At 46.1% G+C, this 115,343-nt stretch carries 102 protein-coding genes (1 of these 102 running past the window's edge); 66 read left to right on the forward strand and 36 right to left on the reverse strand.

Going from position 1 to position 115,343, the window contains the following annotated elements:
• Positions 1–899 precede the first annotated feature (899 nt).
• Together DIJ65_RS06460 and DIJ65_RS06465 are read left to right on the forward strand one after the other, a co-directional pair.
• Positions 900–2,291: a S1C family serine protease gene (locus DIJ65_RS06460; protein ID WP_142836475.1), complete on the forward strand. Its 1,392-nt coding sequence runs from the start codon at positions 900–902 to the stop codon at positions 2,289–2,291.
• Between the two features lie 425 nt (positions 2,292–2,716).
• Positions 2,717–3,736: an acyltransferase gene (locus tag DIJ65_RS06465; RefSeq protein WP_117300442.1), complete on the forward strand. Its 1,020-nt coding sequence runs from the start codon at positions 2,717–2,719 to the stop codon at positions 3,734–3,736.
• 151 nt (positions 3,737–3,887) lie between these two features.
• Here the strand turns inward: DIJ65_RS06465 and DIJ65_RS06470 are convergent, their stop codons facing one another.
• From DIJ65_RS06470 to DIJ65_RS06480, 3 genes are all read right to left on the reverse strand, one after another.
• Positions 3,888–5,801 (reverse strand): FAD-dependent oxidoreductase, encoded by a 1,914-nt coding sequence (locus DIJ65_RS06470; RefSeq protein ID WP_117300440.1) that lies wholly within the window; start codon positions 5,799–5,801, stop codon positions 3,888–3,890.
• Positions 5,802–6,030: 229 nt separating this feature from the next.
• Entirely contained in the window at positions 6,031–6,753 is a 723-nt protein-coding gene (locus DIJ65_RS06475; RefSeq protein WP_117300438.1) for a C40 family peptidase, read from the reverse strand.
• A gap of 397 nt (positions 6,754–7,150) precedes the next feature.
• A complete protein-coding gene (locus DIJ65_RS06480; RefSeq protein WP_117300436.1) occupies positions 7,151–9,832 on the reverse strand; it encodes a CDP-glycerol glycerophosphotransferase family protein in 2,682 nt (893 codons plus the stop codon).
• Positions 9,833–10,131: 299 nt separating this feature from the next.
• On the opposite strand from DIJ65_RS06480, the gene DIJ65_RS06485 reads away from it, so the two are divergent.
• Positions 10,132–10,347: a hypothetical protein gene (locus tag DIJ65_RS06485; protein WP_117300434.1), complete on the forward strand. Its 216-nt coding sequence runs from the start codon at positions 10,132–10,134 to the stop codon at positions 10,345–10,347.
• 1,283 nt (positions 10,348–11,630) lie between these two features.
• Here DIJ65_RS06485 and DIJ65_RS06490 read toward each other — a convergent pair.
• Positions 11,631–12,548 carry an LCP family glycopolymer transferase gene (locus tag DIJ65_RS06490; RefSeq protein ID WP_117300432.1) on the reverse strand — a complete coding sequence of 306 codons (918 nt, stop codon included), beginning with the start codon at positions 12,546–12,548 and terminating at the stop codon, positions 11,631–11,633.
• A 13-nt stretch (positions 12,549–12,561) separates the two neighbouring features.
• Positions 12,562–13,353 carry an SGNH/GDSL hydrolase family protein gene (locus DIJ65_RS06495; RefSeq protein ID WP_117300430.1) on the reverse strand — a complete coding sequence of 264 codons (792 nt, stop codon included), beginning with the start codon at positions 13,351–13,353 and terminating at the stop codon, positions 12,562–12,564.
• A gap of 165 nt (positions 13,354–13,518) precedes the next feature.
• Between DIJ65_RS06495 and DIJ65_RS06500 the strand changes: the two genes are divergently transcribed.
• The 19 genes from DIJ65_RS06500 to murJ all read left to right on the forward strand — a co-directional run bounded on the left by DIJ65_RS06500 (position 13,519) and on the right by murJ (position 33,996).
• A complete protein-coding gene (locus DIJ65_RS06500; RefSeq protein ID WP_117300428.1) occupies positions 13,519–14,247 on the forward strand; it encodes a YveK family protein in 729 nt (242 codons plus the stop codon).
• 3 nt (positions 14,248–14,250) lie between these two features.
• Complete coding sequence (locus DIJ65_RS06505) at positions 14,251–14,952, forward strand: CpsD/CapB family tyrosine-protein kinase (protein ID WP_117300426.1); 702 nt, start codon at positions 14,251–14,253, stop codon at positions 14,950–14,952.
• 520 nt (positions 14,953–15,472) lie between these two features.
• Positions 15,473–16,240, forward strand: coding sequence for a tyrosine-protein phosphatase (locus tag DIJ65_RS06510; protein WP_117300424.1), 768 nt, complete (start codon positions 15,473–15,475; stop codon positions 16,238–16,240).
• A gap of 226 nt (positions 16,241–16,466) precedes the next feature.
• On the forward strand, positions 16,467–18,311 hold the full coding sequence (locus DIJ65_RS06515; RefSeq protein ID WP_117300422.1) for a polysaccharide biosynthesis protein: 1,845 nt from the start codon (positions 16,467–16,469) through the stop codon (positions 18,309–18,311).
• A gap of 45 nt (positions 18,312–18,356) precedes the next feature.
• Positions 18,357–19,469 carry a DegT/DnrJ/EryC1/StrS family aminotransferase gene (locus DIJ65_RS06520; protein WP_117300420.1) on the forward strand — a complete coding sequence of 371 codons (1,113 nt, stop codon included), beginning with the start codon at positions 18,357–18,359 and terminating at the stop codon, positions 19,467–19,469.
• A 2-nt stretch (positions 19,470–19,471) separates the two neighbouring features.
• The gene (locus DIJ65_RS06525; protein WP_117300418.1) at positions 19,472–20,110 is read left to right on the forward strand and encodes a sugar transferase; all 639 of its coding nucleotides are present in this window, start codon (positions 19,472–19,474) and stop codon (positions 20,108–20,110) included.
• 25 nt (positions 20,111–20,135) lie between these two features.
• Positions 20,136–20,780, forward strand: a complete 645-nt coding sequence (locus tag DIJ65_RS06530) for a NeuD/PglB/VioB family sugar acetyltransferase (RefSeq protein WP_117300416.1) — start codon at positions 20,136–20,138, stop codon at positions 20,778–20,780.
• 30 nt (positions 20,781–20,810) lie between these two features.
• The gene (locus DIJ65_RS06535) at positions 20,811–21,839 is read left to right on the forward strand and encodes a sugar-transfer associated ATP-grasp domain-containing protein (RefSeq protein ID WP_117300414.1); all 1,029 of its coding nucleotides are present in this window, start codon (positions 20,811–20,813) and stop codon (positions 21,837–21,839) included.
• Between the two features lie 594 nt (positions 21,840–22,433).
• The gene (locus DIJ65_RS06540) at positions 22,434–23,678 is read left to right on the forward strand and encodes a glycosyltransferase family 4 protein (protein ID WP_117300412.1); all 1,245 of its coding nucleotides are present in this window, start codon (positions 22,434–22,436) and stop codon (positions 23,676–23,678) included.
• Between the two features lie 32 nt (positions 23,679–23,710).
• Complete coding sequence (locus tag DIJ65_RS06545) at positions 23,711–24,418, forward strand: polysaccharide deacetylase family protein (RefSeq protein WP_117300410.1); 708 nt, start codon at positions 23,711–23,713, stop codon at positions 24,416–24,418.
• A gap of 15 nt (positions 24,419–24,433) precedes the next feature.
• A complete protein-coding gene (locus DIJ65_RS06550) occupies positions 24,434–25,351 on the forward strand; it encodes a UDP-3-O-(3-hydroxymyristoyl)glucosamine N-acyltransferase (RefSeq protein WP_117300407.1) in 918 nt (305 codons plus the stop codon).
• 28 nt (positions 25,352–25,379) lie between these two features.
• A complete protein-coding gene (locus DIJ65_RS06555; RefSeq protein ID WP_117300406.1) occupies positions 25,380–26,417 on the forward strand; it encodes a Gfo/Idh/MocA family protein in 1,038 nt (345 codons plus the stop codon).
• Positions 26,414–27,736: a nucleotide sugar dehydrogenase gene (locus DIJ65_RS06560; protein WP_117300404.1), complete on the forward strand. Its 1,323-nt coding sequence runs from the start codon at positions 26,414–26,416 to the stop codon at positions 27,734–27,736. The genes DIJ65_RS06555 and DIJ65_RS06560 overlap by 4 nt, the downstream gene beginning before the upstream one ends.
• A 25-nt stretch (positions 27,737–27,761) precedes the next feature.
• Complete coding sequence (locus DIJ65_RS06565) at positions 27,762–28,358, forward strand: N-acetyltransferase (RefSeq protein ID WP_117300402.1); 597 nt, start codon at positions 27,762–27,764, stop codon at positions 28,356–28,358.
• Positions 28,348–29,478, forward strand: a complete 1,131-nt coding sequence (locus tag DIJ65_RS06570) for a DegT/DnrJ/EryC1/StrS family aminotransferase (RefSeq protein ID WP_117300400.1) — start codon at positions 28,348–28,350, stop codon at positions 29,476–29,478. Before DIJ65_RS06565 ends, DIJ65_RS06570 begins: the two co-directional genes overlap by 11 nt.
• Positions 29,479–29,504: 26 nt before the next feature.
• Entirely contained in the window at positions 29,505–30,611 is a 1,107-nt protein-coding gene (locus DIJ65_RS06575; protein WP_117300398.1) for a glycosyltransferase, read from the forward strand.
• Between the two features lie 67 nt (positions 30,612–30,678).
• A complete protein-coding gene (locus tag DIJ65_RS06580) occupies positions 30,679–31,893 on the forward strand; it encodes an O-antigen ligase family protein (protein WP_117300396.1) in 1,215 nt (404 codons plus the stop codon).
• 26 nt (positions 31,894–31,919) lie between these two features.
• Positions 31,920–32,441, forward strand: coding sequence for an acyltransferase (locus tag DIJ65_RS06585; protein WP_117300394.1), 522 nt, complete (start codon positions 31,920–31,922; stop codon positions 32,439–32,441).
• A 25-nt stretch (positions 32,442–32,466) separates the two neighbouring features.
• On the forward strand, positions 32,467–33,996 hold the full coding sequence (gene murJ / locus DIJ65_RS06590) for a murein biosynthesis integral membrane protein MurJ (RefSeq protein WP_221930614.1): 1,530 nt from the start codon (positions 32,467–32,469) through the stop codon (positions 33,994–33,996).
• A gap of 93 nt (positions 33,997–34,089) precedes the next feature.
• Here the strand turns inward: murJ and DIJ65_RS06595 are convergent, their stop codons facing one another.
• The 3 genes from DIJ65_RS06595 to istA form a co-directional block, all read right to left on the reverse strand.
• A complete protein-coding gene (locus tag DIJ65_RS06595) occupies positions 34,090–34,650 on the reverse strand; it encodes an IS66 family transposase (RefSeq protein WP_185959502.1) in 561 nt (186 codons plus the stop codon).
• 373 nt (positions 34,651–35,023) lie between these two features.
• Positions 35,024–35,749: an IS21-like element helper ATPase IstB gene (gene istB, locus DIJ65_RS06600; RefSeq protein ID WP_117300388.1), complete on the reverse strand. Its 726-nt coding sequence runs from the start codon at positions 35,747–35,749 to the stop codon at positions 35,024–35,026.
• Positions 35,746–37,200, reverse strand: a complete 1,455-nt coding sequence (istA, locus tag DIJ65_RS06605) for an IS21 family transposase (protein ID WP_117300386.1) — start codon at positions 37,198–37,200, stop codon at positions 35,746–35,748. Before istA ends, istB begins: the two co-directional genes overlap by 4 nt.
• 293 nt (positions 37,201–37,493) lie before the next feature.
• Here istA and DIJ65_RS06610 point away from each other — a divergent pair, with 293 nt between their 5' ends.
• The 6 genes from DIJ65_RS06610 (at position 37,494) to DIJ65_RS06635 (ending at position 42,596) form a co-directional block, all read left to right on the forward strand.
• A complete protein-coding gene (locus tag DIJ65_RS06610; protein WP_117300384.1) occupies positions 37,494–38,597 on the forward strand; it encodes a DNA sulfur modification protein DndB in 1,104 nt (367 codons plus the stop codon).
• A complete protein-coding gene (locus DIJ65_RS06615) occupies positions 38,587–39,630 on the forward strand; it encodes a DNA sulfur modification protein DndB (protein ID WP_117300381.1) in 1,044 nt (347 codons plus the stop codon). Before DIJ65_RS06610 ends, DIJ65_RS06615 begins: the two co-directional genes overlap by 11 nt.
• A 156-nt stretch (positions 39,631–39,786) precedes the next feature.
• A complete protein-coding gene (locus DIJ65_RS06620) occupies positions 39,787–40,371 on the forward strand; it encodes a competence protein ComK (RefSeq protein WP_071151873.1) in 585 nt (194 codons plus the stop codon).
• A gap of 609 nt (positions 40,372–40,980) precedes the next feature.
• A complete protein-coding gene (locus DIJ65_RS06625; RefSeq protein ID WP_185959503.1) occupies positions 40,981–41,634 on the forward strand; it encodes a YecA family protein in 654 nt (217 codons plus the stop codon).
• 479 nt (positions 41,635–42,113) lie between these two features.
• Positions 42,114–42,326 (forward strand): type II toxin-antitoxin system RelB family antitoxin, encoded by a 213-nt coding sequence (gene relB, locus DIJ65_RS06630; RefSeq protein ID WP_117300377.1) that lies wholly within the window; start codon positions 42,114–42,116, stop codon positions 42,324–42,326.
• Positions 42,327–42,332: 6 nt separating this feature from the next.
• Entirely contained in the window at positions 42,333–42,596 is a 264-nt protein-coding gene (locus tag DIJ65_RS06635) for a type II toxin-antitoxin system RelE family toxin (protein ID WP_117300375.1), read from the forward strand.
• A gap of 288 nt (positions 42,597–42,884) precedes the next feature.
• On the opposite strand, the gene DIJ65_RS06640 is transcribed toward DIJ65_RS06635, so the two are convergent.
• From DIJ65_RS06640 to DIJ65_RS06655, 5 genes are all read right to left on the reverse strand, one after another.
• Positions 42,885–43,988, reverse strand: coding sequence for a Fic family protein (locus DIJ65_RS06640; protein ID WP_142836476.1), 1,104 nt, complete (start codon positions 43,986–43,988; stop codon positions 42,885–42,887).
• A 320-nt stretch (positions 43,989–44,308) separates the two neighbouring features.
• Positions 44,309–44,563 (reverse strand): AbrB/MazE/SpoVT family DNA-binding domain-containing protein, encoded by a 255-nt coding sequence (locus DIJ65_RS06645; RefSeq protein ID WP_117300371.1) that lies wholly within the window; start codon positions 44,561–44,563, stop codon positions 44,309–44,311.
• 199 nt (positions 44,564–44,762) lie between these two features.
• Positions 44,763–45,203 carry a transposase gene (locus tag DIJ65_RS06650; RefSeq protein ID WP_230321300.1) on the reverse strand — a complete coding sequence of 147 codons (441 nt, stop codon included), beginning with the start codon at positions 45,201–45,203 and terminating at the stop codon, positions 44,763–44,765.
• Between the two features lie 6 nt (positions 45,204–45,209).
• The gene (locus DIJ65_RS16535; RefSeq protein WP_230321299.1) at positions 45,210–45,368 is read right to left on the reverse strand and encodes a hypothetical protein; all 159 of its coding nucleotides are present in this window, start codon (positions 45,366–45,368) and stop codon (positions 45,210–45,212) included.
• A gap of 6 nt (positions 45,369–45,374) precedes the next feature.
• Complete coding sequence (locus DIJ65_RS06655) at positions 45,375–47,024, reverse strand: YifB family Mg chelatase-like AAA ATPase (protein WP_142836477.1); 1,650 nt, start codon at positions 47,022–47,024, stop codon at positions 45,375–45,377.
• Positions 47,025–47,081: 57 nt separating this feature from the next.
• Between DIJ65_RS06655 and DIJ65_RS06660 the strand changes: the two genes are divergently transcribed.
• From DIJ65_RS06660 to DIJ65_RS06675, 4 genes are all read left to right on the forward strand, one after another.
• Positions 47,082–47,555 carry a ParB N-terminal domain-containing protein gene (locus DIJ65_RS06660; protein WP_117300367.1) on the forward strand — a complete coding sequence of 158 codons (474 nt, stop codon included), beginning with the start codon at positions 47,082–47,084 and terminating at the stop codon, positions 47,553–47,555.
• Between the two features lie 52 nt (positions 47,556–47,607).
• Complete coding sequence (locus tag DIJ65_RS06665) at positions 47,608–48,321, forward strand: hypothetical protein (protein WP_117300365.1); 714 nt, start codon at positions 47,608–47,610, stop codon at positions 48,319–48,321.
• 333 nt (positions 48,322–48,654) lie between these two features.
• Positions 48,655–49,818, forward strand: a complete 1,164-nt coding sequence (locus DIJ65_RS06670; protein ID WP_117300363.1) for a S8 family peptidase — start codon at positions 48,655–48,657, stop codon at positions 49,816–49,818.
• A gap of 147 nt (positions 49,819–49,965) precedes the next feature.
• A complete protein-coding gene (locus DIJ65_RS06675; RefSeq protein WP_117300361.1) occupies positions 49,966–50,838 on the forward strand; it encodes a glycerophosphodiester phosphodiesterase in 873 nt (290 codons plus the stop codon).
• 220 nt (positions 50,839–51,058) lie between these two features.
• On the opposite strand, the gene DIJ65_RS06680 is transcribed toward DIJ65_RS06675, so the two are convergent.
• From DIJ65_RS06680 to DIJ65_RS06690, 3 genes are all read right to left on the reverse strand, one after another.
• The gene (locus tag DIJ65_RS06680; protein ID WP_142836478.1) at positions 51,059–51,400 is read right to left on the reverse strand and encodes a hypothetical protein; all 342 of its coding nucleotides are present in this window, start codon (positions 51,398–51,400) and stop codon (positions 51,059–51,061) included.
• 27 nt (positions 51,401–51,427) lie between these two features.
• Positions 51,428–52,795: a tetratricopeptide repeat protein gene (locus DIJ65_RS06685; RefSeq protein ID WP_117300359.1), complete on the reverse strand. Its 1,368-nt coding sequence runs from the start codon at positions 52,793–52,795 to the stop codon at positions 51,428–51,430.
• Positions 52,796–53,490: 695 nt separating this feature from the next.
• Positions 53,491–55,032: an FAD-dependent oxidoreductase gene (locus DIJ65_RS06690; protein ID WP_117300357.1), complete on the reverse strand. Its 1,542-nt coding sequence runs from the start codon at positions 55,030–55,032 to the stop codon at positions 53,491–53,493.
• Between the two features lie 292 nt (positions 55,033–55,324).
• Here DIJ65_RS06690 and DIJ65_RS06695 point away from each other — a divergent pair, with 292 nt between their 5' ends.
• Positions 55,325–55,684 carry a SpoIIAA family protein gene (locus DIJ65_RS06695; protein ID WP_117300355.1) on the forward strand — a complete coding sequence of 120 codons (360 nt, stop codon included), beginning with the start codon at positions 55,325–55,327 and terminating at the stop codon, positions 55,682–55,684.
• 296 nt (positions 55,685–55,980) lie between these two features.
• Here the strand turns inward: DIJ65_RS06695 and DIJ65_RS06700 are convergent, their stop codons facing one another.
• Positions 55,981–56,433, reverse strand: coding sequence for an OsmC family protein (locus DIJ65_RS06700; RefSeq protein WP_117300353.1), 453 nt, complete (start codon positions 56,431–56,433; stop codon positions 55,981–55,983).
• Positions 56,434–56,892: 459 nt separating this feature from the next.
• Here DIJ65_RS06700 and DIJ65_RS06705 point away from each other — a divergent pair, with 459 nt between their 5' ends.
• The 4 genes from DIJ65_RS06705 to DIJ65_RS06720 all read left to right on the forward strand — a co-directional run bounded on the left by DIJ65_RS06705 (position 56,893) and on the right by DIJ65_RS06720 (position 60,327).
• Positions 56,893–57,093 (forward strand): hypothetical protein, encoded by a 201-nt coding sequence (locus DIJ65_RS06705; protein ID WP_117300351.1) that lies wholly within the window; start codon positions 56,893–56,895, stop codon positions 57,091–57,093.
• 156 nt (positions 57,094–57,249) lie between these two features.
• Entirely contained in the window at positions 57,250–57,636 is a 387-nt protein-coding gene (locus tag DIJ65_RS06710) for a hypothetical protein (protein WP_117300349.1), read from the forward strand.
• 324 nt (positions 57,637–57,960) lie between these two features.
• On the forward strand, positions 57,961–59,502 hold the full coding sequence (locus tag DIJ65_RS06715) for an outer membrane protein assembly factor BamB family protein (RefSeq protein WP_230321298.1): 1,542 nt from the start codon (positions 57,961–57,963) through the stop codon (positions 59,500–59,502).
• A gap of 171 nt (positions 59,503–59,673) precedes the next feature.
• Positions 59,674–60,327, forward strand: coding sequence for a hypothetical protein (locus DIJ65_RS06720; protein ID WP_117300347.1), 654 nt, complete (start codon positions 59,674–59,676; stop codon positions 60,325–60,327).
• A 248-nt stretch (positions 60,328–60,575) separates the two neighbouring features.
• Here DIJ65_RS06720 and DIJ65_RS06725 read toward each other — a convergent pair whose 3' ends face one another.
• Positions 60,576–61,940, reverse strand: a complete 1,365-nt coding sequence (locus DIJ65_RS06725) for an aspartate kinase (protein ID WP_117300345.1) — start codon at positions 61,938–61,940, stop codon at positions 60,576–60,578.
• Between the two features lie 127 nt (positions 61,941–62,067).
• Here DIJ65_RS06725 and DIJ65_RS06730 point away from each other — a divergent pair, with 127 nt between their 5' ends.
• From DIJ65_RS06730 to DIJ65_RS06745, 4 genes are all read left to right on the forward strand, one after another.
• Entirely contained in the window at positions 62,068–63,360 is a 1,293-nt protein-coding gene (locus DIJ65_RS06730; protein ID WP_117300343.1) for a homoserine dehydrogenase, read from the forward strand.
• A complete protein-coding gene (gene thrC / locus DIJ65_RS06735; RefSeq protein ID WP_117300341.1) occupies positions 63,357–64,418 on the forward strand; it encodes a threonine synthase in 1,062 nt (353 codons plus the stop codon). The genes DIJ65_RS06730 and thrC overlap by 4 nt, the downstream gene beginning before the upstream one ends.
• Positions 64,415–65,320 (forward strand): homoserine kinase, encoded by a 906-nt coding sequence (gene thrB / locus DIJ65_RS06740; RefSeq protein ID WP_117300339.1) that lies wholly within the window; start codon positions 64,415–64,417, stop codon positions 65,318–65,320. Before thrC ends, thrB begins: the two co-directional genes overlap by 4 nt.
• 204 nt (positions 65,321–65,524) lie before the next feature.
• Complete coding sequence (locus DIJ65_RS06745; protein ID WP_117300337.1) at positions 65,525–66,553, forward strand: threonine aldolase family protein; 1,029 nt, start codon at positions 65,525–65,527, stop codon at positions 66,551–66,553.
• 166 nt (positions 66,554–66,719) lie between these two features.
• On the opposite strand, the gene DIJ65_RS06750 is transcribed toward DIJ65_RS06745, so the two are convergent.
• The 5 genes from DIJ65_RS06750 to DIJ65_RS06770 all read right to left on the reverse strand — a co-directional run bounded on the left by DIJ65_RS06750 (position 66,720) and on the right by DIJ65_RS06770 (position 72,852).
• On the reverse strand, positions 66,720–67,346 hold the full coding sequence (locus DIJ65_RS06750) for an acyltransferase (RefSeq protein ID WP_185959504.1): 627 nt from the start codon (positions 67,344–67,346) through the stop codon (positions 66,720–66,722).
• Between the two features lie 31 nt (positions 67,347–67,377).
• Positions 67,378–68,901, reverse strand: coding sequence for a lipopolysaccharide biosynthesis protein (locus DIJ65_RS06755; RefSeq protein WP_117300333.1), 1,524 nt, complete (start codon positions 68,899–68,901; stop codon positions 67,378–67,380).
• 32 nt (positions 68,902–68,933) lie between these two features.
• Positions 68,934–69,956 (reverse strand): glycosyltransferase family 2 protein, encoded by a 1,023-nt coding sequence (locus DIJ65_RS06760; protein ID WP_117300331.1) that lies wholly within the window; start codon positions 69,954–69,956, stop codon positions 68,934–68,936.
• Positions 69,957–70,273: 317 nt separating this feature from the next.
• A complete protein-coding gene (locus DIJ65_RS06765; RefSeq protein ID WP_117300330.1) occupies positions 70,274–71,797 on the reverse strand; it encodes a lipopolysaccharide biosynthesis protein in 1,524 nt (507 codons plus the stop codon).
• 32 nt (positions 71,798–71,829) lie between these two features.
• Entirely contained in the window at positions 71,830–72,852 is a 1,023-nt protein-coding gene (locus DIJ65_RS06770) for a glycosyltransferase family 2 protein (protein ID WP_185959505.1), read from the reverse strand.
• A 506-nt stretch (positions 72,853–73,358) separates the two neighbouring features.
• On the opposite strand from DIJ65_RS06770, the gene DIJ65_RS06775 reads away from it, so the two are divergent.
• From DIJ65_RS06775 to DIJ65_RS06800, 6 genes are all read left to right on the forward strand, one after another.
• The gene (locus DIJ65_RS06775; protein ID WP_117300326.1) at positions 73,359–73,649 is read left to right on the forward strand and encodes a YrhK family protein; all 291 of its coding nucleotides are present in this window, start codon (positions 73,359–73,361) and stop codon (positions 73,647–73,649) included.
• A gap of 252 nt (positions 73,650–73,901) precedes the next feature.
• Positions 73,902–75,503, forward strand: coding sequence for an Ig-like domain-containing protein (locus DIJ65_RS06780; protein ID WP_117300324.1), 1,602 nt, complete (start codon positions 73,902–73,904; stop codon positions 75,501–75,503).
• Between the two features lie 391 nt (positions 75,504–75,894).
• Positions 75,895–77,451 (forward strand): S-layer homology domain-containing protein, encoded by a 1,557-nt coding sequence (locus tag DIJ65_RS06785; RefSeq protein WP_185959506.1) that lies wholly within the window; start codon positions 75,895–75,897, stop codon positions 77,449–77,451.
• Positions 77,452–77,709: 258 nt separating this feature from the next.
• On the forward strand, positions 77,710–78,153 hold the full coding sequence (locus tag DIJ65_RS06790; protein WP_117300320.1) for a CopY/TcrY family copper transport repressor: 444 nt from the start codon (positions 77,710–77,712) through the stop codon (positions 78,151–78,153).
• Between the two features lie 22 nt (positions 78,154–78,175).
• Positions 78,176–80,632 (forward strand): heavy metal translocating P-type ATPase, encoded by a 2,457-nt coding sequence (locus tag DIJ65_RS06795; protein ID WP_117300318.1) that lies wholly within the window; start codon positions 78,176–78,178, stop codon positions 80,630–80,632.
• Positions 80,633–80,682: 50 nt separating this feature from the next.
• Entirely contained in the window at positions 80,683–80,961 is a 279-nt protein-coding gene (locus tag DIJ65_RS06800; RefSeq protein ID WP_117300316.1) for a glutaredoxin family protein, read from the forward strand.
• A gap of 101 nt (positions 80,962–81,062) precedes the next feature.
• Here DIJ65_RS06800 and DIJ65_RS06805 read toward each other — a convergent pair whose 3' ends face one another.
• The gene (locus tag DIJ65_RS06805) at positions 81,063–81,692 is read right to left on the reverse strand and encodes a class D sortase (RefSeq protein ID WP_230321297.1); all 630 of its coding nucleotides are present in this window, start codon (positions 81,690–81,692) and stop codon (positions 81,063–81,065) included.
• An 11-nt stretch (positions 81,693–81,703) separates the two neighbouring features.
• Complete coding sequence (locus DIJ65_RS06810; RefSeq protein WP_185959507.1) at positions 81,704–82,297, reverse strand: LPXTG cell wall anchor domain-containing protein; 594 nt, start codon at positions 82,295–82,297, stop codon at positions 81,704–81,706.
• A gap of 295 nt (positions 82,298–82,592) precedes the next feature.
• On the opposite strand from DIJ65_RS06810, the gene DIJ65_RS06815 reads away from it, so the two are divergent.
• The 3 genes from DIJ65_RS06815 (at position 82,593) to DIJ65_RS16285 (ending at position 85,086) form a co-directional block, all read left to right on the forward strand.
• Positions 82,593–83,585, forward strand: a complete 993-nt coding sequence (locus tag DIJ65_RS06815; RefSeq protein ID WP_260678691.1) for a ribose-phosphate diphosphokinase — start codon at positions 82,593–82,595, stop codon at positions 83,583–83,585.
• A gap of 733 nt (positions 83,586–84,318) precedes the next feature.
• Positions 84,319–84,720 carry a hypothetical protein gene (locus tag DIJ65_RS06820; protein WP_117300310.1) on the forward strand — a complete coding sequence of 134 codons (402 nt, stop codon included), beginning with the start codon at positions 84,319–84,321 and terminating at the stop codon, positions 84,718–84,720.
• Between the two features lie 210 nt (positions 84,721–84,930).
• The gene (locus tag DIJ65_RS16285) at positions 84,931–85,086 is read left to right on the forward strand and encodes a hypothetical protein (protein WP_185959508.1); all 156 of its coding nucleotides are present in this window, start codon (positions 84,931–84,933) and stop codon (positions 85,084–85,086) included.
• A 106-nt stretch (positions 85,087–85,192) separates the two neighbouring features.
• On the opposite strand, the gene DIJ65_RS06825 is transcribed toward DIJ65_RS16285, so the two are convergent.
• Complete coding sequence (locus tag DIJ65_RS06825; RefSeq protein WP_117300308.1) at positions 85,193–86,665, reverse strand: amidase family protein; 1,473 nt, start codon at positions 86,663–86,665, stop codon at positions 85,193–85,195.
• A gap of 144 nt (positions 86,666–86,809) precedes the next feature.
• Between DIJ65_RS06825 and DIJ65_RS06830 the strand changes: the two genes are divergently transcribed.
• From DIJ65_RS06830 to DIJ65_RS06840, 3 genes are all read left to right on the forward strand, one after another.
• Positions 86,810–87,025 carry a YgaP family membrane protein gene (locus DIJ65_RS06830; RefSeq protein ID WP_117300307.1) on the forward strand — a complete coding sequence of 72 codons (216 nt, stop codon included), beginning with the start codon at positions 86,810–86,812 and terminating at the stop codon, positions 87,023–87,025.
• Positions 87,026–87,498: 473 nt separating this feature from the next.
• The gene (locus tag DIJ65_RS06835) at positions 87,499–87,750 is read left to right on the forward strand and encodes a hypothetical protein (RefSeq protein ID WP_142836479.1); all 252 of its coding nucleotides are present in this window, start codon (positions 87,499–87,501) and stop codon (positions 87,748–87,750) included.
• 550 nt (positions 87,751–88,300) lie between these two features.
• A complete protein-coding gene (locus DIJ65_RS06840; protein ID WP_117300301.1) occupies positions 88,301–88,663 on the forward strand; it encodes a hypothetical protein in 363 nt (120 codons plus the stop codon).
• 121 nt (positions 88,664–88,784) lie between these two features.
• Here DIJ65_RS06840 and DIJ65_RS06845 read toward each other — a convergent pair whose 3' ends face one another.
• Positions 88,785–89,996 carry an O-antigen ligase family protein gene (locus tag DIJ65_RS06845; RefSeq protein WP_142836480.1) on the reverse strand — a complete coding sequence of 404 codons (1,212 nt, stop codon included), beginning with the start codon at positions 89,994–89,996 and terminating at the stop codon, positions 88,785–88,787.
• A 564-nt stretch (positions 89,997–90,560) separates the two neighbouring features.
• Between DIJ65_RS06845 and DIJ65_RS06850 the strand changes: the two genes are divergently transcribed.
• The gene (locus DIJ65_RS06850; RefSeq protein WP_117300297.1) at positions 90,561–91,655 is read left to right on the forward strand and encodes an acyltransferase family protein; all 1,095 of its coding nucleotides are present in this window, start codon (positions 90,561–90,563) and stop codon (positions 91,653–91,655) included.
• Positions 91,656–91,725: 70 nt separating this feature from the next.
• Here the strand turns inward: DIJ65_RS06850 and DIJ65_RS06855 are convergent, their stop codons facing one another.
• Complete coding sequence (locus DIJ65_RS06855; RefSeq protein WP_117300295.1) at positions 91,726–92,826, reverse strand: S-layer homology domain-containing protein; 1,101 nt, start codon at positions 92,824–92,826, stop codon at positions 91,726–91,728.
• Positions 92,827–93,118: 292 nt separating this feature from the next.
• Between DIJ65_RS06855 and DIJ65_RS06860 the strand changes: the two genes are divergently transcribed.
• The 3 genes from DIJ65_RS06860 (at position 93,119) to DIJ65_RS06865 (ending at position 95,260) form a co-directional block, all read left to right on the forward strand.
• Positions 93,119–94,177 carry an S-layer homology domain-containing protein gene (locus DIJ65_RS06860; protein ID WP_117300293.1) on the forward strand — a complete coding sequence of 353 codons (1,059 nt, stop codon included), beginning with the start codon at positions 93,119–93,121 and terminating at the stop codon, positions 94,175–94,177.
• A gap of 6 nt (positions 94,178–94,183) precedes the next feature.
• The gene (locus DIJ65_RS16290; RefSeq protein ID WP_154718716.1) at positions 94,184–94,357 is read left to right on the forward strand and encodes a hypothetical protein; all 174 of its coding nucleotides are present in this window, start codon (positions 94,184–94,186) and stop codon (positions 94,355–94,357) included.
• Positions 94,358–94,675: 318 nt separating this feature from the next.
• On the forward strand, positions 94,676–95,260 hold the full coding sequence (locus tag DIJ65_RS06865) for a competence protein ComK (RefSeq protein ID WP_117300291.1): 585 nt from the start codon (positions 94,676–94,678) through the stop codon (positions 95,258–95,260).
• Positions 95,261–95,358: 98 nt separating this feature from the next.
• On the opposite strand, the gene DIJ65_RS06870 is transcribed toward DIJ65_RS06865, so the two are convergent.
• Positions 95,359–96,234 (reverse strand): CPBP family intramembrane glutamic endopeptidase, encoded by an 876-nt coding sequence (locus tag DIJ65_RS06870; protein WP_117300289.1) that lies wholly within the window; start codon positions 96,232–96,234, stop codon positions 95,359–95,361.
• A 24-nt stretch (positions 96,235–96,258) separates the two neighbouring features.
• On the reverse strand, positions 96,259–97,368 hold the full coding sequence (locus tag DIJ65_RS06875) for a ketopantoate reductase family protein (RefSeq protein ID WP_117300287.1): 1,110 nt from the start codon (positions 97,366–97,368) through the stop codon (positions 96,259–96,261).
• A 412-nt stretch (positions 97,369–97,780) separates the two neighbouring features.
• On the opposite strand from DIJ65_RS06875, the gene DIJ65_RS06880 reads away from it, so the two are divergent.
• Positions 97,781–98,215 (forward strand): Hsp20/alpha crystallin family protein, encoded by a 435-nt coding sequence (locus DIJ65_RS06880; protein WP_185959509.1) that lies wholly within the window; start codon positions 97,781–97,783, stop codon positions 98,213–98,215.
• 730 nt (positions 98,216–98,945) lie between these two features.
• Here the strand turns inward: DIJ65_RS06880 and DIJ65_RS06885 are convergent.
• The gene (locus DIJ65_RS06885) at positions 98,946–99,911 is read right to left on the reverse strand and encodes a nuclease-related domain-containing protein (protein WP_117300283.1); all 966 of its coding nucleotides are present in this window, start codon (positions 99,909–99,911) and stop codon (positions 98,946–98,948) included.
• Positions 99,912–100,273: 362 nt separating this feature from the next.
• Positions 100,274–101,938 carry a formate--tetrahydrofolate ligase gene (locus DIJ65_RS06890; RefSeq protein ID WP_117300279.1) on the reverse strand — a complete coding sequence of 555 codons (1,665 nt, stop codon included), beginning with the start codon at positions 101,936–101,938 and terminating at the stop codon, positions 100,274–100,276.
• Between the two features lie 267 nt (positions 101,939–102,205).
• Between DIJ65_RS06890 and DIJ65_RS06895 the strand changes: the two genes are divergently transcribed.
• Positions 102,206–102,730: a DUF6241 domain-containing protein gene (locus DIJ65_RS06895; RefSeq protein ID WP_117300277.1), complete on the forward strand. Its 525-nt coding sequence runs from the start codon at positions 102,206–102,208 to the stop codon at positions 102,728–102,730.
• 215 nt (positions 102,731–102,945) lie between these two features.
• On the opposite strand, the gene DIJ65_RS06900 is transcribed toward DIJ65_RS06895, so the two are convergent.
• Both DIJ65_RS06900 and DIJ65_RS06905 read right to left on the reverse strand, forming a co-directional pair.
• Positions 102,946–103,593 carry an O-methyltransferase gene (locus DIJ65_RS06900; RefSeq protein ID WP_117300275.1) on the reverse strand — a complete coding sequence of 216 codons (648 nt, stop codon included), beginning with the start codon at positions 103,591–103,593 and terminating at the stop codon, positions 102,946–102,948.
• Between the two features lie 215 nt (positions 103,594–103,808).
• Positions 103,809–103,988 carry a hypothetical protein gene (locus DIJ65_RS06905; RefSeq protein WP_117300273.1) on the reverse strand — a complete coding sequence of 60 codons (180 nt, stop codon included), beginning with the start codon at positions 103,986–103,988 and terminating at the stop codon, positions 103,809–103,811.
• 217 nt (positions 103,989–104,205) lie between these two features.
• Here DIJ65_RS06905 and DIJ65_RS06910 point away from each other — a divergent pair, with 217 nt between their 5' ends.
• From DIJ65_RS06910 to DIJ65_RS06925, 4 genes are all read left to right on the forward strand, one after another.
• Positions 104,206–104,769: a DUF488 domain-containing protein gene (locus tag DIJ65_RS06910; protein WP_117300271.1), complete on the forward strand. Its 564-nt coding sequence runs from the start codon at positions 104,206–104,208 to the stop codon at positions 104,767–104,769.
• Between the two features lie 166 nt (positions 104,770–104,935).
• Positions 104,936–105,262: a hypothetical protein gene (locus DIJ65_RS06915; protein ID WP_117300269.1), complete on the forward strand. Its 327-nt coding sequence runs from the start codon at positions 104,936–104,938 to the stop codon at positions 105,260–105,262.
• Between the two features lie 103 nt (positions 105,263–105,365).
• On the forward strand, positions 105,366–105,689 hold the full coding sequence (locus DIJ65_RS06920) for a transposase (RefSeq protein WP_185959511.1): 324 nt from the start codon (positions 105,366–105,368) through the stop codon (positions 105,687–105,689).
• A gap of 26 nt (positions 105,690–105,715) precedes the next feature.
• Positions 105,716–106,588: an IS3 family transposase gene (locus tag DIJ65_RS06925; RefSeq protein ID WP_185959512.1), complete on the forward strand. Its 873-nt coding sequence runs from the start codon at positions 105,716–105,718 to the stop codon at positions 106,586–106,588.
• 100 nt (positions 106,589–106,688) lie between these two features.
• Here the strand turns inward: DIJ65_RS06925 and DIJ65_RS06930 are convergent, their stop codons facing one another.
• Positions 106,689–108,062: an LA2681 family HEPN domain-containing protein gene (locus DIJ65_RS06930; RefSeq protein ID WP_117300263.1), complete on the reverse strand. Its 1,374-nt coding sequence runs from the start codon at positions 108,060–108,062 to the stop codon at positions 106,689–106,691.
• A 273-nt stretch (positions 108,063–108,335) separates the two neighbouring features.
• On the opposite strand from DIJ65_RS06930, the gene DIJ65_RS06935 reads away from it, so the two are divergent.
• A complete protein-coding gene (locus tag DIJ65_RS06935) occupies positions 108,336–110,126 on the forward strand; it encodes a S9 family peptidase (RefSeq protein ID WP_117300261.1) in 1,791 nt (596 codons plus the stop codon).
• 359 nt (positions 110,127–110,485) lie between these two features.
• Here DIJ65_RS06935 and DIJ65_RS06940 read toward each other — a convergent pair whose 3' ends face one another.
• Positions 110,486–112,156 carry a DUF2207 domain-containing protein gene (locus tag DIJ65_RS06940; RefSeq protein ID WP_117300259.1) on the reverse strand — a complete coding sequence of 557 codons (1,671 nt, stop codon included), beginning with the start codon at positions 112,154–112,156 and terminating at the stop codon, positions 110,486–110,488.
• A 170-nt stretch (positions 112,157–112,326) separates the two neighbouring features.
• On the opposite strand from DIJ65_RS06940, the gene DIJ65_RS06945 reads away from it, so the two are divergent.
• Together DIJ65_RS06945 and DIJ65_RS06950 are read left to right on the forward strand one after the other, a co-directional pair.
• The gene (locus DIJ65_RS06945; RefSeq protein WP_117300257.1) at positions 112,327–113,562 is read left to right on the forward strand and encodes a D-alanyl-D-alanine carboxypeptidase family protein; all 1,236 of its coding nucleotides are present in this window, start codon (positions 112,327–112,329) and stop codon (positions 113,560–113,562) included.
• Between the two features lie 219 nt (positions 113,563–113,781).
• On the forward strand, positions 113,782–115,343 hold the 5' portion of the coding sequence (locus tag DIJ65_RS06950) for an LTA synthase family protein (protein WP_185959513.1). It continues 547 nt past the right edge of the window; 1,562 of the gene's 2,109 nt are visible here — the first part of the coding sequence; the start codon lies at positions 113,782–113,784; its stop codon lies off the right edge, out of view.

A 115,343-nucleotide genomic window follows, 5' to 3' on the forward strand; every position in this document is an offset into this window, starting at 1 on the left:
GTTTTTCGTGTATTCTTGTCCATGCGTGAGTCCTTTTTAGTGGATTTGGACAGGAACTACCTGACCTTTCCATTATAAAGGACTTTTTCTTTTGGTTTTTGCCAGTTTTCGAATGTTTTATGAATTCTTAATCTTCAAAATTAATTAATACAACAGCAGTGATATAAATTGAACTAAAGGATTTTACTTTGCATACCGCTTCGGCGCTTAGGACAGTGCAAAGATTATGCTCCTGCGCAAGCTCGTCGCAAAGGAGGCGCTAATGCGCTCCTTGGCTCCCGCAATAAGCCGAGAAAAGCACTCGTCTTATTGCTTCGCCCAGTCCTAAGCCGCGCCTTTGCTGAGATAAATTTCTAGAGATGGGAAGAAGCAGCGAAGCGATGCAAGGGTAGAGACAGGAGCACTTCTGTGCTCTTCGCCGCCTGCCGCTTCATTTTGGTTTTGTGTAGAATTGGGGTGTCTGCTTCTGGAAGCAGAATTTAACGGTTATTCCTTTATAGAGATCAATCTGAGATATGAAGCAAAACAGCGACGACGCCCAGGGGACCAAGCGCAGTGATGAGATCCACTCGGGCGAAGTGCAACGAGACCGAGTTAGCTAAGAGTTGGCCGTAGCTTGCAAGGCCGGCTCTTTGCGACGAAGCTAGCGCAGCGATGCAGGAGCACGGGTTTTTGCAAGCCCCCAGGCAAGCGGAGCTGTTTTGCGCAATATCGGTTTTAAAACTCTTTGGTTTTAAAACTCTTTTATATAGAAGAAACCCGGAAGAAACCCGGAAGAAACCCCTAAAGTGACAGTCACCCGTAAGACATGTAATATTCCTGAAATCTTTTTGAAACTATACATACCACTCATCCGTCTATATAATGAGCAATGAATCAAAAAAAGTGAGCTGATAGTATTGAACAGACGAATACACGCTAAGAACAATAGAGCACCCCAGAAAAAAAACTGGCTGGTTTCCATCTTCACGGTGCTTTTCCTTGCAGCAATCGCCACAGGAGTTTACTTGATCCTCTCGCCACCCGAACAGCAGTCCACGCAGGAATCCCTGGAAAAAACCTCATTCTCTGAACGGGAATACCAGGGCGGAGGCGGCATCAGCGTCCCCGTAATAGAAGAAAAAGAAGAACCGGATCCAATCGAACCGGGTACGGTCACTGACCAGACACCACCACCCGAACGTGAAGAAAGCGAACCTGCGCCGGACGATAGCGCCGAAGAGCCGCAGGAAGACAGCGCCCCAGTCACGGAAGAGGAAGAAGTAATCGAGGAACAACCTGCTGAAGCCCTTGTAACTGTCCCGGAACCTGACCTGTCGTCAATGATCGCCAACGCCAAAACCTACGTCTACACAATCTACACAGACCTTGATCAGGGCTCAGGATTCCTGTTCAACAATAAAGGCGACATCCTCACCAACGCACACGTCGTCAAAGACTCCCAATACGTCACGGTTAAAAACAGCAACGGCCAGGAATTCAACGGCCGCGTAATCGGCATCTCCAAAACAACTGACATTGCCCTCATCCGCGTAACAGACATCGCCGGGAAACCGCCGATGGACATGGAGATGCAACAGGTGCCGGTGGATACAAAAGTATTTGCACTTGGCAGTCCCGAAAACATCATCAACACATCGACAGAAGGCGTCATCACCAATACTGGGATGAGCTTCTACGATGGATACAAATACGAAGACTTGTACGAAATGACCGCCAAGATCAAGCAGGGATCGAGCGGAGGACCGCTGATTTCAGCCGAATCCGGCAAAATACTCGGCATCAATTCCATCGTCCTGACGGATAACCCGGACATCGGCTACACGATTCCGATTTACTCCGTCAGCGGCCAGCTGCAGGAATGGGCGAACAACCCGCTCACGGCAGACGGCGAAGCCTTCCAGCCGGAAATTCCGGACGCATTCTTTGAAGAAGAAGCGCTCCGCGGATTCATCTCGGATTTCTACGAGCTGATTCCATACTCGCTGAACGACGACGAAATCGGCTATTACAAATTCTTCCTGCTGCCCGGCAGCCAGGCTGAAATGTTCGGCACCGACATGGTGGAAGACCTGAAAGAGGAACAGCGCGTATTCCAGGCAGTCGATCCGGTTATTACAAAAATCGAAATCGATGACAATGAAGCCTATGTCACGGCTGGCGCCACTTTCAAATTCCATGACCAGGAAGACGACAAACTTGTCTCCATCAGCCATGCGGTCGTCTACACAATCGTCATCGACCGTTTCGGCGATTACCAGATTTCGGCCATCAACAACCAGGACCAATAAAACTTGCGCCGGGGGCACCAAGCCCGCCGGCGCTCTTTTTATGCAGAGTTTCACCATTAAGTAGCAGGGGAATAAATAAACTCTGTGAGCCCAATTTAGAACTGAACATACATAAGACTCTTCGGCGTTAGAGACATCTTTAAAGATATGAAGCAAAACAGCGAAGAGTTGACCGAAGCCTGCGAGGGCGACTCTTTGCGACGAAGCAGCGAAGCGATGCAGGAGCATATGTTTTTATTGACCGAAGAAACCGTGCTCATGTCTCTGCATCGCTGCGCTAGCTTCGAGACATGAAAGTGCGTCGCAAAGGCATTATCCTCGCAGGCGTTGGCTAATGCCTGCGAGCTGTTTTGCGGAATATCGGCTACTATAGAATACTATTCACACTTATATATAAAATTGAAATCCCCCTAAAGGAGTCTCCTATGGCAAAACGACACGATTACATGGACTGGCTCCGGGTACTGGCAATTTTTGCGGTAGTCGGCGTACATACGGTATCAAAAATCATAAACTCCGGACACACGGACCAATGGGAATGGCAATTCGCCAACGCGATCGATTCCGCCATCCGCTGGTGTGTGCCGGTATTCTTCATGCTGAGCGGCGCATTGCTGCTGAACATGAAGAGGCAGGACCCAATCGGCGAATTCCTCAAGCGGCGCCTCCAGAAAGTCCTCATTCCGCTGATTTTCTGGAGCGGCGTCTACATCGCCTACAAAATCTTCGAACAGGGCGAATCCTATACCTTCGGCGAAATGCTCGTGCTGTTCTTCACCGACGATGTCTATTACCACCTCTGGTTCATGTACGTCATCATCGGCCTGTACATCATGGCACCGTTTCTGAAAATACTCGTTCAGAACATGGACCAGAAAACGTACCTGTACTTCCTGGGGATTTGGTTCTTTTTCGCGGGGCTCGTGCCGTTCGTCCAAAAAATGTACGGCTTCGAACCGGCGTTTGACGTCGGCTTGTTCCAGCCCTATATCGGCTATTTCCTGCTGGGCGCCTATCTTGTGCGCTACCCGCTGCCGAAAAAGACGTTATGGCCGCTTCTGGGCCTGTCGGTCATCGCCTACCTGGCAACCGTCTACGGCACGCATAACCTGACCGACCGGAAAGGCGAACTCGACGAATTCTATTACGAGCATTACCGCCCGACTCAAATGGTGATTACCGTCTTCATCTTCACCTTATTCCAGCAGCTCGGACCGCGCCTGAAACCGAACCGGCTCATCACGCAGCTCAGCCTGGCAACACTCGGCATTTACGTCATCCACCCGCTGGTGCAATTCTATCTGAACAAATTTTTCGGCATTAACGAAACCATCGTAAACGCGTTAGTCGGCGTGCCGTTTGTCTGGGTCCTGATCTTTGTAATTTCCTTCTTCATCGTCTGGGTACTGAAGAAGATGCCGGGCGCCAAGCACATAATACCGTAAAAGGTGACAGTCACCCACACAATTCCCGCACAATTCACTTTTCGCCATAGCGGGGGCTGGCAGCCAGAAAAAAGCCGATGCAGAGAAATCACTCTGCATCGGCTTTTTTTAGTTACTGCATAAGGTTGGACAATCTTTTCATAAGTAAAGTCTAGTCAAGCTGGCCATTCAAATTTACCAGGACACTGTACAGCAAATAATACCCTTCGGCGCGTGTCAGTTCACGCTCGCTGTCAACGCCGCTGTGGATCGTTTCGTCGATCAGGCCGAGTTCGAATGCCTGATCCCACGGGTTGGCGGAAACAGCTTCCTCGCTGAACGCTTCCACCAAATAAGTGCCCGCAGCTTCGCGCGTCAGCAGTTCTTCCGCCGACGTCACGCTGGCGGTAATGTCCGCCAATTGCGTACCGTATTGCTCGTTCAGGCGATCATCGGTATGAATCAACCCGGTACCCAAAGTTTTCAGGAAGCCGAGTGCGCCCTGCGGCTCAGCGACTTGCAGGTCGTTGTCATAGCCGCCGAATGCCAGGCCGTAATCCATCAAATACTGAACTGCACCGTCGAACCATTCTCCTTCATAAGGATAGTCGATATCGAAATGTTCGACTAATGCGCCCTGGTCAGCGAGCGTCGTGCGCAACTGTTCGATGCCTTCTTCGCTCTGGGACAGTTCACGGAACGTGATGTCCGCTTCGATCGTCTGTGCCGCCGCTGCGCCGCCAGCCTCTGCCGCGGCCATGCCCGTAGGAATGATGCGTGCGCTGCCTGCAGCGAGGGAAGAGTAGCCCGCCGAACGGCTGACCACCAGAATGTTGTCGATTTCAAGCGGCACCAGTGAGCGGAAAGGAACCGCGTACTGGACCGGGCTTGATAACACGTACCCGTAATCGTTTACAGACGTTGCCTGCACATCGACCGGATAGCCGCCGAAGCCGATGCTGTCCCAGTGGTCGGCATGCGTCCAGATATCAGACATTTGGAGAATGTATTCAGCTTGCATATGGCGAGTTTCGCGCACATACATCTCATCAGGGAAACTCGCGATTTCCGCATTCTCAAATCCTGGGAAGTTTTCGCGCAGCCACTTCACAATATGCTCCGTTTCGCGTATGCCTCGTTCAAGGCCTTCCGCTTTGGATTCTTCATCCAAACCATCCACGCCGAAAATCTGCAAAGCGTTAATATAGTACTGATCTTCATCGCCCGGTACGCGCACCAGGTTCAATCCGCGGAGACGCGTATTTTCTTCAACTGCCGGATACGTCGTGTGCAAGTCACCGAAGCCCCATGCCACAATCGGTGTCACTGCGCCGTAGCCGAACACTTCATCTTCCGCCGCCTGTTTAACGCCATCCCAGTCAAGCCCCGTTAAGTGGATCATCGGCGTCACCGACATCAGCCGATCCTTCAAGTTGATATCTTCGCCGCCAATATAAAAGGGAGCACCCGCAGCTGCCGCAAAATCAGCATCCTGCGTCGCGTCGATGAAACGCTCGCCGCTGACTGTGGAAACGCCATTTTCATTCTCCAACTCCACTCCGGTCACGGTGCCGTTTTCGACAATCGCCGAAGTGAAATCCGTCTCGAGCGCCAGGGTGATGTTCTCTTCATCTGTCACCAGCTTCAAAAACGCCGCCTTGGCCAGCTCGATATCATACGAACTGCCACCGCCGACAAGCTCGTGCCACTCCTTGAAAATCCCGGCAACCGCACTGTCGCCGCCGATGCCCTGCACCATATCGATAAAGTTCAGCATGCCGAACGTCATCAGCCCGCCGAGCCCGTCGCGCCGCTCAACGAGCAGCACCGAAGAACCGTTGCGCGCCGCGGACACCGCCGCTGCGACGCCTTCCGGTTCGCCGCCGATAACCACGACATCGTACTGTGCTTCCAGCTCCGGAATTTCTTCCGGTGGCTGGTACTCCTCAACGAGCGTCTTCTGCTCCGTACTCTGTCCGCCGCCATTCTCGCTGCTGACATCGGTCTTGTAAAAATAATAGGCAGCCGAAACCCCTATGCCCAGCAAGAATGCCAGAATCGCCGTAATCATAATAATCTTCTTCAACCTAAAACTCCCCCTATGTACTTCTGTTAAAATCTTGCTGAAACTATTCAATACTAGGGATAAGTATACTATGAATTGCAAACTATTTGTAAAAAAAGCCCCATATTTAGTAAGAAAATTATGTCTGGTGACAGTCACCCGCGCAATTCCCGCACAATTCCATCACCCGATCGGAACGCAAAAAAAAAGACACCCAATTGAATGGATGCCTCACCGTACTGTATGGAACTTAGCGTCTGAAGCTGTGGAATTTCGGGCCCCAGTAAGAATCGCTCAAGCTTCTGACTTCCGCTTTCGCGCCGCCGGAGTGGACGAACTGGTTATTGCCGATGTAGATCCCGACGTGGGAGATGCCCGGACGGTACGTGTTCGCGAAGAACACCAGGTCGCCGACTTTCGGCGTCGTTACTTTATCCGTCTCAGCAAACTGAGTCAGAGTCGTGCGTGTAAGGTTCTTGCCGTTTTTCTTGAACACGTATTGCGTGAATCCGCTGCAGTCAAAGCCGGCTGTCGTCGTGCCGCCGAATTTATACGGCACGCCGCGCAGGGACATGGCAGTTGCAACGAGTGCGGAACTGGATGCCGTGCTGGCAGCCGGCGCTGATACTTTCACCGTCGATTGGGACAGCAGGGAGCTGAGCACCCAGCCGGATTTGCCGTTGGCGTTAACTTTGAACCAGGTCTGGCTGCCGTATTTCTTCTGGTGCGTCGCCGTTACTTTCGTGCCTTTGCTGACGGTGAAAAGCCGTTTATTTTGAATGCCCGCATCGGAGCGGATATTTGAATTGTATTTAGCAACAAATGTCCCGGATTTCGCGGACGCCAGTGAACTGGAAACCTGTTGAACCGACTCGGTGGCTGGTGCAGGTGTCGGCGTGTGCGCCCCGGCTGTTGTAACCGTACCTGTAAAGATCAATGTGCTTGCGAATAAAGTGAAAAATAGTTTTCTCATAACTTTTCCCCAATCGTATGTGTGATAGCCATGTCTAGTTGTTGGTAGGTTTTTGATCTACTTTTACTATATATAGCAGCGACGACCAATACAACGTCAGTTCTATTGCAATAACATTACATTTATATATCAGTATAACTCTAAATATTCAAAAAATTTACTTGACACCTAATAAAACCTCATTAAGCCCATTCCAACAGTCATACGAAAGACCTGAAAAGCTATACAACAACCAAATGCATACTTGCACAAAAGCGAATCATTATAATAGGAAAGTACCGAAAGGAAACCGGCATAATGTCGGACACCCTGTATCCACGCAGGGGACTACCATCCGTCCCAGTCAAAAAAACGACAAAAAAGAACCCTCCAAAAGAGGGTCCCAAAATCACCGTGCCTATACCTGATCGACCTCAGCTTCAACTTCAACCTTTTCCAGCAATCCACACACCCGCTCATAAATGCGGCGGCAGTTGTCCTGGTCCTGGTACTTGATGATGCCCGAGATATCGATATCGAAATTCGCGAACTCGTGGTTGATGCGGTCTTCGATAATGCTCACCAGTTCCTCCTCGTGCGTCGCAATCCCGCCGATGAACGTCTCATCAATCGGCCGCAGGATGCCGCGTCGGAAAAAGCGCTCCACATCGAAATGGTAATAGACCACCGGCTTATCGAGCAGCGTAAAATCGAAGCTCACACTGCTGTAATCCGTAATCAGCAGAGCGTGGCGGATCAGCAATTGCTGCACGGTCGCCGAGCCGAGCGGGATAAACTTGATGCGCTCGTGGCTTTCCCGGACGTCCTTCTGGAAATAGTTCTGCGCCCGGTAATGCGGATAGAAATACAAATTGATCCGGTGCTCGTCCAGCAGGCTGACCAGTTTCTCGTTCTGGATCAGGTTTGTATACGCCAGATAATACTCACTCGCCAAAAACTGCTCGTCCGTATTGATCCAGTCGCGCCACGTCGGCATCAGCAGGATGTCCCGCGGTGGCTCGGTCTGTACGAGGCGGTCGAAACGCGCCAGCCCCGTAACGGCCACTTCCTCGTCGGAATAGCCCATCTCGTCCATGACGACGTCCTGTTTTTCGGGCTCGGAACTGACGATGAACAAATCGAACGGCAGCTCGTAATTGCGCTTGTGATACTCGACATTCTTACGGCCGAGGACGCCGTGCTGCAGGAAGATCTTTTTCGTGTTCTCGTAGCCGAAAAAGCCGCGCGCCGGTTTATACGGCAGGATGTTTTCGAAATCGTGTGTGCACAGCAGCACGCCCGCGCGGAACGCCACTTCGAAATGTTCAGGTGAACCGAACACCAGCACGTTCGGCACGTCCCGGATCGGTTCGTAATCGAGGCTGTCTTCTTCAATGACGTAATACGCTTCGACATCCGTATGGTTCGTCAGCCACTGGAACAGCACGATGCCGTTGTCCTGCGCGGTGTTGCTTCGTTCGCCGACCAGCCAGACGTTCGGGTCTTTGGCCGCCACATCGTCCGGCACACGGATAGCCGCCGGTATGGTGAACGTCTCGATCTTCAGATTATCGAAAGGCGTCGTCGTAATCATGAAATGATGCTCGTTCTGCTCTTCATCCCGCAATACTTTGTAGCTGTAGAAATTGTCTTTCCGGTAATCGGCTTTCCGGTACTTGATTTTTTCCTTGCGGATCACGTCACCGTCTGCATTCTCGATTACTACAAAAAAGTCGAAGATCGTCTTTTCTTTGCTCTTCAGGCCGATCAGGTCCCAGTCCTCCAGGTCGATCGTGAAATTGCCCTGGATCGGCACCTGGTGTGATTCCAGCGACAGCCGGTCTTCCAGCAGCAGGTAGGACGTCGCTTCGACAAATTCGTCCGTCGATCCGATCATGCCGTCTAGCCGGAAGCCATCGATGTCATTGACTGCGCGGCGCAGCTTCGGTTGCGACAGCTTCACCCCGAGCGATTTGTCTTTCCGCTTATAGAAACGCAGCTTCACATACTGCGAATCGGCGATCACCTTGAAGCGCACAGTGGTCTGGGCCAGCTGCTGGGCATCGAGCAGGAATTGTGAAACTTTCGGTTCCGTACTCTGCTGGATGAGGAAGAAGCGCTTGGCGAATAGAGTTGAGTACAGATCCGCCAACGGGACTTCCGTATGGAGCGAGCCCTCAACCTTTTGGAGTGGGTACGTCTGGTTCCGGCCGCTTTTCGGGTCATCCAGGTACAGGGCATATTCCGCTTGGGGCGAAAGCTCCTGGGCCGGCAGGGTCACCGAAATACGGAAGAAGCGGTCTTCGACATTCTCGATGGTCAGTTGGTCCGGCCGCACAGCGTTCGAGTGAACCTCCAGGTAGAACGCTTTGCCCCGTCGAATCGGCCAAATCCGGTTCCGGAGCGACGTGAACGAATTGACGTTCTGGGTCTCTGCACGCAGGGGATGCAGCACTTCGTCCATCTCGACAAACAGGCGCCAGATGCCCATCGTCAGCTCGGAAAAGTCTTCGATGGCTAACATGCCAGACGTTGCATCATATGTTGCAGCCAGGATTTTGAACTGTCGGTTTTTGAACGCGTACAGCTTCACTTCCGCGCCGCTTTCGAAGGAGGTGTCGTGCCAGTTGAGCCGCAATGTATTGTAAGCCGAATCCGCAACGGTGATCGGCACATCCCGGCCGGTAAACCGGAACTCGGAAAACCGGCTGCTGATCGTCAGGGTCTTCTTGACCCGCGTCGTCAGGTAGCGTTCATTCACCATGACGCTTTCATTGAAGTCTCCGTCTTTATAGGACGAATGCTCCGTCAGCCAGACAGCCTGGTTGTTGATGTAAACCTTGACCTTCGCGCCAGTCTCGATTTGATCCAGGTAGGCCAACGGAACGAAAATCTTCAATTTGGTGCGTTTTGTCAGTTCCGCATCAACGGGCAGCTGGTCCTCGTTGTTCAGAAACTCCGCCCGGACCTTCCGAATCAGCAGGAATTTACTCAACTTGAATTCAAACACCAGATGCTCATCCGTCAAATAGTGTTTTTCCACCTCCACTTTCTTTATCAAATAATTCCTTACCCGCTTCAACGTTCTGGATCCTATCATCAGTCTCTCTCCCCATAAACAAATTTCAGCATAAAATCAAATACGTATACCTCACTATAAACCAAAAGCAGCAGAATCGAAAAGATTTCCAATAGACAAAAATGAAAAAACCCCCGTATTATCAGGCAACCCAAATACTTACAGACAAGTTGATGTCAATAAACGAATAAAAAAGCAAAAAAATATCGTATAATGTGCTAAAAAGACTAGTAAAATAGACTGTAAGCAGTTATACTTAACTACAGATGAAATAAAAGGACCAAACTCACATAATATAACCAGAAAGTGGGATGAGAAATATGCACCCTTACCAGGAATACATAGAGAAACTGGAAGCCAAATACAACAAAAGCGTCGAAGAAGTGATCCGCGATTTTTACATCGACCAGGATGAAGGACCATCTGTCACAGCCAGAGAACTGGGCATCCCGCGCAAGGCGGTACTGCATTTTATCTACGAATATAACCTGCGTCCGATCAAGCACCAAAATATAAAAAAAAAAGAAGTAGCCTAGAGCGGTAAGTTTTCTGCTGTGCTGCAAATATCACGCCAACTGCTCCCAAACGTCATGCAAGATGACCGGTGGGGCGGTTTTTTTTGTCTCCCAGATGAGGCAAGGGGAGAAGGGCGCGCTGTTGATGCGGAAAGTTGGGGGGAAGATACACCCCGGCGCAAGACACAAATGTCCCTCAATTTGTGGCTTGCGCGTTACCGTCCCTGTGTCGGACTCAAATGTTCCTCAATTTGTGACCGACACAGGGACGTGTTCCCGACGCTCGTATCTAAAATAGGCGTAAAAAACGAACAACACCGCACTTGAACTGCGTCACTTGAACTAATCACTAGGCAGGGGGAAGAGCCAAAACCAACACCACCGAATAACCTCTTTACTCAATCCCCTTCCGCTAAGGACAAACCTGTCGCTGTGTCCCTGTGTAATCCACAATTTGGAAAACAATTGAGTCTTACACAGGGACGAAACAGTCAGAGCCACAATTTGAGGGGCAATTGTGTCTCTGCCAATATCCAAAAAACCAGATCATCCCCAAAAAAGGGGGGGAGGAGAGGCTCACCGGTGCAAGACACAAATGTCCCTCTAAGAGAGTATGGGTTAAGACCATGCTCCTGCATCGCTGCGCTGCTTCGTCGCAAAGAATTTGCCGAATTTCTTTCGGCAAATTCTTCGTTACCGACCCTGTGTCGGACTCAAGTAAGAGAGTCGTCTGCAAATTTGCTCCTGCGAGCTACGCTCTACGTCGCAGAAAATCTCCTGTACTGCTTTCTCAGTACAGGAGATTTTTGTGTCCGACACAGGGACGTGTTCCCGACGCTCGTATCTAAAATAGACGTAAAAAAAAGAACAACACCGCACTTGAACTGCGTCACTTGAACTAATCACTCAGTAGGGGGAAAACAAAACCAAAACCACCGACTAACACCTTTACTCAACCCCCTTCCGCTAAGGACAAACCTGTCGCTGCGTCCCTGTGTAAGCCACAATTTGGAAAACAATTGAGTCTTACACAGGGACGACAGAGGCAGAGCCACAATTTGAGGGGCAATTGTGTCTCTGCCAATATCCAAAAAACCAGATCATCCCCAAAAAAGGGGGGAGGAGAGGCTCACCGGTGCAAGACACAAATGCCCTTCAATTTGTGGCTTGCACGTTGCCGACCCTGTGTCGGACTCAAATGTTCCTCAATTTGTGTCCGACACAGGGTCGTGTTCCCAATCCCCCTACCTAAAACAATCCAAAAAAAAGAGTGCTGCAGGACTTGAACTGCAACACTCTCCCTTCTACATATCCAAATGCGCTTTCAAAGTCGTCTGAATCTCGTTCAGCTCGTTCTCATCCATCATGTAATACCAGACGCCATCAATCGTTTCCCCGTAGCCGTCTTCCACAATAATCTGGTCAACCTGGCCCACTGCAGCGCTGTAATTCTTCTGGACATCCCGCATTTCGCTGAACTCCATATTCGTCCGCACATTGTCGCCAAGCGCGTTGAAAATATCCTTGTAATTCAGCAGGCTGTTCACTGATGCGCCTTCACGCATAATGCCCTGGATCACCTGCTTCTGGCGGTCCTGGCGTCCAAAGTCGCCGCGCGGGTCCTCTTTGCGCATGCGCACATAGCCAAGCGCTTCGTTGCCGTCCAAATGGATTTCGCCTGCCGAATACCCGTCAAAAGCCATCGGGCTGTTCACCGTGACGCCGTCAACGGCATCCACAATATCCTTGAAGCCTTCCATATTCACCTGCACCACATAATCGATCGGAATATCGAGCAGGTTTTCAACCGTTGCCATCGACATCTCGATGCCGCCGAATGCATAGGCGTGGTTAATCTTATCCATAATTCCTTTACCAATGATTTCCGTGTACGTATCCCGCGGAATCGACACCATCTTCGTAGTCTCTTCCTGAGGATTCACCGTCAGCACGACCATCGTATCCGAACGGCCACGATCTCCTTCACGTTCGTCGACACCCAACAGCAAAACAGAAAACGGATCTTTATCTGCCAGCTTTACTTCGTCGACGCGCATATCCGAAACCGGCCGGTCGATCGGTTCATGGATTTCATCCATGGTGGTGGAAAAGCTGTTGTAGACGCTGAACAGGTAAATTCCGACACCGATGGCAATCAATCCGAGAATTCCGACGATCCACGGCCATTTTTTCTTCTTCGCCTTCTGGCGGCTTCTTTGCATGTTGGTTCCTCCGTTAGCTGCCGGTGAAATAAGCGATCAGTGCATTCGCCCACGTTTCGGCACCTCTGTTATTGGGGTTGCTGTCTTCTGTCAAATAATCCTTGAGAGTCAAATCTTCCGTGGACGGCCATTTCTGCCAATGGTCAATATAGGCATACCCCTGAAATGCTGCAAATTCCTCGAGCGCCAGTACCTGTGTCCGGTAGAACTGCGCGCCGTAAATCGGCTGCGGCGGATGCAGGACCAGCACGGCATCGCTTTCGGCACTCAAAACTTCACCGAATACATTTTGGATATGAAGGTGTTCTGTCTCGATTTCAACTCGTCCGTTGTTCTTCAGCGTGAAAGGTTCCAGCAATACAACGTCGTAGCCGGCGGAAAGTTGCGGTCCGCTCATCAGGAATTCCTCAGAGGTGCCATCAAAACTCAGCCGTTCCGTTTCGACAAATCCGCTGTAGGAGCTGTCCAGCGCGTCGGCCAGCAGTTCACCGTAACCCGGCTGTCCGTCGTCCATCGCCTGGGAGCCGACAATCAGCAATTCGACCCTTTCATCCTGTTCTTTCCTATTATAAAACAATTCCTGCACCTGTTCATCCATTTCGGCCGTCAGCCGTTCCAGGTCGATGTCTTCCGGTTCATCTGGCGCAGCCGCTGTTTCCTGTTCGGTTTCTTCTGCCGGAGCAGCGGCGGTTGCAGGTTCGGCAGGCAAACCTGCCGTGGCAAGTTTCTCTTTCCAGGAGGTGTAGCTGAAGAAGAGGATGACGCCGCATAATATAATACTTGTTGCGATACTTAGTTTTTTCAAAACAATAATGGCTCCTTCCCAAGTGACAGTATATATAAACATAAGATAGCATAAATCAGCCTATTAGCCTAGGAATCTTTTATATATTTGAAGTTAACATAGTCGCAGATTATGCTATACTAACATAAGTTGTTTAAAAAAGACCCTAAAGGAGCTACCACTTTAATGGAAGAAACTATCAGTTTACAGGATCTCTTCAGGACGATCCGCAAGCGTATTGGCCTTATCGCCTTACTGACAATCCTGGCAATCACGATCGCCGGTGTCATCTCATTCTTAGTGCTGACGCCTGTCTACCAGTCGTCGACAGAGATTCTCGTCAACCAGAGCCCGACAGAAGCGGGGCAATTAACGAATCAGAACATCCAAACCGATTTGCAATTGATCAATACATATTCCGGTATCATCAAAAGTCCGGCTATTTTGGATGAGGTTTCTGCAGAGATTGGTGAAGGACTTTCCACAGGTCAACTTATTGGTAAAATTACAGTAAGCAATGCTAATCAATCTCAAATAGTTAACATAACCGTTCAAGATCCTAATCCTGCCTTAGCAGTAGAAATCGCAAATACAACTGCAACTGTATTTGAAGAGAAGATCCAAACGCTTATGAATGTTGATAACGTTTCAATTTTATCTTTAGCTGTACTATCAGAAAATCCGGCACCGGTCGCACCGAACCCGATGCTCAATATGGCTATCGCGGCAGTTGTCGGCCTGATGCTCGGCGTTGGCATTGCGTTCCTGTTGGAATACCTCGATACATCGATGAAAAATCAACAGGACATCGAAGACATTCTGGGACTGCCGTTGCTCGGCATCGTTTCCCCGATTGTGGAAAAAGCGGAACTTGGACCGGACAGCAAAGCAGCATCAAGAAGAAGGGCGGGGTAAAGAATGGCCAGAAAGAAAAAAGTTCTCCAACAGACAGCACGCAAGCTCATCGCCTATACGACACCCCGTTCCTTTGTCGCGGAACAATTCCGCACGCTGCGGACGAACATCACGTTTTCTTCACCGGACGCGGACATCCGCACGATGGTCGTTACGTCTGCCGCACCATCCGAAGGGAAGTCGACAACGTCGGCAAACCTGGCGGTGGTTTTCGCTCAGGAAGGCAAGCGTGTTTTGCTGGTAGACGGCGATATGCGCAAACCGACGACCCATTACACGTTCCACACCGGCAATACGACCGGTCTTTCAAGTGTCCTGACACGGCAGACCACAGCGGAAGAAGCGATCCACTCGACAGCGGTAGAAAACCTTGACCTCCTGACGTGTGGACCGATTCCGCCTAATCCGGCCGAATTGCTGTCTTCCAAATCGATGGACACTTTGATCCGCCAGTTGACCGGCATGTACGACCTGGTGATTTTTGATGCACCGCCTATCCTATCGGTCACGGACGGGCAGATCCTGTCGAACAAATGCGAAGGCACCATCCTCGTCATCAACTCCGGACACACGGAGAAGGAAATGGCGCTGAAAGCGAAAGAAGCGATTGAATCATCAAACAGCCGGATCATCGGCGCGGTTTTGAACAACTTCGTCCTGCCAAAAGACAGCAGTTACTACCAATATTACGGCGCCACGGAGTAAAAAGAGGCCACTCTTTTTACTTTTTCTTTTGTGAAGAATAGGGAATAGTTGGAAAATATTTTTAAGAATATTCTATATGTAATACTCTTATATACCGCTTCGGCGCTTAGGACAAGGCTCCCGCAATAAGCCGAGAAAACCACTCGTCTTATTGCTTCGCCCAGTCCATAGGCGCGCCGGCGCTAAGAGAAGTCTCTGGAGATATGGAGCAAAACAGCGAAGAGTTGACTGAAGCTTGCGAGGGCAACTCTTTGCGACGAAGCTAGCGCAGCGATGCAGGAGCACGGGTTTTGTTGACTGAAGCTTGCGAGGGCAACTCTTTGCGACGAAGCTAGCGCAGCGATGCAGGAGCACGGGTTTTGTTGACTGAAGCTTGCGAGGGCAAATCTTTGCGACGAAGCATGAAGCGATGCAGGAGCACATGTTTTGCGGAATATCGGTTATTACATAGAAGAAACTCAATATAGAAGAAAATAAATTCAGAAACGAAACTTTACGGTCGAATAAGGAGGAACACCAAGTGATTGATACACACGCACACATACTTGCCGGTTTGGATGACGGCGCACAGACGATGGACGAAACGAAAACGCTGCTTGAAGAGGCAATAGCGGAACAGCTTACCGGCATCATTGCGACGCCGCATGCTTTCCATCCGAATTTCCGGACAGATCTGGCAGCATTGCAAAAGCAGCTGGAAACGACACGGCAGTATATCACGCAACAAAACCTGCCGATCAAACTTTACAGCGGACAGGAATGCCGTCTGACAGAAAAACTGCCGGATCTGCTTGACGAAGGCAAGGCGTTGACACTGGCGGATTCCCGCTATGTGTTATTGGAGCTTCCTTCTTCCGGGGTCCCGGCCTATACCGTGCCAATCATCCAGCAGCTGATCGCCCGCAATTATGTGCCGGTCATTGCCCATGCGGAACGCAACCAGGGCATTATCGAAAAACCCGAACGGCTGAACCGGCTGCTGCTTCACGGAGCAATGGCACAGGTGACGGCCGGCTCCGTTTCCGGCCATTTCGGCAAAGCGATCCAAAAGACGGCATTCGACCTGATTGAGGCGAACCTGATCCATGTCTATGGCTCGGATGTCCACAGCATCGATCAGCGGCCATTCCATTTCAATGCCGGGCTGGATCTGCTGGAGAAAAAGAACCTGCATGAATATGTCGATATCTTCCTGGAAAACAACGACCGTATCCTGTTGAATACGAACCTGCACGTGCTGGAGCCGCAGACTGTCGAAAAGGGAAAATGGTGGAAATTGTTTTCTTGATATAATAGCAAGGAATTTGGTGGGACTTTTGATTTAGAATTCCATCGTTTTAGTCGATGGGCTGAAAATGCGTAGCGTTTTCAGCCCATTCTAATATTTTTACCCTATAATCGACATAATCCGACATCGACTTAGGCTATTAGTCGTGTTACGATTAACTAAGTTTTTGTGAGATATTACCTCTTTATGCAAAAACTATTATTCCACGACAGAAAAGAGCGATACTATGACTTTGAAAAATCGAACATCTTTGCTTGCAACGGTGGATTCGCTGATCGTCTTTTTCTCGATTTTTATCGGTTACTTTCTCCTCCACCCCTGGGTCAATCCCTTCGAAAGCAATTTCCTGATAGCAAGCGCCGTTACGATTTTCACCGCCCATCATGCCTTTGCCACTTATTTCGGCCTGTACCGGAAAGTGTGGGAGTATGCTTCGATCGGTGAATTGATGCTGATTTTCAAAGCGGTGAGTTTTTCGATACTGGCTGTAGGCCTCGTACAATTCGTCTTTAAAGGCGATGTGCTTTGGCGCGCTCTGATAATTACGTGGATGCTGCATCTCCTGCTGATCGGCGGCTCAAGGCTGTCATGGCGCATTTTCCGGGATTCCAGCTTTAAGATCAAGACGGACGGCCTGAAACCGACGATGATCATCGGCGCGGGGCAGGCCGGACAGATGGTCGCACGCCAATTATTGGGCAATCCCGAAAACGGCCTGGTGCCGGTACTGTACCTGGATGATGACGCGAAGAAGCATGGCTATGAAATCCACGGCATTCGGGTGGCGAACGCCGGAACCGATGGGATTGACAAAATTATTGAAGAAAATGAAATTGAGCGCATTATCGTAGCGATTCCGTCGATGAGCCGGCAGGAAAGTGCAGAGCTGATGAAGCGCTGTGTTGACACGGGCATCCATACCCAAACGATTCCGATGATTGAAGACGTCATGACCGGAAAAGTATCGGTAACGGATATGCACGACGTGAAAATCGAAGACCTGCTCGGGCGCGACGAAGTCCAGTTGGATATGGATATGATCGCCAACCAGTTGAGCAGCAAAACCATCCTGGTAACAGGGGCCGGAGGATCGATCGGCTCGGAAATCTCTCGCCAGATCATGCGCTTTGGCCCGAAGAAGCTCTTGCTTCTCGGGCACGGGGAAAACTCGATTTACCTGATCGACATGGAGTTGCGCAGGAACCTCACGCCTGATACCGAAATCATCCCGGTGATTGCGGATGTCCAGGACCGGGAGCGGATCTTTGCCATCATGGAAGAATACAAGCCGGATGTGGTCTATCACGCAGCGGCGCATAAACACGTTCCTTTAATGGAAGGAAATCCGATGGAAGCGGTCAAAAACAACATCTTCGGCACGAAAAATGTCGCGGATGCCGCACATATCAGCGGAGTGAAAAACTTTGTCATGGTTTCCACGGACAAAGCCGTTAACCCCCCCAATGTCATGGGCGCGACAAAACGTTTCGCCGAGATGCTGGTCCAAAATCTGGCCAAGCGCAGCGACACGAAATTCGCAGCAGTCCGATTCGGCAATGTGCTTGGATCAAGAGGCAGTGTCATTCCTCTATTTAAAAGACAAATTGCAGCCGGCGGGCCCGTTACGATTACGGATTCCCGGATGACGAGATACTTTATGACGATACCTGAAGCATCACGGCTTGTAATCCAGGCAGGGACGCTTGCAGAAGGCGGAGAAGTCTTCGTCTTGGATATGGGCGAACCGGTCAAGATTGTTGACCTGGCCCGCAACCTGATTCGGCTGTCCGGTTATACAGAACTGGATATCCCGATTAAAGAGACAGGCATCCGACCGGGTGAGAAGCTGTTCGAAGAGCTGTTGAATGAAGACGAAGTCCAAAGCGAGATGGTGTTTCCGAAGATTTATGTCGGGAGGGCGAATCCGGCGGCCGAGCTTGAGTTGATGTTGCTAATGGAGAAGCTCGGTGAGATGAACAATGAGGACGTTAAAGAAATACTGATTGGGTTGGCGAATCGGAAGAATGTTGAAATGACAAAAAAAGAATTATTGGCAGCAAACAGTAAATAAGTTGTGAATAATATTACCCCGAGGGCAGGAAGGATGTATCTCACCATGGACGAAAGAATATTTTTGTCATCGCCTCATATGAGCGATGAAGGTTACGAGCAACACTTTGTGAAAGAAGCATTCGATACAAACTGGATTGCTCCTCTTGGGACAAATGTTGACGGTTTTGAATCTGAACTGGCTGCTAAAGTGAGATCCAAAGCCGCGGCAGCATTAACTTCAGGAACGGCGGCAATCCACCTGGCATTAAAAGCTGCAGGTGTCGAAAAAGACGATATCGTTTTTTGTTCAACGCTTACATTTTCTGCAACAGCAAATCCAATTATTTACCAAAATGCAATTCCTGTTTTTATCGACAGTGATTATGAAACGTGGAATATGTGTCCAAAAGCATTGGAAGAAGCATTCGAAAAGTATCCGCAGGTAAAAGCGGTGCTTTTAGTTCACCTATATGGTTTATCGGCAGATATGGACCAAATTACAGCACTTTGCAAAAAATATAATGTTGCTTTAATTGAAGATGCAGCAGAATCCCTAGGAACTTACTACAAAGGCCAGCATACAGGCACTTTTGGGGACTATGGGATTTTCTCATTCAATGGCAATAAAATCATCACCACTTCCGGTGGGGGAATGCTTGTATCCAATGATGAAGAGCGCATTACAAAAGCGAGATTTTGGGCAACTCAGTCAAGAGATCAAGCAAGACATTACCAGCACAGCGAGTTGGGGTTCAATTATCGGATGAGCAATGTGGTTGCCGGAATCGGCAGAGGTCAACTTAAAGTGTTGAATGATAGAGTGGCGAAGAAAAATTACATATACGACTTTTATAAAAGAGAACTTAGCAATCTTGAAGGTGTGAACTTCATGCCAAACAATGACTGGGACCAGCCGAACTATTGGTTAAGTGCTATGACGCTGACTGGAAAGGTCCGACCGGTCGATGTGATGGATGCTCTCGAGAAAGAGAATATTGAATCGAGACCAGTATGGAAGCCGATGCATATGCAGCCTTATTTCGAGAAATATGATTTTGTCGGAACGGATGTTTCGGAGAGATTGTTTGAGACTGGGGTTTGTTTGCCGAGTGATACGAAGATTTCGGATGAGCAGTTGGAGAGAGTTGTGGAGATTATTAAAGGGTTGTGGGAGTAAGTATGGAAATGAACAAAGGCGGTATATATAGAAGGTTTTTCAAGAGGCCGATGGATTTTATTCTTTCTTTGATAGCGATAATTGTGCTTAGTCCTGTATTTCTCATTGTAGCCCTTTTAATTAGAACCAAGCTTGGAAGTCCGGTTTTGTTTAGGCAGGAGCGGCCAGGTTTGAATGAAGAGGTATTTGAGATGTATAAGTTTAGGTCGATGACGGGTGAGAAGGATGAAAATGGCGACTTACTTCCAAATGAAATGAGACATACGAACTTTGGAAAGGTTTTAAGAAGCACCAGCCTGGATGAATTGCCTGGGTTATTTAATATTCTTAAAGGTCATATGGCAATTATAGGCCCTAGACCTTTATTAGTGGAATACTTGCCACTTTATAATTCTGAACAAAGAAGAAGACATGATGTTAGACCAGGATTATCAGGACTCGCACAAGTCAAGGGACGAAATACCATAACTTGGGAAAAAAAATTCGAATATGATATTCAATATGTTAATAATATTTCCTTTTTATTAGACGCTAAAATCATCTTTGAAACTATATTGAAAGTTTTTAAAAGAGAAGGCGTTAATAACAGTAGTATAGTAACGATGGAAAGGTTCAAGGGAAGCTCAGATAGCAACATGTAAGTCCAGTTCGAGAGGAAGTAGTAAATTGGAGAATAAAGATATTTATATCGTTGGCGCTGGTACTTATGGCGAAGCAATGTATGAGCTTGCTGAGATATTAGGATATAAAATTAATGACTTTTATGATGAAGACGAGAGTAAGCTCCATAATTTAATTATGGGAAGTAAAGTCATTGGGAAATTCTCAGACCTTTCCGCTCAAGAAGTAAAGAATAAACAGTTTATTGTCGCTATAGGAAACAATGAAGTTCGATACAACATCATGAGTAAGATTAATGAACTTGAAGGAATAACACCGACTTTAATTCATCCAGCAGCTTTTGTTAGTCCGAGTGCTGAAATTGGAAAAGGAGTTTATATTCAAGCAAATGCTTATCTATGGACGAAAGTAAAAATCGATGACTATTGTATTATTAGCCCCGGAGTTGTTATTGCACACCATACCTCTATAGGAAAAGCGTGTCTGATTTCTACTTTGACAGGAGTAGGCGCTTCAATAAAAATCGGTGAGAAAGTTTTTATCGGCATGGGATGCATGATTGTTACAGGTATATCCTATATAGTTGAGAGCTCAATAATTGGAGCCGGAGCTGTAGTAATAAACAATATTCATCGAAGTGGAACATATATAGGAGTACCAGCTAAAAACGTTAAACAAAGATCAATATAGGCTGGATTAGCTAAATTTGGGGGATGAACAATGGGGGAATTAAAAATAAGAACAAAAGATTTGATCTTGTATAACGCATATTTTCTAGTTAAACAAGACTATAAGCTTTTAAATGAACAAATAAAATATATTAAAACAAAAAGCAAAAAGAGCTATATTTCTATAATTTTAGATATGATGAAAGGTGCTTTGAAGAGAGGGATAAGTTATTCGGATTATTGTTATCTTCAATTCTACTCTAAAAATAATGATGAGAGAAATACATATATTGGTACAGCAGAAATATATGAATTTCAAAAAAAAATGAATGATAAATCGGTTGTTAAGCACCTAAATAACAAAATTTTATTTAACGAAAAATTTAAAAAATACGTTAAGCGAGAATCTATAGATGTTAGGCATACAAATGATGAAGAATTCAACGAATGGCTAAAGAATAAAGAGATCCTTATTGCAAAGCCGAGCGAAGGAACAATAGGTGGCGGAATCGAAAAAATAAACTTGAAGAACTTTAGGGATTCGAAAGAAATAAAAGAGTATTTAAATGAAAGAAAACTAGACTTATTAGAAGAATTTATAGTTCAAAATAACGAAGTAAGCAAGCTCAATCCGGACTCGGTTAATACAATTAGAATAATTACAGTACTAGATTCAAGTGGGAAAGTAAATATTATAGATGCTGCTATAAGAATGAGTGTTGGTAAAGTTGTAGATAATTTTAATGCTGGAGGAATTTCTGCGCCGATTGATGTAAAAACCGGAAAAATAATTGGCCCAGCAGTAAGTAAAGATATTAAAGATGAGGAACTATATTATAACCACCCAAAAACAAAAGAAAAATTAATCGGATTTCAGATACCACATTGGGGTAAAATTTTACAGACTATAGAAGACGCATGTTACGTTGTTCCTGAAGTTAGAACTGTAGGGTGGGATATTGCAGTATTAAAGGATGGAGTTTTACTGGTTGAAGGAAATCATAATTGGTGTAAGTGTCATTATCAACAATCATTTAGAGAAGGTAAAAAAGAGTTGATTCTATCCTATTATGATAAATAAATTGATATGTTTAGAAATGCCATATATACAAAGCAATGTTTATAAATAATAGTTGAGAGCATAAAATATCTTGTGGACTTGTGGACTTGTGGACTTGTGTACATGAATGAATAAGAAAAGAAACACCTTTTTTTAGAATCAAGTCACCACAACCAATTCATAGAAAAGAGGCCTTCCCTATGTCCTAGTTTACAACAGGTATTAGGCAAGCTCTAGTAAAAAAAGAAAATATCTCGAAGTTTTCCGTAAGCACTTGGAGAACGGCGGGCAATACTACCACCCAAACAGAACTTATGACTTTCCTAGATTACGAAAAATGTAACCGGATTGGTTTCAATTCCGGCAATTTACGGAATGGCGTCTCCACGCTGACACTCCATAGGGAGTAAAGGGATGCGGAGCCTTCGATGCCACATGGACCGGAGCGGTGAATTCAACCAACAGGCGGTGGCTCAATACAAGCGCTTGAACGAAAAGGCTTTCCTTATTTACACTTAATTTTTGTCGGTCTCTTATAGTTACTCAAACCACGTGTGAAATCAATATTAAATAATAACATAAAGAATAAAGATTATAACAGCAAGGAGATTTAAAGTGAAAAAAAACGTATGGATTTGGAATCATTATGCGACAAATATGTTAGAGAACAAAGGCGGAAGACATTATTGGTTTGCTAAGTATCTTATGAAAATGGGATACAGTGTTACCATATTTTGTGCGTCTACTCGTCATATAAATGAAAAAAATATAGAGACAGGCAAAGAGAAATATAAAATAAATTCAGAAAATGAAATACCGTTCGTCTTTGTTAAAACAACAGCTTATAAAGACAATGGTGTTGACAGAGTTAAAAATATGTTTTCTTTCTACAGAAATCTTTTCCCAACGGCTAAAGACTATGCCCAAAAAAATGGGAAGCCTGATGTTATTCTAGCTTCAAGTGTTCATCCTTTAACATTGGTAGCAGGAATTAAAATAGCAAAGAAATTTGGAGTACCTTGCATTTGTGAAGTAAGAGATTTGTGGCCAGAAAGTTTAGTCGCTTACGGTGCATTAAAAAGAAATAGCCTTTTTACGAAGCTATTATTTTTTGGAGAAAAATGGATCTATAAAAAAGCAGATAAATTGATTTTTACAATAGAAGGCGGAAAAGATTACATTACTGATAGAGGATGGGATAAGGATAGAAATGGCCCTGTTGATCTCGAGAAGGTCCATCATATTAATAATGGAGTATCCTTAGAAACTTACAGCTTTAATAAAGAAAACTATGCTATAAATGATTCTGATTTAGAAAATCAAAATTCATTTAAAGTTATTTATACTGGTTCTGTAAGAAAAGTAAACAATGTAGGATTAATACTTGAAATAGCAGAGAATTTAAAGGGGCAAAATGTCGAATTCTTGATTTACGGGGATGGAGATCATTTGCGGGAATTAATAATGAGAGTAGAATTAAAGGGCTTATCTAACGTGAAATTCAAAGGGAGAATTGAAAAAAAATCAATTCCTTATGTTCTTTCTAAAGCAAACTTAAATATAATACTTGGCCAAAGTAATCCGGTTTTTAAATACGGAATTTCACCAAACAAGTTGTTTGAATACCTTGCCTCTGGCAGACCCATTTTAAGTACTTTTAAACCTGAATATTCTTTAATAGAACGCTTTAACACTGGTAAAGAATTAGAAACAAATGACAGTTTGCTTATATGCAAAGAAATACTTGAATTTAAAAATATGCATCAAGATGAGTACCAGGAAATCTGTAATAATGCAAAACAAACTAGTGAATTGTTTGATTATAAAGTGCTGACTAAGAAATTATCAAAAGTATTTTGAGATATACAGTTTATTGAGTAAAGGATGATTTCATGGAATTCACATATAACGCGTATAAAGAACTATTGATTTTATTAAAGGAAAATAATTATCACGATATAATATATGGTGAAAAAGGTAATGGGAAAACAGTCATATTGAGACATGATGTTGACTACAGCTTAGAAAAAGCCTTAGATATTGCAATTATCGAAAATGAAATGGACATGAAATCTACGTATTTTATTTTGATTTCTTCCGATTTTTATAATGTTTTTTCTAAAAAATCAATTGAATTTATACAACGAATAAAAGGGCTCGGACATGAAGTGGGCTTACATTTTGATGAAAAAAAATACAATATTAATAATATTGATGACATTAAAAAAGAAATTTTTACGGAAATTAAAATAATTTCACAACTCTTTAATTTTAAAGTTAATACAGTCTCGATGCATAGACCATCTCAATTCTTACTGAACGAAAATTTGGATTTAGGAAATGTTATAAATTCCTATTCTCAAGCATATTTTAAAGAAATGAAATACATATCAGATTCGAGAATGAACTGGAGAGAAAATCCAGTTGAAAATATTATATCTAATAACTATAAAAATCTTCACATACTAACCCACCCTTTTTGGTATGCTAATGAGTCTGAAACGATGGAACATAAAATAGAAATGTTTATAAATGGCGCTAAAAATGAAAGATATGAGACATTGAAAAATAACATAACAGATTTAGAAAAAATAATTTAGAGAGATGTGATTTATATGACAAATATTAGCCAAATTATAGAGCACCTTAGAAATTCTGAATTTAATTTTCAATATAAGGGGCAAAATGAACTTGAAATCAAGAGGTACGCATCACTAGATAAAGTAAATAGCAAAACAATCTATTGGATTAAAAATGAAGGAAAATTAGATGAAATCCCTATAAATGAATTCAAAAAATTAAATGTCTTAATAGTATCACCATTTTTAAAAACTGAAAATTTATCAGGGATAAATTTTATTCATTGTGAGAATCCTAAAGAGGTTTATTTTAGTATATTGACAGAGTTTTTTGTGGAAAAGGAAAATTTAGATACAACCGTCGGGAATTCTGTTGTTGATTCAACATCAATAGGAGAACAAGTTTCTATTGGACATAATTGTTATATAGGGCCAGAAGTGGTTATTAAAGAAGGAGTTAGAATTAAAAACAATGTGACAATTGAAGGTAAAGTAGAAATTGGAAAGAGAAGCATTATAGCTTCAGGAGTTGTAATTGGTTCTGATGGCTATGGATATTTTCAGAATTCGAAAGGATTTAACATTAAAGTTCCTCATTTTGGAGGCGTAAGAATTGGAGAAGATGTTGAAATTGGAGCAAATACTTGCATCGATAAGGGCACACTTAGTGACACAATTATAGGAGATAATGTGAAAATAGATAACCTTTGTCACATAGCGCATAATGTAATAATTGAATCAAATGTTTCTGTGATTGCTATGTCGATGATCGCTGGCAGTGTAACCCTAAAAGAAAATTCTTATATTGCACCTTCGGCTTCTATCATGAATCAGCTAACTATAGGCGAAAATTCCATTGTTGGTTTAGGGGCTGTTGTAGTAAAAGATGTAGAAGCTAATTTAGTAGTAGCTGGTGTTCCTGCCAAAACCATAAGAAAAATAAATATAGAATAGACTTAAGATTAGAAGAGGATGAGTTAAATTGAATTTTGCCATAATAGGTTGCGGATTCATCGCAAAAAAACACGCATTAGCAATAGATAAAATTTCAAATGCAAATTTAATAGCCGTTTGTGATAGAGTACCGGAAATGATGGGTTTTTATTCAGAAACTTATGGGGCTAAAGCTTATGTCGACTCAACCGAAATGCTTAAAGACCCATTAATTGATATAGTCTGTATTTGTACACCAAGTGGCTTACATGCACCAATAGCCGAAGAAGTAGCAAGAGCAAAAAAACATATTGTAATGGAAAAACCAATTGCGATGACGCTTGAAGAAACAGACCGTATTATAAATGCTTCAGAGTTGAATGGGGTAAAACTTACAGTTGTACATCCTAATCGATTTAGAACAGTGGTGCAGGAAACGAAAAAAATTCTAGATCAAAATCTTTTAGGGAAGATAAGTCATGCTAATTGTCTGGTGAATTGGAATCGTGGTCAAGAATACTATGATCAAGCCCCTTGGCGTGGTACAAAAACTCACGATGGTGGCGTTCTAATGAACCAAGCAATTCATAACTTAGATTTACTATTATGGTTTATTGGAAAACCGACAGAAGTGTTTAGTATGGAAGCTACTCGTTTAAGGAATATAGAGGCCGAAGATGTATCTACCGGGGTCGTTCGTTTTGAAAATGGAGTTTTGGCAAACATTCAAGCTTCAACTACTGTTTATCCAAAAAACTACGAAGAATCTATTACTATTTTTGGAGAAAAAGGTACATTGAAAATTGGTGGAACAAATGCTTTGCATTTTGAAAAATTGGAAGTTGAAGATTTAGAAGATGCCGAAATTCAAGAAATAATAAATCGAGTTGAACAAGATCCGTGGGGAACTCCAGGGCACCAAAGAATCATCGAAGAAATGATTTTTGCGATACAGAATAATAAAGAACCAGCTGTAACTGGAGAAGATGGTAAACGAGCTTTAAAATTAGTATTAGCATTTTATGAATCCGCTGCATCAAAAAGACTTGTAAATATTTTATTGGAAAAAAGAGAGGTTTCAAAATGAATAAATTAGAGGGACTAGAAGAATTATTAATTAATAAATTGAATACTAAAAACGCAACAATAGGAGTTGTTGGCCTAGGCTATGTTGGTTTGCCACTTGCTGTTGAAAAAGCTAAAGCAGGATTTAATGTGATTGGCTTTGATGTACAAGAAGAAAAAGTGAAAAGTGTGAATGATGGTATTAATTATATAGGAGATGTTTTGCCAGCTGATTTGGAGTCTTTGGTACTATCAGGAAAGCTAAAAGCTACTTCTGATTACTCTTTCATTAAAGAAGTGGATGCAGTAGCAATTTGCGTACCTACTCCTTTGGATATTTATAAGCAGCCTAATATGTCTTATGTAGAAAGTTCTGCTAGAGCAATTTCTGCTAATTTCACCAAAGGAACATTAATTGTTTTAGAAAGTACTACCTACCCTGGAACCACTGCAGAGCTGATTAAACCAATATTAGAAGAATCTGGAATGGTATGTGGAGAAGACTTCTTCTTGGCTTATTCACCAGAGCGGGTTGACCCGGGAAATAAAGAATTTAATACAAAAAATACTCCTAAAGTAGTTGGTGGAATTACCCGAAACTGCACAGAAGTAGCTGCAGCAATGTATAGAGCAGTATTAGATGGCGATGTTCATGAGGTTTCGAGTCCTGCAGTAGCAGAAATGGAAAAGCTATTAGAGAACACATTTAGAAATATAAATGTAGCTCTAGCAAATGAAATGGCTATTCTTTGCAATAAAATGGGAATAGATGTATGGGAAGTAATTGATGCGGCAGCTTCAAAACCTTATGGATTTATGCCGTTTTATCCTGGTCCAGGGTTGGGTGGTCATTGTATACCTATTGATCCATGGTATCTGACTTGGAAAGCCCGAGAGTATAATTACCATACAAAATTGATAGAAACTGCTGGGGAAATTAATGATAGTATGCCAGATTTTGTTGTTCAACGATGTGCTGAAATTTTAAACATACAAGGAAAAGCATTGAATGGATCGAAAATTTTAGTGCTTGGAGTAGCTTACAAAAAAAATATTGATGATTATAGAGAGTCTCCTGTACTTCCGATATTAGAAAGATTAACAAATTCGGGTTCTGAATGGAAAGTTGTTGATCCTTACATACCTAGTTTCAAATTCCAAGGAGATGTAGTGGATACAGTGTCACTGACAAAAGAAAACCTGGAAGAATCAGATTTGATTTTAATCACAACTAATCACAGTAATTTTAATTACGATTTAATCTTATCATCCAATTCGTATATTTTAGATACTAGAAATTCATATCAAAATTTAACGAAAGATAAATACTATAAAATATAAGTTCTTCAAGATAAGGAAGGTGTTTATGACTACTTACTTTGTTCATGAAAGTAGCTATATAGACGATAATGTAACAATTGGTGTAGGAACTAAAGTTTGGCATTTCAGCCATATTCATAAAGGATCTAAAATAGGAGAAAATTGCTCATTAGGACAAAATGTAAATATTGGTAATAATGTTCTTGTGGGTAATGGAGTGAAAATTCAAAATAATGTATCTGTTTATGAAGGAGTAATATTAGAAGACTATGTTTTCTGTGGTCCCTCAATGGTATTTACTAATGATTTAACACCTAGAAGTAAATATCCTAAAGGAAAAGAAGGCTATAAACAGACGCTAGTTAAATATGGAGCATCTATAGGGGCAAACGCAACTATAGTATGTGGAAATATAATTGGAAAATGGGCAATGGTAGCTTCTGGAGCAGTGGTGACTAAAAATGTACTTGATCATGCTCTTATGGCTGGAATACCAGCAAAGCAAATTGGATGGGTATGTGAATGTGGCAGTGTGCTAAAACAAGATTTGACATGTAATGAATGCAGCAGAGCGTATCACGTTTTAGACAATGGGTTAAATGATCTTTTGGAATGTAACGGAGGTTGCGGAAATGGAATTTAGAGATTTAAAGAGTCAGTATCAAAGATATAAAACTGAAATAGATACAGCTATTCAAAATGTACTAGACGTTGGAAGTTTCGTTGGTGGATCGGAAGTTAAAGAATTAGAAACTAAACTAAGTGAGTATGTAGGAGTAAAGCATTGTATTACATGTGCAAATGGTACAGAAGCTATGACATTATTGATGATGGCATGGGATATAAAAGAAGGTGACGCTGTATTTGTTCCTGATTTCACTTTTTTTTCAACTGGAGAGATTGTTTCATTTAGAGGTGCTACTCCCGTATTTGTAGATGTTGATCGTGATACATACAATATGGATCCTGTTAAGTTGAAACAAGCAATTTTAAAAACATTAAAAGAAGGTGTTTTAATACCTAAAGTAATTATACCTGTGGATTTGTTTGGACTTCCTGCAAATTACTTGGAAATTATGAATATTGCAGAGGAATTTAAACTAAAGGTATTGGAGGATGGTGCGCAAGGTTTCGGAGGTAGCATTGAGGGAGAAAAAGCATGTAGTTTTGGTCATGCAGCAACAACTTCTTTCTTTCCGGCTAAACCTCTAGGTTGTTATGGAGATGGTGGGTCTATTTTTACAAATGATGATCGTCTAGCGAAGCTTATTAGATCTTTAAAGGTACACGGACAAGGTGAAGATAAGTATGATAATGTAAGAATAGGAGTCAATTCAAGATTAGATACTATTCAAGCAGCTGTATTATTAATTAAGTTAAAAGCTTTCGAAAACCACGAGGTTAAAGATGTCAATCAAGTAGCAGAAATGTATAATAATAGATTGCAAGGCGTGGAAAAACAAATTATTCCAAAAGGTTACACCTCAAGTTATGCACAATATACGATTAAATTAAAAAATATAAACCAACGTGACAGTTTACAAAACCTATTAAAAGAAAGTGGCATACCAAGCATGATTTATTACGCTAAGCCAATGCATAAACAAAAAGCTTTTTCAGAGTTGAATTTTGTGAATGAGGATTTCAAAGTCACAAATGAATTATGTGATACTGTACTATCACTTCCTATGCATCCTTACATGTCTAGTAATGATATTGATGACGTATGTCGTATTGTAAATGAATACGTTTGTAAATTTTGAATTATTTTATGTTAAGAGGTGATTAAGTGAAAATTCTTTTTTTGGCCAATGCCGCTAGTATACATACAGTTAGGTGGGTAAATTCCTTAGTAGATAGAAACCATGAGGTTCATTTGGTCTTTAACAAAGGAAATGAACCTACTTGTAACAAAATTAATAGTAAAGTAATTATTCATAAGCTTAAATATTCTGGTACTAAAGGGTACTTTGTTAATACGTTAGAATTGAAAAAATATTTTAAAAAAATAAAGCCCGATGTTGTAAATGCACATTACGCTAGCGGATATGGTGTATTAGCGAGATTATCTAAATTAAGTCCGTTGATCTTGTCAGTTTGGGGTAGTGATGTATACAGTTTTCCGTATCGAAATTCATTTAGCAAGAAATTGGTGGTCGAAAACTTATTATATGCGGATAAAATTGCTTCTACTAGTTATTGTATGGCAGAACAAGTCAAAAACTTGATGAACGTTAATAAAGAGAATATTTTCATTACACCTTTTGGTGTAGATTTGGAGAAGTTTAAAAAACGAAATATAATGAAAAAAAACGATAATATTTTAATCGGAAATATTAAAACTTTATCCCCAACTTATGGCATAGATATTTTGATTAAATCAATAAGAGTGTTAATGGACAGTTTGAATGAAAAAAACTTATCGGAAGTAGCTGGAAAAATAAAAGTTTATATTTATGGTGAAGGAAATCAAAAAAATGAGCTAGAGAAGTTGATTGAAACACTTCGATTGGAGAAGATTGTATATTTAAAAGGCAGTATACCGAATGATAAAGTTCCTAATGCTTTAGAAGAATTAGATATATTTTGTGTAACAAGTTTAACTGAAAGCTTTGGTGTTGCTGTGGTTGAGGCGATGGCTATGGAACTTCCTGTGGTAGCTACTGATGCAGATGGCTTTAAGGAAATAATTAACCACGAAAACACTGGATTTATTGTAGAAAGAAATAATATTGATAAAATAGCAAATGCTTTAGAAAAATTGGTTCTTAATGAAAATTTAAGAGTAAGTATGGGAATTAAGGGCAGAGAAAGAGTCATAGAACAGTACGATTGGGAAAAGAATGTTGATGCAATGATAGGCTTATATACTAATTTGGAAATAAAAAGATCATGATATTTTTAATCATTGACTGTTTTGCGAAAATTATTTCTTACAATAAATTTTGAGAGCGAGTTTAATTATGAATATTAAAAAAGAAAACGTAAATTCGAAGGAAAAATCTATGTTTATAATAAGTACTTTCTTATTTATAACTTCCTTTTTATTAATTGGTTTAAATAATTCTAAAGAATTCTCAAATATTGGATTTATAATGATCGGGGTTTTACTGGTATTTTATTTTTGTTTTTTCCTGCTAAATATAGTGAAAAGAAAGTATATTTTGAAAAAAGAGAAATGGATTTTCTTATTATCTTTCTTATATGTAATGGTTTATTTTAGCGGAATTTTTGTTGATATAAATATGGCTTCTATTACCAATGTAATCCAAGTTTTAATGGTAGTTTTATTTTTTTTAGGAGTTACTTACATACCCTTAAATAAAATAAATGAAAGAATAGTCTTTGTTATAATTTCGGGATTTTTATTTTTTCACTTATTTTGGTGGATAACTCAAGGGTTTCCTTCATCTTTTAAAGGAGCTGTGGCAAACCCCAATTCTTTTGGCGGATATATAGTCTTTCTATTAGGAATAATGTTCATATTTTATAAGGCAAAAAGTAAAAAGTCTATTTTTATAGTAACTATACCTACCTTAATAGGCATTTGTTTATTGTTTCTTTCAGGCTCACGTTCTGTCTTACTCGTTGCACTTACTTTCTTAATAACCTATTATTTATGGCCGATTTTTGCTAAAAAGAGACTTATTTTTAACGCTTATTTTATAGTTTTAACAGGTATAATTTTTATTTTCACTTATATTTATCCGAAACTTTCTACTTTATCTATTGGAAAGGATTTAAATAATTATTCTTTCAAATATACTGGAAAAACATTTTTCTCAGGAAGACAATATATTTGGGGAGATTTAATTAATGTGATTGATGAAAAGCTTTTATGGGGATATGGATCTGCAGCTTCTCCTTCATCTTTAGTTGCAAGTGGATTATCGGCCCATAATTTTTATCTTCAAACAGCTTTACAAGTAGGGTTTTTGGGGATTTCTGTACTTTTTCTTCTATTCTTATCAGTGTGGAATTACTTATATTTAGCTAAGCTTCATAGTAAAGTAAGAATTATTGGATCTTTATTTTTAGGTGTTTTAGTTTATTTAGTGTTTGAAGTTTCGCTAACTCAAAATAACCTGGCGATAGCGCTTTTACAATGGTTAATTATTGGTTTAGGAGTAAATTATACAAGAAAAAGCTTGCTATCCAAAGCTGAAATTAAAGTTTGAAATAATAGTTTAGGAGTAAAAATATTATGAAAAACTTGTTGCAAATAACCATTATTCTTCTTTTTAAATTTGTGAATACTTTTGTTAAAATTTTTTCTTTTGCAAAAGGTCTGTCTAATTCCTTTTCGGTTAATCAAAAAGATAAGAAAAGAATGTCGAAAATAGGTCCGAATGTAAAGCTAAGTTATCCCGGAAACATTTATATAGGAACTAATTCTTATATAAACGGTGGTCACTTTAAAGCGAGTAAAAATGCAAAAATAGTAATAGGTGATGATTGCTTAATTTCATTTGAAGTTCACATGAGAACAGACATGCATAATTACGCGGACAAAAATACTTTGATAAAGAATCAAGGTAGTATAGAAAAAGATATAATTGTGGGTGATGATGTGTGGATAGGTTATGGGGCTCAAATATTGTCTGGAGTAAAAATCGGGAGAGGCGTAGTCATAGCTGCTGGAAGTATTGTAACTAAAGACATTGAAGAATATTCAGTGGTAGCTGGAGTTCCGGCGAAAATTATAAAATATAGAGAAATAATATAGTGAACTTAATTTATATAAGGATGAAATGGTGGGAGTTATGAGGAGAACAGCTGCATTATTAATGGTCATAACTCTTTTCTCTAAAGTCATCGGTTTTGCTAGAGAGATTTCTTTATCTTATTTTTATGGGGCCTCAAATATTAGTGATGCATATTATATCGCTCTAACAATACCAGATGTAATATTTTCGTTTATAATACTGGGAATCGCTACAGGCTTTATTCCAATGTACACAAAAATAGAGAATAAATCGGGCGTAATTGAAAGTCATAAATTTACAAGTAATCTTATAAATATTTTAACGATTTTTAGTTTGTTTTTAGTAATAGTAGTAGAAATGTTTTCTTTACAGTTAGTTAAAATATTTGCTTCAGGCTTCGACGAAGAAACTATGCTTTTAGCAAGTAATTTCACAAAAGTTACTGTCCTAGGAATTTTTTTTACTGGTATTATCTATATATTAAATGGTTTTCTTCAGATCAATAAAAATTTTATTGTTCCGGCATTATTTGGTTTTGTTTATAATTTTTTTATTATACTTTCAATATTCTTGAGTTATAAATATGATTTAATACTATTATCTGTAGGAAGCGTAGCAGCATTGTTTTTTCAACTTCTATTATTACTATTTTTCACGAGAAAAAATGGTTTCAAATACACCTTAAGTTTAGATTTTAAAAATAAACATGTAATTCAAATGATGAAGTTATCAATCCCTTTAATTTTAGGAGTTTCTGTTAATCAAATAAATATACTTATTAATAAAACATTAGCTTCTCAGGTTGCCATTGGAGGAATATCTGCATTAAATTATGCGGATAGAATCAATTCCTTCATATTGACCATTATAGTTATGTCAATTTCAACAGCTATTTACCCTAGCCTATCTAAAGCTGCAGAAGAAAAAAAAATTCAAAATTTCAAAAGAATAATATTTGAATCAATAGGGGCTATAAACATTTTAATTATACCTGCAGCTACAGGACTCATGATATTTTCTGCACCTATTGTTACATTGCTTTTTGGAAGAGGAGCCTTTGACGCTGAGGCAATTTCGTTAACGTCACAAGCATTATTTTTCTATTCCATTGGAATGTTAGGTATTGGTCTTAGAGAAATATTATCAAAAGCATTTTATTCTCATCAAGATACAAAAACTCCTATGATGAATGCTGTTATAGGAGTGCTAATTAACATTATTTTGAGTTTTGTATTTTCCAAATACTTAGGTATAGGCGGACTTGCATTAGCAACTAGTATATCGGCTTTTGTTACTACAGGCTTATTATTTTATAGTTTAAGAAGAAAGTTCGGATCATTGGATAGTAAAAAAGCAGCGATATCCCTAATTAAAATACTTATAGCATCTATACTTATGGGTGGTATATCTAAATTCACCTATAGTTATTTGATTTTAGAGTATAATAATAGTATAGTATTACTTTTTTCAATGGTTGTTGCTACTTTAATTTATTTAACGTTAATCTATATATTGAAAGTAGAGGAATTTTATACTCTCATCAACTTAATAAGAGGGAAAATGAAGAGAGCGTAAAATACCTTGTATAAATGTAAGCGTCCAATAACGAACACCTAGTTTCTTAGAAAAGAAAATGCTTTCCCGATTTATTCTCGGAAAGGCATTTTTTTATTTTTTCTTTTGGATATAACAGTCTTTCGGAAGATTCTTCGACCACGGCATCAGGTGATCGATCTCCAGTTCCCCATTCATATCGAGCTGCGGAAGTTCTTCGAAAAGAAACTGAAGGTAGAAAAATGGATTCAAGCCATTCTCTTTGGCTGTCTCTACGAGACTGTAAGCGATGGCGCTTGATTTCGCCCCATTCGTTGATACGGCGAACAGCCAATTCTTTCGTCCGATGACGAATGGTTTAATCGACCGTTCAGCGCGATTATTATCGATCTCAATACGGCCGTCTTTCATAAACGTTGTCAGCTTGTGCCACTGATTCAATGAATACGTGATGGCTTTACCGGTTGCGGATTGAGGCGCAATGATTTCTTTTTGTTCATTTAACCATGCCAAATAAGCATCCAGCACAGGCTGACTGTCTTTTTGGCGTATTTCTAACCGCTCTTTTGCGTCCAGCTTCTTGATTTTTCGTTCAATCGCGAACAATTGGTTACAGAAGTTGAATCCCTTTTTGGCAATCGTCGATCGGGTGGCACTTGATGATGGACTCTTCAAGATAAAATCGCGCCCCTGTGACAAAGACGATTCAGTGTATTCACAACAATTGAATGCGAAAAAAACGATGTCCAAGAACCCCAAGGGTTTTGGGCATTGGTTTCTGTTTAATTATCGAAATATTCAAATAGTCATAAATGCGCGGGACACAGGGACAATCTGGGAACTGCTGGAAATCTCCGGACAAGAATTTAGAAGGAAAATTGAATTGGTCAGTAAGTGAAATCACCCTTGAAAACGATCTGTTTTCAAGGGTGATTTTTTCTTTTCAAAAGAAATTAATTATTTTAATTGAACAATTGTGTAATGCAATAGAAAAGTGCAGAAGAATGCAATGGAAAGTACAGAAGCTTGCCAGTCTTCCTTTTTATCATTATTTTTGCCGTGACAGTGCGTTTGAGACCCTGAAACTATCTCCTGTAAAATTTAGAATATGTGCGTGATGGATGACCCGATCGACGAGCGCCGCTGTTAGCCGGGGGTCACTGAACACGCGATTCCATTGACTGAATTCCAAGTTTGACGTGATGATGAGACTCGTTTGCTCGTACCAGTCCGAAATGAGCTGAAAGAGGAGTTCCGCCCCTTCTTTGCTAAAAGGCACATAGCCCATCTCATCTAAGATGACCAAATCCACTTTTTTGAATCGATTCCGAAATTGTCCCCATTTCCCTTCGGCCCACGCTTTTTCCAATACCTCTGCGAGGTCTGAAACCCGATAGAACCGCACTTCAAAACCTTTTTGGCATGCTTCATGACCCAGCGCGGTGGCCAGATGCGTTTTGCCAAGTCCAGTGGATCCCGTGAAGATCAGGTTCTCTTTTCGTTCGATGAAGTGAAGCTTGACGAGTTCTTCCGAATCGAGCTGATGCGGGAAATGAATTTTTTCGCTCCACTCAAAAGACGGAAGCGTCTTCTCCTGCAAGAACTTCGCTTTCTTGATCAGCCTCGCTGCTTTCGCTTCTTCCCTCAGCTCCAACTCCTTGTTCAGAAGGGCTTCCACAAATTGAGCGGAATTTTCAAATGCGATGGACCCGTAAATGTCGGCGACATGCGCCAGCCGCAGGCTCTTACATATCTGTTTCAATTCAGCCGTCATCCGATCTCACCTCCAGCGTGGGTGGGGGATTGGAGCTGATCATAAATCGACCAGTCCACATCGAAAGGGTGGTCTGCTGGCTCTTTCATCTCCTGGGTCTGTTCACTTAACAGTTCATAGAATCGTTCACTGATTTCTTCCATGTCATGCAGGACAAGTGTGGCAATGAGCCATCTCAAGCGCTCTTTGCGAATGGTAAGATCCGTTATCGCCAGGTATTCTCGGATACGTCCCGGCAAATAAGGGGCAAAACGAGAGTAGGGAACAGCGCGAGGCTTACTGAGCCAAGCGCGTAAAATGCCATCCCAAGGAATCTTCCGATTCCGATGCATGTAGGGACGAAAATCATCATACAGAATCTCTCCGTGAGGAGAGACGACTTTGAACCGGTTCCAGTATTTGATGACGGACAGCTGTGAAAAGTTAGCGCCTTTCGGTATGTATATGCCCACTTGATCAATCAGGATTTCGCCATACTTATTCGCTTTCGCCTTCTCTGCCTTGAACACGGAATATTCTTCTTCTGGCAAGGCGAGAAGGTACTGAGATTCCTCTTCCAATAGCTCCTTGATTGGCACCTGTTTCTTGTAATGAATGCGTTCGCGGTCTTTTTCCAAGTGATCTTTAAGCAGATCCGTCAGGTGGTCCAGGTTTTCGATGACTGGCGCCGGTGTAATGAAATTGTAGCGGACATAGCCCACTTTGTTTTCTACATTTCCTTTTTCATAGCCGGCTGCCGGATTGCACGCCTGTGGCTCAAATCCGTAGTGATTGGCGAAACGGAGAAACTCATCTGTAAAGACGGCTTCTTCATGACGCCCCCGTGGTCGGATGACAGCGGCTTTCAGGTTATCGATGCGAATTTTTCTCGGCACTTCGCCCAGTTGACTGAAAATCATCTTCATTCCTTGGAGGAAACACTCCTGGTTCTCGCCTGGCAGCGGGATTGCATAAGCGGCGTTACTGAAAGGAAGTGACAGGACGAGTGCGTGAATATCCACGTATTTACCTTCTTTCACCGCTTCCATCAATCCGAAATCCAGCTGCGCTTCACCCGGCGGATGTTCCAGCCGTTCCGCATTCTTGTCCCGTGTCTCCTCTTCCAGATCCTCTCGTCCTTCGCGCCACTCTTTGATGAAATAGCAGAGGGTCCGGTAGGAGCCTGGAAACTCCATGGCTTTCAAATCCTGAAACATCTTTTTGTTGGTCCGGCGCTGTTTTTTCTTCAGCTTTTCATCTTCCCATAACCAATCGGCGACAATCTCGCCCCATTGTTCCTCGTGCATCATGCCTTCTTTTTTAACTGCCTTCTCCTCCGGCAGATCTTCGCCATCGGCATACTTTTTCGCTGTGCGCCAGTTGATTCCCAGCATTTTATGGATTGCATTGATAGATAATGATTTCTGATTCCGCAAAACTTTGATACAATTTACTTCAGACATTGCCAGCATTCCTTTCAACCTCCACCTTATTGATTCGACACCAATTACGGTAGAGAAATTTTGGAAGACTGGCAAGTCTTTTTTTGTGCCTTTGCACAGTGCAGCGTTATGTACTTTTTCGTTTCATAACTCTGTACTTCTATATTGCACTACACAACAATCTTCAATTGTAAAGGTTTAAGTTTAAAAACGAGTAGGTAAAACAAAGTTTAAGTTTAAATTGATAAAGTATTTAAAATAGTTTTACTTTTAAGTATAAGTACCTATATAATTAACAAAGTAAGGATAGGGAGGAAGACCATATGATCAATACTGGAGTATTAGCGACGATAAAAGGTTCAACATATAATCAGTTTGGGAAAGAGATTCTATCCACTCAAATTCGCTTTTCGATGCTGCGGGCAATGTTTGTAGTGGATCATGAAGTGCAGCGGACGCTGGATCCGAATAGGCGGAGGGAAATCCGTGACTTCATTATTGATGCGCTGGAAAAGAAAGAGCACTTTTATTTCTCGCCTTTCGTCTTCTCCAGCAGGGGTGGGATCAAAGAAGTGGAAGGGAGGTTCGAGCTGGCACCGGGTAATAAGATTTATGTGTTGGACGGCCAGCACCGATCAGAAGCCTTATTATCGGCGATTAATTACCTTCAGGCGAACAAGGAGCAGTCAGAAGTGGAAGGCAATTACAGCAAAGCGCTCGAGCTGGGTACCTATATCCAAAGCCTGGAAGCCTATCCTGTAGCGATGCAAGTATACCTTGATTTGAACCAGCAGGAAGAACGTCAGCTCTTTACTGATTACAATACCGAGAGAAAAGAAGCGCACACGGGACAAGTAATGAAGTTTAATCAGCGAGATGCATACATTGAGTTGACGCGTGAAGTAACACAACTGATCGGGAATAAGTTCGAAATCGAGACAGACCGGGCAAGGTTGACTAATCAGAACTCGGCAGTCACTTCCACCGTCACGATGCGGAAATGCCTGATTGCATTATTTGAAGGAATCCTCACGCCGAAGTCGGGTGAGCCTTATTACCGGAACTGCAAAAAGGCCGAAGTGCCAAAGATAGCCAAGCAATTCTTCGAGTCTTGGATTACCCTGTTCCCGAAAGGCATGGAAAACAGAAAAGTTTATGTGTCCGGCTTGTCCGGTATCCAAATCGCACTAGCGCTCACCGTCTATTCATTGACGCGGAACCAGGTGACGCATATCGAAGCGATCGGCATGCTGAAGAAATTGAACCGCCGCTGCACCTGGAAGCATGATGATCCGATTTTCGCGCATATGTACGACACAGCAACAGGACAAATCAAAAACAATTCAACTTCGACTGCGATAAAGAAAACGATGTTGGAATTCTTGAGAGTAATTGAGGAAGAGAAGGGGCGGTCACGTGATCAGTAACGAAATCTTTACGAAAAAACAAACCATTATCAATTATCCGATTAAAGAACTGGTGACCATGCTCGCAGAGGGGAGATTAAAGGTAAGGGAAAAGAATCAGCTGCAGATCCGGAAAATCAGGAATTATATCTTTGATAATGTGTTGACCGACCAGATTTATTTTCCGCCATTGGTGGCGTATTTGGAAGAGGGCAAGTTGGAGGATGGGAAACCGCATCAACTGACAATTATTGATGGCACACAGCGAATTCTCGCATTGTCGCAAACGAATAGCATGATTGTACATAGAATTCACAGTGAAGTGGACCAGGAACGGAAACAAGGGCTTAAACTATTGCAAAGCCTGAACAATGCCGCACTTGCCGTCCAGATTTTTGAAGGTTTAGGAGCGAACGAGGCAGATCAACTGTATATTGATTTGAATACAAAAGGGAAAAAAGTATCTTTGTCGAAGCGCATTGCATACGACTCGCGCAACGAAATCAATCGGATTACCAATGAAATTCTAATTGATAATGATCAACTCAAAGGTGCTGGAGTGGAAGAAGAAAAGCGGGCGGTCATACGGCCAAACAACAAAAACTTCGTGTCCTTATCACAGTTGAGGCAGCTCGTCGGTTTATTCATCACAGGAAAGACGATTTCCAGCAGTTTGGTTCAGGAAAACCTTTTCACGCTGAATGGAGAGGAAAATATTGAACTGATCAATCTATGGTTTAAGGAGTTATTCAAACTGCATCCCGTTGAAACGATCGGCGAGTATGAAGAATGCATGCTCGCGAGTTTCCCGCTGCTTTATTCACTGGCGACCTACGCCATAGGAGACATGGAAGAACTGAGCTTTAAAGAAAAGAGAGTGGAATTATTGCGGCGGATGGAAAAACTGCGAGGGATCGATTGGCGGCCTTCAAACAAAATTTGGAGAACTTTCAAAGGCAGTGAACGAGGCAGCAAACGTTTGTTTTTCATCCACCAGGACAAAGCCAATATGGCAGCGATGGTAACCTGGCTGCAATTTCAAGGAGGTGAGTAGGATGTGAGGAAGGAAAGGATCGCAATAGAAAACCCCCGGGTGTGAATGTCTTGGCTGACCATCACCCGAGGGAACCAGTTGGAGTGTACCAACTACCTGTTAGTATACTCCAATTTCATTTAAATATTAAGGTTTAAATTGAATGGAGGAAAACGAGTGAAACAGAAAACGAAGGTCAACAGTGAAATGAAACGGGAATATGCTATCAGTTCCGAGACGATCGGCATATTGCCAAACTTTGATGAAAATGGATTCCTGAACTCCAAAATCTGCAAAAAGGATGGAATCTCGATTGCGGGCATAAGCCCGTTTGATCTGATCGACACCAATCTCCGCTTTCGCGGTTCGAGTATGCGAGGGGCATTGGATGGTGCTCAGGCCATTCTGAATAAAAAGAATATGAACCCGCTCATCCTTGACCGAGAACGCGACATTATCCTGTTTCCCTGCAGATCTCCGATTCGCGAAGATTGTGTTTGGTTGTCGCTGCGGCATGTGAAGAGTTACAAGCCTTCCGGAGTCCGCCACACCCAGGTCGAGCTGAGCAACGACAGTACGATCATCTTGGATGTCAGCATGCATACTTTCAGCAAGAAAATGCATCGGGCATACGAACTGCGCTATAAGATTCAGGCACAGACGTTGGAGTTTGAAGAAAAGGCGATGGAGGCGGGTGTTCGTTATCATTTGATGAAAGGTGAAGTAGGGATGAATTATGAGGGTGGGGGATTGGTGGAGTAAGATTTATTGAATGAATGGCAATTATTTTGAAATCCCGGACGCTTAAATAAGGGAGCACGGGATTTTTTCACTAGCTGCGTGTAGTAAGTATATGAGTCCAAGTTGTGATAAACAACTTTTTAAAGGAAAGAAGGGCCAAAATGAAAACTCTCAGTAAAATCGCGCCCCTGTGTCAAAGATCGAAAGTCGAGCCCCTGTGTCCCGCACAATTAGCATAAATAGTCATAATTGAATCCAACACAGGGACAATCTGGGAACTGCTGGAAATCGTCTTTAGACAATTGTATAGGACAACCAAGAACCAGTCCTGCCATTAAAATCGCGCCCCTGTGTCAAAGACGATTCAATCTATTCACGACAATTGCATGCAAAAAAAGCGATGCCCAGGAACCGCAACGGTTTAGGGCGTTGGTTTCTGTTTAATTATCGGAATATTTAAATAGTCATAAATGCGCGGGACACAGGGACAATCTGGGAACTGCTGGAAAAAGAGTGCAAGAGAAAACGGATAGCTGGATGGACGGATTGCTGAGCCGCGTTTGTTGTTCCTTCGCGCGCATCCTTGTGCTACATTGAACCTACAGACTGATGCGAAGGTGGTGGTTCTGTATGGTGGGACGCAACGATCCTTGCCCTTGCGGCAGTGGCAAGAAATACAAGAAATGCCACGGCAACGAACAAACAGCGAATGTACAGGAAATGGTGGAGTCAGAACTGGCGGTGATCCGCCGGCGATTCATCGATGAAGGGATGCACAATCGGCATGTGGTAGAAATGATCCGCCGTGATAAAGAATGGTTTGCGGCACTGAAAGGGATGTTTTCGCCAGATTTGATCAGCGATTTGTCTTTCGAGAGTTATGCGTATGTCGAGAACCGCGCGTTATGGACGGCTTTTGTGAAGCAGGAGCTTAAAAAGAACCACCGCCCGCAAGTGGCAGAAGTGCTTGAAGCCTGGCTGCATCCCTTTTGGATTTTGGCGAAAGTGGAGGATCAGGAAGCGGAAATGCTGACGGTCAAAAATGAGCGGAGTGGGGAAATCTATACGATTGAAGCGCCGGAAAAACAGGTGAAAGGGGAGTGGCTGTTCGGAATTGTCTTCCACCATCCGGAGTCAAAAGAAAACCGCCTGCAGCTAACGAGCGGATTAATTTTTATTCCACCCCGACACAAAGAGATAATGGAACGGATCTCTTCGAAGCTGGAGAATTTTGACGAGGATTCGCTCGGACTTTACCAGTCGTTTGGGCGAGCACTTGAATAAGATAGCGGAAATCGCGCCCCTGTGTCAAAGATCGAAAGTCGAGCCCCTGTGTCCCGCACAATTAGCATAAATAGTCATAATTGAATCCGACACAGGGACAATCTGGGAACTGCTGGAAATCGTCTTTAGACAATTGTATAGGACAACCAAGAACCAGTCCTGCCATAAAATAGAACCAGGGCGGACATTTTTCAGAGCCACTTCGGACACTAAAGAGCCAGTTCATTCTTGTTGGAATGGCTGCAAAACTAATGTTACTGAGCCGATTGCGCTTAGCTCCTGCTTGTTTTATTGTTAAAAGAGAACGAAAACAGGAAATTCCCGCCCCTACTATATTAAATAGATAGACGACAACACAAAGAACCACTGTTTTCCGGGTATACAAGAAGTACCAATCAAAGAGATTTGACATCTTTCATTTTACAAACAGGGTTCTTTGTAATACAATGTATTACAAAGAACTGAAGGAGGTTTTACCGATGCCCACCATTTCTTTGCGTGTGGATGATCGTGACAGCAAATTGATTCGTGATTATGCCAAACTAAAAAACACATCCGTTTCGGACTTGATGCGAAATGCCACCATCGAAAAAATTGAAGATGAAATTGATGTGGAAAATTTTGACCATGTGCTTGCCAATATGGAAAAAACCCATTCCTTGGACGATGTCAAAAAAGAATTAGGCTTATAACAGACGATGTATGCTGTTCATTTTTCAGATGTAGCCTTGAAGAAACTAAAAAAGATGGACCGGTACCAAGCCTCTCTCCTGGTTGGCTGGATTGAAAAGAACTTGCAGGACTCCAGCGACCCACGAAAACTTGGGAAAGCGCTAATTGCAAACCACAAGGGTAAGTGGCGTTACCGTGTGGGAGATTACCGTATCCTCGCTTTGATTGAAGACGAAAAAATCATTATTACCATTATCGATGTCGGACACCGAAAAGATATTTATGAATAAGCAAAGCAGGTGCACTCTTCTCAAATAGGCTGCATCTGCTTTTTAAGAAAATCGCGCCCCTGTGCCAAAAACAATTTCGATTATTCATGATAAATGTATACCAACAAAGCCTAGCCAGGAACGATAAGGGTTTCAGGCTTCAGTATCCGCATTATTATCAGAATTTTGAAATAGTCATAAATGTTTCGTACACAGGGAAGATTTGGGAACTGTTGGAAATCCTTTGAGCAATAATGCAAAAGCAGCCCCTCACCATGTCTATGGGAGGGGCTGCTTTTGCATTGCTGGCTAATCCTTCATGATGCCGATCAAATCATAGAGGTAATAACGGCGGTTGCGCTGGCGGTCGTTTCCAAATACCATATTCAGCTGAACGAGCTGCTTCAGGCTTTGGCGGATTGTGACCGGGGCAAGCCCCGTCAGCATCTCCAACTGTTTGACATCCGCAATCGGCGAATTGAACATTGCGCGCCACACTTTTTGCGTGGAAGGTTGGGCCAATTTCGCCAAACCGGACTGGTAGAGCTCTTCCGCTTGATTCAATTTATCGTACTGATGGCCAGCCATTTTGATAGTGGCATCCAGAAAGAAGCTGATCCAGGACTTCCAATCGGGAACGGGTTTGCCGATGCCGCGGACACCGTTTAACAACGCGTAGTATTTGAATTTCTCCCGTTCCAACTCTTCGCTCAAGAAAAAATAAGGCGTTTCAATCAGTTTGCTCTGCAATAAATAGAGGACGATCAAGATGCGTCCCAACCGGCCGTTGCCATCCAGGAAAGGATGGATGGATTCAAATTGGGCGTGTATGATGGCTGATTTGATCAGTGGATGCAGTTCGTCCAGCTGTTCTTCCGCATAGGGATTGCCGTTGATGAACCGTTCCAGATTCGTCATGTACTGATCCATCAATTGCGGTTCAGGCGGGATATAGGCCGCATCTTTCAATTGGTTCGTGGGGCCGATGAAATTTTGGACACGCCGGTAGTTCCCGGCAGCACCGGATGAACCTCTTGCGTTCTTCATGAGCACTTCATGGATTTGCCGGATCAGCCGTTCGGATAAAGGATATCCGGCTTGCACCGCTTCAATCCCGATGGCCAGCGCTTCCTGGTAATTTCTCACTTCGGTCTTTTCCCAATCATCCTGGTGATCCAATTGATCCTCCAACATATCATGGAACGTCACTTGGGTCCCTTCAATCCGTGTCGACTGCACGGACTCCATCAGTGTGATCAATTCCAGGAATGATTGATTGACCACGGAATAGCGCAGTTTCTCCTTTAACTTCTCCAACTTGGCAGAAGCCGTCACAACTTTTTTATAGAAAAACAATTCTGTTTCACTGTCAAATTCAATGGGGAGCATAGGTAAAGAATAAGGTTGTTTCACACGATCACCTCTAACGTTATTTTTTCTATTTTTATTATTCTAACACACTTAATAACGGATTAACGATATTTTATCTTCATTTTATAATGTAACTGGTGATATGAAAACAGAAATCGCGCCCCTGTGTCAAAGACGATTCAATTTATTCACGACAATTGAATGCCAAAGAAGCTGCCTCCAGAAACCCCAATGGTTTTCGGTGGCAGCTTCTCTATATTTATCCAGAAATATAAATAGTCATAATTGTATCCAACACAGGGACAACCTGGGAACTGCTGGAAACCAGCAATTCCTTTTTTTCTTGGGGGTAAACATATTGGTTATCGGTCAACAAGCCCTTTTAAAGCTGCTTCGTGTGCTTCCATTTCTTCTTTCAGATTATCGGAAAAATCAATCGGATAGTCTTTCTTCAGCTGTCTAGTCTTGGGTAATTTTTTTATGGTAAGGTGGTTTTCGGTCATTACGACATCCACCTCATCTCCGTTATTGATATTCAATGCCTTTAATACATCTGAAGGCAACGTTAATCCGAGAGAGTCGTCAATTTTAATAATTTGCCTTTTAATAACGACCATTTTAACCCTCCTAAACGATGCTCGGTTCGATAAGAATCTCAATCATCATTACATTACCTTAATCATATCCTATTCACGCTAACAGGCAAGAAATTCGGGCCATGGTGGTAAAAACAACTTCCTATATTCACAGAGACAATCCGGGAACTGCTGGAAACCACCAATTGCCTCCAGCATTCTGCCCCTAATTTCTCTATTCCTACATCACCGGCGGCTCCATATCTTCCACATGCCTGTCTTCCTCCGCATTCTGCGCATACGTCAGGCAGTACATGCAATACGCTGTGTTGTTCTTCTCAAACGGCTCCGGCAACAACTCCCGCAACAGTTTCCGGTCCAGAAATGCCGGAGCGGGAAGCGTATCGTCCCAATACAGTGGAAATGAACTATAAGGGTAGTCCTCCAACCGCTCGACCATCGGCTCCTTTGTCTGGATCGGGTTGCGGTGGATGTAGCTGCTGACGGTGAGAAGCCCCAGCCGGGAATCGACTTCCTTGGCAAAATAGCGCTTCTGGTAGATGCGGCCGATATGGCTGTGGCGCTTCGCATACGACGAACTGTAGCGTCTGTTAACCAGGCTCATGATTTTGTGGAGCGGGTCCCGCAGCGGCTTGATCAGAATATGGTAATGGTTCGTCATGAAACACTACGCCAGGATCGTAAACGGATAATCCACATAAACATGCAGAAAGGCGCGTTTCAATTCAAACATATCTTCTTTTGTTCGAAAAATCGGCTGCCGGTTATTGCCCCGCAGGATGACGTGGTAATAGGAATTCGGATTGAATACGCGCCGTCTCGTCATCGGACTTCACCGCATCAGCGAACTGTGGGCACGAGAAGCGGAAATTTTCCACTCCAGCGCTTCGGCCACTGCCGCATCCGACACGTTATCCTCATCCCGCACATCCGCAATCGTCCGCGCCAGCCGCAAAATTTTCATCGTCGACCGGCTGCTCAAATTCTCCTCGAAACTCGCCGCTTCAACCCGTGCCAGTTGCGCAGGACTAAACCTAACCTTTTCCTCGAACAATTTAACCGGCACAATGGCATTCGTATAATTGGCCCCATAACGGATCCGCTGTCGGTTGCGCGCTTTCGAAACCGTCTCCCGCAGTTCTTCCGAAGTGGCCGCCGAAACCTCTTCGAACACACTCTGGCTCCGTAACGCCAGCACAAAATCAATGCGGTCGATAATCGGACCGGTGATTTTCTGCATGTATTTCAAACGGATTTTGTCGCTGCAAACGCAGTATTTATCCCGCGCGCCGTAATAGCCGCACGGACACGGGTTGGTCGCGGCGATCAGGTTGATGCTCGCCGGAAAGCGGTCCGACCCTTCGACCCGGTTGACCACCGCAAATCCGGATTCCAGCGGCTGCCGCAGCGTATCGATGACGCGCCGTGGGAAGTGGCCCAATTCATCAAGGAATAAAACACCGCGGTGGGCAAGCGACATCTCACCCGGTTTCGGGTAGCGCCCACCACCGACAATCGCGCCTTCCGACGACGAATGGTGCGGCGCCCGGAACGGCGGACGCTCCGACAGGCTGCGCGCCTGTTTCGCCAGCTGGTAGATGCTGTAGACTTCCAGCACTTCTTCATGCGTCAGATCCGGCAGAATCGTATGGAACGCGTTCGCCAAAAGACTCTTGCCGCAGCCCGGCGGACCGCTCATCAATACATGATGGCCACCCGACGCCGCCAGTAGCATCGCGCGCTTGGCATCCGCGTGCCCCCGGATCGCCGAAAAGCAGATATGCGGCGTTTTCTCGGCTTCTTCATAAACGGTTTCAGGTGCCAAAAGGGTGATTTCGTCATCAAAAAGGGAAGGCTGACCCCTGAGGTGGGCCAGTATTGAGGGGATGTCCGGCATACGGATCAACTCGATATCCGCTGCTTTCGCAAAAAGGGAGATTTCAATGGGTGGGATGTAAATGCGTTTGAATCCTAAAAGAATCGCCTGATGAATGGTTGGAATCATGCTGTGAAACGTCGTCAAATGACCGTCCAGCGTCAGTGCTGCAATAAAACAGGTCTTCTCTGGAATTTTCACCGGGTGTTTCTCCATCGCCTGCAGCACCGCAAGCAACATCGCCGCATCATACGAAGTACCTTGTTTCCGGACATCCGCCGGCGACAAGTGAATCGTAATCTTCTTCATATCAATATCCTTGCCGAGTGTGTGCAGACAATTGAGTATCCGCTCCCGCGACTCCTTGATCGACGTGTCCGGCAAGCCGATGATGACACACGACTCCTTGTCCTCACGTACCGTCGCCTCGACCTGAATAATCTGCCCGGCGAGCCCGGACATGCCGACACTGTAAATGTAATTGCTTATGAGAATCCCTCTTTTCCAATGAGTAGTTGCGTACTTCTTAAGTATAATAGAAGAAACTGATATTGTCTCAATAATCTGATAACATTCGAGGCATTGGACAACATAGCGATTCTCCACCCAATCCCAAGATATGCTATTCTAAAAACATCGAAAGTGAAAAGCGAGGTACGCAAAATGAAAAAAATGAAAGCGAATCCCGATTTTATTCCCTGCCTGCCGGTCCCGGGAGACGAAATGCTCGGCGGCTTCCCGTTCAACTGGCACATTTCCAAAGCGGCTGCGTGGATTGAAGAGAATCCGGGGCAGGTGGAGTTATCCGTGGTGCAAGTCGGGGCACCGGGGCCCCTGGCGGATTCATCGAACCTGGATGAAGAGTTCATCCCGCAGGCGGATTTAACAAAACCGCTCATCATGGTGCGGATGCGGCCGGAATTTTTCCGGCTGATCGACGGCAACCACCGCGTGGCCAAAGCGAGGCGCTTGGGTGTAAAGGAATTGCCGGCCTATTACCTGACCCAGGAGCAGCACCGGCAATTCTTCACTTCTAAAGATATGGACGAGCGGTATGTGGGTTATTGGAACGGCAAATTGAAAGATTTCAAGAGAGATAAAGGGCGATGGGGTGTGGTTGGGGAAGTAGAGGTTTGATTCAACACTAAGCCTTGGATGTGAGGCGATATCTATGAAAAGGGGTGGACAGGTGGAGAAGCTAAACAGCTTGGAAGAGTACCAATGGATTCGGGACGAGACCGTCTATTTCCTGTCGGATGAACGGCCGGGAAGCCGGGTCGAAAACTTCTTGCCCAACCGTTTTGACCATTATTGCAAGGTCATGCATCCGTTGTTTCGGGATCCGCAAATTACAGATGAGCATCTCCTGTGGAGCGAATTCCCTCCGGATCAACCAATTGAAATTCAGCTTGGTGAACGGCTCAGGCTGATGGAGCTCGCTGAAAAGTATGGCCTTGAATTTTCGAAAGAGCTTTCATCGGCGTCAATTAGGCTTAAGCTGAACGGCTATCCCCGTTATCTGATTACAGGCGAGGAAGGGGACATCGAGCCAGAGACCCTGCAGGCGCTCGTTCGGCTGCTGCAGCAGTTCATCAGAGAGGATAGCTGCTATTTTCTATATGGTCTTTTGAAGACGGAAGACTACATCGACACACTGTTTCGGGGTGAATTGGCAGAAGTCCTGGAGCTGCCAAAGCGCGCAGGCCTGCGCGGAACGCCCACGTATTGGTGGCCGGCGGATAAAGCATGGTGTCTCTACACCGATTACGACCTGGATTTCTCATTGGTCGGGGGCAGTCGTGAACTGATCGACGCCCTGCTGGCACATGATTTTCTGGAATGTATCGAGTGCGATGCCGCTACAAGGATTGATAATCAGGCGGATGATACGAATAGGGAGTAGCCTCTGCGGAGGTGGAAATTCGCCTCCCTGGGAACGAAACAATTCTACAGAATTCTGAATATAAACGATAATTTTATGCAGAAGAAAATCCATTCCCGCGAACCGAAGGTTCAGGGGAATGGATTTTTGATATTTATGCAGAAAGTGGAATTCTCATAAATTGAGCCGCTCCCTGGGAACGAAAAACTAATAATTCGCTTAGTTAGGTCTATTAACACTGACTAGCAATTCGGAAGTATGTTATCTTTTGTTCATTAATTATTAAAATAATCAAAATATTAATAACTAATAAGGTCTGGAAGAATTAGAAATTTAAAGAAATGGGGTAATGCCATGAAAAAATTGACTGCTTTGCTGACTGTGTTTATTGCCATTTTCGGATTCTCTTTTACGGTCACGGCTGAAAATCAGGATTTACAGCGTGCCCTCGTAATCCTGGAAGAAGGGGCTTCGCCCGAGTTACTGAACGGGACAGGCGCAGAGGTCATTGAATACTACGACAATGTTTCGGCGGTTTATATCAAAGGCAGCGAAGAGACTTTAGCGAAGCTTTCCACACAGCATGGGGTAGAGCTGGTCGAAAAGGATCAATTTATTGCCGGCAAAGCTCAATTGCCCGGTTGGGGCATACCGCATATCCACACACCTGTGAGCTGGGAATCAGGCTATACCGGAAAAGGTGTCAAAATCGGGGTGATTGATTCGGGAATTTCGCCACACCCGGACTTGAAAATTGCCGGGGGAGTTTCAATTGTGGGTGACAGTCCATCTTATTACGATGTTAATGGCCACGGCACACATGTAGCGGGAATAATCGGAGCACTTGATAACTCAATCGGCATTGTCGGAGTTGCCCCTGAATCGGAGCTGTATGCCATCAGAGTATTTGGTCAAGACAATACGGGATTTTTATCGGATGTCATCAGCGGAATCGACTGGGCGATTTCCAATGAAATGGATATCATAAACATGAGTCTTGGTACAGCAGAAGATTCTGAGTTGTTTCAACATGTCATCCGTAAAGCGGCGGCTGACAATATTTTAATCATCGCGGCTGCCGGAAATGCAGGACAGGCTGATCCAACGGCTGATTCTGTTGAATACCCGGCAAGATATGAGGAAGTAATTGCTGTTTCGGCTGTCGATAACCTTTCAGAGCGTGCTTACTTTTCATCTGCCGGCCCAGCAGTCGACTTGGCTGCCCCAGGGGTTACGATCACAAGCACTTTTCTTGGTGGCACATATATGGATATGGACGGCACTTCAATGGCTGCGCCTTTCGTAGTCGGTCAGGCTGCGCTGGTCAAAGAAGCCTATCCGGGCTTGACCAACGATCAGGTTAAAAGCCTTCTCGGTAAAAATGCGATCGACCTCGGAGCCCCGGGTACCGATCCGGTCTACGGGGCCGGTTTGATACAGGCGAAGCCTTATATGGAACCCGCTTTCGGGAAGTATCCCACTAAAAATCCGGTCGATTCAATGGACGTTTCCGAATAAACCGCATTCCTGGGAAAGCAACAATTCATGTGCCGATTTTAGGTGGTGCCGGTTATATCGAATAGCCTTAGCTGTAATTATCACTTTGAGATTCACCTCTCATTGCTATTTAACTTACATTTCAATAATATAAATTATGGTGATCATATGAAAAAAATGTTAATTATTTTAGTTGCAGTAATGATCCTTGCGGGCGTATATATTTTTAAGGATGCTAATCAAAATGATCGTCATTCTTCTTTACTGGATGAAGATTCCTTTGTTTTGATTGCTCATCGGGGGGCAAGCGCAATTGCACCTGAGCATACTTTGGCATCTTATCAGATGGCGATGGATATGGATGCAGATTTTATTGAAATTGATTTACAGATGACAAAAGATGGCGTTCTGGTTGCCTTCCATGATGATACTGTTGACCGCACGACCGATGGCAGTGGAAAAGTAGCGGAAATGGCTTTGGCGGATCTTAAAAAACTGGATGCGGGTTCCTGGTTTAATGCCGAAAATCCGGACAGAGTGAAAGATGAGTACATTGGCATTGGAGTGCCGACCCTCGAGGAAATCTTTACGGCTTTCGGTGACAGGACCAATTATTACATTGAAACCAAGCAGCCGGATAAAAACGATGGAATGGAAGAGAACCTTATGGAATTGCTCGATCAATATGGATTGCTGGAAGAGTCTCTCCCGGAAGGCAAAGTAATTATCCAGTCGTTCAGCGCAGACAGTTTGAAAGCGATTCACAAATTGGACGACGAGATACCACTCATACAATTGACAGACGACCTGGAACAGGAAATCCCTTCCCCTGAAACATTTGAGTTATATAGGGAGTATGCCGTCGGTATTGGAGTTGGTTACAGGAATGCGGACGAGGCATATATTGCTGCTGCAAAAGAAGCAGGTTTATTGGTCCACCTTTTTGTTGTCGACGAACTGGCAGAAGGGGAGAAGCTGAAATCCTGGGGAGCAAACGGTATCTTCACGAATGATATTGAAGCTGTTGGCAGTTTAAAATGAGGGATTATTAATTTGCGTTCCTACTATATTAAATAGATAGACGGCAATTGTATGCAAAAGAATATCCATTCCCACGAACAGAAGGTTCAGGGGAATGGATATTTGATGTTTATGCAGTAAGCGGAATTGGCATGAATTGAGCCGCTCCCTGGGAACGAAAACTCAAATATAAAACCCGGGAATCGATTGCATGCCCGGGTATATCGTAAATTTGATTATATTAAGCTTTTGACCACGGATTTGGGTGAATAACAGCCACTTGTGATTTTACGGACCAGGGATTAGGATGAATAACAGCCACTTGTGATTTTACGGACCAGGGATTAGGATGAATAACAGCCACTTGTGATTTTACGGACCAGGGATTAGGATGAATAACGGCCACTTGTGATTTGATGGACCAAGGATTTGGATGGATAACAGCTGTTTCGGTTGCTGTTGCATCCACGGTTTCTTTTGAAATTGAATTATTAGTTTTGTAAGAAGTATTTCCGTCGACTGTTAGAACGCCGATCAATCCGAATGTGAATACTGCTAAAGTTAACCCGACTTTTTTTATCATTATGATGGTACCCCCATTTTATTTTATTTAACTGATAGAAATTACTTTTCTATAAATTTCTCCGGATTTTCGGTATAGCTCCATTGCTTTTTCCTTTTGTCCAACATCGCGATAATAGTTAGCCACCAGTGTGCAATAGTATGCGTATTCCGTATCATATCCATTGGAAGCAAAAAGAGGAAGGATTTCCATCTCCGCAAGATATTCAAAGCGCTCATGGTTCTCGTATATCAAAGACTTCATTAAATGGAATTGATTGAATACATCAGCGACGACTTTATTGGATAAAGTGCTTTCTTCCATTTCAAACGTAGTCTGCGTACCGACTTCGCACCATTTCAAGGCTTTATCTTTTCTGCCCAACTCCAAGTTGGCTTTGATCAAGCTTGTATAGCAACGGATTACGTTAATTATGCTGCCCGATTCGATCGTTTTCAAACACTTTTCCACATGACGGATTGTCGATTCAAAATCTTGGAATTGAAAGTAAAAATAACCCAAGTTGTACTCGATTAGAAACTCCAGTTCTGGCAGGTGAACCTCTTCAACTATCATCGCGGCTTTCTGCATATGATTAAATCCATTTTTAAAATTAAGTGTTTTATGTTCCGCTAAACCAATACAAATGTGACATTCTGCTATTCTCTTTGGATAGAACATATTTTGATACAATTCAAGAGCTTTTCCCGCATAACTTACTGCATCAAGTGGTTCTACAAGGTGACCGGATGTAATGCCCAACGTATAAAGCAGGTCAGCCATTTCAGGTGAAGGCAGATCTAAAGGAGCAGATGTCAAACAGCCTTTGTAAATATTCAGTGCCTCGAGGTAATTGCCTTCCGAGTAACAAATGTTTCCTCTGTATTTGTTTAGGAAGAACAACTGTTGACTATTCATCAGATCTTTAAACTTACAAGCCTTTTCATATGTTTCCAAAGCGGCACTTACATCACCAGTAACGACGTAGTATCGGATTGTATGTATCAATAACTCAATGCGGTAAATTTCCTTCAAATGATCTTTTTTTTGATTTTGAACATTATCGAATGCTTCAATCATTTTAGAGCGGTTCTTAATATGCGTCAGCAATGACTTCAACTCTAAAATACCCGTTTCCACTAAAGGCAGTACGAAAGGATCCAACGGGATTCCTAATCGAAGACAGAGCTTTTTATACACTTTGTCCTCCAACGGGAATTGCTCCATTTCGGCTAGTCGTAAATTTTCTTGCGACAGGTTTCCTGCAGCAACTTCTTTTAATGTTAATCCTTGTTCAATACGATGATACTTTACTCTTAAACCTCTGCCGTAATTGTCGAGTTTTGATTTGTATTCATCAGCTCCTTTACTAGTGTATGTAGTAGTACTTGAAGAAATTTCACGCAGCATAGTCATTAGATGACTTCCCCCTTGTAATTACAAACCACTTTCTCTATCTCTTCGGGTCCCTTAATCTTTATTGCCTTAAATATTATACCATCTAATAGAAACCTATTCACTAAAATTATCCAGTATAACAGCCTATTTTTTATGTCATTAGTCACCTTATAAAAATGAGTGTAGTGACTTTGTGCCTAAATTATAAAAGTAGTCTTTTGGAATTTGCCCCAAAAATCGCGTCCAATAGAAGCTGCCTCCAGAAACCCCAATGGTTTTTCGATGATAGCTTCTTTATATTTTTCCTGGTATCTAGGGGGAAGAAATATTAGGCGAACGCGGATATAATTCTCTGAGCGCGGAAATAAATCGCTGAACGCGGAAATAATCTCGTGAACGCGGATATAATTCGCTGAAAATCGCGACCCTGTGCCAAACAAATCGCGACCCTGTGCCAAAGACAATTCAATATATTCACCACAATTGACTGAAAAAGAAGTTGCCCCAGAAACCTCAAAGGCTTTCGGAGGCAGCTTCTCTATATTTATCCAGAAATGTAAATAGTCATAATTGTTTCCGACACAGGGACAATCTGGGAACTGCTGGAAATCTATTTGGGAACACGTTTAACAGCCTCGATTCGAACTCCAGCCAACAAAAAGGATAACAGCTAAACAGATGCCGTCATCCTTTTTGTTTTTTAAAATTTAATTTTAATTTTCATCATCCATCAGCTTTTTTAACGGCTTTGTGGCGGGCCCTTCCACTACCTCGCCGCCATAGGAAAAGCGGGAGCCGTGGCACGGGCAGTCCCATGTGCGTTCCGCGTTATTCCAATGCGTCTCGCATCCCATATGGGTACAACTCGTGTCGACAACATAGAGATTGCCTTGCTGATCGCGGTATGCACCAGCGCGCTGATCATTAAACTGTATGACTTTCCCTTCATCTGTTTGCAAGTCACCGGCCTGGCCCTCCAGGTTTTCCGCTTTGCCTTCTGCGAACATTTTACCGATGTGGAAACTCTCTTCCGTCAGCTTTTTTATATCCGGCTCCTTCATCGGCCGTAAAGGAGAGAACGTTTCCTCGTAATTTGAGGCTGTTCCACTGATTAAGTCTGTCAGCAACTGGCCAGCTAAAACACCCGAACTCATGCCCCATTTCCGGTAACCGGTTGCGACAAATACGTTTTCTGTTTCCGTTGAATACTTGCCGATATAGGGAATCTGGTCGAGGGTACCCGGATCTTGAGAAGACCAGCGATACGGAACTTGTTCGACGCCAAAAACCTGGTCCATGAACTGATACAACTGGTTATAGTTTTCTTCAGTATTTTGGTTATGCCCCACGGGATGGCCATAGCCGCCTGCCAGAACCAGTTTCTTCCCATCTGCCTGAATGGAACGGAGGGAACGGGCAGGCTGGCCGGCGTTTATATACATGCCACCTGGGAAGTCCTTATCTGTTTCTGCCGCGATGCTGTATGATCGACTTGGACTCAAGCGTGCATAGTAGTAACCTTCTTTATCATAAAAAGGGTAATGTGAGCAGACGACCAGGTAATTTCCTTCCACTCTTCGCTCTTCCTGTGTTACGGCAACCGGCCGCTTCCCCGACTCGATATCACTTATCCTCGTATTCTCAAAAATCATGCCGCCTTTTGCAGTGATTTCCTCAATCAGCGGTTTAAGAAACTTGACCGGATTGAATTGCGCCTGCTGATTCATGACGACTGCCCCCAAATGGTGGATATCAAGCGGGATATCTTCTGTAAATCCACCGTCAATGCCGAGTTCCCGGTAAGCTTCCGCTTCTTTTTTAACTTTGTATTGCTGTTCTTCATCTTCTGCAAAAACATATGCCGGCTCTTCAGAAAAGTCACAGTCTATTCCTTTTTCGCTGATAAGCGTTTTGACATATTGGATAGCTGCAGCATTCGCTTCATAATAATATTTCGCGGTGTCTTTCCCTTCACTTTGGATCAGTTGGTCGTAAATCAGACCATGCTGGGCAGTCAACTTTGCCGTTGTATAGCCCGTTGTGCCATTCAGCAGCCTTCCCCCTTCAACTAAAGCGATGCGATAGCCTTTCTTGGTTAACAGATAAGCGGTCATAATGCCGGAAATTCCGCCGCCGATGATGATGACATCCGCTTCATGATTTTCCTGTAACGAAGGAAAAGCCGGCAGTTCCGTGGAATCGAGCCAGTAAGACTCCGAAACACCGGGCATGTGTGCAGCCTGGTAGTTACTCATCAAGAACCCTCCTCGAATATGATTTTTTTCATGTCTTCGTGTTGCCAGCTCCCCTCTGCTTACCTTAAATAAATTTGCGCACGCCGATCATCAAAACTGTGCAAAGCAGAGAGACTGACTGATAGTTACTGTGCTTTTTCCCTGCTGCCGCTTACTGTAAACAATATTTGCAAAACTTCACAGAAACTGCAGTCGTACCGGCCGCAGGAAGAATCTGGGGAATTCTGCGTTTAAATAAAAGCCGAAAGGGAACAGGAAGGGTAAATGGAGCCATACTGAAGGAGGAGAAGAAATGCTGTCTTTTATTCCAAGTCAGGACCCGAATACAATCGCCATGGAGTTTGAAGGGAAAGCAGAAAAGGAAGACCTGGTGAAAGTGGAGCAGGAGATCAAGAAAAGATTCCCGGATAAGGAGAAGTTCAATCTGTATGTGATTGTCCACGAAGTTGACGGCGCAACGCCAAAAGCGCTGATGGAAGAGGCGAAAGTCGATATGAAACGGTGGGGCCAGTACAATAAAATGGCGGTAGTCAGCGACAAGAATTGGCTGGAGAAAATGACAGACGCGGGTGATGTTCTGCCTGGTATTGAAGCAAAGCATTTTCGGATGGATGAAGCGGCCGAAGCCTGGGAATGGATAAAATCAGGATGACCAAGGAAAAAATTTTCGCAAATAATTTGCGTCTCAGGGAAAGAAAACATTCTGCAGAATTCTGAATATAAACGGCTATTGTATGCAGCAGAAAATCCATCCCCGCGAACAGATGGTTAGGGGAATGGATTTTTGAGCCGCTCCCTGGGAACGAAAACTAAAGAAACAGTCGCTAAATTATTGAATAAAAATGGAGAGAAGAGGCGCCTGGATAAAGCGCCTCTTCTCTCCATTTGGTTTATAAGAGTATGTAATCATAATGGTTCTTTCTCGTTTCGTGTAGAAGGAGAAGATTTTTAATTTTTATACCATTTAGAATCAATCGCTACACCCGCATCAACAATTAGATTATGGATAGGGCATCTTCTTTCTACTTCTGCTTTTAATGCTCCTAGTCGTTCATCGCTTTCATCTGTTGAAAAAATCGCCTCAAAACTGACGGTTTGGAAATAAGTAGAGACTCCTTCAACGCCTCGCATGCCGCGTGCATCGATTATGCCGCTGTTTTTAAACTCGATGCCTTGATAGGAAAAGTTCTGCTCCTTAGCGATCAGGCCAATCATGACGGATGTGCAGCCTGTCAGTCCACCTAATAAGTATTCAAGTGGATTTGGCCCTTCATTGGTGCTTCCCAAATGTTTCGGTTCATCAATGATAAAAGGCGAAAACTCCCGGGCATAGATAGAAGTTTTTAAATTCCCTTCCCAGGTTCCGCGTGTTTCCATTCTTACCAATTGTTTTGTTGTCATTTCAACACTCCTATTCCGCTGTAAACTCAAAAGGCTAATTATAGATGAATAATTTAAAGTTGTAAAATTACTTAGACGTAGAAAAAGAGTCAGGAAATCGTACGCCTGTGTCAAAAACGATTCAGTCCATTCATGACAATCGCATCCAAAAAAGCTGCCTCCAGAAACCCCAAAGGTTTTCGGTGGCAGCTTCTTTATATTTTTCCTGGTATCTAGGGGCAGAAACTTTAGGCGAACGCGGATATAATTTCCTGAGCGCGGATATCCGCTTTTATTCCCATCAATTCGCCCCCAGGGAAAGAAGCAATTCTAAACGTTTTTGACAATACACGACAATTGAATGCAACACAGGGAAAATCCAATTATCATTGAGTTTGGAATGTGCAATTCTGAAAGCATAGCAACACAGGAATCGATAAAATTACTTGCTGCGGCAGCCAACTGAAAAGGGGTGGGCAGGTGGAGAAGTTAAACAGCTTGGAAGAGTACAAATGGATTCGGGACGAGACCGTTTATTTCCTGTCGGACGAACGGCCGGGAAGCCGGGTGGAAAACTTCCTGCCAAACCGCTTTGACCATTATTGCAGTGACTTGAGATTGAGCCATTTACAGGAAAAGTTTTGGTATTTATTGCAACGAAAAAATCTCTTCTTTCTCTGAGATTTCTGCTATGATAAAACTATAGCTTATGCAGATACCACCGATTGCCTCTAACACTGATACATTGTCTACCCCCATCGATAGGGAATGATGTATTCGCGTTGGGGGCAGTCTTTTTTTGTTCGAAATTTTAAAAAGAAAAAGGAGGAAGTGCGGATGGGGTTGGATATGTATTTGTACAGTTATCAAGAGGTTGAAAAGAGGGAGTACAAGGATCGGGAGCATTGGATTGACTGGCGGAAGGCGAATGCCATACACGGCTGGTTTGTGACAGAAATTCAGGGAGGCATTGATGAGTGGGGGGAGTACCCGGTGTCGCGGGAAAAGCTGATGGAGCTGTTGGAATTGTGTACGGCAGCGCATGACAGCGACTGGCTGGAGGCTTCGAAGCTCCTGCCGACGATGCCGGGCCCGTTCTTTGGCTCGACCGAATATGATGATCACTATTATTGGGAACTGAGGAATACGATTTCACAATTGGAATGGCTGCTCAGCTCTCCTAAATCTAAACGGGTACATTTCTATTATCAGGCTTGCTGGTGAGAGCGGGGGCTGGGGAAATACAATCGTCTCCCTGTGTCCCACACAATTCCATTTATTCAAAAAAAGTGCATGAAGAATTCAGGAAATCCAGCAATGGAGTGAATTCTTCATGTATTTTCATGTTTTGGTGCAAATATTCATAAATGTTTGGGACACAGGGACAATCTGGGAACTGCTGGAAAATGGAATGCAGGGACAATCTGGGAACTGCGTCCCGACTATAATTAAATAGATGGATGACAACACACAGATCCACTGTTTTTCGGGTATACAAGAAATATCAGTCAAACACCATTAAAATCTATAAACTGGGAGGAAGTGTACATGAATCGATTTTCTGGAACTTCCAAGGTTGGTTTTCTGGTATGGATGATAATAATGATCTCTGTAAGTTGTATGGCTCCTGCTTTTGCTGAGGATTTCGGTCCATCTGAGTGGCACCAGTACAGATTGAATTCTGAAAATAATCCGGTTTATCACAGTGATTTTGATGGAGTCATGGAAGAAACCATCGATACAAATGATGAGGTCCGCTCAACGCCTGTTATTGTTGGAAACAATGTTTTTATAGGGAACCATAATACGGGAGATATTTATTCGTATGATTTGGTTAATGAAGAAATGAATTGGCAGGCACAAGCGCCGAATTGGATCCATTCAGAAATTATCCATGCCAACGATCAATTATTTGTGGGGTTCGGAAACCGTTACTTTCAAGCAGGCGGGACGAGAGGTACAGGTAAAAGTGGACTGGTAAGTCTTGATCCGGAATCCGGGGAGATCCTATGGACTTTTGAAACAGAAGGCGAAGTAATGCCGACACCTGCATTTTTTGACAACACGGTTTATATTACGACCGGTGATAGACACCTGTATGCAATTGATCCGGATACTGGTGATGAAAAGTGGAAGTTGGAAATAGGTCATACGGTCAGTATGTCTTCGCCAAATATAAAGGATGGAATATTATATGTGGGTGCAGGAAGCCCGCGGCCTTATACATTTTCTGCTGTCGATTTAGCGGAGCGGGAACTGGTATGGCAGACTGAATTAGAGAACGTAACTGCCGGTTTGGATGATGTCCCTCCAGCCATTCATGATAATTTAGTCATAACGACAGCGCTGGTGGAGTCGGATGAAAAAACAAGTGTAAGGGAAATCTATAATCGCAGTGGGGTTATGACGACTTATAAGCACAGTTTCCAATTGATCATCGGAGATCTGATCAATGAACCCGCGGAAGTATTACAAAATCACTTTATTTATGCGATGGATAGGGATACCGGTGAAGTTGTCTGGGAAGAGAAGCTGGGGATGGGGCTGATGGTTCCCAACAACAAATCGGGTGCTCCCATCGTATACGACGGCAAAATATTTGTCGGAAGTCCGATTACGAAATCTTTCTATGCACACGATGCTGAAACTGGAGAAAAGTTATGGACCCATGAGAGCAATGTCAACAAGGCGCCACCAGTCGCGGATGGAGGGATTGTTTACTTTACGGATGCCAAAGGCTTTGTCTATGCGTTTAATGCTGATAATGGGGAATTGGTGGGGAAAAAACATTTAGGCGGCACATTGGCACCCTCGGGTCCGGTAATAATGAATGACCATCTGATTGTCGGGGGCCAGGATTCAAATGTCTATGTGTTGCCAACCAGTGACATTATTGGATCAAATGAAGAGGGCCAGGAGCAATCCAGGACAAGCAATGAGAGCTCCGGGTCTGATTTCTCCTATATCTTTTTTATCTATATAATTCCGATACTGGTTCTCGTATTTACTATCGTATTAATCATTTTGGTTATTACGAGACTGAGAAAAACGAAAAAAATTAAAAATGATAATTCGCGCTCTGAAAAATAGCTTCCCTGTGTCAGACACAATACCAGTTACACGGAAACCTTGTATCAAGAATCCGTCAAATCCAGTATTGGAGCGGAATCTTCATGTATTATTATGTGTAGATATAAAAATACTTATATGTAATAATAAGGTAATTGAGTGTGTGAAAACAACGGAAATAGGGGGAACACGATGGCTTGGCTTATACGTATCTTGATTTCAGCAACAGCTGCCGGACTGGCAGGGATTAGTATTTTTTTAGCAATTTTTGGAGCCAATATTTTTTATGCGATGGAGATTGCGCAACTTCCTCCATCGGCACCTGGAGATTTCGGAGATGGTTTGTTCGTTCTCATACTTGCGGGTTACGCAGCATTGCTGGCGATTCCAATATTATTCGTCATCTTCCTGATTTTTTACAAGCGGCTGAACATGCTTGGTTTGCTGCTAGGTGTAGGATTCGGATTCTGGTTCACCCGATTGGTCCAGCACGTCGCTTCATGGACGCAAGCGACAAGTGGGGACAATCCATGGATTTATGGCTATCTCGACATGAGCGCCTTCATATTTATGCTGGTGGGTCTGTTTTTCATTAAGCATGATACAAAACGGTTTAGTCTGGCAGGAACTGTTGCCGGCGCTGCAGGCGGATTTCTCTTTGCTTACGGTGCAGTGATCGCATCTCGCTGGGTGGATAACACGCTGACATCTTATGGATATTTTGGTCCAATCGAAACTACTGTTGTGTTGGTCGGTGTATTGTTATTCGCGTTGATTGGAAACGCAGTCGGCAAAAAATACCGAGGGAAACTGAATGCACACAGCGCCCTTCAGGAATCTGCGTAATAAAATTGCACCATCAAAAAGCTGCCTCCAGAAACTATACAAGTTTCTGGAGGCAGCTTCTTTATATTTATCCAGAAAAGTAAATAGTAGACGATTCAGTCCATTCACAACAACTGCATACAAAAAAACTCCACCTCCTGAACAAGAAGTTCAAGGCGATGGAGTGTTGCTTTTAATGCTGCTAACGGGATTGTCCTGAATCACGCCGTTCCCTCGGAACAACAAACGACTCATGGAGCCCCGTGGTTTTATCGAACCAAGGCAGGTTCAAAAAACTCCCGGTACAATTCCTTTAGGATTTTGGTCTCGTCATGTTTCAGGACGCCGAACACCAGGCTGACTTCGGATGACCCCTGGTTGATCATTTCGATATTGGCACCGGTCCGGGCAATTGCGCCGGCAGCCCGTGCTGCCAGACCCGTTGTATTATTCATGCCTTCGCCAACCAGCACGACCATGGAAAAATCGCTGCGAATGTGGATGTCATCCGCCTGCAATTCGTCTTTGATGCGCTGGATGATGCGGGCTTCTTTCGCGGGAGTCAGCTGATGGCTGCGGATGATGACCGATAGATTATCGATGCCGGACGGAATGTGTTCGTACGAAACGTCGTCATCTTCCAAAATCTGCAGCAGCTTCCGTCCAAAACCGATTTCCCGGTTCATCAAATACTTGCTGACATACAGAGTGGAAAATCCGCTGTCGGCTGAAATGCCGGTGACCGGCCGTTCGCTGGAATCGCGCTCTCGCACAATCATCGTACCGGCAGCAGCCGGGTGATTCGTGTTTTTGACGCAGACAGGAATGGCTTCTTTAAAGGCGGGCATTAAGGCTTCGTCATGAAAAACTGCAAATCCGGCATAGGACAGTTCACGCATTTCCCGATACGTCATCTGTGCGATTTCAGCCGGATTTTCTATGACAGTGGGGTTGGCGGCAAACACACAGTCGACGTCAGTAAAATTTTCATACAGTTCCGCTTTCACAGAAGCTGCTATAATGGCGCCGGTGATGTCAGATCCGCCGCGTTCAAACGTCCGCAGCACCCCGTCTCGCGTATAGCCGAAAAATCCGGGGAATACACTGATCCCGTCCGCATCCTGCAGAGAGGAAAGGCGGCTGTACGATTCCGGCAGCGCCTGGGCGCGGCCCGGCAAGTCATTGACGAGCAATCCCGCATCCCATGGATTCCGATACTCGGCGGGCAACCCGACAGAAACGAAATAAGCGGAAATCAGTTTCGCTGAATTGTCTTCCCCACTTGCTTTAATGCGGTCCATGTACAACTCCTTGTAGCCTTTATCAGCCGATAACCGGCTCCAAAGATCCTGTGTGATGAGATCCACAATGGCGTTGCCCAGATTCAACTCTTCTGCCAGTTGGGCGTATCGCTCCACGACTGTTGCCAACAGTGCTTCGACGCTGTCACCAGCCAGTGCCTTGTGGGCAAGCTCGATGAGCAGGTCGGTAACTTTGACGTCCCCGCTGAACCTCTTGCCGGGAGCGGACACGACGACAATTCGGCGGCTTGGATCGCTTTGGATAATTGCTGTCACTTTTTTTATTTGCTGCGCACTTGCTACGGAAGTTCCGCCGAATTTACAAACTTTCATCTGATCAAGTCCCATCTGTTCAAAATTAGATTAAAGGTTGTTTTAACTTAAAGATAATACTATAATGTCCTTATGAGAAAAACAAGTGTTTTTTTCCAGTGCACACAGGATGGGGGTGGAATTATCAATGAAAAATGAAATTTCAATTGGATTATTAGGATATGGAACAGTGGGTGAAGGAGTGGCGAAAATTCTGCACCAACACAAGCAGGATTTGCAGCATAAACTGGGTGCAGAAGCCACCATCAAAAAAGTCCTGATCAGGAACAAACACAAAGAAAGAGACACCACTCTTGATCCGGCTATCTTTACAACAGACATTGAGGATATTCTGAACGACTCTTCCCTGGACATTATAATCGAAGTAATGGGCGGGATAGAAGACGCCCGACAGGCGATTGAAAAAGCGCTGAAAGCGGGGAAACAAGTAGTTACAGCCAACAAAGATGTCATGGCGGAATTTGGCGATGGGCTGCTGAAACTGGCGGATGAACAAAAATGCGACCTGTTTTATGAAGCGAGTGTAGCTGGCGGGATCCCGATCATCCGCACACTGGAAGATGGATTGGCATCCGATCGCATCACCAGTTTGATGGGAATCGTCAACGGGACAACCAACTTCATCCTCACGAAAATGAAAAATGAGAACATGACTTACGAAGCGGCATTGGCGGAAGCGACACGGCTCGGGTATGCGGAAACGGATCCATCTGCGGATGTCGACGGAATCGATGCCGCCAGGAAAATGGTGATTTTGTCGTCTTTGGCTTTTTCCACAGTCGTTCATCTTGAAGATGTCTCCGTGCGCAGCATGAAAGAAATTCAGGACGGCGATTTGGAGATTGCGGCAAAGTTCGGCTATACCATGAAAATGGTCGGGTCCTCCAAAAAGAACGAAGACGGCATCGAAGTGGCAGTGGAACCCGTTTTCCTGGCTGACTCCCATCCGCTTTCGGCAGTCAATAACGAATTCAATGCTGTCTATATACACGGAGATGCTGTGGGCGAAACAATGCTGTATGGCCCCGGGGCCGGCTCGCTGCCGACCGCCACGTCTGTCGTCTCGGATGTGATCGCAGCTTGCCGTAATCTGCAGTTAGGGGTGAATGGCAAACGCACCCATGCCTCCCAGCATGAACGCGTCATTAAACCGTACAGCGGCTGCTTTGCGAAATATTTCTACCGGCTGCTCGTAAAGGATGACGTTGGGGTCTTATCCCAATTAACGGCTATTTACAGCAACAATGGGGTCAGCCTGCAATCAGTCATGCAGCATCCTGCCAAAGTCGACGGCAAAGCGGAAATTATTTTATTGACTCATCAAATTTCCCGGAAGCAGCATTTGGAGCTGCTCAAAAATCTGGAAGGAACGGCAGACGTCATCAGCCATTACCGCATTGAAGGGGAGGACAAAGCATGAGATGGCCCGGATTGATTGAACAATACAAAGAATGGCTGCCGGTAACGGAAAACACGCCCGCCTTGACGTTGCAGGAAGGCAATACGCCGCTTATCCACCTGGAGAAATTATCCGCGCAATGGGGCATCAATCTGTACGTGAAACTCGAAGGCGCAAATCCGACCGGCTCGTTTAAAGACCGCGGTATGGTGATGGCGGTTGCCAAAGCGAAAGAAGAAGGCAAAACGGTACTGGTTTGTGCCTCTACGGGCAATACCTCCGCGTCAGCTGCGGCTTATGGTGCGCGGGCAGGCATGCGGACCATTGTCGTCATTCCTTCGGGGCGCATTGCGCTCGGGAAATTGGCGCAGGCCAAAATGTACGGTGCTGAAATTCTGGAGATCGAAGGGAATTTTGACGAAGCGCTCCGGATGGTCCGTGAAGTGGGCCAGGAGGCGGGCATTGCGTTGGTGAATTCGGTCAATCCATACCGTCTGGAAGGCCAGAAAACAATCGCGTTCGAAGTCATTGACCAACTGGACGGGGTGCCGGATGTGTTTGCACTTCCTGTCGGCAATGCCGGCAATATTTCGGCTTCCTGGAAAGGCTTCAGCGAATATGCGGCGAAAACGGGAGCCAAACGGCCGGCGCTTCTGGGCGTTCAGGCGGCGGGTGCAGCGCCGATCGTCCATAACGAAGTGGTCGACAATCCGGAAACCGTGGCAACCGCTATTCGGATCGGGAATCCTGCCAGCTGGCAATTGGCATTGAACGCTTTGGAAGAATCGAACGGTACTATTTTAGCGGCCACTGATGAGGAAATTCTGGAGGCGTATCAACTGATTGCGGCAAGTGAAGGCATTTTTGCGGAACCGGCATCCTGCGCTTCGATTGCCGGCATAAAAAAGCAGGTGGAAAACGGCCAATTGGCCAAGGGATCAACGGTGGTGGCTGTATTGACCGGCAATGGCTTAAAGGATCCGGATACGGCGATTCTGGTCAATGAACACAAAAAAATGCTTGTGCCGGAAGATATGGAACACTTTTGGGCGGATTTGAAGAAAGGTGTGAACGCATGAGCTGGAAGGATTTTTCTGTAAGAGTTCCTGCCTCGACTGCTAATCTGGGGCCGGGCTTCGACTCCATCGGCCTGGCGCTCGATCTTTATCTGACCGTCCATATCGCGAAAGCCGGCGCCTGGTCTGTCGAATATGCATCGGAAAGCTATCAGAGCTTGCCCAAAACGGTCGATAATTTGCTCATCACGACCATCCAGTTTGTAGCGGACCGCTATGGCAAGAAAATGCCGACAGCGAAACTGACAGTGGAAACGGATATTCCGCTCGGCAGAGGATTGGGCAGCAGCGCTTCAGCCATCGCCGCAGGCATTGAAATTGCAGATCGCCTGATGGCGCTGGAACTGCCGATGCAGGAAAAACTGGTCATCGGGACGGAATTGGAAGGGCATCCGGATAATATCTCCGCTTCATTGCTCGGGGGATTGACGATTTCATACTGGGATGGGAAAAAGTTAGCCATTAACCATATAGCAGACGTTGGCATCGCGGTCATTATTCTGGTGCCGCCAGTGGAACTCCTGACTGCCGAGTCAAGAGGATTATTGCCACAGGAGCTTTCGTACGCCGCAGCTATCCAAAGCAGCGCGGCGGCAAATGTCTTTTCCGCCGCGGTTGCTGTCGGAGATTGGGCAACTGCAGGGGAAATGATGGAAAATGATCAATTCCATGAACCATTCCGTAGGAGCAGATTTGCAGACTTTTCCGAGATCCGGAAGACGTGCAGAAAGAATGGCGCTTATGGCACATCCATCAGCGGTGCCGGGCCGTCCCTGTTCATCGCCATTGAACCAGGGCAGGAGCTCCAACTGGCTTCCGCATTGAAAGCGCAATATCCGAATTACGAATGCCTCGTGACAAAACCGGCTTTTACGGGTGTCAGATCTTTTGAGAGGGTGGTGTGATTCACTTCCTTGAGTCAAATCAAGACAATTGTATGCAAAAGAAGCTGCCCCCGGAAACCATAGTGGTTTTCAGAGGCAGCTTCTTTATATTTATCCGGAAATATAAATAGTCATAAATGTGTGGGTGACTGTCGCCAGAAAAGTCACCCAAGAACTGTTCGCCGCGGAAAATCTGCTTTAAACTGGAGGGAGGAGGCGAATGCGATGACAAAGAAAATGTTTGCAAGCGACAATAATTCCGGAATCCACCCCGCCATACTGGAAGCCATTGCACAGGCGAATGACGGGCATGTTCCGGCTTACGGGAGCGATCTGTATACGGAGGCGGCCACCCGGAAATTCAAGGAACATTTCGGTGAGAGCTGCGAAGTGGCGTTTGTTTTTAATGGAACGGGCGCGAATGTGACAGGGCTGAAAGCGATGGTGCGGTCGCATCAGGCGGTCATCTGCACGGACGGCGCACATATCAATGCGGATGAAGGCGGCGCAGCAGAAGGGTTCATCGGCGGCAAATTGCTGACTGTTCCGTCGAAGGACGGCAAGCTGACCGTCAGCCAAATTGAGCAGCACCTGCACCATATCGGCAACCAGCAGCGCAGCCAGCCAAAAGCCGTGTCCATCTCCCAATGCACAGAACTCGGCACCGTCTACACGATTGACGAAATCAAAGAACTCACCCGTTTTGCCCATGAGAATGGTCTTTTTGTACATATGGACGGCGCAAGGATCAGCAACGCAGCAGCTCATCTCGGCTGCACCCTGGCTGAAATGACCGTGGATGCCGGCATCGACATGCTGGCGTTCGGCGGCACCAAAAATGGCCTGATGATCGGCGAAGCGGTAGTTTGCTTCAACAAAGACCTGGCATCGGAGTTGAAGTACATCCGGAAACAGGGCATGCAGCTGGGCTCGAAAATGCGCTTTGTGTCTGCACAGTTCGAGCGGTTGCTGACAGAGGACCTGTGGCTGGAAAATGCCCGCCACGCCAACCATATGGCGCAACTGTTGGCAGAAGGGTTAGTGAAATTCCCGGAAATTTCCCTTGCCCAGCCAGTCGAGTCGAACGCCGTCTTCGCGTCATTGCCAAGGACCAAGATCGAACAGCTTCAAAAGGAGCATTCGTTTGCGTTATGGAGTGAAGAAAGGGATGAAATTCGCCTGGTCACTTCTTTTGATACCGAAAAAGAGGACATCGAAACCTTTCTTGCAGACGTTCAGATGATTTTTTCTTAAAGGAGCAAAAACCGGCAGATTCCAATTCTGCCGAAGTTTTTATTTTTGGCACAAGCATACAAAAGAAGCTCCATTCCATTGAACGCCAGGTTCAATGGAATGGAGCTTTATTGTGCATACAACCTATTCCCTGTGGCAGTTCGTGATGCATTTACATAACCCTCTTTTATTCCCATTCCACATCTCTTTTAATAATTCTGGCCGGTACTCCGGCCGCCAGGCAATTGGCTGGCACATCTTTCGTGACAATCGCGCCGGCAGCTATAATTGCGCCATCTCCAATCGTCACTCCTTTTAATATCGTTGCCCGCAAACCGATCCACACATGATTGCCGATCGAAATGGGCTGGCTTACGGTATGGTCACCGGATAAAATGCTGTGATTATCCGAATCCCTGATGACGACATCTTCAGAAATGGCTACATCATCTCCGATCGTAATGTTGTTGAAACAATAGATTCTGGAATTGGAATTCACGTAACCACTGCCAAGCTGGAGGGTTGCGCCTTCCGCTATGGTAATAATGCAGCCATCGTATACATCAAACCCGCCGGTTACTATCAACTTGCTCTCCTGTTTGGAAACCAGGCTTGTCTTATTGTGGGTGATTCCATTCCAGGTTATGCCCAGTCGGAGGCGTCCATTCAGTTCATGCAGACTGCTCGGATGTTTTTTTACTTTGGTATTCCTATAGACCCTCAATTTTATTTTCCGTTTATCAAAGCCCTTGTTCAGCCTGACAGTGGACACTAGATCCAATTCCTTGAGTCCGTTTAATGAATGAGAAGCCATGTGCATTCCTCCTGTATGATCAGCTGCTGTATCAGGCCTGTTTTCTGCCCGCCAGTTTACCGAGAAATAAATTCTTGAAATAAAGAAATTCATCGTTTTTCCGGAAGATAAGGATATAAACGATATTAATGATGAAGATGTTGATAAGGCAATTGAGGAGAAAGGCATTGATGGTGATGATTCCCTGCAGGTCCCTGGTCGCAAAATAAGACAGCAGGAGCGGAATGATCGCCAGACTGAAGTATTTGAAATACATGATGAAATAATATTTCAGTTTCACTTTAAAAATATATTTGTAGACCACTAACGGCTTCACCCAGAAAACCACCAGCAGGTTGCTGATTAAAGTACCGACAAATACCCCGGGGAGGCCCATAATTCTTACCAGCAGGAGAGAAGCGATCAAGTTGATGAGGGCCTCGGCAATGGGGGCAAAGCGATCCTGGTGATGCAAACCGCCAGCTTCCTTGAATTTTTCGACCGATGCCCGCATCAATGAAAAGTAGAAGTTCAACAGGATCAGGCTGATGGTAAAGGTATCCAGAAACTGAGTGTCATCCAGCCACAAAAGGACAAATTGCCTGAGCGTATTGAACAGTGAAATCAGCGCGAATGAGACAAGCCAAAAGCTGAAGAAGAACACTTTTTTATGTACCTGATATATTTTATCTTCTTCGCCCTCTATCAATAGATTTCCGATGCTTGCTGTAATTCCATTTAATCCGGCGTAGATCATGGTGGAGATGGAGCTGATGATCATATTGTAACTGTTGAATACCCCTACTACCGTCAAATTTATGTAATAGGAAATAACCAGATTATCCGTACTGAAAACGATAACCTCACCAACTTTATGCATGAACAGGGCTTTTAAATTTTTGGTGAGAGAGGCTTTGTCTTCTCTGGTAATCTGTTCTTTCCCCGTATAAAGCCATCCATATCGATTTCTTACGTACTGGTTCATGATGATGAGGTAGATGATGCCGATAATCACTTGAATGATGAGGAAATAATAGAAACTGGCATAAATATTCAGCAGCAGCACTTGCAGAAAAGCGGCGACCAGCTTCGAAATGGCCATCGCTATGGTGAGTTTATAACCGTCCTGCGCAACAATGAGGATGCTGAGTTTGGCTGAAAAAAAGTAACTGAGTATGGAATTGGCCAAAAAAAGCAGGAAGTATAGTTGCGCATCCAATGGATTGATCTCATCCTGCACAAAAACATTCAAAAACGGGAGTAAAGCCAGACCGATTAAGAAAATAGTCAAACCGATCCCCCGGTAGAATCTGGTGTAAAAGTTGATGTAAGCACGGACCTTTTCATGATTTTCGTCAGCGAAAGGCTTGTATAACGCATAAATGATTGCCGAAGAGATGCCGAGCTCAGCCAAAGCGAACAAGCCGATTATACTCATATACAAAGAGCTTAAACCGAGAAGTTCTGTTCCCAGGGTTTCGAGAAATACCTGGCGCACGATAAGCGTAGGGATGAGACCGATTAAAACTGTAATAAACCCGACAATGAAATTCCGGCCCGCTTTTTTAGTTCTCATCAAATTACCTCGAATCGGAGTCAAATTTCTGGTTAAAACTTAATGACCGGTTTTTGTGGATTTTTTTTCCTGAGCGCCTTTACATTCTTCACGACATTTCTTGCGTAAAAAGAGCAAAGGGGAGACAGCTCAAATAAGGTGATTTTCCATCTGATTGCTGTACCCATGGATGCTTTTGAATTTCGGTACGGGTTGCTGCAAAAAGTATCTTCCAGCATTTTCAGAATGGCATCTTTATTTTCTGCTTTGCTGTTTTTCACATGATAATGAAATTCGATCAATTTTCTCAAATAAGTTTCTTTTATAAAGAGCGAGTGTTCAGGGAGCCGCAATTCTTCCAACAGGCGTGCGAATTCATCAAATCCCGTCAGTTCATCCTGTATCCGTTTGAGATTTATGGGCGCATTCATGATGCTGTCCGGTCTTTCACGCAAGTAATTATGCATGGCCTTATCTATATAGACACACTTCTTGCTGGCCTGGATCACTCTTGGAGTGAAATACAGGTCCTCTACTATCTTTCCTTTTATAAACCTGAATTTCTTGACCAGCTCACTTTTAAATAATTTGTTCCAAACATTATGTGTAGGGAAGAAATTATTCTCAATTTTAGCTATGGCTTTAATAGCCCCCACATTGTCGTAAACTGCTATCTTTCCAGTAGATCCATCTTCAATCATATGGTTATAGATGTTTTTGAACCTGCAGATGGAAATATCCGCGTCATGCAGAATCAGCAAATCGTGCAGCACCTCATACATTTCAGGGTCCACCCAATCATCACTGTCCAAAAAAGCGATAAATTCACCGGTTGCTGCGTCCAGCCCTGCATTTCTGGCATCAGATAATCCGCCGTTTTGTTTGTGGATGACTCTGATCCGGGAATCCGTGAGTTCAAACAAATCGCAGAGAGATCCGGAGCTATCTGTTGAACCGTCATTAATGAGAAGGATCTCCAGATTTTTGTAAGTTTGATTAAGTACAGATTCCACACACTTTGTTAAATAGTCTTCCACGTTAAAAACGGGGATTATAACAGTGATTTTATCAGTCATTTGGAGCACTTCCTTTAACGTTGATTTCGAATCAATGAGAGGGGTTGAACTATATCGGAAGAGGGATTTATGGTTGGTTCCAGATAATTATTATCAATATTAAACATATTTTATCATAAGGAATACAAATTGCGTAAATTATTAAGAATATTCTGTTTAAAAAGGGATTGGGACTCCGGGAAATCGAATTGCACACAAAAGAAACCGTATCCTGAGACCCCAAAGGGCCCTGGATACGGTTTTTGCATATTTATTTGAAAACATAAACAGTTCCTAATGTGTGGGTGCCTGTAGTCTGTCCCCTTATAACTGCTGTATCAGGCCTGTTTTCTGCTCACCAGTTTACCGAGAATCAGATTTTTGAAATAAAGAAATTCCTCGTTTTTCCGGAACATGATGAGATAAACGGTATTAATGATGAAGATGTTAATAAGGCAATTGAGGAGAAAGGCATTGATGGTGATGACTCCCTGCAATTCTCTTGTCGCAAAATAAGACAGCAGGAGCGGGATGATTCCCAGACTGAAGTATTTGAAATACATGATGAAATAGATTCGCAGTTTTACTTTAAAAATATATTTGTAGACCACTAATGGCTGCACCCAGAAAACCACCAGCAGGTTGCTGATTAAAGTACCGACAAATACTCCGGGGAGACCCATAATTCTTATCAAGATGAGGGAAGCGATCAAGTTGATAATGGACTCAATGATGGGTGCAAACCGATCCTGATAATATAGGCCGCCAGCTTCTTTGAATTTCTCGACCGATGCCCGCATCAATGTAATATAAAAGTTCAACAGGATCAGGCTGATGGTAAAGGTATCCAGAAACTGAGTGTCGTCCAGCCATAAAAGGACGAATTGCCTGAGTGTATTGGACAGCGAAATGATGGCAAAGGAGACAAGCCAAAAGCTGAAAAAAAATATTTTTTTATGTATCTGATATATTTTATCTTTTTCGCCGTCAATTAAAAGATTGCCGATGCTTGCTGTAATTCCATTTAACCCGGCGTAAATCATGGTGGAAGCTGCAGTAATAATCATGTTGTAACTATTGAATATCCCTACTACCGTCAAATTTATGTAATAGGAAATCACCAGATTATCCGTACTGAAAACCACAACATCACCAATTTTATGCATGAAAAGAGCTTTTATATTTTTGACAAGAGGGGCTTTGTCTTCTTTGCCCAACTTTTCTTTCCCTGTAAAAAGCCATTCGTATCGATTTCTTACATACAGGTTCATGGTGATGAGGTACAGAATGCTGACAAGCAATTGAATAATGAGGAAATAATAGAAACTGGCGTAGATATTCAGTATCAGGATTTGAAAAAAGGCGGCGACCAGCTTGGAAATGGCCATCGCTATGGCTATTTTATAGCCGTCCTGTGCAACAATGATAATACTGAACTTGGCTGAAAAAAAGTAAGTGAGCAGAGAATTGCCCAGAAAAAGCAGAAAGTATAATTGCGCATCCAATAGATCGATTTCACCTTGCACAAAAACATTCAAAAACGGGAGGATTGCCAAGCCTATTACGAAAATAGTCAAACCGATCACGCGGTAGAATCTGGTGTAAAAATTGATGTAAGCTCGAACCTTTTCATGATTTCCTTCAGCGAAAGGTTTGTATAACGAATAAATAATTGCGGAAGAAATGCCGAGCTCAGCCAAAGCAAGCAAGCCGACTATACTCGTATACAAAGAGCTTAAACCGAGAAGTTCTGTTCCCAGGGTTTCGAGAAATACCTGGCGGACTATAAACATAGGGATAAGACCTATTAAAACTGTAATAAACCCGAAAACAAAATTCTGGCCCGCTTTTTTAGTTCTCATCAAATTACCTCGAATCGGAGTCAAATTTCTGGTTAAAACTTAATGACCGGTTTTTGTGGATCTTTTTTCTTGAAAATATTTATGCCATTAACCACGTTTCTGGCGCAAAAGCAGAAAAATGGAGATTGTTCAAATAAGGTGATTTTCCATCTGGTCGAAGTACTCTTGGATGCTTTTGTTTTTCGGTAGGAGTTGCTGATAAAAGCATCTTCCAGCATTTTGAGGATTTTATCTTTATTTTCTGCTTTGCTTTTTTTAACATAGTAATGAAATTCGATCAATTTCCTCAAATAGGTTTCTTTTATAATCAGCGAATGTTCAGGAAGCCCCACTTCTTCCAATAAGGCTGCGAATTCATCAAACCCCTTCAATTCATCTCTTATTCTGGAGAAGTTTATGGGCGTATTCATGATGCTGGCCGGTCTTTCGCGTAAGTAGTTATACATGGCCTTATCTATATAGACACACCTCTCACTGGCATGGATCACTTTGGGGGTGAAATAGAGGTCCTCTGCTATCTTTCCTTTTAAGAACCTGAATTTTTTGACCAGCTCACTTTTAAATAATTTGTTCCATACATTATGTGTAAGGAAGAAATTGTTTTCAATTTTAGCTATAGCTTTAAGAGCCCCAATATTGTCATAGACTGCTATCTTTCCGGTAGATCCATCTTCAATCATATCGTTATGTATGTTTTTGAATCTGCAGATGGAAACATCCGCTTCATGAAGAATCAGCAAATCGTGAAGCACCTCATACATTTCCGGATCCACCCAATCATCACTGTCCAAAAAAGCGATAAATTCACCGGTTGCTGCTTCCAGCCCTGTATTCCTGGCATCAGATATTCCGCCGTTTTTTTTGTGAATGGCTCTGATCCGCGAATCCGTAAGTGCAAACGAATCACAGAGGGATCCGGAGCTGTCTGTTGAACCATCATTTATAAGAAGAATTTCCAAATTTTTATAAGTTTGATTTATAACAGATTCCACACACTTCTTTAAATAGTCTTCCACATTATAAATGGGGATTATAACAGTGATTTTATCAGTCATTTGGAACACTTCCTTTAACATTAATTTCGAATCAATGAGAGGGGTTGAACTATATCGGAAGAGGAATCTATGATTGGTTCTGCATAATCATTATCAATATTAAACATATTTTATCATAAGGAATACGAATTGCTTAAATTATTAAGAATATTCTGTTTAAAAACTGGTAGGGATTGTCGGAAACCGAATCGCACACAAAATCTGCCGTATCCAGAGGCCCTAAAGGAGCCCAGGATACGGTTTTTGCATATTTATTTGAAAACGTAAACAGTCATAAATACGTGGGTGACTGTCACCAAAACAGGCCCCAAAACAGACCCGAAATTGTCACCCAATATTGCATTTGTTACCCCCAATTTATTTTTATTTCTTTTTCGAAAAAGAGGGTTGAAAAGAGGAATAATCGGTTATGTAAAGAGAAACCAACTCCAATCTTCCGTTGCAGAAACCCTTGGAGCCAGACCACTCAAGCCCCTTGCCAGTTTGAAACTAGAGGAGGAGTACGAATGCCGTACATGAAAGATCAGGGAGATTATCTGGAAATTACATCAGGAGCCTCAAGGGTGATTTTTACGAAGCAATGCAAACTTACGAGAACGATCAATGACCTGCTCGTTGGGATGTTCTTTGTGTTCGGCAGTTTGCTCAACATTCTCAATACAGCCGAATTCTATGGCAATACGCTGTACCTCCTCGGCAGTTTGATCTTAGCCAGCCGCGCCGTCGGCAGTATCAAAGAAAACATCACGGTGGAACACGAAGTGAAGGAAACGAATGTGGACGAATGGTATATTTGACTGATTTGATGAGGAGCGTTTACGGAATAACTTGCTCCGAATTTGTGGAATAGGAAGTGAATCGAGTTGGTGAAAGGCCATTTTCGGTGAACGTGTGGGTCCGTCGGAGGTGGCTTTTTGTTTTGGAAAAGAAGATTTCGAAGGAGCGAAGGGTGAAAACGCCAAGCTCTGTCGTCCTGAAATCCTCTGTATGTTATAATGATTGGATAAATTTCACCTATGAAATAAGTCTGATTATTTAGGAGGATTCCTTTGACCAAAAAGATTCTAACAGGTTTGTTGTTGCTGGCCATCATTATTGCAGGTGTGGTGCTGGTGATGACGTTAACGAATGAAGAAGACATTGTGCCGCCGGAAGTTCGCGGGGTGGAGACGGGTGTCCATAATGAACCGGTCACTCCGATTTTCAATGAAGGCACGGCGCTGTTGAACGGCGAGAAGTTCAGCAGCGGAACCACCGTTGCAGCAGACGGCACATTTGTGCTGGAAGTGACGGATGACAGCGGGAATACGACGACCAGGGAATTCACGATTGACCAGACAGCGCCGGAAGCGCCGGCGGTCGAAGAAGTGGATGATCAAACGGAGAACGTAACCGGGAAAGCGGAAGCGGACAGCAAAGTGAAAGTATGGTCGGACGAAGAGCTGCTGGCTGTCGGGAGCACGGATGCCGACGGCGCTTTCAGTTTGCCGATAACGCCGCAGCCTGCAGGTTCCACCGTGTTTGTTGCCGCAATTGATGAGGCGGGCAATCAAAGCGGTAGGAAGGAAGCCCAAGTCCGCGACGTCACCGCGCCGAGTGCGCCGGAAGTGGCGGAAGTGTCGGATCAGCATACGACTGTCAAAGGGCAGGCGGAATCCGGCGCAACTGTCTTCGTCTATACCGGAGAGGAGAAGCTGGCCCAAACGGAAGCGGAAAACGGAGAGTTTTCCGCAGCGGCCGGCAATTTGGCGGCAGGTGACGAATTGGCGCTGCATGCAGTGGACGATGCGGGTAACAAGAGTGAAACGGTGACGGTGACGGTCCGGGATCGCACGGCCCCGCCTGCACCGGAAGTCAAAGCGGTGACAGAAGAGACAGCCACCCTTTCCGGAAATGCGGAGCCGGGAGCGACGGTGCAGGTTTTTGCCGGCGACAGCAAGCTCGGTGAAACCACGGCAAACAGCAACGGGGCATTCGAAGTGGACATCGGCCGGCAGGCGAACGGAACGGAACTGGCCGTCACGGCCACCGACGCCGCAGGCAACAGGAGCGAAGTGCAAACCATGAAAGTCACCGGGAGTGGCGGTGCTGCAAATCCCGGTGGGGGAAACCGCTCTGCCGTGGAACCGACCTATATAGACGGCATACTGGTCGTCAACAAAAAGTACGGCCTGCCGCAGGACTATGCCCCCGGCATCAACCCGACAGCCCAGTCTGCGCTGAACCGGATGATTGCAGACGCTGCAGCAGCCGGCCACGAACTCAGCGTCATCAGCACTTACCGTTCCTATTCGTATCAGGCGGGGCTTTACAACCGCTACGTCAGTTCGCATGGCGAAGCGCAGGCCAAACGGTTTGCCGCGCAGCCGGGACACAGCGAACACCAGACGGGGCTTGCGTTTGACCTGGGAGGCACAGAAAGTCAGGATGATTGGCTGAGCGGCTCCTTCGGTGACACGCCGGCGGGCAAATGGCTCGCAGCGAATGCCCATAAATACGGTTTCATCGTCCGTTACCCGGAAGGCAAGGAAGCCATCACCGGCTATATGTATGAACCCTGGCATTTCCGGTACCTGGGCGTCGAAACGGCCACCGAAGTTTACAACAGCGGCTTGACGCTCGAAGAATATCTGGGCATCAGCGGGAGCTGAATGGTGCAGGTTCGACAGAAGACGCGGGTGAAAAGTGATTGATCCAGGAAAATTCAAAACTTCAAAAAACCTTTGCGCGTTCCGTGCAAAGGTTTTTTTCGTGCTGCTTCTTAAATTGTGTGGGTGACTGTCACCGGCACAATTTGCCCGGTGCCTAGAGCCAGCAGGTTTCACCGAAGGAGGCAGTTGAATTGTGTGGGTGACTGTCACCTCAAGCGGTCACCTCAAGCGCCACCACCAACGCCCCCAAACCGACCCAAAGTACTCGCCCACCCAGCAATTCATCTGATCAAAAATCCCTATTTTTTGATACTTTAGACATATTCTTTACCCATTAATAGGTGATATAATAAATTGATTTTATCACCATATGATTCAGGGGGAAGAGAAAGTGGGAAAAGTATTTCAGAGAAGTTTAGTGGTTGCATTTGCTGTCCTGTTGATGTTCACCGCGGCGCCACAGGCGAACGCAGCTCATTTTTCAGACGTAACAAGCTTTAAGGAAGAGATTGAATTTTTATCCGGTTTAAAAATTATTAACGGTTATCCGGACGGAACTTACCGCCCGACCAGTCCGATTTTGCGTGTTCAGGCAGTAATGATGATCATGCGTGATTTGGGACTGGCGGAAGGAGATTTTCCGAATCCGGGATTCACCGATATTCGGCCTGGTGACATGGGGTATGAGGATGTTGCCGCTGCTCATTATTACGGCCTGATTTCCGGGAAATCAGCCACCGTTTTCGATCCGAAAGGCCACTTGACGCGTGAAGAAATGGCCAAAATTTTGAGCAATGCGTATGAACTTGGCGGCTTGTATCCTCCAGGGTTTTCAGATGTCAGCAATCAGAGCTGGAGTACGCCATATGTTTACGCATTAGCGGCAAATGGTATCACGAATGGTTATCCGGATGGCACATTCCGTCCGAAAGTGACGATTGACCGGGGCCAGTTCGCCGCTTTCATGGCGCGTATCCTGAACCCGGATTTTATCCCTTTTTCACCTGCTCTGGCTGATACTTATCTGGAACAGGCTTTCGAATACCAGATTATCGATGTGGTGAAGGAACCCGGACAACCTGTTTTGCATTTGATAGACGGGCTGACAAACAGCCTGGTGAGCATCAATTATGAAACTTATGAAACCAAAACAGCGAAACTGCCGTACGATGCGGAAAAGCTGGCCTATGCCAATGGCAAAGTGTATGTGACCCAGCATAAACAGGGCCATATATATTATTCGGGTGATGCTATCCAGTCCGGTGCTTACGCAATTTTTGATGCGGAAACTTTGGACATGATCAAGTTATGGAATATTGCTCTGGATCCATACGATATCGAAGCGGATGACCTGGGGCGTGTCTATATTTCCGGCGGCTCCAATCAGTGGACGAGCGTAATCAGCTACGATTCGAATACAGGGGCGATTGTTTCCGAGCAGGGAATTTATATGTCTACACTGATAAAGTTGACTCCTGACCAGCAACGGCTGATGGCAATTACAACGACGTCGTCTCCGCGGAATGTTTATTATTATTCGATCAGCGAAGGGAAGCTCCAGCCGGGAACTAAATGGGGATATCACGGAGACTATTCAATGACCACGGATATATTCCTGACGCCTGACGGCAAATACATGGTGAACGGAACGGGCAATGTCTTCAGCCAGCGTGCGTTATCCCACGTCGGAACACTGGACCGCCAATTCACAAGTGTGGCGGTGGATACTGTATACGGTGAGTTGTATACGGCCAATGGCACGAATTTGATAACTGCTTATGGTTATCCGGATCTTGGGGCAATGTATCAGATGGTTTCCTATGGAGATATCCAGCACATGTTCTATGACGAGCAGTCAGATCAACTCATCGCTTTGACGAAGGTGAAGTTCGGAAAATCCACCTATAATTACATGGGGATTGAGAAAGTTATTTTTTATGTTGAATAAAAGAAATGAAGAGGTTGGCTGACAGGACAAACGTGTCCCTGCACCTACCCCCATTTAAATGCATAAAACCGTGTCCGAAAACCTGCAAAAGGTTTTGGACACGGTTTTTTTGCTTTCTTATATATAGAAGGAAAAGGGATTTGAACATGACTCCATGAGGCAGCTTCAAGGAGTGGAACAAATGGGTTGACGAAAAACGATTACAGTTGTAAACTAAAGTCAATCGATTACAAGTGTAAACGAAATGGAGGAATTTTGATGGAGACGGAAGAGAGAGTGGAAATGACCGCTTCGGAGCGGGAAGTCATGCGCGTCGTCTGGACGCTCGGCAATGCGACGAGCAAAGACATCGTCGATGTACTGGAGATGAAACGGGACTGGAAGCCGGCAACGGCCAAAACCTTTATCGGGCGGCTCGTGAAAAAAGGCATTCTGCTTGCGGAACCGGAGGGGAATAAATACATTTATTCAGCCGCGATCAGCGAAGAAGACAGCGTAAAAACAGAGGCGGACCGGTTTTTTGAGCAGATCTGCCACAAGCAGGCGGGCAGGACGATCGCCGACATGCTGGCGGGTGCCACACTGAGCCATCAGGATGTGGAACTCCTCCAGGCCGTGTTGGATGACAAAAAGAAACAGGCGGTCGAAGAAGTGGCATGCAATTGTGTGCCGGGCCAGTGCAGCTGCAGTACTCCACGATAAATTATGGATGAGGTGAAATGATATGGAGAAATTACTGACGATCGAAGGGATGACGTGTGCATCATGCGCGCAGAGCGTCGAGAAATCCGCCGGGAAATTGGCAGGTGTGGACGAAGCGAGTGTCAATCTCGCGACAGAAAAACTGAAAGTCCGGTTTGATGAACAGGAAGTTTCGATCGAAGAGATTTACGACGCGGTGGAACAGGCCGGCTACAAAGCGCTTGCCGCAACCGAGACGAAAACCTTCACCATTAAAGGCATGACCTGTGCATCCTGCGTTCAGTCAATCGAGAAAGCGACAAGAAAACTCGACGGCGTCACCGAATCGAACGTTAACCTGGCGACGGAGAAGATGGTCATCCGCTTCGACCAACAGCAAGTCACTGTTGCCGACATCAAAGCGGCAGTGGCGGATGCCGGATACGGGGCGGTCGAGGAAGTGGACACCGAATCATCCGCCGATGGGGACCGGGCGAAAAAAGAACAGCACATCCATTCGCTGTGGCGGCGCTTCTGGCTGTCCGGCGTCCTGACGATTCCGCTGTTATTGCTTGCGATGGGACATATGGTCGGCATGCCGCTTCCGGAAGTACTGGATCCAATGGTGAATCCGGCGAACTTTGTGCTGGCGCAATTGGCGCTGACGATTCCGGTGATGGTGCTCGGCAAGAGCTTCTTCACGGTGGGCTTCAAGACGTTGTTCAAAGGCCATCCCAATATGGAGTCCCTCATTGCGCTCGGAACCAGTGCGGCCTTCTTCTATAGTGTCATTGCGACGGTTTTTGTCCTGATGGGCAACACGGGCTATACGCAGAACCTCTACTACGAAACGGCGGCGGTCATTTTGACGTTGATCACTCTGGGGAAATATTTTGAAGCGCTGTCCAAAGGGAAAACGTCGGAAGCGATCAAGAAGTTGATGGGCATGGCCCCGAAAACAGCAATTGTCGTCCGCAACGGTGTGGAGACGGAAATTTCCGTCGACGCCGTGGAAACAGGCGATGTGGTCATCGTCAAACCCGGCGGGAAATTGCCGGTCGACGGTGTCGTCGTGGAAGGTGCGACAGCCGTCGACGAATCAATGCTGACGGGCGAAAGCATGCCGGTCGAAAAAGCAGTCGGCGACCGCGTCATCGGAGCGAGCATCAACAAAAATGGCACCATCCGCTACGAGGCGACGAAAGTCGGCAAAGACACCGCCCTGGCGCAGATCATCAAATTGGTGGAAGATGCGCAGGGTTCGAAAGCGCCGATCGCCAAAATGGCGGACATCATTTCCGGTTATTTCGTGCCAATCGTCATTGCGATTTCGCTCCTTTCCGGTCTGGCATGGTATATCGGCGGGGAGACGGCCTTGTTCGCCTTCACCATTGCGATTTCCATTCTTGTTATCGCCTGCCCGTGTGCCCTTGGCCTTGCAACGCCGACCGCCATCATGGTCGGCACCGGCAAAGGCGCGGAGCATGGTGTCCTGATCAAAAGCGGTGGCGCACTTGAGACGACACATGCCATCGACACGATTGTCTTCGATAAAACCGGGACAATCACCGAAGGGAAACTGACGGTGACCGATGTGCTGCTTGCCCAGGACGGTTTGTCGAAAGAGGAACTTCTGAGCCTTGCCGCTTCAGCTGAAAAAGGTTCGGAACATCCGCTCGGCGAAGCGATTGTCAAAAGTGCAGAGCAGCAACAGCTGGCGCTAAAGCCGGTCGAACGGTTCAAGGCCATCCCGGGCCATGGCATCGAAGTCTTCATCGACAGCAAGCAAGTGCGGCTCGGCAACCGCAAACTGATGGACGATCACGGAATTGGACTGGGCGACTTTGCAGAAGCGTCCGACCGCCTGGCGAACCAGGGGAAAACGCCGATGTTCGTCGCGGTGGACGGCGAATTTGCCGGCATCATCGCAGTCGCCGATACGGTGAAACCATCGAGTGTCCACGCCATCCGTAAGCTGCAGGACATGGGCATCGAAGTGATCATGCTGACGGGGGACAATAAATTGACCGCCGCAGCAATCGCCAAACAAGTCGGCATCGAGCACGTGTTGAGCGAAGTGCTGCCGGAAGAAAAAGCGAATGAAGTGAAGAAACTGCAGGCGAAAGGCAACAAAGTCGCGATGGCCGGTGACGGCATTAACGACGCACCGGCGCTCGCACAGGCCGATATCGGCATCGCTATCGGTTCGGGAACGGATGTTGCCATGGAATCTGCGGACATCGTCCTGATGCGCAGCGATTTGATGGACGTGCCGACAGCAATCCAGCTGAGCAAATCGACCATCCGCAACATCAAGCAGAATCTGTTCTGGGCGTTCGCCTATAACGTGCTCGGCATTCCGGTCGCAATGGGTCTCCTTTATCTGTTCGGCGGCCCGCTGTTGAATCCGATGTTTGCCGCTGCGGCGATGAGCTTCAGTTCCGTCTCGGTGTTGCTCAACGCGCTGCGCCTGAAAAACTTCAAACCTGCAACGGTTTAAGCGATCCGCCTGGCGGAAAAGCTATTTATATAGAAGGAGTGTGAAGCGAGATGGACAAAGGAATGGAACTGGTCCTCTATACGCGGCCGACCTGTTCGGACTGCCAGGACGCCAAAGCCTACCTGGCACAGGAGAACATCCCGTACGAACATAAGGATGTCGGCGCCGATCCGGCCCTGGAAGAGGACATGAAGAAAATATCCGGCGCCAAGATCGTGCCGGTCTTCGCGTTCTATAAGAAAGGCCTGTTCGGCAAAAAACTGACGGACAACTTCATCGGCTTTGAACGCAACCGGGACGAAATCCTGCGTTTATTGGATCGAAAATAGCGAATGCCCCTCCAACAGCTGGAGGGGCATTTTTTTATGGTGAAAAAAGTTTTTCCGGCCACCGGAGTGGCGGAGGGAAGATGTCCTGTCGTATTCAGTTCTTATTCAATTGTCTCCACCGAAACCAGCTCAGCCTGGACAATGTACCGGTCGGGAGCAGAACCGACAAAATCGAATGGGTAACAAGTGGTCAGCGTGAGCGTCGGCTTGTTTTTATCGACAATAACGGTTCGGTCTTCCGCGTCCGTGATCCACATGTCCCGGATCTGGTAATCGTATATATTCCCGTCATAACTGGCATACAGATGATCCCCTTCTTTAAGGGAGCCCAGCTGACTGAATACGGTTTCGCGGTGACCTGACAGCACTACATGGCCAGGATGGTCAGGCGTAACGGTCCATTGGCTGTCATACATGCCCACACCCTGTTTCAAAGTATCTTCACCGGTGCCCCAGTAGACTTCATACTGTGTACCGATGCGGGGAATGTTCAGTGTTCCCACTTTGTCGCCGGTAGTGTAATCAGGCGTTTCGGGTGTTTGCTCAGCCATTTTCTTTTTAGCGGGAACAGCCAGCTGCTGCTGGTAAGTCGTGTGTTCCCAATTCCCGAATTGTTCCGGAACTTCATCCGTGGTATGGGTGACTGCCTGGGTTTGCTGCCATAAGGAATAGCCGCTCCAGGCAACTACCATGAATCCGGTAAGCAAAAATAAAATGCCGATTTTTTTCATCTGCCTCATCCTTAGTTAGTGAACGATGACTTTCTGCGTGAGAAGAGCATAAGTGCGCCAACTGCCATGACAGCGCCACCGAATGCCATCGCGTTTGGAAGAGAGGACGCTGTGTCCGGCAGTTCTCCACCATTTTCCGTAGAAGACACAATATCCATACGGTCACCGAAAACCCATTTGCCGGCTTCATAGCTGTAAGTGATGGTTAATGTGTATTCTCCTCTTAACGGATTTTTACCTTCCTGGGTCAGCTCGTACTTGTCGTTGCTGATCCGTTCCAGTGTATAGTCTTCATCCGGATTCAAACGGATGGGGCCCTCCGTTGGGATCAGGTATACGTTGCCATTCTCTTCCTTAAAATAAGTATCCAAATAATGGTCTGCCAATGGCCAAACCATGATGCTTTTGTACGCTTCCTCTAACTGGTCCAAAGACTCATACTGTTTCACTTCGTAATCTTCAGCCGGTTCCAGGTAGATTAAATCACTGAACTGCTGCTCCAACTCTTTGACCGGGGGTTCGCCGTGATTCTCCGCGAAAACTGAGACCTGCATTCCTGTAAGCGTTACCAAAAACAAGACTGCCACAACTAATTTTTTTAACAAAAATAAAACCTCCTTAAAAGTAGTTACATTCCTTTCATTCCTTGGATTTGTCGTTCTAAACATAATTTTGCAATTTTTTTAATGAATTTGAAATTTATTTGTAAAGTTGCATTCCAGTGTCAGAAATAACCCCTTTTTTGTAAGATATTTTGGTCCGAACAATCGGACAACGAAACAATTTGAAAAATTGGAATATCCGCGAACTGTTGGCTATTGGGCCGGCAAACAGGTATCATAAAACCAACAGTTGCAGGCTGCATGGCATTTGGTGAACCTCGATAGGAGCCATAAGCTTATGGAGTATTGCAAAATCAATTATCGAAAAGGAGGCTACCCAGTGCCTTATTTATTAGGAGAAAAATTTAAACTGTTTACCTTGAATTCAAACCCCGAATTGGCCCAGGAAATCGCCGACTTGCTCGGCTGTGAGCTCGGCAAAAGCTCCATTACCCACTTCAGCGATGGGGAAATCCAGATCAACATTGAAGAAAGTGTCCGGGGATCGGAAATTTATCTGGTTCAATCGACATCCCAGCCGGGAAATGAACACGTCATGGAATTGTTGATCATGATCGACGCATTGAAACGGGCTTCTGCGGAAACCATCAATGTCGTCATTCCTTATTACGGTTATGCGCGGCAGGACCGTAAAGCAAGTTCGCGTGAACCGATCACCGCGAAATTGGTGGCCAACATGCTTGAAAAAGCAGGCGCCACCCACATCATCACAATGGACCTGCACGCTCCCCAAATCCAGGGATTCTTCAATATGCCGGTGGACCAGCTGCAGGGCGGCAAAATCTTATCGAAGTATTTCCAGGACAAGAAACTGGAAGACGCCATTGTGGTTGCTCCGGACAACGGCGGTCTGGGAAGGGCGCGTAAACTGGCAAGCCACCTGGACGTGCCGATCGGCTTTATCGATAAACGCCGGATGCACCCCGGGGAACCCGAAGTGGTGAACATTGTCGGGGACATTGAAGGCAAGAACGTCATCATTATCGTGGACATCATCGATACCGCCACCACAATCTCGCTGGCTGCCAACGTCCTGGTGGAAAAGGGTGCGAAAGCGGTTTACGCCTGCTGTACGCATGCCGTCCTGTCAGGCGAAGCGGTGCAGAAGATCGAAGAATCGTCCCTCACGGAATTGGTTGTGACCAATACGATCCGCGTGCCTCAGGAAAAACGCATTCCGAAAATCACGATCCTGTCCGTTGCGCCGTTGCTCGCCGAAGCGATTGAACATGTCCACAATGCAAAACCGGTCACTCCGTTATTCGAATGAAGTCGAGCCGAAGTGCCGGAAATGATCCTTTTTACAACCGTTAAATGCAGGCAAAAAGCAGCCGCATCCGGAAACCCCCAGGGGTTTTGGGTGCGGTTTTTGCATGGATTTTTTTCGAAATGGCTGTAATTTTTTTTTTAAAAACTATTATTTTAAAGTCATGTTTTGCAGAAAAATTGAAGGGCTTTTGTCACCGGGTATATTGAAGTAATTGGACACGGAAGGAAGCGCTTTTCCATCTGCTCCATCCCAGTGGTCGAATTGAAACTTATTACAGTAATGTTACAGGCCGTGAAACATTATCTGCAGGAGGCAGCCTTACCTGGGCGGAAGTGGAAGTTGATTTAATTTTGTTAGGAAGTAGATCTGAGAAAAAGTATAGAAGAAAAACAATAAGATTTCTGAATAATTAGTCTTTTTTAAAAGCTGTTTACATATTTTAGAGCATGGTATAGGTTAATGGTATCGATAAAAGAAAGGAAATGATAAATTTTTGTTTAATCATAGGTAAAACGTTCAACTTTCAGTTATGAAAACGAAAAGATTGGAATGGTAAGCAGGCAAAAAAATAACTGGTTTGATTTTTTAATTTTCAGTAAATAACGGACGATTTGAAGGCTGTGACCAAATCTTATCACTGAACCTCAGACAACGGCGCGGGAATTCCACACGCAGGCACCAGACGGATATCCTGTCAGTAAACTTATTGAAAAGAGCAGAAGGAGTGGGCAGAGTGACAGAAACGAATTCCCTGTTAGTTATGGCTGAGCAAGTTGACGGATTTAAGGGATCCGAAGTCGAATTGAACCCGGAGTTTTGGAAACTTCAAAAGAAACGGCTGGTCAAAGTGCGTAAGCGTCCAGGCAAGTCCGGCAGCTGGTCTGTGGACTTGTCAGTACCCCTTAAGATCTTCCGGGATGACCGGGAGGCAGTAAATGGAGCGGAAATTTTTCTCCTGCCCGAAGAACTGGCCCTCTTTACCCGGACCCTTATCAAGCATCCTGTTTTGCTGCCCATAAATTACTCGCAGCAGCTGGCGATGGAGCGCGGGATGTACCGTCTGCGTTTGCAATCCCAGGAGCCTTTTGAAGATTTTACTGCCCGCCTTGCAGCAGCGCTCCGTAAACTGGGGTAGCAGGAAAGAGCAGTTCTGCATACGCTGCAGCGGAAGCTCTGGGGTCTGATCTGAAAAAGCGACCCTTCAGTGGAAATCCACAAACAAGTATTTCAGTACCCGTAATCGCATCATGAATGGTAAGTGCAGGAATGGAAATCGCTGAAAAGTGAATCGCTGCCGGTTTTGTGACAAGGAGTGCATTAAACAATACTGAGGAGGATGAAACGGATGAATACTATGATTAAAGAAGAAACAAGAATGGATGCCCCAGCCAAAAACTATCTGCAAATGTACATGGACCACATCAACGGCTACAAACAATACAAAATGGAAAAGGATTCCCAGTCCGCGAAAACAGTGAAATTTCCACGCGCGGAGAAATGAAAATCATGTTCCTGAGGCAGAGACGTTTCAGGTGCAACTGAAAAATGGATAGAAAAAAGCCGTATCCAGAAAACCACACAGGTTTTTTGGATACGGCTTTTGTATGTTAATCGATGTTTGGTGTGTCCACTCCGAAGTCCGGAGCGTTTCGTTTTTTGGTGGCTTGTTCGTAGGAATAGGCCAGTTCGATCAATCGCGGTTCGCTGTAAGCCTGTGCGCTGAAGGTGATGCCCACCGGAAGGCCCGTGCCCGTATAGCCCGCTGGAACCGTGATGGAAGGGTAACCGGCTTTTGCCGGCATGCCGGCGCCACGGTTATCCTGAAACAGCAGCGCATCCAATTCCTGTTCGGCCATGACGGCATCGATGCCTTCAGCCGCTGCCGTCCGCAAATCGGTTGCGCGGTGTGCCAGATAAGTGGGATCGGCCGGATCTGCGCTCATCGACTGCGATTTTTCCAGTTCCGCCTGCCCGAACTTCATCCGGCGTTCCGGATCCTGTTTATTGAATTCGATGACGTCAGCCAGCGATTTGACCGGTACGTCATCGGGTACGGTGCGCAAATAGTCATTGACGCCCCGCTTGAACTCATACCAGAGGACGTCTGATTGAAACGGTTCTACGGGAATCGTCACTTCTTCGACCGTTGCACCCTGCAGCCTCATATGTTCGATGGCCCGGTCGACGATCGCCCGTTGTTCCGGGTCCTCATCGTTCAGGAAACTGATGTCGACCCCGATGCGGGCGCCTTTCAGGCCATCCGTTTTTAAATGGGGGGTATAGTCGGACAAGACCTGTGCGGCACCCGGTTGTGTGGCCGGATCCCGTTCATCGGCGCCGGTCAGCACGCCCAGCAGGATGGCAGCATCCGCAACGGTCCGAGCCATCGGTCCCGCTGTATCCTGGCTCTCTGAAATTGGGATGATGCCGGAACGGCTGATCAGGCCGACCGTCGGTTTGATCCCGACGATGGAATTGGCACTGGCCGGACTCAGAATCGAACCGGAAGTTTCGGTGCCGACTCCGACAACGGCAAAATTCGAAGCGATACCGGCACCGGTGCCCGAACTCGAACCGCCGACATCTCCGGCTTTGAATGTCGCAACGCCGTATGGGTTCAGCACCTGGCCGCCGAGAGCGCTGTAGCCGCTCGGCCCGTCTTTCGACATGAAGTATGCCCATTCGCTCAAGTTGACCTTGCCGAGGATGATGGCGCCCGCTTGCCGGAGCTGCGCCGCCACAAAGGCGTCCTGCCGCGCAAAATTCTGCTGCAGCGCAATGGTTCCGCCCGTCGTCGGCATCGGATCCGTCGTTTCGATGTTGTCTTTCAGCAGGACCGGGATGCCGTACAGCGGCCCCTGGCCATCCTGGCCGCGCATTTCATCCAGTTCGGCTGCGATTTTCAGTGCATCGGGATTGAGGGCCAGGACCGAATTGATCTTCGGACCGTTGCGATCGAACTTTTCGATTCGGTCGAGATAGCCTTGGACCAATTGGACTGAAGAGAGTCTGTTTTCTTTGAATGCCTGCTGAATTTCATTGATTGTTGCTTCGGTGATGTTGAATGCTGCAGTTTCCATCTGTTTGCCCCTTTGCTGGTTAATAAGATCATATGCTAAGTGTACACAATTCAACGTGCCTCTGCATCAGACTGCAGGGCCCGTTTATAATTCCCCGGGAAAGGGAAGTTACATACTAATGACAATTTTGAGGGAGGCAATTCGATGAAGCAGAATATCGGTACCTACAATGCGGTGCTACGCATCACAGGCGGTTTGACATTGCTCGCTTATTCCACAGCCAAAATGGCGCGTGAAGGCACATCCGGAGTTCAGCTCGGGCTGGCGGTTGCAGGCGCGCAAAAAGTCGCGGAAGGCATCACCTATTATTGTCCGGTTGCAGATGCATTGAATTTGGAAGGCTCGAAGTTCCTGAAATAACAGAAGGTATCCTGTAGAGCGATCCAGCGATTGGCCGAACAAAATGGGCGGTATTTCAAATAAAACTGAATTATCAGATTAATTTGTTTCCATTCGGGGTGGATAGGTCTATGATAGGGATAAAAGGAGGCGGAGTATCTATGGATGCTGTCTTTGGGCTTGTGCCCATGTTAATCCTTTCTGTTATAGCGGTCGTTCTCATCCTGGCCTATTTTTTCTTCCATCGCTGGGCCAAGTAAAGCGGAAAACCGAAACGCCCCGGAACAAGCCTGGCGCCTTTTCATCGAACAGCGCGTCCTGCATGAGCGGCCATTCAGGTTTTGTGCACCAAATGCTTGCTAAAAAAGGCGCATCCAGAAACCGAGATGGTGAAAGGATGTGTCTTTTTTCTGCATGATTGTGGAAAGCGGATAGCTCTCATCGGCTGCTGGGGCTGCCCGTATACCATGCCAAGTGAAGGGAGTTGATCGGCTGTGGACAGAAGGATGATGATGGGAATCACCGGCGGTTTTACAGGTTTCGTTACCGGACTGATTGGCGGAGCTTTTCTCGGTTTGGTCGTGGGGGGAACTTTTCTGGGTGGCTTCAACATCCACGAATCCACCGGGCTTGAAGGGTATGAATTAGCCGCATATGTCGGGGCTGGAATCGGCGCCATTGTTCTGGCCGCAGTGGGCGTGAAAATCGGAAAGAGAGCTGCTGACAGGAAGCAGCAGGAAAGGTGAGCATGCACTTCCTGAGCCGATGCCGGCTGGAGCAGGCATTGTTGTCTTCCGGCATTTATTTATTTTTTTATAAACTATTATTTCAGACTCCCTATTAGTAAAAACCTTCACGCGTTTTAGGCAGGTGCCCGTAAGGAATGAGAAACGCCCGATCCATGAATTTTTCTATCGCTTCCATTGAAGTACATGGCTTATCGGCAAGCCATGGCGGAAGAGGAATTGTATCACTCAGACCGATGCGAAAAGAAGATGCGGGAACTTCCGTGTCTTCTTTTTGTATCATCAGATTTTGGACGGGACAGGTAAAAGTATAGGAAAAAAACATATAAGAATTCTGAATAAGAAGAATATTTAAAAAGCCTTTACATGTTTTCAACTATACTATAGGTTTAAGGTAGCGGTAAAAGTTAGAATATATCAATTTTTTATCGGATGGAAGAAAAAATGTCTGTATTTTGATGTGCATTCGTTGTATGCCCGTTCGAAGCACTTGGTGTACTGGGAGAAAAGTAAAGAAGAATCATGATGGAATGGGAGGAGGGAAGTGGAAATGGAAAAGATGGAGCAATTGCCTCAACAATCGGTTGGCTATTTTTTTCTCAGATCCAAAGAGGTGCATATTGAAAACGGAGCGGCTTTTATCACTTTCTTTGTTCGCCTGACTAGGGAAACTTCCGTCAGGAAAGAAGGCAAGGAACAAACCCGGGTCCAGGCCGTATGGGTGGACATAGACGAAGTGATGGAGGGCCACGCATCTGAAAAAGCAAGAGCATTGCCTAATTGTATGCAGCGTTACGAACTCTCGCAAAGCGTCTTCTACAGCTTATGCCATTTATCCAAGAGTTGTCCGGAAGAGCTGTTTTACATCACTCCCTATCACCGGAACTCCACGCGCAAGGAGTTCATCACTTGAAACCGCAACATCCTGAATGGCCGGAGCGACGGCCCTCACTTGAACAACAGCGAAGCCAAACAAAAAATGCCTTTCCGACGAAAAGTCGGAAAGGCATTTTCTTTTCTAAAAAACCAGTGGGTTACGCCCTGGCTGAACCATCCAATGCCTGTGGCCGATTTGCTTCTGGGCTACCGGTGGAGCCGGACGGGGTGTGTGAAGATTTTCTGATCAGGAATGCGATGATGATCCAGCTCAGCACCGAAATGATTTCGAATTTATAAACCAGGTGACCTTCAAAAACCTGCAAAAACAGGATGGCGATGAAGTAACCCATGAGAATCCGGAAATCGTAGTCGATCACTTTTGTTTTGCCGATGGCGTACGCCAGGGAAAGCAGGAAAATACCGACTAAGATTAAACCGATAATACCGCCTTGATAAAAAACTTGGACATAGAGGTTATGCAAATACCCACCCAATTCCGGGAATTCGGAGTTATTGCCTAAGCCTGTCCAAAACATGCCGTTTTGAACAACTGCATCGAGAGCTTCATTCCAAATTCTGTCTCTCCCGGAAAAGAAATTTTTCCCGGTTATGTCAAGGCTTAAGTCATTAAGGATTGTGCCCAGTGCCGTGTGGTTTAAATAGATATATAAACCGGTTGCCAGCGGACTTAAAACGACAAGGGAAGCAACGATTTGAAATGTGTAGCGATACAAATACTTTATCGCGAAAAACACCAGGCCAACGATGAAGAATGCCATCATGGCGGTTCTGGAAGTCGCGGTAAACAAGGTGATGATCAATAAAACCAGGGTATAGATATTAAGTGAACGCAGCACGATGTTTTTTTCTTTCAGATTTATCAGACAGAAAAACAACAACAGAAAAGCGATGATGCCATTGGAATTGGCGGCGATCAAGTTGTTGAAAGACAACAGGATCGGCAAAAACAGCACATTCGCGTAGATGAAGACGAAGACAATCCACAATCTTTTGTCGATGATCCGGTTTTTGAAAAACATGATAGCGGTAAAGAGCGAAACGATGATTAGAAAGTAAACAATGTATTCCACTCTCAATGGGCTGCTGCCATTGATGTTCAGGACATAATAGACGGAGAAAACCAGCAACGACCCGAAGACGAGCACGTTATTCCGGTTCGGGATGATGTCCCTGTCAAAAAGAAGATGGTAAACCACCGCCACCGCCAAAATGATAACGGGGAAAAGAAGCGATTCCTTGCTCATGAAATGGTGCACCGTAAACTGCATCCCCATCACGATAAGGGTGATCAATATAATAGCCGAAGCAATAAGCTGTGCTGCCGGCCGGATTCTGGTCAGTTCCAATTTTTTCACCTCAAACTCAATTTTGCGACAGAGAATAACTCTTGAATGTCTCAAATCACACAATTTCTATTATATAACAATTATTGAGTTAGAAGGCAGCAGCAGAAAGGTTTATTTTTTTGAAAAATGGCTGATTATAATTACTGTTTATCGGGAAGAATCGCCCTTACGCACCATACGGAATTCTGAAGATTGCTTTTTTAAAATTTATATTGAAATAGGAATATTCTTAAAAATAGTATTTTACTGGAAGAAGGCAGGAGTCAGAATTTAATAAAAATTTGTCCTTTGGTTTTTGGTTGGAAATAGCAATTCCATCCAAACAACTCCTGAACCAAGTAGAGGGGAGGCATAGGGGACTTCCCCAGTGCTTCATGCCGTTCTTTTTCAACTTCCTTTCATCCAAAATGTGCTAAAAAAGTAATGATTTTATTTGGATTTGCTGGACAGCCGAATAGAGATTCCTTATACTATTATAATGTGCGACGGCGTATTTGAGTGCCGGGTATAAAAAAAGATATAATCCCTCTTCCACGAGTTCAGGTTATCAATTGGAGAATCCTTGTGAAAAATTTAAATGAAATCAATATCATACGGGCCATCATGTGTCTGGCCATTGTCGGGACACATTCCATTTCAAACTACTTGCGCAACATCGAAGTCGACCAGGCTGCCTACGACCAGTACATCATCTGGATCCGCTTTGCGCTGCTCTGTTCAACTCCCATCTTTATTCTGCTGTCCGAAAGCCTGATTGCCAAAAACTATCCCGACGGTTTGAAAAAAGGGTTCTTTGGCAAACGGATCAAGTATATTCTGGTTCCTTACCTGTTGGTCGGCTTGGTCGTCAGCTACAAAAGCGCCGGCGGGGACCTCGCTGTATTCATGGAAGTTGTCCAGCGAAAAGTGATTTATGGGCAATGGTACGGATTTTTCGTCATCGTCATTTTCCAGTTTTACATACTGCACCGGCTGATCGGGAAGTACCTGGCGCGCGTCAATCCGATCGGGCCGATCCTGATTTCATTCGCCATCTCATTCACGCACGTCTATGCGTTCGTCCACATGGAGGCGTATCATGATCTGATCGTGAATGTGTATCCTTTCTGGTATAAAACCAATATTCTGATGTGGCTGTTCTATTTCATCGTGGCGTTTTACATCGGCCGCTACTATGAGCAGCTCGTCGGTTTCCTGACCGCAAAACTATGGGTTCCGCTGCTGATGGTACTGTTCAGCTTCGGCATCATTGTCTTCAACTACAAAGTGATGGACTATGGCCGGATTTCCAGCGAACGCTACGACATGCTGCTGTACTCGGTCAGCGCATTTTTACTTTTGGTGGCGCTGATCCGGAAATTCAATTTCAACAGCGGCACCCTGGTCATGATCAGCAATTTCTCGTTCTTCATCTACTTGACGCATATGATTTTCCTGCCGTATTTCGTCAAGCTGTCCATGACATTCGGAGAAAGCTTCTTTGCGTATGTCATTTCGATGTCTTTCCTGACCATCGCCTCCTGTATCGGCGTTGCGTTCCTGCTGTATCAAAGTCCGTTTACCCGCTACTTCACGGGCAAGATCAAATACCTCGAGCCCAGCATGCCGAAACCGAAAACTGCGCGCATGGAGCCGGAGTATGCAAACGAAGGGCGATAAGCACAATAAAGCAAAAAAAAGGCCCGGCAGATTATATTCTGCCGGGCCTTTCGCTGTTCACTTTTCAAAATCAGATGGTCCAACGGTCATTGATGATGGCCACCAGTACCCAGTCTCCGTTGCTGTTTTTTTCGAAGACCATGTTCAGGCTTTGCCAGTCCAATCCATCAAATTCATCTGTTCCCGGGTAATAGTATTCGACGATGGTCGCATCGGGATACGCCTGGTGAATAAACTCCGTAGCTGTCGGAGAGTTTCGCCCGTAATGTTCTTTCGCGGTATAAGGCGCATCCATCAGATACTCGTCGTAATATTCCGCTGGTGTCAGATTGATTTCAAAGCCGCTGCCGTCCTCATAGCCCCATAAATAATCGGTGGTATCAGACATGAAGCCCGGGAGCTGAGCTTTCGTAAAGGTGACGGCGTCTGCAGGTACACAACCACCGGCATAAGGGCAGAACGTCAAACCTTCCGAAGAGCTGACATAAGCAGCCACGTCAGCGAAATCTTCGGCCTGCAATTCGGCCAGAATGTCATTGGCCGTGTTCAGCAGCTCCGCTTTGTCAGGAACAAAAGTCGGTTCGATGGTGCGGGCCAGGAATGCAACGAACTGCGCACGCGTCACCGGAATGTCGGGACGGAACGTATTGTCCGGATAGCCGCGGGCAACGCCCTGGTAAGCCAGTCGGGACACCGCATCAAACGCGAAATGGCTTTCGCTCATGTCCGAGAACGAATTGTCCGGCGCTTCCGGGAAATAGAAGGCTCTGTCCAGCATCGTTACCGTCTGTGCACGTGTGACGGTCCAATCTGGACGGAAATAGTTATTCGGAAAACCGATAACGATTTCCTGTTCAGCGGCTGAAGCGATGTAACCGGAAAACGGGTGGCTTGCCGGTACGTCGCGGAAGCCGGTGGAGCGGGCCGTATCATCCAGATTCAGTGCACGTCCGATCATGGCGACGGCGTGGGAACGGATCACCGGATCATCTGGACGGAAGGTGCCGTCAGGATAACCATTGATGATTCCTTCCTCATACAGATAGGCGATTTCAAAAGCAAACGGGTGGTCGGCATTCACGTCATCAAACAGCACGATTGCCTTGGCAGGAGACGAGAACGAACTGAACATCAGGATGGCAGCTGCAATTAAAGACAATAAAGTCTTCATTTCTATCCCTCCCTGTTTGTTTTCATTTTACCATAGTCGTGATTAAAAAGTAACGGAATATTGTGATAAATAATAATTAATTGACAGTTTTGCATATCCAGGAAAGTGCTTTTCTGATACAGGATGGCCAAAATGTGATGCCGATATCCTTCATTTAAATCAACTGCAGCCGGTCCTGGTGTAAAATCCATAGTAAAATCTGATTATTTAGTTATTTTAGGGGTGTACGCAAACCTTTCAACTGTTAAAATGGTGGCGTGAAGTCAAACAAAAAAATGGAGGAGTGAGGCATATGAAGAAATTGATGGGAACAGTTGTCATCCTGCTGTCTTTGGTATTGGCCCTTCCTGCCGCTGCCGCCACGGATTTGCCGGAAAGCCACCCGTTCTATGAGGAGATCACGTACCTGATGGACATGGGCGTGATTGAAGGCTACCCGGACGGCACAGTGCGGCCGGACCAGGAAGTAACCCGGGCTGAAGCGGCCGTCATGGTTGGACGCCTGCAGGATTTTGACGGCACGGAAAGGGCGACACAGTTTACTGACGTGCCGGCCGGATATTATGCCAGCGGTTATATCGCCGAAGCGGCAGAAGCCGGTTATTTTGAAGGCTACGGGAATGGAAGGTTCGGGCCGAACGACTCGATCATTCGCGGCGATATGGCGCTGGTTGTCGAGCGGGTGTTTGATCTTGCCTTTACGGTAGACGTGTCGTTCAGCGACGTTCCGTCAAATGCCTATTATGAAGAAGCCATCAGCAAGATTCTGGCAGCCAATATCACCAACGGCTACCCGGACAACACGTTCCGCCCGAATCAGGAAGTGACGCGCGGACAGTTTGCCGCCTTCCTTGCACGGGCTCTTGAGCCGGAATTCAAAAATGATGCGGTCATCCCCGGCTCTCATCAGAAAGACAAAACCAAAGATTACAGTTATCGCCTGGCAGACGGATCCACAGAGGTCCACCGCTTTGTCGATGTACCGGACCGGGGAGATCTGACTTACGGATTTATGTGGACAGTCGAGGGCGACGTCAATAACTACGAATACCTCGAACTTGAGAATCGGGAGTTCTTTGCTTACGGCTACCCGTATTCCGAGCGCGACCTGGCACTCGTCTATCCGGTGGAAGTCGGCCAGACCTTTACCACCGGCCTGGGTAATGATACCATCACCCACACAATCACCGGAGTCAATGAAACCGTGGAGACGCCGTACATGACCTTTACAAACGCCACCGAAGTGACAGGCGAAGACGGCTTCAGGTATTACATGGTGGAAGGCTATGCGACGGTCAAATCAGTCGATGCAGCGGGCGTTGTGCAAAGCGAACTGCTGAGTGTCGAGTAAAGAAGGTTGATCAGCCGCAAGCAGCTCCTGCTGCTTGCAAACCATAAAGCCGCATCCGAAAACCGTGGAGGTTTCGGATGCGGCTTTTGCATGGTTACGGACATCGAAAAGGGCTCAATTCAACCGGTTGTGCGGGAGTCCGAACCGGAAGAAATCACGGCCAAATCCGCCGTAATTTAAATAGTTAAAGATTTGTAAATAATTAGACAAATATGTGGGTATAAATATATAATTGAAGAAGTGGGTCAAATGATATAAGGGATGCACTTTGCCGCTTTGAGTTCCCAGTGCTGGTTAGGGGAAGGGCGGCATTCGTGTGGTTTGAACTTGGAGGAGGTGAGCGGGATGTGAGCAGGACAGCAATGGCAATAGAAAACCTCCGGATGAAGTAGTCTGGCCGACAGTCATCCGGAGGAACAGCTGGAGTATACCAACTAAAGCTCAGTATACTCCACTTTAGTCCAAATAATAAGCGGTAACTAAAAAGGGGGAATCCAAATGAGACATAAAACGAAAATCAATCTGGTGATGAAGCCGGAATATGCCATCAGTTCGGAGACGATTATCATCCTGCCGGACTTTGATGAAAACGGCTTTTTAAACTCTTTATTGTGCAAAAAGGAGGGCGTTTCCAAAGCCGGCCTCAGTCCCTATAACCTGATTGACACGAACCTGCGCTTCCGCGGATCGAGCATGAGGGGGGCGGTGGAGGGTGCCCAGGCAATTCTCGGAAAGATGAATATGAACCCGCTGATTCTGGACAAGGAACAGGACATCATCCTGTTTCCCTGCCGCTCGCCATACCGCGAAGATTGCGTCTGGCTTGCGCTGCAGCACGTCAAGCACTACAACAGCGCCGGCAAGAGCCTGACGCAGGTCGAATTGAGCAATGGCAGCACCATCATGCTGGACGTCAGCAAACAGGCATTCGAGAAAAAAATGCAGCGTGCCTATGAGCTGCGCTTCAAGATGCAGGCGCAAAAGATGCAATTTGAAGGAAAAGTGATGGAAACGGGCATCACCTACCATTTCAGTAAAAACCGTGACCGCGGCAATTATGAAGACGGCGTATTGGTGGAGTAGCAGTCCGCATTTCACAGGCGTTTTGATGATCGAGAAAAAGCAGCAGGCCATGGGGGCCAGCTGCTTTTTGCTTTACTCCCATATTTTTGGGCGGATCCTCATCCGGCCTGTGTGCTCAACTTCTCCTTGCCGTATTTTTTCACCAGGTAATTGGCCACGAGCCAGGTACCGATGGCTACGGCGATCGGTGTCACCAGCGGAAGGGGTGACGCGGCGAGCAAATAGGAAGAAGCCGTATTGGCCCAGGCGTGCAGGATGACACACAGCCAGACATTGCGGGTGCTGTTGTAAAGCCAGCCGAGCACGTAAGCCTGCGGAATGGTCAGCAGTGTAAAGCCGACTAGCGTCAGCAGCACGGCCGTGGTGCCGGCGGAATAGTTCAGGTAAATGATGAAGGGGTAGTGCCAGATGCTCCACAGCACCCCCACACGAAAGCAGGCTTGTTCGGCGGTGAAGCGGGTCTGCAGGAGCGGCTGCAGATAGCCCCGCCAGCCGAACTCCTCCATGCCGCTTGTAACACACTGGAACAGGAAAAAGACAGGAAGAAACCACAGCGGCAGCACGCCCCAGTTAAACTCCCCGGTAAATCCCGTCATAGTCCACGTCACCAGCAGTGCCGCTGAAAACAGCAGGACCGGATAGAGCAGGATGAACAGCAGCCAGCCCCCAATGTTCGCGGGACGCTTTTTTCCGGCAGGCGGTGGCAAGAGGCTGCCGTCTTTTCGGTTCCTCATCACCAGCCCTACGGCAACCACACCCGCAATCGGGCCGTAGACCGCAGCTGTAAACAGCAGCGACAGCAGCAATTGCCCGACACTTTCGACGCCTTCCGTCAAAGCGGTGTAGAAGCCTTCATTGTACAGAATCTCCACACCGGTCTGTCCGGAGATGGCCATGGCGCCAATCCACAGTGTCCAGGAAACCAGGATGGTTGCGCCGTAAAAAATTGCGGATTTCTTCATTACGTTGTCCATTTTCAGCACCTTCAACGTGTGACTTTAAGCGGCTGGAATTTTGAGGCGGAAATTGCCGTTTCTTTGTTTCACGATCAGCGCAGCCGCGCCGGCAACAGCGGCAACGGCGGCAATGCCAATTGCAGCACCGTATATGGGACGCCAATTGAGCGGAATGCTGTTCGAGCCGGCAGGCAGAGGGGCTTTTCTGTTATAGGTGTATTCCGTCAGCCGGTCGATCGTCGGCGTCGGCGTATTTCCGGGCCGGATCATGGCGTAGTATTCATCCGTTAAATACTCATTTTCATCCGCTGAATCCTTCAAGTGTTGCAGGATAGGTCCGAACGGCGGTGTGGTTGCCATTTTGCTGAGCGCCAGCACAAAAATTGGTTCAGGAATCCTGTCCATCATTTCAAACGCGGGAGGCGTAATGGGAATTCCGGCGTTCTTCATTGCCTGCAGCGACTCGTGGAGTGCGCGTTTCATGAGAACCTGCGCATCCCGCGTTTCAGCAAAATGCTCCGGATCCGAATCGCACGCATAAACGGCCGGAACAAGCGTCGGAATCATGACGGCAACCTGTGTTTTCAACCATGCGTCGATGTCTTTCCGGATTTCAGCCCGGTAGCCGCGCATGGAACTCAAAATCTTCGCCACTTCCCGGGTCCGGGTGCTGACACTGCCATCCACTTCGCCGATCGGCAGCATCATGGTATTCTTCTTGTCCACCGGCATCATGTGCATGACTTGCCCTTCTTTATACCCGCCCGGCAGCGGAAATCCGGCCATCACCCGTTCTTTGCCGAGTGCATCGATAAATTCCTGCTGGCCGGCGGCGTTATTCATCATGAACAGAAACGTCGGCACGTTTTTATTGGCCGCCAGCGCCGGCAGGATGGCGGAAACCTTATTTTTTCGCACCGGCACAATGACCAGGTCGTAATAATCTTCTTCCCCGAGGCTCTCGACAATCGGCAGATGCGTGACCGTCCGCACGCCCGTTACGGTATTTTCGATGACTACGCCGTGCGTTTTCAATTCCTGCAGCCGTTCCCCGTGGTCAAGCAGGGAAACCGAATGGCCCGCTTCTGCCAGGCGCTCCGCGAATAAACTCCCGAAAGGTCCCACTCCATAAATTAAAATTTTCTTTTTCATGCTCTTTGCTCCTTTATGCGTATTTTTTGATACAAATTTGATTTATTATACCATTTATATTTGATTATGCGCGTTATTTATAAGAAAATTGAAAAAATTCCAGAAAGTTCTTTCGGCCGGGCTGGGAGCGAGTCCAAGTGAAGGGATCAGGCGATATTACCGGCACTCAGTATCAAATGACACGATTTTTAACGGCAAAAATTTAAAACGATGTTGACATTTTTTTGCGAATCGTTATAATTTTACTTGATAACTGAATTTTTAGATAACTTCAGTTAATTCGCAGGAGGTAAATTCTGATTGCGGAAGGAGGCATGGGCGAAGCGGTTGGGAAAGCAATTGGTGGACATAGGTCGCTGGCCATGGATATTCGCAAGTCCGAAACTAATTAATGGAAAGAGGAGATCTTGCTATGAGAAAACTGTTGCCAAGCAAACGGGAGGATTTTTTCCCGAGCCTGTTTGAAAGTGGATTTGAAACCGATTTGTTCGACCGTTTCTTCAAGGAATCCCATTACCCGAAAGTCGACATCAAGGAAGTCGATGACGGCTATGAGATGAAAATGGACGTGCCCGGTTTCTCCAAAGACGACGTCAAAGTCGAATACCGCGACGGCTATCTGGAATTGGAAGGAACCCGCGAGGAGAGCAAGGAAACGAAGGAAGACGACGGCCATTACATCCGCAAAGAGCGGTCCTACGGTTCGTTTAAACGCAGCTTCTACGTAGGCGACATCGACGAAAGCAAGATCCACGGCTCGTTCAAGGACGGCATGCTGGAGTTGAAGGTTCCGAAGGCCGAAGAAGATGAGAAGAAAAAAAATGGCACGCAGATCCAGCTGGAATAATGGCATAATCTGCGCTGCAGCGATAAAAATTGAATGTTATTGATGTGTGGTGCTGCACTGCCATTGCCGGAGCGATCCGGCGGTGGCGGTGCAGTTTTTTTGATGGAATAAAAACTTGGGGTTGCCTGCGGAGTTTTGGGGTGGTTTTTGGGGGTTTGGGGGTTTTGGGGTTTCGCTTTTCGCCGTAGCGAAAAGCATCCATTATTTCTTGGTTTTTGGTCACCTAGTGGAGGAAGAAGGGGTTTTTCTTTTAAATAGCGTGCCGCGGGAGGGGTGTCGGAGGGGATATCCGCGTTCGGGGGGATAATTCCGCGTTCAGGAGATTAATTCCGCGTTCAGGGGGATAATTCCGCGTTCAGCAAAATAATCCCGCGTTCAGACGAATAATCCCGCGTTCAGCATTTTACACACAAAAAAACGCCGCTTTTCAGGCGGCGTCAACGAGACTATTTCTTTATTCGATATCGACGAGCTTTAGTTTCTCCGGTTTTTCTTGGTGATGGTCAGAAAGTGGAGGAAGAATGGGGTTTTCTTTTAAGAAGTGTGTCGCGACAGGGGGTGTCGGAGGGGATTTCCGCGTTCAGCAGAATAATCCCGCGTTCAGGAGAATAATCCCGCGTTCAGGAGATTAATCCCGCGTTCAGCAGAATAATCCCGCGTTCAGCAGAATAATCCCGCGTTCAGCGTTTCAAACACAAAAAACGCCGCTTTTCAGGCGGCGGCAACGACACTATTTCTTTATTTGATATCGACGAGCTTTAGTTTCTCCGGAAACAACAAAATCATATTGCCTTAAAATTCTATTTGCCGTGTCAGCCGAGTCAAGGGAGCAAAAAGCGCGCAATTCTTTGTTCGTGATACTGTCATTTACAAACGTGAAGTACTCCTGCAGAGCAAAATGGTGTGCGGCGGCATTTTTTGTGTTGCAGTCGCGGCATACCCAATTTCTTTTGCTGCGCACCACCTGATACCCCTTGCATTTTGAGCAATGGACGCCTCGCTTCAAGTCATCATAAGAAATTTTGTAAGTTTTGCAAAGAGGTTTTCTGACATAAGGGGTATGATTGGCCTCCAGCAATCGCTTGATTTTATTGATTTTCAAAGGTGTCGGTTCTTGAGGAGTGGATTGGAGGATATTGTAAAGATATTCGTTCATCTGGTAAGTTTTGCAAATGAGAGCGCCCGTCGGCTTCGAGTGGAACATGCAATTGTGCGCAGTGTTGACGATCAGGCCTTTCACGCGGACATCAAACTTTCGCTTCTTCAACCAATTCCTTAAAAAGCGGATATTCTTATTCAGCTGGTACACGGGATCATCAAGGATCAGCCGCTCTCCTTTATCATTCATGCGAATAAATTCACCGGTCTGCTCAGTAAAATGCAGGTCGTCGCTGACGTTCTTCGAATCCAGGATAATGACGCATTTCTCCGTCAGAATGAGGCCGTCAAACTGGGTAATCCATTCGCCCTGTTCCAGTCCGATATCCCACAGTGCGTGATAATCTTCGTCCAGGTGAAACTCTTTGAATTTATTTTGCATTTTGATCTCACCGCGTATGCCCGCGGTTTTCCGGTGATGCTGATTTTTGAGATACCCTTTTCGAGGATGCGTTTCGGGCAGTCTGGCAATGAAGTGCAGAAGGGCCTCAGGTTGCGGTAAAAGTTCGATCTTTTCTTTTATACTCTTCACCCCCATCGTCAATGTAAATAAATTATATCATTTGGAAAAGCTTATTGTTTAACAATTCTAACTATTTTTCCGGGGGAGGTTTTTCGCTTTTCGCCGTAGCGAAAAGCATCCATTTTTTCTTGGTTTTGGGTCGGGTAGTGGGCGAAGAAGGGGGTTTTCTTTTGGATAGAGGAGGTGTCGGAGGGGATATCCGCGTTCAGGAGGATAATTCCGCGTTCAGCGAGATAATTCCGCGTTCAGGAGATTAATTCCGCGTTCAGAAAAATAATTCCGCGCTCAAAAAAATAATCCCGCGTTCAGCAATTCACCCCCCCCACAAACCAAAAAAACCCCCAATAGCCCGCAGGCTTTTGGGGATTGCTTCAATATTAAAACAGGCCGATGGCTTCACCATTCGGGCCGACATCCATGTTCAATGCGGCCGGCTGTTTCGGCAGGCCGGGCATCGTCATGATGTCACCGGTCAGGCATACCAGAAAGCCTGCGCCGAGTTTTGGCATGATCTCGCGGATGGTGACGGTAAATCCTTCGGGGCGTCCCAATAATTTGGGTTGGTCCGATAATGAATATTGGGTTTTCGCCATGCAGATCGGCAACTCGTCCCAGCCGTATTTCTTTAATTCCACCAGCTGTTTTTGCGCTTTGTCGGACAGTTGGATGTTGTCTCCGCCGTATACCTTTTGCACAATCGTCCGAAGTTTTTCTTCGACCGAATCGGTTGCTTCGTATAAATAGCTGAAGTCCGTCGGGCGATCCAACTCCTGTTTCACCAGCTTCGCCAATTCCAAACCGCCTGCGCCGCCTTGCTCCCACACATTGGTCAACGCGATGGGAACGCCAGCCGCTTCGGCCCATTGCATGATTTCGTTTATTTCGGATTCGGTGTCTGTGATGAAACGATTCAGGGCCACCACGGGTTCAATGCCGAACTGGCGGATCGTATCCACGTGTTTTGCCAAATTGACCATGCCGCGTCTCACCGCGTCAGCATCGGCGTCGCCAAGCAATGACTTCTCCACGCCGCCGTGCATTTTCAGCGCCCGCACCGTCGCGACGATGACGACCGCATCCGGATGGAAGCCGCCTTTGCGCGATTTGATGTGCATGAATTTCTCCGCACCGAGGTCGGCTCCGAATCCCGCTTCGGTCACCACGATGTCCGCAAGCCGTCTCGCTGTGTTCGTCGCCATCAGCGAGTTGCAGCCATGGGCGATATTCGCAAACGGTCCGCCGTGGATGATCGCAGGAGTTCCTTCAATTGTTTGCACCAAATTTGGTTTAAATGCTTCTTTCAGCAATAAAACCAGGGATCCTTCAACACCAAGGTCACGCACCATAATCGGCATCCTGTCATATGTATAGCCAATGACCATACTTGCCAGCCGTTCTTTCAAATCTTCAAGCGAAGTCGCGAGGCAGAGGACCGCCATAATTTCAGAAGCCACCGTAATATCGAAACCATCCTGCCTCGGGACGCCGTGTGCCGGGCCACCGAGACCGATCGTCACCTGGCGCAGCGCGCGGTCGTTGATATCCAGCGCCCGTTTCCAGGTGATTCTTCTTGGATCGATGTTCAGCGGGTTGCCCTGATGCAGGTGATTGTCGATGAATGCAGCCAGCGCGTTGTTGGCTGACGTAATGGCATGGATATCGCCGGTGAAATGAAGATTGATGTCTTCCATCGGCAAGACCTGAGCAAAGCCGCCGCCTGTCGCGCCGCCCTTGACGCCCATTACCGGCCCAAGCGAAGGCTCGCGAAGTGCGACAATGACCGATTCCTTTAATTGATTGAAGGCATCCGCAAGCCCTACCGTTACCGTGGACTTTCCTTCGCCTGCCGGTGTCGGGCTGATCGCCGTCACCAGTACGACTTTTCCTTGTGCAGTTGCAGGGGGCAATGAATTGACATCAATTTTCGCTTTGTATTTTCCGTATAACTCCAGCGCGTCAGCTGGAATTCCAGCTCTTTCGGCAATATCCTGTATGGGCAAAATTTTTGCTTCTGCAGCAATCGACAAATCCGTAAATGACATCCATTTTCCAACTTTCTTTTTTTTCTTTATTATACCTTGATGCTGGTAAGAAAAGAACCGATTTAGGCTGGTGTCGTGAAGCTGCCCCGGTTGCTCGGGGGCGAATAAATAACTGGAACTTCCTGTCAGGCAGAATTGGAGCAAGTAAAATTATTTTCCTGTATACTACTGGGGTAGGTAATATGACACAAGGTTGTTTGAAGCAACCCACTCACAAAATACTATAGCCAGTCAGCCCGGGCTGATGGCTGTTACAGGGGGCAGGGCATGAACATTGTAATGAAAGCGATTGTGATTTCCGTTATAGGGTTGGCGGTGCTTGGCGGAGCGGGATATTGGTTGTTGCAGGGACTCTTCACAGAAGACGGCAAAGAGATTGCCGAGGTTGCGGAAGGGATTGACCTCCGCGAAGAAGGCAAGGCATCGGCAGAAACCCAGGAAGCCAAAGGAACTGCCGGCAAGGTGAAGGCCGACATGGAGGAAGAGAAAGTACAGAACTATCTTCACCAAATGACGCATCAAAAGATTGTCGCCACCGAAAAGCGGGGCGCAGTCGAAATGTCAGCGGACAACATCGACAATATGCTGAAAATTGTACGGGCGAATTCTGCAGCTTATGAGCACAGCGCCTTCTATGAAGAGACGTTGACGACCTGGCAGCAGGGCGACTTCAGCAACGCAGTTTCGGTTCACAACACAATCTGGAACTGGCACAAAGGCACGGTGGGAAGAGCGACGGGCTTGATGTCGCAGGCGCAGGAAGAAGCGTTTGTGGAGAAGCACTTCAGGTGAATCGCGCATACTACCGGGTGTGCTGACAGGAAAGAAGGAAATTCATAATTAGTGCGTGCTGGAAGCTGCAGCCCGAGACCGGTTTGGTTTTGGGGGTGTGTTTTTTTTGTTGTCGGAAGGAATTGAATTGTGTGGGTGACCGTCATCACCTCAAACCCACTGCTAAAAGCCGGACAAGCAAAAGGCGCCAGGGAGCCCTCCCTCGCGCCTTCTTCTTAAGTTTTCACCCGTGACACCGTTATGCCGTCGCCGATGGGCACGAGCAGCGATTCCAGCTGTGGATGGTTTGCCACGGTTTTGTTGAACGCCTTCATCACTTCGGTGTGTCCTTTCAGCTCAGCATCCGGATCTGCGACTGTGCCGCCCGCCAGCGCATTGTCAGCTGCGATGACAGCTCCCGGCTGTGCCAGTTTGATGCAGGCTGCGAGGTAATTTTCATAGTTCTCTTTGTCGGCATCGATAAAGAAAAAGTCGAAGCGTTCATGGGAATCGATCAGTCTCTCGAGGCTTTCCAAAGCTGGCCCCGTCAGGTAGCGGACCTGGTCTCCGAAACCGGCATTCGCCAGATTTCGTTGTGCCAGCTCGGCGTAGCTTTGTTCGAGTTCGAGCGACGTCAGTCTGCCGTCCGGCCCGAACCCTCTGGCGAGACAAATGCCACTGTAGCCGCCGAGTGCACCAATTTCCAAAATGTTTTTGGAGCCGGAGATGGAAACAAGCAGGGTCAAAAGCTTGCCTGAGGCAGCCGGCACGGAGATTTGGCGCATGCCATGCTCTTCGATGGACCTTACTACGTTGTCCAGCACGTCATCCTGTTTCGTAAATACGTCATGAATGTATTGGTTGATTTGCTTCACTTTTCCCATTCCTTTCTGGACGTGTCTGATTGGTCATTGGCCGATGATTCAATTGCCGGAAATGTACCGCTGGAAATGAAGACCTTCCCTGACTCAATTCTTCATTCGCGGACAGAAACCTTTTTATGGAGGGAAATTATGTGCCTGTCATCTTTACAATAAAGAACGCAAAAGCCAGGCACGCGTGTCAAATCCGCGTGCCTGGCTTTCCGGTTGGATAGGTTTTACTTCTTTTTGTTTTTGTCGCGCGGCGTCAATGGAGCGGTGTTATTCGCGACAAATGGAACCGGCGAAGAGGTCTCGTCGTGTTGTTGTTTATCGTCCTCGAAGTGTTCCTGAATCTCAAGGTTTGCTTGAGTTGCCTCATCTTCCGTCTGATGTTTTTTGTTTTTTTCCTCTTTCATTTGAATTCCTCCTTCGAAATGATCTTTTCATTCCTTCCATGTCCAGAGATGGAAATAAAATAGTTGCGCCATGCATCCTGCTTCTTGTTCAGTATATCCCATACGGGGAAATCAGGTAAAACGGAAGGCTCTTCTTTGCCGGCCTTCCCGGGGGTGTTTAGGGGGCGGAACGGACAGGAATGGTACATAGAGAAGCTTGAATACAGGAGGGAGCAGGATGGAACTTTACACAATTGGCCATTCGAGCCATTCCAGGGAATTTTTTGACAAGATGCTGAAGGAGAATAAAATCGAAGTGCTTGCGGATGTGCGGGCCTTTCCCGGCAGCCGCAAGTGGCCGCAGTTTTCAAAGGACGAATTTCCGAAGTGGCTGGAGGCGGAAAACATCCGCTACCGGCATGTTCCCAGGCTCGGCGGCCGGCGCCGCAAATCGAAGAGAGTCGAAGAAGGTGTGAACGCCGGCTGGAATAATCGTTCGTTCCATAACTACGCCGATTACACGCTGACCTGTGAATTCCAGGAAGGCATCGAAGAACTGCTCGGCCTGGCATCGGATTCGCGAGTCGCGTATTGCTGCTCGGAACGCCATCCGTCCCGCTGCCACCGGTTGCTGATCAGCAACTGGCTCGTCGCGAACGGCCACAAAGTCATCCACATCATAGACGGCAAAGACGAAACTGTTGAGCTGGTCGAGCATGAAGTGGGCATGTGGGGCGCGCCGGCTGAGCTGAGGGAAGAGGAAAGCAGGGTTGTCGTTTATCCGGAGAAAGCGGAAACTTGATGAAGGAAACCGGTTTTATTGGACGGTAGAGCTTTGGCATATGTGCTGTTAGTTTGGACAAGCTACTGGTTTTGCGGGTTTATTTATCGCAGAATTTGAGAATACAGATGACAGAGGAGATCCTGCATATCCATCAAAATCGGCAAACCGAAAGGAATGTGAAGTGATGAGCATGCAACAGGTCCAGCCCGGCGATTTGGTCAGAGACGAATATGGCAATCATTATCTGGTAGTGAGGGCTCATCAGGAAAAGGGAGTTTTAAAGAACATTCAGGTTTCGAATCTATGGTACGAGCAGGCTTTCCGTGAAAGTTTTGAAGAAGCGAGCGCCGGTAAGTCGATTGGCATCCAACTGCAGGAAAAAGTCAATGATTATATAGAAGTGACGGAGAACAGGGGACGTCCGATTTACTCTTGCCATGACCTGACTGCCAACAAAATTGATGTTTACGTGCTCGATATCAGAAAGCCGCATCCGAATATCGTTTTGTGAATTGTGTGTAAATTGTGTGGGTGACTGTAGTCTGCCCCCTTATAATGGACACGAGAGGTGCTATAATTGTGCAACCACAAGGCTCGTTGGAAGGGGAATTACAATGGGAAGCAAAAAAGAAAGCGGAAAACAGACGTCTTATGCACAAAAACTGGCAGCGGTTCAAGAAGTGTTGGAAAAGAAACGGCACATTCAAGAGGTTGCAGAAGAACTCAGCATCCATCCTAATTCCTTGACGAATTGGCTGAGAAAATACCGGGAAAAAGGACCAGAAGGCTTACAGCCTTACCGGCATCAAAGTTCGACATATACTTCTCAGACTGCGGAGCTGGAACGCCTTAAAGCGATCGAAAAGAAATATAACGATCAAATCGAGGAGATCGAAATTCTAAAAAAGTTCCAGGCTTTTCTCAAGGAGAACGAATAAGAAAAAGCTACGAAGCCATATCCGGCTTGAGAAAAGAGCACACGGTCCAAAAATTATGCAAGGCTATCGGCGTATCGCCCAGCGGCTATTACGCTTATTTGAAACGGCCACTTCGCACTGTCTCCGAGCGTGATCGCAATGATGTCGAGGCCATTCAGAGCTTGTACGAGGCAAATGCCGGCACCATTGGTGCAAGGCGGATAGCAGGTGAATTGAAGGAAACAAAAGGGCATGTCATCAATCATAAGCGCGTCCGCCGTTTAATGAATGAACTGAATATCAAATCCAAGATCCGCCGACCGAAAACGAATAAGCAGCCGAAAGAAAAAAGTGCTGGCTTTGTCTACCCGAACCTGTTGAATCGCGATTTCAACGCGATTCTTCCCAACCGCAAATGGGTGACAGACTTATCGGAACTGAATGTCGAAGGCGTGAAATTCTATGTTTCGGCCATTATGGACTTGTACAATCGGGAAATTATCGCTTTCGTCGTCAGCGATACCCCTGACCTCAAACTGGTCGAACAAACCATCCGCTCTGCGATGAAGAATCGCGGATTACCCGACTTGGAGCACGTCGTTCTCCATTCCGATCAAGGAAGTGTCTACCGTTCGGTCAAGCATCACCAGCTGGCAAAAAAACTTCAGTTCACCCCAAGCATGTCCCGGAAGGCGAATTGTTGGGACAATGCCTGCATCGAAAGTTTTTTCTCCCATCTCAAAACCGAGTTTCCGCATCATCACCCAATCGTTTCAGCGACACAGGTCCAGAAGGACCTCTTGAAATTCATCGGATTCTTCAATGAAGAAAGAAGTCAAAAACGGCTGGGGTATATGACCCCAGCCGCTTACGCAAACAGTAAAAGTATTCAACAAGGTGCACAATTGTTGGCTGTCTAATAAAGAGGGGCTAGACTACTGTCACCTGCCGTATGGCACCCAAAAGAAATTTCACAAAAAAGCCGTCTCCCTAAAATGGAAGACGGCTTTTCAAATTCAGTTATTCCTTCTCCAACCCGACGGCAAAGCTGAGGTACATCAATGCGTTGCGGGCCTTGAACGTGGTGGACATGGCCAAGCGTTCGAGCTCGGCCTTCGACATCTGATGCTTGCGGAGTTCACCGCTTGCCGCGACATCTTCCTTTTTGGTGATGACCTGGACGAAACTGCGTTCCATTTGGTCGCGCAATTGAAGCGACCGGATCATGGCGAGGTTCTGGGATTCAGAGCGCTCGTAGCCGTATATTTCTTTTGAAAACCAGTACAGTGCCTTGAGGGCGCTGTTTTTTGTGTTGCGGATAAACGGTTTGAGTTCGTTTTTCGGATGTTCGTCGTCAAACCAGATGCGCTGCATGCCGGCCAGCTGGTCTTTCACTTCCAGCTTGAAATAATGGTTGAGAAATTGCGCGGATTTATTGAAAAGCGTGAAAGACTGGCGGTAAACCGCCTTCAGTTGTTCATCACGCAATGGGTTTGACGAATCCAGTTCGAGTGCTTCGAACAGGTTTTCACGATGCGCGATGAATTCCGCAACAAGCCCATCCATGAACGCTTCGAGGAACACGCCGCGCTCTTTGTCCGTCCCTTTGTAGCGGTAACGAAGAGTATCGAGTTTCATCGTGCCTTCCGGATCGACTTCGTTGTCCGGGTTCAGCAGCAAATGATGTTTTGCGCACCAATTGCGGTATTCTTCCTCGCGCCCTTCGAAAAAGTTCGGTTTGTAATTCGCGGTGACATCGACCGGACCGATTTCGTCCAGCATTTTCTGCGCCAGCTTGAGCCGGTCGGCGTACAGGGCACGGCCGTTCGGATCTTCAATCTTTTCCGCACCTTCGCTGAGCAGTTTCCGCGCTTTGTGGAGCGCATCGGCTTTTTCTTCCTTGCCGGTCAGGAATGTGGAATAAAACAGCAGCCCCCAGCCGCGTTCCGCTTCCTTTCGCTGGTAGGACGGGTCTTTCTCTTCTTCTTTCATCTGTTCCAGCACATGCAGGCCATCGAGCGAGCGGCCGACATAGATCAGCACTTCCGCATAGTTCAGGCAGATCTGGTTCCAGACAGTCGGCGGAACTTTTCCGCGGAACTGGAAAAACAGGCTTTCAAACAGAAACAGCTGGCGCTGCTTCATCGGGCTGTTCCAGTCCTTCTGCAACTGGTGGCGGATGCCCAGCTGGCTTGACTCCAACAGAATCGCCAGCGGGTATGCCGCCTGGCCTTCCAGCCGTTTTTTCAAATGGCTGATTATGTCGTTCAGCTTTTCGGGTTCCGTTTTCGTCTTCTGGAAATCCTGCAAAAGCATTTGTGTCGCCTGATACAGTTCCTTCAATTCAAATTGCCCGTAATCTTCTGATTGGGCAATATCCTGTAAATTTGTCATCGGGAAGCCTCCTTGGGTGTATGGTCCGTTCGTTTTTTAAGGTTTGGGATTGGAGCGATTGCACCTTCAATTTCTATTGTAACGAAAAGGAAGGTGCGGGTCACGAAATATTATCAGAATTGTGTGGAAGTTGTGCGGGTGACTGTCACCAAAGCAACTTCCACACAATTCCAGAACTGGCGATACGGGATGAAATTGCGGTATAGTATTGGAGCAGACATAAGATTCAGTCATCTCAGACGAAACGAAAAAAGGATTACAGGAGGATACATGATGATCAATTTTCCAAAACCGACTGTGGAGCAATTTTTCCGCACATACATGATTTCTGATTTTACGGTGAGCCGCGATGAAAAGCGGCTGATTTTCAGTTCGAACCTGAACGGCAATGTGAATTTATGGGCGATGGATCTGCCCGCCGGCTTCCCGTACCTGTTCGCGCAGCGTGACGAGTCCGTGAGTTTCATCAAAATCGATCCGGAAAACCGGTTTGTGCTGGTCGGCTACGATAAGGACGGCGACGAGAATCACCAGATTTTTGGATTGCCGTACGCAGGTGGACTGCCGCAGCCGCTCCTGACCGGTGAACCGGATGAGAAATACTTTTTCTCGCATTTAAGTGAAGACGGCAAACGCTTGTATTACATGACGTCCAAAGGGAATCCGACCTATTTGAATACCCGCGTCCACAACCTGGAAGATGGTTCGGACAGGCTGCTACTTGAAGGGGTGGAAGGCGTCACGGAACTTTCGGCTGTTTCAGACAATGAAGAGGCGTTTGTTTATTCACGTGCGTTTGCCAACACTTACGTAACGTCATTTGTGAAAATCGGTGACGAGATGCATAACCTGACACCGGATGCCACGAAGGTCCATATCGCTTCGGACCCAGTGTTTACGGACGACAGCACGGTTTATTTCGTGACAAATTACGACAGCGAATACAGTTATGTGGCGAAATTTGATATCGGAGCGAAACAGTTCTCCCGGGCTTTGGAAATTGCCGGTGAAAGCGTGGAGAGCCTGAAGTGGCATAAGGAAAGTGCTGCGTTCTATATAACAACGGAAAAAGGCGTGGCCGATTCGCTGTATCGTGTGGATGCGGAAATGGAAAATCTGCAAAAACTGGATGCGCCGGTGGATATTATTGAGAAGATTCAAGTGACGAAATCAGGTTCTCTGTATTTATTGGGCAAAAGCTCGACGGTACCCCACAATATCTTCCGTTTGGAAAACGGGGCGGAATGGACGCGATTAACGAAGAACATCGTATTGGGACTGGAATCCGACGACATGGTGGAGCCGGATGTGGTGACGTACAACTCGTTCGACGGCATGGAAATCGAGGCGTTATTGTTCAGAGCGAAACCGGAAAACGACAACGGCCACACGATATTCTGGCCGCACGGCGGACCGCAGGCGGCGGAGCGCAAAAGTTTCCGTTCGATGTTCCAATGTTTCCTGAACCGGGGCTACTCCGTGTTCGCGCCGAACTTCCGCGGCAGCACGGACTATGGTGCGTCGTTTGTAAAACTGGTGGAGCAGGACTGGGGCGAAGGGCCGCGCCTGGATTGCCTCGCGGGCATCGAATGGCTGTTTGACGAAGGGATCAGCGACCGCGACAAATTATTCCTGGTAGGCGGAAGCTACGGCGGCTATATGGCGCTGCTGCTGCACGGCCGCCATCCGGAATATTTCAAAGCCGTCGTTGATATCTTCGGCGTCTCGGATCTGTTCACGTTCTACAACTCGGTGCCGGAACACTGGAAGCCGATGATGGAACGCTGGATCGGTAACCCGGAGCGCGACAAGGAACGTTTCATCAAAGACACGCCGACGACGTACCTCGACGGCATGGTCAAACCGATGCTGGTCATCCAGGGAGCGAAGGACCCGCGCGTCGTCAAAGAGGAATCCGACCAGATCGTCGCCAAGTTGCGTGACGCCGGCCGTGATGTAGAGTATCTCGTGTTGGACGATGAAGGCCACGGCTTCTCACGGAAAGAGAACGAGATTGCGGTATACAGCCGGATGCTGGATTTTTTGGCGAAGCATCAGGGGTAAAACAGCGAATAAACCGGTGGCGGCAGATGGAAATCTGCTGCTACCGGTTTTTTATGTTGTTTTTAGAGGGGGAAGGTGGAGAAATCGCAAGCTTTGGGGGACATTGTGAGTTTTATGTGCGGTGGGGCGGATTTATGTGCGGTGAGCGAGATTTGTGTGCGGTGAGCGAGATTTATGTGCGCACAGCAAGATTTATGTGCGGAGCACTAAAATTATGTGTAAAAAATAAAAATTTGCGCTAACTCCCATACCCAACTCCCATACCCAACTCCCACACCCAACTCGCGCACCCACCTAACCCACACCCGCAAAAAAAGGCCTCGCCTCAGCGGAGCCTTCATTCCTCGTAGCATCAATTCCTAAAACGCACCGGATCCGCCGCCCCCGCCGCCGACGCCAGCTCCTGATCCGGCTACTCCGGCGCTTGCGCTGGCAGTGGTGGCAGTGCTGGCAGAAACGAAGATGGCGGTCAGGAAGACAGGATTCATGATGAAGCTGGTGGCATCCGTTTCCGTGCCGGCGGAAGTGAAGACGGACGCTTTTCGTTCGGCGGTTTTGGGGTCAGTGCCGAGAAGATAGGCGTAGGCGCGCTGTTTTTCATCTTTTGTCAGGCTGTCCCATTGTTCGGACGGCAAATTCTCCATGGCGTCGTCCATGCGCCGCCAGTTCCGGCGGAGGACATGTCCTTCGTACGTGATGGGCGAGTAGCCGATGGCAAAGCCAAGTGCGGTCAGTGCCAGGACGATGGAGGCAGCCACCCACGGGAAGAGCCCGTAGATGCCGGTATAGATTGCGAGCCCCACGAAAACAAGGCTCAAGATTCCGGCAGTCCCACGCAAACCGGGATGTTTTTCGAAAAAGCCCTGTGCTTTCACTTCGTCACTGATGCCTTTATTCCACTCGGCCATTGCCTCATTATAGGCGGGATGATTCGATTCCTGCTGCGTATAGGCCTCGACTTGTTCGAGCGTAAATTCCCGACCGTTGCCGATTTCATCGAACAGGAGGCCAATCAACGCGTCTTCGTGCAGGTGGTCGGTATGTCGGTTGATCAGCTCGAAATGATTTTCCGACAACTGCCGGATATTGCCTTTGCGCATCAAGTCCATGATCGCGGCTGAAATCGTGTTCGGCGACAGAGAGCTGGAATGTGTGAAATGGAGCAGCGCGGGAATGCTCATCGTGTCTTTCGGTACAAAAAATTCGTACGGCGTCTTCCGGATTTTCTGTTTGCGCTGGAAAGCCCGGAACCATGCCAGGAGGATCCCTGCCAGTAACAGGGCGCCGGCAATGACAATGGCGGGAATGCCGAAGTTTCTGGCGGTTTGCTGATTCTGTGCGAAAATCGCCGCTTCATTTTCCAGCTGCTCGCGGTCTTGCGCTAAGTCGTCCCGCACAGTCCCGTCCTGAGCCGTCAGGGACGGAAACAATTCCGGTTCAAAAATCGCCCGGATATCGGCGTTTTCACCAGCGGGCACGGAGCCCAGTTCAAACAGCACAGAGCCATCGTTCGTAATCATTTCCGTTCCGTAAGCTTCGCCATAGCCAAGCGCCTGCACGTCTGCGGCAGGGGCAGGGGGAATGACGCGGATGGTCATATCGCCGTATTCGCTTTCGTTGCTCTCGTCGAAAAACGGCCAATAAAACTGCGCGCCATCTTCAAACTTCTCTACAGCGCCGGCAATTTGGTAAGAAAGCTCAACTTCCACCGTGTCGCCCGCCTCACCGCTTCGGTATACCTTATAAAGGCCATCTTCACTTTCGACCTTCAGGGCATTGCCGTTTTCCGAAGCCGAGAAACTTTCGATGGCAGTACCCTGTTTGGGAATCAGGCTGCGGGTGATGCCATTAAAATCGTCCTCAAAGTCGTAAGTGAACTGCTCGGTCACCTCAGCCGTGCCGTCCTTGTTCAAATGTGCATCAATCCGGACTTCCGTAATTTCAAAGTCGACAGCAAAAGCATGTGTCGGCAGCAGCAAGAGCACCAAAACGAACGCCAGCAAATAAGGGAGAATTTTTTTGCCAGTCATGATCCATCACCTCTTGCACAGTTATACGGATGAAGAGGGAGAAAGTTTCACGGGGAATTGCGCGGGTGCCAGTCACCGGCACAATTCTGCGGGAAAATGGATATCTTTGGCTGCCTCCTTTATACTGCACTTAAAGCGGGCTAAAACGATTTGAAGGAGGGAAAGCAATCATGAAAGAACAGCGAATCTTCAAGAAAAGTGCACTAACAATCATCACGGCGATTCTGGTGTTGTTGTTTATGCCGAATTTAGAGGCGGGGGGCATTTCTCCCGGCAAAGCGGAGGCAGCGACGACATTCCCGGACGTTACAGATTTTAAAGCTGAAATCGATTATTTGACGGGCCTTGAAATCATAAGAGGTTATCCGGATGGAACGTTCCGCCCGAAAACCAGCATTACCCGCCTGGATGCAGTCCGGATGATTCTGCGGGAAATGGAGATTGAAGATCCGGTTGCAGCAGACCCCGGCTTTTCGGACATGAATCCGGAAACCCAGGGCTACGCTCTGGTGGCAAAGGCTGTGGAAATCGGTTTTATTGACGGCAAGGTGCTCGAAGACGGTCGCAAGGTCTTCGATCCCCAAGGCAAGCTGACCCGGGCCGAGATGGCCAAAATCCTGGTTGAGGCATATTCGCTCACTGCGGACGATAACATCAAGTTCATCGATGTCTCCAGCGGCCATTGGGCGAGCAGCCATATCAGCCGGCTCGCGACAGCCAACATTACCGACGGCTTCCCGGGAGGTTATTTCAAGCCCGAAAGCAGCCTCGAACGGCAGCATTTTGCGGTGTTCATGGCGCGTCTGTTGAATCCGTCTGAATTTCAGGCCGGGCCAGTGGTGATTCCGCCGCCGAAATACCCGGCGCCTTCGACAGATACGCCAGGTTACTACGTGGACGGCATTCTGGTCGTCAATAAAGTCCATGACTTGCCATCAACTTATAATCCCGGCATCCACCCGCTCGCCCAAACGGCCGCCGATGAAATGATGGCGGATGCGAAAGCGCAAGGCGTGAATCTCAGCGTCATCAGTGCCTTCCGATCCTATTCGTACCAGGAAACGCTCTACAATAATTACGTTGAGCGCGATGGCCAGGCAGCGGCAGACCGCTACAGCGCAAGGCCAGGCCACAGCGAGCACCAGACGGGACTCGCCTTCGACTTTGGCGGCACAAATCAGTCCTATTGGCTGAAAACATCTTTTGCCGACACGGCAGCAGGCAGATGGCTGGAAGCAAACGCCTCTAAATATGGCTTTATCCTGCGCTATCCCGAAGGCAAAGAAAGCATCACGGGCTATATGTTCGAACCGTGGCATTTCCGCTATGTCGGTTCCCGGGAATCAGCGAAGATCAAAGCCAGCGGCAAAACGCTGGAAGAGTATCTCGGCGTCAGAGGGAGATAACCGATGTAACATGAGGGTGACAACATGAGGGTGACAGTCACCTGGTAATTATTGTTAATAGGGAACGGCATCCACGTGCAATTGTGGGTGCCGTTTTTGAATTGTTTGGGAATTGTGTGGGTGACTGTCACCTATAGAAATGCTATACTAACCGGAAACCTAATGTATTTTTTGATACATATTTGGCATTTAAAACGTAGAAAAGAGTGTAGATTTATCATGAAAATACCTAAACTTAACAAAATGGCGACCAGAATAACAACGGTTCTTTTTATGGTGGCTTTGCCGATTTTAACGCTCATTGTCATGGAACTGATTGTGCGGCAGGTGTTGACGCTGCCAATCGGACAATGGTTCATGGAATTTGACCGGCATCTGCTCGTCAATATATTCCTTGTACTCGCGCTGTTCAATCTGTTTTATATACTGCCGCGCAGGTGGTTTATGCTGTCGGGCATCGTTCTCAGCATTTTGCTGATTGTTTTCGCAGTTGCCAATAAAATCAAATTGGAACTTCGCAGTTCGCCCATTGCGCTGGGAGATTTCTATTTGCTTGATGAACTCGGCGGCTTTGAATTGCCCGTGAATTTCAATATGCCGCTATTGGTGCTGGCGGGATTCGCAGTGCTTGCCATTGTTGCCGCAATCGCACTGGCAATCCCCCGGGTAAAAGAAAATTGGCTGTTGAAAGGCGGCGTCTTTTTGTTGTCGGTCTTTTTCTTATTCGCCCTGTGGACAGACAAACCGTTTTCACCAATGCAACAGGCCAATTTCCAGCAGACCTGGTGGAAGCTTGAAATTGCCGTTATGCAAAACGGTGTTTTGGGGAATTTTATCATGCTCGCGAAGGAAGCGGATGTCGATCCGCCGGAAGGTTACTCGCTCGATAAGCTTGAAGAGATCGGTGCAGAATACGAGGCTGCTCCTGGCAATGACGGAGAAAAGCCCAATGTCATTTTTCTTATGAGCGAATCTTTCGTCGATCCATATTTCTTCGGTGAACAGCATTTCAAACAGGATCCGATTCCGAATTTCCGGAAGTATTCTGAAGAATCATTGCACGGTTCTGTGTATACACCCGAATTTGGTGGCGGCACAGCGAACGTGGAATTTGAGGCTTTGACCGGTTTCAGCATGCAGTTCATGCGCGCCGATTTTGTGCCGTACCAATTGTTCGTCAAGAAGCCATTGCCGTCCGCGGCCTATACGTTCCGCGCTGCGGGATATGACACAACGGCCATTCATACCTACTACGGCTGGTTCTATCAGCGTGAAACCGTTTATAGACAGCTTGGGTTTGATCAATTCATTTCCGGTGACTTTATGGATCTGGACCGCCCGAATGATCCAACGCAATCATTCCCGGAAGACAAGCACATCACGGATTCAACGCTTGAAACCTTGGATCATACAGAAGGTCCGGACTTTATCCATGCGGTCGCGGCCGAAGGGCATGTGCCGTATTGGCAAAAGGAGAAATCCGAATTTTTGAAAGACGGCACTTTGTCGCCTGAAACCCAGCCGTATTTGAATTACTACACAGCGGTAATGAATAATGTCGACAAAGAGCTAGGCCGTCTCATTGAAAATCTTGAGCAGCGGGACGAACCTTCAATCGTTGTATTCTTCGGCGACCATTTCCCGGCTTTCCCGAACGGCAACGAATTATACGGCGAAAATGGAGCCGATGTTGTCGGCGATATGCTGAATGATTACGACGATTACCTGGCCACACATAAAGCTCCTTATTTCATCTGGCGCTCGGATGGCAATGAATCACG

The organism is Planococcus salinarum, from assembly GCF_007004625.1.
Taxonomy (GTDB): Bacteria; Bacillota; Bacilli; order Bacillales_A; family Planococcaceae; genus Planococcus; species Planococcus salinarum.

Bases quoted from the DNA above. Each gene is read 5' to 3' on its own strand.
- DIJ65_RS06465 (WP_117300442.1), top strand. From the start codon at position 2,717: ATGGCAAAACGACACGATTACATGGACTGGCTCCGGGTACTGGCAATT.
- DIJ65_RS06475 (WP_117300438.1), bottom strand. From the start codon at position 6,753: ATGAGAAAACTATTTTTCACTTTATTCGCAAGCACATTGATCTTTACA.
- DIJ65_RS06480 (WP_117300436.1), bottom strand. From the start codon at position 9,832: ATGATAGGATCCAGAACGTTGAAGCGGGTAAGGAATTATTTGATAAAG.
- DIJ65_RS06485 (WP_117300434.1), top strand. From the start codon at position 10,132: ATGCACCCTTACCAGGAATACATAGAGAAACTGGAAGCCAAATACAAC.
- DIJ65_RS06490 (WP_117300432.1), bottom strand. From the start codon at position 12,548: ATGCAAAGAAGCCGCCAGAAGGCGAAGAAGAAAAAATGGCCGTGGATC.
- DIJ65_RS06500 (WP_117300428.1), top strand. From the start codon at position 13,519: ATGGAAGAAACTATCAGTTTACAGGATCTCTTCAGGACGATCCGCAAG.
- DIJ65_RS06505 (WP_117300426.1), top strand. From the start codon at position 14,251: ATGGCCAGAAAGAAAAAAGTTCTCCAACAGACAGCACGCAAGCTCATC.
- DIJ65_RS06515 (WP_117300422.1), top strand. From the start codon at position 16,467: ATGACTTTGAAAAATCGAACATCTTTGCTTGCAACGGTGGATTCGCTG.
- DIJ65_RS06520 (WP_117300420.1), top strand. From the start codon at position 18,357: ATGGACGAAAGAATATTTTTGTCATCGCCTCATATGAGCGATGAAGGT.
- DIJ65_RS06525 (WP_117300418.1), top strand. From the start codon at position 19,472: ATGGAAATGAACAAAGGCGGTATATATAGAAGGTTTTTCAAGAGGCCG.
- DIJ65_RS06535 (WP_117300414.1), top strand. From the start codon at position 20,811: ATGGGGGAATTAAAAATAAGAACAAAAGATTTGATCTTGTATAACGCA.
- DIJ65_RS06545 (WP_117300410.1), top strand. From the start codon at position 23,711: ATGGAATTCACATATAACGCGTATAAAGAACTATTGATTTTATTAAAG.
- DIJ65_RS06550 (WP_117300407.1), top strand. From the start codon at position 24,434: ATGACAAATATTAGCCAAATTATAGAGCACCTTAGAAATTCTGAATTT.
- DIJ65_RS06560 (WP_117300404.1), top strand. From the start codon at position 26,414: ATGAATAAATTAGAGGGACTAGAAGAATTATTAATTAATAAATTGAAT.
- DIJ65_RS06565 (WP_117300402.1), top strand. From the start codon at position 27,762: ATGACTACTTACTTTGTTCATGAAAGTAGCTATATAGACGATAATGTA.
- DIJ65_RS06570 (WP_117300400.1), top strand. From the start codon at position 28,348: ATGGAATTTAGAGATTTAAAGAGTCAGTATCAAAGATATAAAACTGAA.
- DIJ65_RS06580 (WP_117300396.1), top strand. From the start codon at position 30,679: ATGAATATTAAAAAAGAAAACGTAAATTCGAAGGAAAAATCTATGTTT.
- DIJ65_RS06585 (WP_117300394.1), top strand. From the start codon at position 31,920: ATGAAAAACTTGTTGCAAATAACCATTATTCTTCTTTTTAAATTTGTG.
- murJ (WP_221930614.1), top strand. From the start codon at position 32,467: ATGGTGGGAGTTATGAGGAGAACAGCTGCATTATTAATGGTCATAACT.
- istB (WP_117300388.1), bottom strand. From the start codon at position 35,749: ATGACGGCTGAATTGAAACAGATATGTAAGAGCCTGCGGCTGGCGCAT.
- istA (WP_117300386.1), bottom strand. From the start codon at position 37,200: ATGCTGGCAATGTCTGAAGTAAATTGTATCAAAGTTTTGCGGAATCAG.
- DIJ65_RS06610 (WP_117300384.1), top strand. From the start codon at position 37,494: ATGATCAATACTGGAGTATTAGCGACGATAAAAGGTTCAACATATAAT.
- DIJ65_RS06625 (WP_185959503.1), top strand. From the start codon at position 40,981: ATGGTGGGACGCAACGATCCTTGCCCTTGCGGCAGTGGCAAGAAATAC.
- relB (WP_117300377.1), top strand. From the start codon at position 42,114: ATGCCCACCATTTCTTTGCGTGTGGATGATCGTGACAGCAAATTGATT.
- DIJ65_RS06635 (WP_117300375.1), top strand. From the start codon at position 42,333: ATGTATGCTGTTCATTTTTCAGATGTAGCCTTGAAGAAACTAAAAAAG.
- DIJ65_RS06645 (WP_117300371.1), bottom strand. From the start codon at position 44,563: ATGGTCGTTATTAAAAGGCAAATTATTAAAATTGACGACTCTCTCGGA.
- DIJ65_RS06650 (WP_230321300.1), bottom strand. From the start codon at position 45,203: ATGACGAACCATTACCATATTCTGATCAAGCCGCTGCGGGACCCGCTC.
- DIJ65_RS16535 (WP_230321299.1), bottom strand. From the start codon at position 45,368: ATGACGAGACGGCGCGTATTCAATCCGAATTCCTATTACCACGTCATC.
- DIJ65_RS06660 (WP_117300367.1), top strand. From the start codon at position 47,082: ATGAAAAAAATGAAAGCGAATCCCGATTTTATTCCCTGCCTGCCGGTC.
- DIJ65_RS06670 (WP_117300363.1), top strand. From the start codon at position 48,655: ATGAAAAAATTGACTGCTTTGCTGACTGTGTTTATTGCCATTTTCGGA.
- DIJ65_RS06675 (WP_117300361.1), top strand. From the start codon at position 49,966: ATGAAAAAAATGTTAATTATTTTAGTTGCAGTAATGATCCTTGCGGGC.
- DIJ65_RS06680 (WP_142836478.1), bottom strand. From the start codon at position 51,400: ATGATAAAAAAAGTCGGGTTAACTTTAGCAGTATTCACATTCGGATTG.
- DIJ65_RS06685 (WP_117300359.1), bottom strand. From the start codon at position 52,795: ATGACTATGCTGCGTGAAATTTCTTCAAGTACTACTACATACACTAGT.
- DIJ65_RS06690 (WP_117300357.1), bottom strand. From the start codon at position 55,032: ATGAGTAACTACCAGGCTGCACACATGCCCGGTGTTTCGGAGTCTTAC.
- DIJ65_RS06695 (WP_117300355.1), top strand. From the start codon at position 55,325: ATGCTGTCTTTTATTCCAAGTCAGGACCCGAATACAATCGCCATGGAG.
- DIJ65_RS06700 (WP_117300353.1), bottom strand. From the start codon at position 56,433: ATGACAACAAAACAATTGGTAAGAATGGAAACACGCGGAACCTGGGAA.
- DIJ65_RS06710 (WP_117300349.1), top strand. From the start codon at position 57,250: ATGGGGTTGGATATGTATTTGTACAGTTATCAAGAGGTTGAAAAGAGG.
- DIJ65_RS06715 (WP_230321298.1), top strand. From the start codon at position 57,961: ATGAATCGATTTTCTGGAACTTCCAAGGTTGGTTTTCTGGTATGGATG.
- DIJ65_RS06720 (WP_117300347.1), top strand. From the start codon at position 59,674: ATGGCTTGGCTTATACGTATCTTGATTTCAGCAACAGCTGCCGGACTG.
- DIJ65_RS06725 (WP_117300345.1), bottom strand. From the start codon at position 61,940: ATGAAAGTTTGTAAATTCGGCGGAACTTCCGTAGCAAGTGCGCAGCAA.
- DIJ65_RS06730 (WP_117300343.1), top strand. From the start codon at position 62,068: ATGAAAAATGAAATTTCAATTGGATTATTAGGATATGGAACAGTGGGT.
- thrC (WP_117300341.1), top strand. From the start codon at position 63,357: ATGAGATGGCCCGGATTGATTGAACAATACAAAGAATGGCTGCCGGTA.
- thrB (WP_117300339.1), top strand. From the start codon at position 64,415: ATGAGCTGGAAGGATTTTTCTGTAAGAGTTCCTGCCTCGACTGCTAAT.
- DIJ65_RS06745 (WP_117300337.1), top strand. From the start codon at position 65,525: ATGACAAAGAAAATGTTTGCAAGCGACAATAATTCCGGAATCCACCCC.
- DIJ65_RS06750 (WP_185959504.1), bottom strand. From the start codon at position 67,346: ATGGCTTCTCATTCATTAAACGGACTCAAGGAATTGGATCTAGTGTCC.
- DIJ65_RS06755 (WP_117300333.1), bottom strand. From the start codon at position 68,901: ATGAGAACTAAAAAAGCGGGCCGGAATTTCATTGTCGGGTTTATTACA.
- DIJ65_RS06760 (WP_117300331.1), bottom strand. From the start codon at position 69,956: ATGACTGATAAAATCACTGTTATAATCCCCGTTTTTAACGTGGAAGAC.
- DIJ65_RS06765 (WP_117300330.1), bottom strand. From the start codon at position 71,797: ATGAGAACTAAAAAAGCGGGCCAGAATTTTGTTTTCGGGTTTATTACA.
- DIJ65_RS06770 (WP_185959505.1), bottom strand. From the start codon at position 72,852: ATGACTGATAAAATCACTGTTATAATCCCCATTTATAATGTGGAAGAC.
- DIJ65_RS06775 (WP_117300326.1), top strand. From the start codon at position 73,359: ATGCCGTACATGAAAGATCAGGGAGATTATCTGGAAATTACATCAGGA.
- DIJ65_RS06790 (WP_117300320.1), top strand. From the start codon at position 77,710: ATGGAGACGGAAGAGAGAGTGGAAATGACCGCTTCGGAGCGGGAAGTC.
- DIJ65_RS06795 (WP_117300318.1), top strand. From the start codon at position 78,176: ATGGAGAAATTACTGACGATCGAAGGGATGACGTGTGCATCATGCGCG.
- DIJ65_RS06800 (WP_117300316.1), top strand. From the start codon at position 80,683: ATGGACAAAGGAATGGAACTGGTCCTCTATACGCGGCCGACCTGTTCG.
- DIJ65_RS06805 (WP_230321297.1), bottom strand. From the start codon at position 81,692: ATGAAAAAAATCGGCATTTTATTTTTGCTTACCGGATTCATGGTAGTT.
- DIJ65_RS06815 (WP_260678691.1), top strand. From the start codon at position 82,593: ATGGAGTATTGCAAAATCAATTATCGAAAAGGAGGCTACCCAGTGCCT.
- DIJ65_RS16285 (WP_185959508.1), top strand. From the start codon at position 84,931: ATGAATACTATGATTAAAGAAGAAACAAGAATGGATGCCCCAGCCAAA.
- DIJ65_RS06825 (WP_117300308.1), bottom strand. From the start codon at position 86,665: ATGGAAACTGCAGCATTCAACATCACCGAAGCAACAATCAATGAAATT.
- DIJ65_RS06830 (WP_117300307.1), top strand. From the start codon at position 86,810: ATGAAGCAGAATATCGGTACCTACAATGCGGTGCTACGCATCACAGGC.
- DIJ65_RS06840 (WP_117300301.1), top strand. From the start codon at position 88,301: ATGGAAAAGATGGAGCAATTGCCTCAACAATCGGTTGGCTATTTTTTT.
- DIJ65_RS06855 (WP_117300295.1), bottom strand. From the start codon at position 92,826: ATGAAGACTTTATTGTCTTTAATTGCAGCTGCCATCCTGATGTTCAGT.
- DIJ65_RS06860 (WP_117300293.1), top strand. From the start codon at position 93,119: ATGAAGAAATTGATGGGAACAGTTGTCATCCTGCTGTCTTTGGTATTG.
- DIJ65_RS06865 (WP_117300291.1), top strand. From the start codon at position 94,676: ATGAGACATAAAACGAAAATCAATCTGGTGATGAAGCCGGAATATGCC.
- DIJ65_RS06870 (WP_117300289.1), bottom strand. From the start codon at position 96,234: ATGGACAACGTAATGAAGAAATCCGCAATTTTTTACGGCGCAACCATC.
- DIJ65_RS06875 (WP_117300287.1), bottom strand. From the start codon at position 97,368: ATGAAAAAGAAAATTTTAATTTATGGAGTGGGACCTTTCGGGAGTTTA.
- DIJ65_RS06880 (WP_185959509.1), top strand. From the start codon at position 97,781: ATGAGAAAACTGTTGCCAAGCAAACGGGAGGATTTTTTCCCGAGCCTG.
- DIJ65_RS06885 (WP_117300283.1), bottom strand. From the start codon at position 99,911: ATGGGGGTGAAGAGTATAAAAGAAAAGATCGAACTTTTACCGCAACCT.
- DIJ65_RS06890 (WP_117300279.1), bottom strand. From the start codon at position 101,938: ATGTCATTTACGGATTTGTCGATTGCTGCAGAAGCAAAAATTTTGCCC.
- DIJ65_RS06895 (WP_117300277.1), top strand. From the start codon at position 102,206: ATGAACATTGTAATGAAAGCGATTGTGATTTCCGTTATAGGGTTGGCG.
- DIJ65_RS06900 (WP_117300275.1), bottom strand. From the start codon at position 103,593: ATGGGAAAAGTGAAGCAAATCAACCAATACATTCATGACGTATTTACG.
- DIJ65_RS06905 (WP_117300273.1), bottom strand. From the start codon at position 103,988: ATGAAAGAGGAAAAAAACAAAAAACATCAGACGGAAGATGAGGCAACT.
- DIJ65_RS06910 (WP_117300271.1), top strand. From the start codon at position 104,206: ATGGAACTTTACACAATTGGCCATTCGAGCCATTCCAGGGAATTTTTT.
- DIJ65_RS06915 (WP_117300269.1), top strand. From the start codon at position 104,936: ATGAGCATGCAACAGGTCCAGCCCGGCGATTTGGTCAGAGACGAATAT.
- DIJ65_RS06920 (WP_185959511.1), top strand. From the start codon at position 105,366: ATGGGAAGCAAAAAAGAAAGCGGAAAACAGACGTCTTATGCACAAAAA.
- DIJ65_RS06930 (WP_117300263.1), bottom strand. From the start codon at position 108,062: ATGACAAATTTACAGGATATTGCCCAATCAGAAGATTACGGGCAATTT.
- DIJ65_RS06935 (WP_117300261.1), top strand. From the start codon at position 108,336: ATGATCAATTTTCCAAAACCGACTGTGGAGCAATTTTTCCGCACATAC.
- DIJ65_RS06940 (WP_117300259.1), bottom strand. From the start codon at position 112,156: ATGACTGGCAAAAAAATTCTCCCTTATTTGCTGGCGTTCGTTTTGGTG.
- DIJ65_RS06945 (WP_117300257.1), top strand. From the start codon at position 112,327: ATGAAAGAACAGCGAATCTTCAAGAAAAGTGCACTAACAATCATCACG.